Origin of the sequence: Corynebacterium sp. KPL4035, assembly GCF_037908325.1 — a bacterium.
Classification (GTDB): domain Bacteria; phylum Actinomycetota; class Actinomycetes; order Mycobacteriales; family Mycobacteriaceae; genus Corynebacterium; species Corynebacterium kefirresidentii.
The window spans coordinates 1-106,712 of sequence record NZ_JBBMGF010000010.1; the positions used below are offsets into that span (position 1 = coordinate 1).

Consider the following 106,712-nt stretch of genomic DNA (forward strand, 5'->3'; position numbering starts at 1 on the left):
CCACTCCGCAGCGCGCCCGCGCTTCTCACACGTTAAGGAAGTCCCGCCCCACGCCCAAAGATCGCCTGCGTGGGCGCGACCGAGAGGAACGCCGCCGCCTCCAGCAAGAGGAACGCGCAAATCCAATGCGCCCGGATCCAACCCGGCGCGCCGGCGATTCGGTACCGGCGTCTAAGGAGCACAAGCAAGCGCCCAAGCAAGGTTGGGACGATAACCTCTATGACGAGGACTAAAACAAAAGAAAGGCCCGGAAACGGGCCTTTCTTTTTTTAGATGTAGTTTAAGCGCGCGCCTGTTTAAGTGCGTGCTGGGCGCAGGTCGCGCGGCAGGGCGAAGGTAATCGTCTCCGTAGAGGTAGTTACCTGTTCTACGTCGCTATAGCCACGCGCATCGAGAAATTCCAATACCTCGCGTACCAGCAATTCTGGTACAGATGCACCACAGGTGACTCCGACGGTGCGCACGCCTTCCAGCCAGGCATCGTCGATCTCCTTGGCAAAATCTACGAGGTGTGAAGCCTTAGCACCAGCCTCGAGCGCGACTTCGACCAGGCGCACCGAGTTAGAGGAGTTTTTAGACCCCACCACAATCATCAGGTCGCACTTGGGGGCAATGGCTTTGACGGATTCTTGGCGGTTTTGGGTGGCGTAGCAAATATCGTCTGAAGGCGGATCTTCCAGATGCGGGAAACGCTCGCGCAGTTTATTGACGATGGTGATCGTCTCATCCACCGAGAGCGTGGTTTGGGACAGCCAAATAAGCTTCTCGTCCTGCAGGAAATCCGGCAGCTTAGCAACGCCCTCGACGCCATCCACAAGGTGGGTAACCTCCGGTGCTTCGCCGGCGGTTCCTTCCACTTCCTCATGTCCTTCGTGGCCAACCAAGAGGATGTGATAGCCATCGCGCTGGAAGCGCTGGGCTTCCTTATGCACCTTGGTTACCAATGGGCACGTGGCGTCCAACGTTAGTTGCTTGCGCTGCGTTGCCTCTGCCCGAACGGCCGGGGAAATACCATGGGCGGAAAAGACTAGGTGGGCACCTTCTGGGGCTTCAGAGGCCTCGTCAACAAAGATGACGCCGCGTTCTGCCAAAGACTCTACGACGTAGCGGTTGTGCACGATTTGCTTGCGTACATAAATGGGCGCGCCGTACTTTTCCAGCGCCTTTTCTACGGTTTCAACCGCGCGATCTACGCCTGCGCAGTATCCGCGCGGCGCCGCGAGGAGAACATTTTTACCTTCAGTCATGGCTCCCAGAGTATCGAAACAGCACCCAAAACAATAGTGGGGCCCACCGCCACCATTCCGGCTACCCCGAGCGGGGCAATCATCTGCGCTGGCCCCTAAACTAGGCGGAAGAATACGGCAGACTGAAGAAAGGGAGGCTGTGTGAATCAACCGGCAAATACTCCGGATACTCCCTGGCCCGTTGGTAAAGTCAACGACCAAGTCAAGGGCTGGATCGAGCGCCTGGGCTACCTGTGGGTAGAGGGTCAATTAACCCAAATTAATTTCAAACCCACCTGGAAGCTGTCCTATCTCACGCTGCGTGATGTACAGCAGGAAAAGTCCGTGCAGCTGACCTGCCCATCATCAATGTTGCAGTCATTGTCAGCACCGCTAAAAGACGGCGACCGCGTCATTGTCCATGGCAAGCCGGCTTTTTATGCCGGCCGCGGTTCTTTTTCACTGTGGACCACGGAGATTCGTCATGTGGGCATAGGTGATCTACTCGCGCGCATTGAGAAATTGCGCCAGCAGCTTTCGGCAGAGGGACTTTTTGATCCTGCTCGCAAGCGGCCACTGCCTTACCTACCGCACAAAATCGGGCTGATTACCGGCCGCGGTTCGGCCGCGGAGCGAGATGTGATGGCGGTAGCTCATGATCGCTGGCCAGCGGTACAATTCCGAGTTCTCAATACCGCGGTTCAAGGTGCGAATACCGTTCCAGAGGTTATCGATGCCCTCCAGCAGCTAGATGCGGATCCAGAGGTAGACGTCATCATCATCGCCCGCGGTGGTGGCTCTGTAGAAGACCTGCTTCCCTTCTCAGAAGAAGCGCTGCAACGCGCGGTCGCGGCTGCTGGCACTCCGGTGGTCTCCGCCATCGGCCATGAGCCGGATAGCCCGGTGCTCGATAACGTCGCGGATCTGCGCGCTGCCACGCCTACCGACGCCGCAAAGCGCGTCGTCCCCTCCGTGGCCGAGGAGCGTGCCGTTATCGCAGAGGCACGCTCCCGGATGGCTGCCGCCTTGCGCGGCTGGGTGGAAAGGGAGCGACGCGGCCTGGACAATATTCGTTCCCGGCCCGTCATGGCAGACCCCATGACCCCCATTCGTACGCGCCGCGAGGAAATAGAGCGGACTCGTGCCACCATGCGCCGGGAAATTGAGGTCATGGTAGAACGCGAGACCCGCCACGTGGAGTCGCTGCGTGCTCGCGTTTCAGCTTTGGGACCTTCAGCTACTCTCGCCCGCGGGTATTCCATCGTCCAAGTGGTACCCAAAGATGGCTCCGGCCCCGAAGTTGTCACCTCTTATGAGCAATCCCCTCCCGGCGCGCAACTGCGCATCCGCGTGGGCGATGGGTCTATTACCGCTGTTTCTATGGCCTCCCAGGCCGCCGATTAATCACCGAACAAGGAGAAAACAATGTCAGAGGACACCATTGGCACCGGTCAACCAGGCCAGGATGCTTTTACCCCAGTAGAAAAATTGAGTTATGAGCAAGCCCGAGACGAGCTCATTGAAACCGTAAAGATCTTAGAGCTCGGGCAGATGGGCTTGGATGAGTCATTGAAGTATTGGGAGCGCGGCGAGGCCCTTGCCCGAACGTGCGAGGCACATCTCGACGGCGCAGCAAAGCGCGTTGAAGCAGCGCTCGAGAGGGCCGAAAAAGCAGACGCAGAAGGAGACGAGTAGTGCAGATTTATGGGTATCCAGGTGAGCGGGTGGATTTTGTGTCGAGGTCTGCGGCCGCCGGTTCCATCATGGCGGGAGACTCCCGGGAATTCGTAGAGGAATTCTTTGGCCCAGCACATACCCGCGATGATGACGAGGTGAGCTATTTCTCCCAATCCGTGGTGCTGCGCTTTACAGGCGATAAGGTACGCGAAATCGCTATTTATCCGCAGCGTTCCCAGCGTGAGCGCATCGATGTTTTTGTAGGAAAGACGCGCCTTAGCGGCTTAGATGAGGAATCCCTCGCAGAGGTCATTGCCCAGGCCGGCGACGGTCTTAGCGCCACCGCTGCGGCAGAAGGATTGGGCGAGGTTATTTTTCGGCTATAGGTGCGGAGTCGATAAACGCAGCGGTAGCAGCCTCAAAATCGCTATCGTCTGCGGCACCGGAGATAATGAGGCGGGCGTCGCCCAAATCTGTCACCCACAGGCGGCGCACGGAGTCGTCATCACTTTCTAGTACCCGCACTTGGTGCCCTTTGACCTCACGGGCAGATTCGATGCCGCGGTAGTTGGCGTCGTATTCCTTACCCGCATCATCGGCCGCCACCTGTGTCTGAGTAGACTCCACAAACCCTTGGTCAGCGGTCACCCAGCTGACCACGGTGGCGTTTTCTCCTCCCATATCAACGCGGCGGGCAGCATTAGCCTCCCAGCCCTCTGGCATATCAGGATTGCGAATAGCGCCAATTCCTGCGCGAGCTTGGGTTTCAAGGAAGGTTTGTTCATCCACTTCCTGCACCGCTCCCTGTTGAGTTTCGGAATTGATCGAGCATAGGCCGGTCGCTCCTACGGCCAGCAGCATCATGATCACCACGACGGCGAGGGACAGGGAGATATCCTTCGCGCCTTCAAAAATCTTTGGTCTTTCTTCTGCAGCCACGCGCCTTAGTATCGCACGGTGTGCTTCCAAAAAGCCACACGGCCCATTCTCCCCCGAAAGTTTGATGAATCCCCCACAAATGGGGCGCAAAATCAGACCCATTAGAGCAAAAAGTGCGAGAATGGAAAGGTAGAGCATCAAGGGGAACACCCCTCGATGAGAAAACTATGGAAGGCAACCACTACACATGTCCGAAAATACGTCTTATCTTCCTGACCGCAACCTGGCGATGGAACTGGTTCGTGTCACCGAGGCAGCAGCGCTCGCTTCCGGCCGTTGGGTAGGCCGCGGCCAGAAGAATGAGGGCGATGGCGCGGCGGTCGACGCAATGCGCAAGCTCATCAATTCCGTAGCCATGAACGGCGTCGTTGTCATTGGTGAGGGCGAAAAGGATGAGGCCCCTATGCTATTTAACGGCGAAGAGGTAGGCACCGGCGAGGGCGCCGCCATGGATATCGCCGTGGACCCCGTTGACGGAACTCGTTTGATGGCAGAAGGCCGCCCCAACGCTATCTCCGTCATCGCGGCCGCAGAGCGCGGAACCATGTATGACCCTTCCGCAGTCTTCTACATGGAAAAGATTGCTGTTGGCCCAGAAGCAGTCGGCGCTATCGACATCAACGAGTCAGTGGAGTGGAACATCAACTCCGTGGCCAAGGCGAAGAATATCCGCCCGGAAGATCTGACCGTCGTGGTCCTTGACCGCCCGCGCCACGAGCAGCTCATCTCTGAAATTCGCGCCGCCGGCGCAAAGGTGCGCCTCATTATGGATGGCGACGTTGCAGGCGCCATCGCCACCTGCCAGGATTCCAATTCCATCGACATGATGATGGGCATCGGCGGCACCCCAGAAGGCATCATCACCGCCTGCGCTATGCGCTGCATGGGCGGCGAAATCCAGGGCAAGCTGTGGCCAAAGGATGAAGAGGAAGCAGAAAAGGCCCGCGCAGCCGGCCACGATTTGGACCGCGTCCTTAAGACCACTGACTTGGTCTCCTCCGAAAACTGCTACTTCGCTGCCACCGGCGTGACCAATGGTGACATGCTGCGCGGTGTTTCCTACCGCAATTCCGGCGCTACTACCCGCTCACTGGTTATGCGTTCCAAGTCCGGCACCATCCGCTACATCGACTCCATCCATAAGCTATCCAAGCTGCAGGAATATTCCGTAGTGGATTACACCACCCCGACCAAAAACTAGGGGGCACCCCCGAAGGCGGCCCTCCTGGTAGATCTCCGCCATACTGGAAAGCACACACTACCCAATTAACTGAGGTGATCTTCACATGACTGAATACCGCATCGAACATGACACCATGGGCGAAGTAAAGGTTCCTGCAGATGCCCTGTGGCGAGCACAGACCCAGCGCGCAGTGGACAACTTCCCTATCTCCGGCCGTGGCCTCGAAAATGCGCAGATTCGCGCACTTGGCCTCCTTAAGGCAGCTTGTGCTCAGGTAAATAAGGATTCCGGCAAGTTGGACGCGGACAAGGCCGATGCCATTATCGCCGCCGCTACTGAAATCGCCGAGGGCAAGCACAATGATGCTTTCCCTATCGACGTTTTCCAGACTGGTTCGGGCACCTCGTCCAATATGAATACCAATGAGGTTATCGCCTCCTTGGCACACCAGAATGGCGTGGAGATTCACCCGAATGACCACGTGAATATGGGCCAGTCCTCTAATGACACTTTCCCCACCGCCACCCACGTTGCCGCTACTGAGGCCGCCGTTAATGACCTCATTCCGGGCTTGAAGGTTCTGCACGAGTCCCTGAGCAAGAAGGCCAAGGAATTCGCCGACGTGGTCAAGGCGGGCCGTACCCACTTGATGGACGCCACCCCGGTTACCCTCGGTCAAGAATTCGGTGGCTACGCCCGCCAGATTGAGCTGGGCATCGAGCGGATCGAGGCCACCCTGCCACGCTTGGGCGAGCTGGCCATCGGCGGTACCGCCACCGGCACCGGCCTGAATACCTCTGCGGACTTTGGCGCTAAGGTCACCGAAGAGCTCAAGAAGCTCACCGGTGTTGCGGAACTAAAGGAAGCAGAGAACCACTTTGAGGCACAGGCCGCACGCGATGGCTTGGTGGAGTTCTCCGGCGCCATGCGCGCGGTTGCTGTGTCCCTTAATAAGATTGCTAATGACCTCCGCATGATGGGCTCTGGCCCACTGACCGGCCTGGCAGAGATTCACCTGAAGGACCTGCAGCCAGGTTCCTCCATCATGCCGGGTAAGGTCAACCCGGTCATTCCGGAGGCCGTCACCATGGTTGCCGGCCAGGTGGTGGGCAATGACGCCGCAGTCGCCTTCGGCGGTGCCCAGGGCCACTTCGAGCTCAATGTCTTCATCCCGATGATGGCACGCAACGTGCTCGAGTCTGCTCGCCTGCTATCCAATGCCTCCCGCGTCTTCGCCGATAAGTGCATCGATCACATCGAGGCCAACGAGGAGCGCATGAAGCACTTTGCGGAGTCTTCCACTTCCATCGTGACCCCGCTCAACTCTGCTATTGGTTACGAGAACGCGGCCAAGGCCGCCAAGCATGCCTTGCATGAGAAGATCACTGTTCGCCAGGCCGTCATTGATTTGGGCTTTGTCGATGGCGAAAACCTCACCGAGGAAGAGCTGGATAAGCGCCTCGATGTGCTGAGCATGACTAACCGCGACCGCGATAACTTCTAAGTATCCGCCGCACCGCTACCCCGCCCGGGCAGGACCCGGGCGGGGTTTCGCATGCCTGGGGTAAGGGGGACGTCGGCAAGAGCAATGGCACATCTCACATAAAGAAGGATGCACCTCTAAAATCACCCTTTTTGCACTTGGTGCAAGTTTGCACCGAGTGTAACGTTGCATGACGTGCAAGAAGAACTATCACTACGCGAGCAGAAACGTCTCGAGACGCGCCTGCGCATAGAGGATGCCGCCACAAAACTGGTGGATGAACAGTCCTTTAGCGCAGTCACCATTGAGCGGATCTGCGAAGTAGCCGGTATTTCTCGGCGCACCTTCTTCAATTACTTCGATTCCAAGGAATCCGCCGTTTTGGGCGCTCCAAGCACCGAGTTTACGGAAGAGATGCGGGAACTCTTCCTTAATGAGCCAACGACCAGCATGGTAGACCTCGTCCTTCAGTTGGTCAGACGGCATATGGAAGGCCACCACATCAACCCGACTATCCGGGATCGCCGCAAACGCATCTCCAATGATCCAGATGCAGCTGCGGCGGCAATAAGCCGGAAGCGAGCAAAATCCATTGAGCTCATCGATCTCATTGAAGAGCGCCTTAACAAAGAACCGGAGCTTCGCGTCCTTGACAGCTGCTCTTCTAGCACCGAGGCGATGCTCATCGCCGGCCTCGTCCGTGAGGCACTTTGGTTGGCGATGGCATCCCCGGATGCAGATTGCAGCCTAGACCTCGGCGCGCGTCTCGATACTTCCCTCACGCTAATAACAGAATTTATGAAAGGAATGCGATGGTAGATACGGCTGCTAAGGCCCCCTCACAGGGCCAGTCCCGCGCCGATAACCTCGGGCTTATTTTCTCGGCCCTAATGCTCACCATGCTGATGAGCTCCTTGGGCCAAATGATCTTCTCTTCTGCTCTTCCAACCATCGTTGGTGAGCTCGGCGGCGTCGACCACATGAGTTGGGTCATCTCCGCCTTCCTTGTCACCATGACCATCGCCATGCCTATCTCCGGCAAGCTGGGTGACATGTTGGGCCGCAAGTGGCTCTACATTGGGGGTATCGCCACCTTCGTCGTGGGATCCACCCTCGGTGGCTTTGCCAACTCCATGTCGCTGCTGATTATCGCCCGCGCCGTGCAAGGCTTTGGCGCTGGATTCATGATGATCTCTTCGCAATCCATCATCGCCGAGGTCACCTCCTCCCGTGAGCGCGGCAAGTTCATGGGCATCATGGGCGGCGTCTTTGGCCTGTCTTCCGTCCTCGGCCCCGTCCTCGGCGGCTGGTTCACCGATGGCCCAGGTTGGCGCTGGGGCATGTGGATGAACATCCCGCTTGGCATCCTCGCCATCATCGTGTGCACCTTGGTGCTACACCTGCGCGTCGGTGAGGCCGACATGAAGCGCTTTGACTGGCTCGGCGCAACCTTCATCGCCATCACCACCGCTTCCCTTATTCTCATGACCACCTGGGGCGGCACCGAGTACGAGTGGGGCTCGTCCATGATCCTCACCTTAGGTGCCATCACCATCATTGGCGCCATCATCACCATCCTGGTGGAGCTGCGCGCCAAGGAACCGCTCATTCCAGTTCGCCTATTCAAAAACCGCAACATGGCCCTTACTACCCTGTCCGGCGTGGTACTGGGCCTGGCAATGTTCGGTGTTCTGGGCTACATGCCTACTTACTTGCAGATGGTGCACACCCTGACCCCAACCAAGGCGGGTCTGATGATGATCCCGATGATGGTGGGTCTTATCGGCACCTCCACTGGCGTGGGCTTCATCATTGCCCGCACCGGCCACTACAAGGTCTACCCCATCATCGGCCTAGCCATTACCGCTGGTGCATTGTTCTGGATGTCTCACCTGACCGTAGAGACTTCCCTGAAGCAGCTGGGCTGCGAGTTCTTGGTCTTCGGCATCGGCCTGGGCATGGTTATCCAGGTCCTCGTGCTCATCGTCCAGAACTCCTTCCCACTGTCCCAGGTGGGTACCGCTACCGCGGCGAATAACTTCTTCCGCCAAATCGGTTCCGCACTGGGTGCTTCCCTGGTTGGCTCCATGTTCATCCACAATATGAAGGATGAGATGGCCACCCGCATGCCAGAAGCCTTCCAAAAGATGGGCCCTGAGGGCGCCGCCTATGCAGAAAAGTTTGGCAATGCCGACGGCGGTGCCAATAGCCTCACCCCAGATTTGGTCGCGTCCTTCCCCAAGCCAATCGAGGAAGCAATCCTCAATTCCTATAATGACGGCCTGACCCCGGTTATCGCTCTGATGGTTCCGTTGGTCATCGTCGCGCTCCTTCTCCTCCTGCCTCTGCGCGAGGAGCGACTGAAGGAAACCATTGACTAATGTCGCTCACACCTGCAGAAACTGTGGCTACAAGCCAAGAGCTGCATGCCTTGCGCGATGCACTCCCGCTTGCCGACGCCCCCATTGAATCCGCCCTCGGCTATGCTCCTGGCGGCCTGCAGGCGGCATTGGATGTTCATGCCAACCCCATCGAGGTATGGCGCACCAGGGACTATCTAGTTTCCTTAGCCCGCGCACACGGTATCCCAATCCCGCGCTTTAGCCGCTTGAGCGATAACATGCGCTCATCGGCGCAGCGCTGGTTCGGCCCCTGGGACGTTCCTACGATGTAGCGCCCCACACGCCCCGCTCTCGGCGGGGTATTTTTTATTGCCAGAAACCCATCTGCCGCAGAACTTGGGACCCAATTCCCAAAATGGCAACGATGGCGGCAATGATGCCGATTGCCGCGCCGGCGCTCGATCCTCCGCCACTGCCGCTTATCGCTGGCTTTTTGGTGACCGCTACCGTCTGGTTCAGTGCTTCTCCAGCCGGGCGAGTTTCCCCGTTGCGCAGCAGGTATGGAGTAATACGCACCTCGGCCGTGCCTTCCTGCAAAGCCTCATATGTGCCTTCAGAATGCACCGCCAGAACCTCCGGATCGGACGAGGTTAGCGATGACCCCGGCACCCCCTAACCGGGCACCGTCCCATCCCGCAATGCTGAGACCAATGCTGCCGGAATCGCCCACATGGGTACCGCCGCTAAAACGTAGCCGCGCTTGCCCGTGCGGCTTCCGGTACCGCAATGGGAAATGCGTGCCGTCCTTCGAGGCGCTCTGGGGCGCCCGACACCGCGTGCTCGGAATAATGGCCGGCCGTCGTGCTGCCAACCTGTGCCTGGGCAAAATAGTGGTTGGCTGGGTTAAGCAGGCTGTAAATATGCCCCGCACCGTCAGAATAGGAACCGTTAGAGCGAATGAGCTGATTCCACTCGCTACCAGAACCGCCATCAGTAGACCAGTTAGCAATGGCGCGTTCCATCGGTGAAGAAGTGAGGTTTTCTGCGAAAAAGGCGCCGGACTTTACCGTCCACGGCTCCTCCCCGTCTCCACGGCGATGATCAAAATCGTAGTTTTCCTCCGCAGCGCGCTGCATCGCGGAGTGTTCCAATCCCCTGCTCCAGGATATGCCGTTGATATATGCGGTGCGGTCCGGTGCGACGTCGCGAAGCCTAGCACCAGCAAACGGAAGATTGGCATCCCAGGCCTTGGCGCGCAACTCATGCAACTGGCGGGTCACCGTCTCGATATGGGACTGTAGCTCAGGAGTGGCAAACACATAGGCCACACCACCATCAACCTGGGTGATGTCCAACTGGGCAACAGGCACCGAGCCTGCGGAGGGATAGGACAGCTCCCGCTGTAGGAACAGAAAGCGCCCCTGCCGTCATAGCCGCAACGGTGGACAAAGCAAGGGCACGAGTACGCACAGACATTTAAAAGCCTTAGAGAGATAGCGTACGAATACTCTCTTAACTTTATTCCTGTGCGCTGGGAAAAGCTAACGCTTCTTTTCCTCCGGCTTGGGCAAAAGCAGCTCGTATACATCAGTATCGCGCCACTGGCCCGCAAGCTCGCCGTAGGTCATCTTCGCCATGTGAGAGTAAGTGCCCACCTTCACGAATCCACGGGACTTATGCAGCCCCGCAGAACCGGCGTTTTCAGGGAAGATCCACGAGTGGATAGCCCACTTGTGCAGGTCCTTACATACCTCAATCAAGCGATCCAAAAGCGCGCCGCCGATGCCGCGGCCCTGCGCCTCGGAGCCCAAGTAAATAGAATCCTCCACTACTCCGTGGAAGACGGTGCGGGTAGATACCGGCGCCGCAGACACCCATCCCAAGACCTTCGAATCATCATCGGCTTCAACAGCCACATGCAACGAGGGCATGATTTTGCCGGCTTTGAATTCTTCAAAGGTCAGGGAACGGGTCTCGTAGGTGGCGTGCCCAGTATTGAGTCCCTGTTCATAGATCTCTCGCATCTGGGGATAGTCCGCCGCGGTAAAGGGGCGGATGCGGAAATCTTTCTTCTTTTCGTCCGAAGACGTCTGCTTGGCGTTCTCGCTCATATGCAACATTATTACTGGGCAATGCCCAGCTTCGCCACGCTGTACACATCACGATCGCCATACGCGAACATGCCTGGCCTAATCGCCGCCTTCCAGCAGGTCGGTGACGAGCTCTGCAATGGCGGAACGCTCAGAGCGCTGCAGCGTAATATGCGCAAAAAGCTCGTGCCCCTTGAGCTTTTCAATCACTGCCTGGACGCCATCGTGACGGCCCACGCGCAGGTTATCGCGCTGCGCTACGTCATGGGTGAGCACCACCCGCGAGCCCTTGCCCAGCCGAGAGAGCACGGTGAGCAAGACATTGCGCTCCAAGGACTGTGCCTCGTCCACAATGACGAAGGCATCATGCAGGGAGCGGCCGCGAATATGCGTCAAGGGCAAGACCTCAATCAGGCCGCGCTCATGGATTTCTTCCATGACGTTTTCAGACACCAAGCCTTCCAAGGTGTCATAGACTGCCTGCGCCCATGGGTTCATCTTGTCCGATTCGGTGCCCGGAAGGTATCCCAACGACTGCCCACCTACCGCATACATCGGGCGGAAGACTACGATACGGCGGTGTTCGCCGCGCTCGAGTACAGCTTCCAATCCGGCGCACAGGGCGAGTGCCGATTTACCAGTGCCGGCGCGTCCGCCAATGGAGACGATTCCGATATTTGGATCCATCAGCAAGTCCAAAGCTATGCGCTGCTCCGCGGAGCGTCCTTGCAGGCCGAAGGCATTGCTATCGCCGCGCACGAGCTCCACCACACCTTCCGCGGTGATGCGCCCCAGCGCGGACTGCGCTCCCGCTACTAGGGTAAGTCCGCAATGGACTGGTAGCTCCTCCACGGCAGTGCCCTTTTCAGTGTGAATGCCGTCTAGCATGACTTCCCCATCACGGTAGAGGGCGTCGATGACATCCGAGCTGGTTTGCACGGTTGCCATTCCGGTATAGCCGGTCAGAACCACATCCTGGGCGTGGTACTCATCCGCCTGTACACCCACTGCGCCGGCTTTCACGCGCAGTGGCACGTCCTTGGTGACTAGCACGGTATCTTTACCTTCGTGTGCAAGGTTGAGGGCGCAGGCCAGGATACGGTGGTCCCCCTCTGGGCCACGGAAGGCAGAGGGCAACAAGGATTGGTCTTGATGGTTCAATTCCACGCGCAGGGTGCCGCCATCTACGTTCACGGGGACCGGCTGGTCTAGCGCCTCATAGGTAGCGCGCAGTTCCTCCAAAAAGCGAAGAGCTTGGCGGGCGAACCAGCCAAGCTCTGGGTGATGACGTTTTCCTTCCAGTTCAGAGATAACCACAACGGGAAGGACCACATCGTGCTCTGCGAATTTGCGCAGAGCCCAAGGGTCAGAAAGCAAGACCGAGGTATCCACTACATAAGTCTTGGTAGCGACGGTGTTATCGGTTGTGGCAAGCGGAGTAGAAAGTACAGAGGGACGAGTCATGGTGGCAGGGTTCTCCCTTGAAATGCGGTAGATCAAACTTCTTCCGTATAGCCCCAAATTCCGGGGTTGCCACCCAACGTAGGCACCGAAGGTTGAAATTACATGGGTGCAAGATGAACTTTAAGAAAACGAAAAATCCCTCCGCAGCAGATGCTGCGAAGGGATTACCTCAAAAAGAGCTTTTTACTTCTCTACGGAAGAGGTGAACTTTCCGCTCTCATCCTGGAGCCAGGAGATAACGCCATTGTCGAACTGCTGGGTCCAGCCCTTGCCCTCAGTAGCCTTCTCCTCGGCAGCCTTAGGCAGGCCTACCTCTGCGTCCAGACCGCCCTGCTCCTTCCAGGTTTCAGCGATCTTGCCGACGATTGGCTGAGCTTCATCGCCATCCTTAGCCATAGCCAGCAGGTTGCCGCCATCGAAGGTTGCCAAAGAACCCTTATCGGAGGACTCTACGCTCTGTACGTCGCCCCACTCAGCCTTCTTCTCCTCGATGGCAGACGCCAGAGCTGCCGGAACCTCCTGGTCGCCATTGGCGGTGGAGACGGTCTTGGTGTCGCCGTCCTTGGAATCAGCATCCTCAGACTCGGAACCATCCGCATCCTCAGACTCGGAGGATTCCGCGTCCTTATCCTTTTCGGAGGTAGCTTCATCAACGGCGGAGCCAGCAGCGTCGGAAGCATCAGCTGCTACGGAACCGGCGGTGTCCTTAGCGTCGTTAGCTGCATCCTCGGCATCGGAGCAAGCTACGAGAGCAACGGACAGGGTTGCGGCAGCAAAGCCACCTACGATACGACGAGTCATCTTCTGCATTTCTGCATCATCCTTTCATCAAGAAAGTAAGTTAATTCTAATTTTTATTAAATCGCCCTTCATGACGAACGAAGCCCACCATAATGACACCACCCAGCGGGCGCCACCCACACGGACAGGAAGCAGACAGCAAATACTAAAGTACTACCTCCGTTTGCGCTGCTTAAAAGCCTTCTTTTTATTTTGTAACGAATTGTTAACGTTTCTTCGCGCTTGCTTAGCCCTCGCCTTTTCCCTGGCGCTTCGCTTCGGTTTCTCCTGCCGTGAGGACCGTGCGGTGCGGCCCTTGGCGACGCCCACGAAGTCCTGAATTGCCTCTCCGTCATCCTCCTTGCGCCATACCAGCGCAATCTCCGTCACCGGCACGGACTCATCCTTTAGCCCGAGTGGCACCACCTGTTTCTTGCTGAGCACCTTGAGCAGGGGGCGCGGTGCAATCGCGATTCCCACATTGGCTGCCACCACTTGGAGGGCATCGCGGACCGCGGGGACATCAACGAGCCCGGAATCGGCGAGGCGGTAGTTGAGGTGTTCATCTGCGACGTCGGCAAGCGTGAGTTCCTCGCCTACTTCGGCATAGACCGAGTCCTTCGGAACCGCAATTCCTGGAGTCTCTTTATAAAGGCGCACCACATGAAAGGAGTCATCCACGCGGGCATCCGGCAGACGCGCGAGGGCCACATCCACCTCTCCACCTAGCAGCGGAGCTAGCGCATCGTCTGCATCAACGGTGTATAAACCACCATGAGCAGTATTTTCTTCGAATCGGCGGAACCACTTTCCAGGCTCCGTACCGGTGGCAAAAGCTAAGCGCAGCATAGAGGACAGTCTACTGAAAGTGCTACGGTAAAAGCGTGACTGAAGAACATAAGCAACCATCCGGCACCGCCATGCGTGCCCAGACCGCAGCGAAGAAGCTTGGCATCTACCTGCCCGCTGCGCCGGACGAGTTTCAAAATAGTGCCATTAGCCACGAAGAGCTGCGCGAATTGCAGCATAACCCGCCCGAGTGGCTGCAAACCTTGCGTCGCGAGGGTCCTCACCCCCGCCCGGAAGTCGCCCATAAGCTAGGCATCTCTGTTACCGCGCTCAAGAAAAACGATATGGATAAGCCGCTAACCACAGCGGAAATCAATCAGCTCCTCCAAGAGCAACCAGAATGGCTCCAGCAGGCCCGCGCCACCATGGCGCAGGCCCGTGGACATGAGGTAAAGGACTAGACCAGCTTCCAGTCCTCGAGGCCCTCATACAGCGGGTAGTGCTGGGCAATCTTGTCCACGCGTGCGCGGAGGGCCTCCACATCGGCGTTCTTGCCCTGTACCAAGGCGGTGCCGATGATATCTGCGACCTCGGTAAAGGCCTCAGCATCCAAACCGCGGGTTGCCAGCGCAGAGGTACCAATGCGCAGGCCAGACGTGACCATCGGCGGACGAGGGTCATTCGGGACGGCATTGCGGTTAACAGTGATGCCTACTTCATGCAGCAGATCCTCTGCCTGCTGGCCATCCAACTCGGAATTTCGCAGGTCAGCCAAGACCAAGTGCACGTCGGTGCCGCCGGTGAGCACGTCCACGCCAGCCGCCTTAGCATCCTCCTCGGTAAGGCGCTCCGCCAGAATGCGAGCACCCTCCAAGGTGCGCTCTTGGCGCTCCTTAAACTCCTCGGTCGCGGCAATCTTCATGGCAATGGCCTTCGCAGCGACTACGTGCATCAGCGGTCCGCCCTGCTGCCCTGGGAAGACGTTGGAATTGATCTTCTTGGCATACTCCTGCTTGGCTAAAATCATGCCGGAGCGTGGGCCACCCAGGGTTTTGTGCACGGTGGTGGACACGATATCAGCGTGCGGCACCGGGCTCGGGTGCAGGCCGGCGGCCACGAGGCCAGCGAAGTGAGCCATATCTACCCATAGGTAAGCGCCGACCTCATCAGCAATTTCACGGAAGGCCGCAAAATCCATGGTGCGCGGGTAAGCAGACCAGCCACCAATAATAACCTTTGGCTTCTCTTTCAGCGCTTGCTCCCGCAGCTTATCCATGTCCACGCGCATGGTCTCTGGGTCCACCTCGTAGGCGGCAACATCATAAAGCTTGCCGGAGAAGTTCAACTTCATGCCGTGAGTCAGGTGACCGCCGTGAGCGAGGGACAAGCCCAAAATCTTGTCTCCTGGCTCAGCAATGGTGGACAGCACCGCAGCGTTCGCCTGCGCACCGGAGTGTGGCTGAACATTGGCGAATTCCGCGCCAAAAAGCTCCTTCGCGCGGTTACGAGCCAGGTCCTCCACGACGTCGACATGCTCGCAGCCTCCGTAGTAGCGGCGGCCTGGGTAGCCTTCAGCGTACTTATTGGTGAGCACGGAGCCCTGCGCCTGGAGCACAGCGCGAGGCACAAAGTTCTCAGAAGCGATCATTTCCAGAGTTTCGCGCTGGCGGGAAATCTCTCCCTGGATAGCGCCGAATACGTCCGGGTCAAGGTCGCGGAGGTCAGAGGTAAAAGAAGCCATAAAGTGTGGTCCCCTTCTCAATATCAAGCGGTATGGGCTGCTGCATATCTTATCGTGCCCAGCACCCGAAGGGGGCATACTTTTACCCATGGATTAGGCAAGTGCGACAATAGAGCCATGGCGCGCACATTGGATTCGAGTCCCTACCTAGATTTTGACCGCGAGACCTGGCGTGGTTTGCGTAAATCCATGCCCCAGGTGCTCACGGAGACCGAGGTTGAAAAACTTCGCGGCCTAGGAGACCGCATTGACCTAGATGAGGTGGCTGATGTCTACCTCCCTCTCTCCCGCCTTATCCACATGCAGGTCACAGCGCGCCAGCAGCTCACCTCAGCTACTGAATCTTTCTTGGGTAACCCTCCAACGCACGTTCCGTTTGTCATCGGCGTGGCAGGTTCGGTAGCGGTAGGAAAATCCACCACTGCCCGTCTCCTACAGGTGCTTCTGCAGCGTTGGGATTCTCACCCCGAGGTCGCGCTCGTTACTACCGACGGCTTCCTCTTCCCCACCAAGACCTTAAAAGAACGCGGTCTCATGCAGCGCAAGGGATTTCCGGAATCCTATGACCGGCGCGCATTGCTCCGCTTTGTCACCGACGTAAAATCAGGAAAGCCACTGGTCAAGGCTCCGCTGTATTCGCATATCAGCTATGACATCGTGGACGGAAAATACCAGGAAGTCCATCAACCTGACATCCTGATCCTAGAGGGTCTCAATGTGTTGCAAACAAGCCCTACGCTCACCGTGGCGGATCTCTTTGACTTTTCAGTCTACGTTGATGCCCGCACCGATGATATCGAGCAGTGGTATATTAATCGCTTCCTCACCCTGCGCCACACCGCTTTCCGCGAACCTAATGCCCACTTCTCTGCCTTTGCAGATATGGACGATGAGGAAGCGCGCGCCCAAGCCCGTGAAATTTGGCAGTCCATCAACCTGCCCAACCTCGTAGAAAATATCCTGCCCACCCGCATACGAGCCTCCCTCGTACTCAAAAAGGGCTCGCATCACTTGGTGGAACAAGTGCGGATGCGCAAGCTCTAGCGCTTATTTACCAAAGCGGCGCGAACGTTGGGAATAGTCCCGCAGGGCACGGAGAAAATCCACCTTGCGGAATGCCGGCCAGTAGGTATCTGTAAACCAGATCTCCGAGTACGCGGCCTGCCATAGGAGAAAGCCCGAAAGTCGTTGTTCACCAGAGGTACGGATAACCAGGTCTGGGTCCGGAAGCCCCTTAGTGTACAGGTGCTCACCAATAGATTCTGCGGTGACGCGATCCGCCATCTCCGCAGCAGAGGTTCCTTTCTCGGCTTCCGCGCGCACCAAGTTCTGCACTGCGTCCACGATTTCTTGGCGTCCGCCATATCCCACTGCCACATTGACGATGACTCCGGTATTGTCCTTAGTTTCCGCTGCCGCCGCCACCATGCGCTGGCGAATATCATCCGGGAGCAGATCAAGGTGGCCGACAAGGCGGACTTGGCAACCGACATCGCTGTGGGATAGGTGCATAACCACATCCGAGATGATGTCAAAGAGCAGCTCTACTTCTTGTTCGCTGCGCTTTAGATTCTCCGTGGACAGCAAATAGATGGTGACTACTTCGATATCGGTATCGCTGCACCATGAGATCATCTCTCCAATTTTCTTCGCGCCTTGGCGGTGACCGTGGCTGATATCGGTAAAACCAGCCTCGCGCGCCCACCGGCGATTGCCATCGGCCATGATGGCAATGTGTTTGGGCTGCGGCTTGCCTTTAATAAGGCGCGCCAGACGCGCTTCATAAGCCGGGTAAGCCAGCTGTTTGAGAGAACTCACGCTCATTAGTCTATCCGCCTAGAAAATGGACTTTTTGCGGTTATCGTAAATGCCAGCTTCTTTCATCGCCTCATCCACGGCTTCCTCATCAAATGGATCGATACCGTGGTCTTCCGCAAACATCATGCGGCGGCGGAAGCGTGAGTAACGGCGGTGAAAATTCCATCCCGCGATTAACACTGCAACTCCCATTAGGGCCAAGATCAGCAAGCCGATGGGCGAAGCTTTGCCAAATTCAGGACCCATTGGACCGCCTTCGGCGCCCTGGGTGCCTTGAGCAAGTACAAATGCATCATTTGCGGCTAGAACGAAAGAGCCATACACGCTCATGTCTTAAGCCTCCTCTTTTTCTTCGATGCCTGCAAAAAGGTTGTTTTCTGGCAAGGAGGTAGAAACGCGGGTTTTCGCCAGCTCAAACTCCTCGGTGGGCCACAGGCGTTGCTGTACCTCCACCGACGTCGCCAAGAAAGCACCAGCCGGATCAATCTGCGTGGCATGCGCACGCAGAGCCTCCTCGCGATTGCTGAAATAGTCTGCGCATTCCACCTGGGTCGTTACACGCGCCATGATATCTCCAAACGCGGTGTCCCAGCGCGCCAGCATCGGCCCATAGGGGCTAGTTTTGCCCTCCTCCAAGAGCAAATCATGGAATATCTTCATGCGCTGATAGACGAAGCCATGCGAGTAGTACAGCTTTAGCGGCGTCCACGCCTCACCCAACTCTGGGTGATACTCGGCATCGCCGGCCTTTTCCCACGCAATCATCGAGGCCCGATGCACCATCAAATGATCTGGGTGCGGATACCCGCCATTTTCGTCATAGGTGATGATGACGTGTGGGCGAAACTCGCGGATCACCTGGACAAATTCCTGCGCAACGGTGTCGTCTCCCTGCAACGCAAAGCAGCCCTCCGGTAGCAGCTCTTCCATAGACTTGCCTTCAACCGGATCCGGCAAACCGGAGTCGACGTAGCCCAGCCAGCGATGGTGCACGCCTAGCGCACGCGCAGCTTTAGCCATTTCTTCCCGACGAACCTCGCCCATATGTTCCTTGATCCCAGGGCGGTCCATGGCGGGGTTAATCACATCGCCGCGCTCGCCGCCGGTACAGGTCAGCACCAAAACCTCGTTGCCTTCTGCGGCATAGCGCGCGGTGGTTGCAGCCCCCTTGGAAGACTCATCGTCCGGGTGCGCGTGGATAGCTAGTAGGCGAAAATCGCTCACTGAAAATCCATCCCCTTATAAATCTAGGTTCTTTGAACAGATGATTATCCTAGTAGATAATTGGAAAACAGTGGTCCTCGGCTAGAGTGGGAAGCATGACTTCCGCCGGAAAATCTCGCTCAGCCGCCCGCTATGGCTCTCGGGGGCCTTCTGAAAAGAACTCAGGTAGCTGGACTAATAAGGCGCTGGTGCTGATCTTTATCGCCATTTTTATCGCGCTCATCTTCTTTGGCTTCCGGTACTTTCAACAAAAGGAGCGCGTGAACGCGCAGGTTTCCATCGTGACCCAAGAGGTTTTGAGCGATGACACCACCCGCGTCTGGGTCGACGTCACCCGTAACCACACCGATGAAGAGGCTTATTGCATTGTCCAAGCCTTTGATTATTCCAAGTCCGAAGTAGGCCGACGCGAGTTTCCTGTTCCCGCTGGCGGAAATGAAACCCAGCGTATCGCTGTTGACGTCCCGACCAACGCCCGCGCCGTCGCTGGCGGCGCTTATGGTTGCTCTGGCAATATCCCCGAATACTTGGATATGGATAACCCTGACTACGCGGAAAGCCGCTAGCCGCGTGTGCTAGGATTTGTAGCGCCTAGAACTGGGCATTTGCCTAGTTCCACTTTTACTTATGGCCCCAGGGACAACTAGGGGCTTTGACCACAATTCCTATCTACGGAAGGTTGCAGAATGGCTGAGCAGCAAAAGCAGTACATCACCCCAGAAACCAAGGCGAAGCTCGAGGCCGAGCTGCAGGAGCTTATCGATCATCGCCCAGTAGTCGCGGCTGAGATCAACGAGCGCCGTGAGGAAGGCGACCTCAAGGAGAACGCCGGTTACGATGCTGCTCGTGAAATGCAGGACCAGGAAGAGGCCCGCATCAAGCAGATCTCTGAGGTCCTCGCGAATGCCACCACCGAGCGCGGTGCTGTTCAGGAGGGTGTAGCCCACACTGGTTCCGTAGTTCACGTTTACTACAACGGCAACAAGGACGATAAGGAGACCTTCCTCATCGGTACCCGCGCCGCTGCTTCTGACAACAAGGATTTGGAAACCTATTCGGAGCAGTCGCCACTGGGCGCTGCCATCCTCGGCGCGCAGGAAGGTGAGACCCGCGAGTACACCGCTCCGAATGGCAAGACCATTTCCGTCACCATCGAATCCGCTGCGCCGTATGATTCTGCTAAGGCCGCTACTCCGCGCGAGTCCTAAACTTTAAGCCAATTACCACTTTGGAGAAAGAGCATATCCCCATGAAGAAGTTCTCCCGTTACGCTGCCGCTGGTCTCGTCTTCACCGCCGGCCTCTCCCTCGCTGCTTGCCACCCACCCAACCAGCAGGACTCTGATTCCAAGGTAGAAAATGCTTCTACCTTCACTGGTGAGGCCCCAATGCAAAAGGACGCTGACACCAGCTCTTCCGCACCTGAGTCCGTTGTTCAAGAGCAGCAGCCTGTAGTTGAGTCCGGTGTCCCTGAGGAGCCAGCACAGCCGCACCTGAATGGTACCGCCACCGAGCTGCCGCAGCAGTAAAAAGACGGAAGGGCCGAGGGTTTCCTCGGCCCTTTTTCATGTTATTTTTCCACGTTTACTTCCCGCACCCAGTCCCCGATTACGCCGGGCACTACAGCGGGCGGCTCGCCTAATAGGTCGCGTTTATTGGGGTCCCTTTCGACCTGCGTAGTCACGGACTTTACGCGCTTTTTCTCACTATCCTTACCGCGCATCCCCATCATCGGGCCATAAGCCCGCGCCCCGCCAGTAGAACGACCGGCATTGCCCCCGCGCGTTGCTGCGCTGTTTTCGCCGCTTCCGGTTCCAATACCAAGGCTGCCGCCCGCACCGGCACGCATACCGGGTCCTCCTACGGTTCCTGTACTGGCGCCAAGACCTGCGCGCGAACCAACTCCAGCGTAGGGAATTGCCGCGCCAGTTCCGCGTCCAAGGCTTTGGCCCAGTTGCGCACCTCTTCCGGCATGCCTTATATCGGCGCTACTGCTTAAGATTCCCGGGCCGGCTCCGAACCCACCACGCAGTGGCTGTTGCTTACCAAGAGCACCGCGACCGGCATCTGCAGGCCTTCCGGATGCCATCATCGGTGCCATACTCCCGCTCGCGGAATGCGCATTAGCTGGTGGCGCAACCGGGCCGCTACCGTTGAGCGCCCCCGTACTCACTCCAGCACCAACGGGATGTGCTGTGCCACTAGGAACCTGCCCCATCACCCCATTCGCTGCGACAGCCCCCGGCATCGATGCCCCTTGGGTGGATACTTCGTTGCCCCCAATGGTTACTTGTTCTCCCAGCCCCAGCCCTTCCAGCGCATTTCTGCCACTAGTATGCATCTGCTGGTGAAAATCGCTGATTTCCTGCGGGCTCATCCCCACAGCATCCAACCCGTTCACGTTTCCATTGACAACGTCAAAGTTTCCGGGGCCCAAATCGCCTCGCGCAATCGCCTCAGCAATCTTTTTCGGCCACACCACTGCTTCGGTAGTGTAGCGCTGAGCATCACCTTCTACTCCGACGAGTCCCGCATCGACGCCTCCGCCTCCCGACGCCGGCGATTGCTCCATCAATGCATGCTGGTAAGGCATGGCCTCTATGGCGAATCGCTGCAGGTCTGGTTGCAGCATGGCCAATGCGGCCTTTTCCGCAACTTCGCGCTCCACTGGTTCTGGGATTGCCATCACTTCCATAGCCATAGCCATCGCCGCCGGCTGCATCCCCATGAGCTTGGCATGGAATCCGGTTAGCTTCTCCCCCATGACCTTTGCATTTGCCACAAAATGGCTTCCCGACGCCGCCACCTCCCGAATCTTCGCCGCAGCCCGCGACGTAGCCTCGCTGTCATTCTCACTTTCCAAAGACCCGGCTGCTTCCTCTAACCCGCTGACAATATCGTCGACTTCCGACGCCAATGAGCTCCACCGCGCATTTGCCTCCGACACATTCCAAATCTGTGTCGACATCAGGTCCGTCGCGAGCTTCACGATGTCTGTACCCACATTCACCACCGGCATAGAAAACCCGAAGGGACTGTACCCTGGCTCCGGCTGGTTCATAATCGGCATCGACTCTACGCCTATGTCCCCACCCGCATCCGCAATCTCCATTCCCCTACTATTCGCGTCCTCCTGCGCCTGAAAACCCCGTGCTTCTCGACCTAAGCTGTCATCCAACCATTCAAGTTGTTGAGAAAACGCCCTAATCGAATTACTAGCCGAGCCTGGATCTGTCTCAAGCACTCGCTGGTGGACGGCCCCGACATGGTCTATCCCAATTACTGGAGAGAATCCCGCAGTAAGTGGTGACCTAGCTTGCGCTACTAGTGAGTTCATTTCGCGCCGCATTGTTGAAGTTTTTAATGCTGCAGACAAGATACTTTCCGTACGAATTTTCATTCTTCCCCCGAATTATTCATTAAAGTATTTCAGCCATTATTTGCTCGACTTCCGAGCATTTCTCTTGAAGATTGCTTTCAAAGCCGTAACCAGAATGGCTCACGGTAATATAGCCACGCTCTGTCTGAACTCCGCCAGTACAGAACATGTCATCAAACAACTCATTTTTGACAAATCCCACTGGCAACAGTTTTTCATCACCGTCCGACTTTTTGAGTTCTAACAGTTCCTCATCCGCCGGAGTCCTTATCGAGCTCGAAAATCCCACGACTCCCGATCGTTGAGAAGTGTCTGTAAGAGAATATGTGCAAAGAGAGAAGCCAGATTCCCTTACTACATCTCCTTCTAACTTCCCGACTCCCATATTTTTCAAAGCTTCATCTGGAATCTCCGTACACGGATCGAAAAGCTCGAAACTTGGATCAGCCGGATCGAATTCCCCCAGTGGCGGTAGGACACCGGATGATTCTCCCGGCCCCGTGGCGCCGGCCTCCCCCGGTTGGCCGGCGCCTTGCACATTTTCCTCGCCGTCGGTGCGTGCCGATTCCCCCCGATTGCTGTCCGCGTCATCCCCCAGGTCCCCGTTGGTTCCCCCTGCACCGTCGGCCGAACTAATGCCGCCAGTCTCGTCCACATTCGTGGTTTCCTCTGACGCGCTCCTCGTACCGATGTCCGCAACGCAGCTACCCAGCACAACGGAGCTACTGACCATCAACGTTGCTACGGTTACCTGACGCTTCACAACAATCCTTCGCGCACTCACTTTCTGACGAGAGGAACAAGATAGTGAAGAAGAGAACTCTTCACTTCGTTTTCCTGTTCCGGTACACAGCATGCACGGAACTCCACGAATTTTCTACGCAACCAAGAAGGTTAACGGCGATTTAACAAAATTATTCGCCCCATATGTCACATCCATAACGCCTAAAAGGCGAAGTTTCCTGCTTATTAGCTGTACTACTCCTGAGACCACCCTTCTAGACCAAATAAAGCCTAAACCCTCACTTTATCCCCCGAACTACCCCACTAATTACACGCTTGTAAGCGTTTTATGGCAGCAAAAAGGCCCGCATCTCAGTGCGGGCCTACGTGAAAAGTTGATTAGTCTCGCTGGAAATAGCTCAAGAGACGAAGAATCTCAGTGTAGAGCCAGACCAAGGTCACAGCGAGGCCGAGAGCTACGCCCCAAGCATTGCTAGCGGGAGCGCCGGCACGGATCATACGGTCAGCCTGATCAAAGTCAGTCAGGAAGGACAGCGCACCAAGAACGATGCAAACAAGTGAAAAGATAATGGCAATCGGGCCGCCATCACGCAAAGGGTTGAAGTCGAAGAAGATTGCGCCCAAGAAGTTAACCAACGCCATGACAGCAACTCCGGCGACCAAGCCGAAGAGGATCTTGGTGAATTTCGGGGTCACCTTAACTGCACCGGTCTTGTACACGATCAACATGCCGATGAATACACCAATGGTTCCAACGATTGCCTGGCCGATGATTGCCATTCCGCCTTCACCTTGGAAGTTCACATTGGCAAACATGAAGGAGAAGCCACCAACGAATAGTCCCTCAAATACGGCGTAAATCAGTGTGACCGCAGCAGAACCCCACTTCTTGCCAAAAGAAGCAACCAGCACAGTAATGAAGCCACCGATGCCACCGACCAGAGTCAATGCCATGGCAATACCTGGATTTACCATTCCCAGCCCAAAATTGATGGCTGCGGCGACGATGATGACGCCGAGGGTGATGCCTGTCTTGGTGACGACGTCATCCACGGTCATTGGACGAGCAGCTTCGTCCCCGTATCCAGAATTTTGGCGGGTACTATTTTCGGTCAGAGAACTCATTACCGGATTGCTTGAACGCACGGTTGTCCTTTCTAAGAGAGGTGCAATTTAGCTATCTCATCCTGTTCAACGAGACACCGCCCTATAAAGTTCCGCAGTCTTTCCATGTAGCTAAAAGTTTTGCGAACAGTTTCCGCATAAAGGCTGTGGAGACTTACCAAAACAAAATCTCGAGACACCATAGGAACGATGTCTCGAGACTTCACACGGTGCCCCCAGTGGGACTCGAACCCACACTGAATCGATTTTAAGTCGACTGCCTCTGCCGATTGGGCTATGGGGGCAAGGCAAGGAATATTTTAGGCTACCTTCCCCCGCAAGAGTTAACGAGGGGTACCCTCTGCAGCGAGACCTGCAATAATGCCGTCGAGAATGTCCTTTTCACTAATGAAGAAACTACGCGCAGCGCAATTTCGCTCGATTAGTTGCATGATACCTTCCACGGCTACTGCCCCACCGCCGATGACATCGGCACGGCCGGGGTGAATGACGGGGTTGAGGGCGCGGACGTCGGAAGGCAGGGCAATAAGCTGCTGCAAGAACACGCGCAGGGCACCGAAACGGAGCTCAGAGCCGTGAATGGCATCGGCATCGTAACGCTCGAGGCCTTGCGCCAGTGCGGACAGTGTGGTGAAAGTGCCCGCACAGCCGACGATGGTACGAGCCTTAGAAATAGGTACTATGTCCTCGACCTCGGCTGTTCGCTCACCGACGTACTCCGAAGCGATCTCGATCTCCGATTCGGTAGGTGGATCGGTGCGCATGATGCGCTCGGTCAGCCTGACGCACCCCATGCGCGCCGAATGAGTACCCAAGATTTCGCCATCCGCCGTTCCTACAACGAACTCAGTCGAGCCGCCACCCAGATCAATCACGCAAAATGGACCGCGGTCCGGCTCTAAATCGGCCACAGCGCCATTAAAGGACAACAGGGCCTCTTCCTCGCCCGAAACAACTTCTGCCTGAGCACCTGGCTGGATTTGGCCGAGCAGCTCAGCGGTCATATCGAAGAATTCCTGCTGATTCTTGGCATCGCGAGTAGCAGAGGTAGCGACCATCCGCGCCCGGGAGACCTTTTCAAACTTCATTTGGCGAACATAGCCCTCCAGGGCCACGCGTGCACGGTCAAGAGCCGCAGGGGCGATTTCACCTGTGGCATCCACGCCCTCTCCCAGACGGATGATTTCCATCGTACGAGTAATATCGCGGACCTTGCCATCATCTTGAACTTCAGAGATGAGCAGACGAATCGAATTTGTTCCGCAATCAATCGCAGCAACGCGAGTCATAGCATTCCTCCTATTCCGCGTTAGAAAAATCGAACTGCGCTAGGTCAATTCCCAAATCTTCTACCGTGGGCCAATCCTGGGGGATGGCACTTCCTCGAAGCTTGCCATGGTCGGCGGCCATAGCTACCGCTTCAGTTCCCAACCGGAAATGCTGCGGCCCCTCAGCCAGGGCGTAGGCAATGAGCACGTGCAGGCACTTCACGCGATCCGGCATACCTCCACCGGAGAAATCGGTGCCGAGATCTTCGATGTCATTGCGCTTGGACAAAAAGTATTCATGTGCACGCTGGTAATCAGCAGCCAAGTCCTCATCCTCACGCAGTCGGGATTCCATCCACTTCATGACGTGGGCAACTTCCAAGCGTGAAGCTTCGGCCGTAAGCCGTGGGTCGGTGAGGTAATAGAGGGTGGGGAATGGAGTGCCGTCGGCAAGCTTGGGCGCTGTCTTAATCACCGCAGGCTGGCCATCTGGCGTGCGATAAGAAATCTCCAGTACTCCGCGCGGAGTGCGGCCCAATTGCTCAGTTACTACAGCGATGTCTGCATCAGTGACGGTCATGCGGACAATTATCGCACATCCGCTTTCTCTTCCGGTGCCGGCTCAATCGGAAGATGATTTACCTGCTCGGATGGCGCTTCTTCTTTAGGGGGTTCAGCCACGGAATCCCACAAGACCTCATACCAGTCGCGGGAATCTTCTTCCTTCTGTCCGTCTGTGGTGAGCTGGTCTTCCGGCTTAATCTGCGGGTCAATGATGCGATAGGCAGTTTCGCCCTCATCAACAACCCCGAATCGGCGCCGCGCCTCCTGCTTGATGTACTCATCGGATTTATATTTATCAATCTTTTCCAGCAAAGCAGCTTTTTCATCTTGCTTGGCAGCGATTGACTCATTCAAGCGGGCAATTTCGGACCGGCCATGATAGTAATTGCGCAGGGGAACAGCGACAACCAGCAATACAACCAGCACGATAGCCACGATCACGCCTACTCCCGCGATACTCATCCGGTCTGGCTTTTGCTTCTGCTTTAGTTGTGCGCGCTGAGCTTTACGGACATCTGCAGCACGCGAGGCTACCGGAACCCTAGTGCGGCTCCGGTTTCGCTGCATCTTTCTTTCGCGTGCCATAGGTTTCCAATCCTAGCGTCGTCACTCCTGTAACAGAGACTTGGCACGCGGATTTTGGGTACACTAAAAGAAATTCTCCCTCCCAGTAAGGAATTTTTATGTCCCTCAAGCGCCTCCTACCCGTACTTACCGCAAGCCTATTTCTCGCCAGCTGCAGCCCCTCCGCCCAAGACGGTGAGTATCCCGTCTACGGCGACGATTACGATCTAAGCACCCAAGACGGCATGGCCGACTACCTCAAGGAATATAAGACCCTGCCAGATGATTACATCGACCACGATGCTAAGGAGCTAGACGGGAACGATAAGCCGGAGAGCTTTGAAGCCAACGCAGCGTCCGTCAAGAAGGCCGGCGAAGTTACCTGTAAGAGTGACGAACTGCTGCAAATCGCAAAGGACTTCTTCCAAGGCGATACGGACAAGCTAGGTAAAGCTGTAACGTCAGCAGGCGGACCCGATGAAAAATATGGTGACGTTTTTGAGGCCCTCGACATCCCCGATGACGCACCTGATAATGACAAGTATATGGCAGCAGCGATGACCCCGCTGGGGGCTGTTATGTCCTGTGGCGATGAGTTCAGCGATGAAGAACTGGAAAAGGTCGCGGCGTCCATGCACACGAGCTAAAGGCTCGAATCATATTCCCCTCACTTAAGGAATAGTCACGCCCCTCAGGCGCCTTCTTCTACTAGTAGCCGTCGGCACTCTACTGAGCGCCTGCAGCATTTCCGGCCAAGAGGAAGAATCTACCGCCCAGACTAAATCCTCCACGCCCAACAGCACTACCAGCAGCGAGGTTCCCACCACCACAAGCAGAAGCTACGATCTCAATACCAAGAGCGGCTTCATCTACCACATCAAAGAGCATGGGACGATTCCGGACTACTATTTGAATGTGTTCGCCTCCGGAGCTTCCGAGGCCGAGGAAGGCCCCACCAGCTACGAGGTCAATGCCACGACCCTGAAGAAGGCGGGTGCTGTTGCTTGCAACAATGATCAGATCCTGGACGACGCCAAGTATTTGCTAACCCATGGCGAAGGCGCACTTGCGGAGCTTGCCGCCAAGCCCGAAGAGTTTGATCAGAAATACGCCCCCGTCTACGAAGCGCTTGATATATCAGCCGATGCCCCTCCTGAAGACAGGCTATTCAGCCTATACATGGCCAGTGTTGGCTCTCTGGCAACATGCGGTGATAAATACACCGATAAAGAACTCGAAGCAGTCGCTGACGCTATCTTCAGCCTCTAGCCCTCCCCTGCAATTTCGCACACAATTTCGCTTTTGGCCTTGCAGGACTCGAATGAGTGTTTTAGACTAAGGGACGTAAATTCGATTAGGTGTGCGATTTATTTCAGGGGGACTATTTTGTGACAGCTACCGACACACCGTCAAAGAAGGCCTATTTTTCCACCAATAACCTCGACGACACCGTCTGCCTCCTGGCCTTGCTCCAGCGCATTCAATCTTGGCAGTTGTACCAATCTGTGCTTCCACGATTAGAGGACGATGTCGAATGCACCACCGCCGCTCTATCTAAGCGTGTGGGTCTGAGTTACTGGCGAGTTCTATCCGCGCTCCGCTCCCACCTACGCATGCAGGAATTGCCATTGACCACAGCGGTGCAAACCGAACATTGGATCCTAGACCTCCCGCGGCTGCACGTAATTGATGCCGAACTTGCCCCGCTTGGCGACGACGCAGAAAGCATCCAACTAGTCGATGCCGCCCTCGCGGACTTCCTTACCCCAAAGGAACCTGCTCAGCATGTCCCCACAGAATCCGAAATCCGGAGGTTCTTGCGTGACTATATCGACGGGATACTCACGCCAGATATTGAAAAGGAAATCGAGCGATCCGTTTCCATCTCCTATTCCAAAGGCCAAGCCACCATCACATTAAAAACGGATAAAGCTACTGCCAGCGCTATATCCCGCCATATCGACAAAGCAGCGCGAAAGAAAAACATCACCAAACCAGAGGCTTTGGAGGCGTTAATCTTTAACCGAACCCTGACAAAGGTAGTAATTAATACTTATGCATCTGGCGATGATGCATCTCGGGTGTATATCCCTTCGGCGGGGTGGTGCGTACTTACGGAGCAATTAAATAGTTACTCCATGACTCGTGAGCTGTGCCCGCAAGAAACTTCTTCTTACGTTCCCACCGAACAAATCTGAACATGGGTCCACGGTCGCGATGCCACATGTCGCTGGCCAGGGTGCTCAATGCCAGCGCATTATTGCCAGCTCGATCATCGAGTGGAGTATGCCGACGGTGGACCGACGAGCGTCGATAATTTGGTAACGCTGTGTCAGCACCACCACAACGTGAAGACCGATGGAAGAGCGCAGTACATCATGGATCCGATCACTGGGGACGTCGTCTGGCTCTTTTCGGACGGCACCTTCGAGATTGATCGCGCCCAAGGACCTTTGGCACCGCGCACCGTGAATTGGAAGCAAACTTGGCAACAATATCTGGACATGCGAAAGCGCCCCCGCAGTAATACGAGGGCGCTACACAAGGAGGCGATTAAGCCTTAAAGCGTGGGAATGCGGAGCGGCCAGCATAGACTGCGCCGTCGCCCAGCTCCTGCTCGATGCGCAGCAGCTGGTTGTACTTAGCTACGCGCTCCGAGCGGGCTGGAGCACCGGTCTTGATCTGACCACAATTCAGTGCGACAGCCAGATCAGCGATGGTGGTGTCCTCGGTTTCACCGGAGCGGTGGGACATCATGGTGCGGTAACCATTGCGGTGAGCCAGCTCGACAGCATCGAAGGTCTCGGTCAGGGTACCGATCTGGTTTACCTTCACCAGCAGTGCGTTGGCAGCCTTCTTCTCAATACCTTCCTGCAGACGGGCAGGGTTAGTAACGAAGAAGTCATCGCCAACAATCTGTACCTTTTCGCCAATGGCGGCGGTAAGGGCGGTGTAGCCGTCCCAATCGTCTTCTTGCAGAGGATCCTCGATGGAGACAATCGGGTACTCATCGATGAGTTCCTCATAAACCTTGGACATTTCTTCAGCGGTATGCTCGCCGCCTTCGAAGTGGTACTTACCGTCCTTGAAGAACTCGGAGGAAGCAACATCGAGCGCGAGGGCTACGTCCTTGCCCGGCTCGTAGCCAGCCTTCTTAATGGCGTCAACGATGACGTCCAGAGCAGCCTTGGTGGAATCAACGGAAGGAGCGAAGCCACCCTCGTCACCCAGACCAGTAGACAGGCCCTTGTCCTTCAGCACTGCCTTCAGTGCGTGGTAGACCTCGGCACCCATGCGCAGAGCTTCAGCGAAGGACTCAGCACCAATCGGGGCAATCATGAATTCCTGGACGTCAACGCCGGAGTCAGCGTGTGCGCCACCGTTGAGGATATTCATCATCGGCACTGGCAGTACGTGAGCATTGGGGCCACCGATGTAGCGGTACAGCGGCAGTGCAGCGGACTCTGCGGCGGCCTTGGCTACGGCGATGGAAACGCCCAGGATAGCGTTAGCGCCCAGCTCAGACTTGTTATCGGTACCGTCCAGCCTAATCAATGCTTGGTCAATGAGGCGCTGATCGTCAGCTTCGAAGCCAGCAATCTCATCGGAAATCTTCTCATTGATATTCTCAACAGCCTTCAAAACACCCTTGCCCAGGTAGCGCTCGCCGCCGTCGCGCAGCTCGTGGGCCTCGTGCACGCCGGTAGAGGCACCGGAAGGAACGCCTGCTACGCCGCGGGCGCCATCGTCAAGGAATACCTCTGCCTCAACGGTTGGGTTGCCACGGGAATCGAGAATCTCGCGGGCGAAAGTGTGGATGATATCAGCCATGCTGTTCTTCACTCCTCATCAAAATGTTCGCTCTGGACCAGCCGGCCCAGCCACGTTCTCAATTGTTGCAGAAAACGTAGCCGTGTGACACTACTTGGCACTTTGTGGAACTGAGTAAGCATTGGCGGCGTGCGCAACCTTATGCAAATAGTCGCTGGACTGATTGTAATTTAGGATTGCTTCCTTCCACTGATCTGGGTTAGAGAGATCTCTGTCACCGAAGCACAAAAGTCCGGCCGCCCCAACAGCGGCGTCATCGATTTGGTTGGGATCAGCCTTCCCATCACCATTGGCATCAGCGCCCACCGCTTCCCACGTGGTGGGGATAAATTGCATTGGGCCTACGGCGCGATCGTATTCGGAGTCTCCATCGATTTCGCCGTTATCGGTGTCTGGGGTGTGGGCCGTGTTGTTCAGGCCATCGAGGGCGATGCCGTTGATGGGGGGTTGGGGGTAGCCGGCGTCGTCAAGCTTGGAGTGCTTAAACCAATTGCCGTTATAGGTACCGTGGCGTGTTTCTACATAGCCCAAGCCGGCAAGGGTATTCCAACGCAGGTGGCAATTGGGCCACTTTTGCTGAGCAATGAGCTCAGCATTGCCATAGGCACGCAGGGCGGCCGGCGGGATGCCAGTGCGATCAGCTAAGTCAGAGGCCCAGTAGGTGAGTTTATCTGCGGTGCGCCCGGGCGCATTGACGTCAATGTGCGCGACCTCTTTGCCTTCAACGGGCGGGATGTTTTCAGGTACGGGCTGCTGAGAAGTACCGTGCCCAGTCAATAGCCATGCTACTAGCGCGATGATCACGACTACGGCTACCCCGCAGCCCCCGAATATCTGCAGCAGCCTCTTCATGGGAAGCTATCCTACATCTCCTTTGCCTGCGCGCCACAGCCGCTCTTGCGTATCAACATCGACTATCTCAGTGGTGCCATCAAAAAGGTAAGGGGCGCGGGCGCGCATTTTGGTGACGAAGCTTTGGGCGACGTCGTCAAGCGAAAAGGCAGAGATTTCCGCATGGAAAAGGACCTGCAGGAAGATATCGCCCAGTTCCTTGAGAATCTCGCTTTCCGGCTCACGATTGCGCACGGCCGCGGCGAATTCGGCGGATTCTTCCTCAAGGTAGGGCAAAAGGGAGGCATGGGTTTGTTCACGCTCCCATTCACCAATGCGCCGCGCAGTGGCCATAGTCTGGCGCGCCTGCATGACGGGATCCGCGAGGGATTCGGCCCGGATGACCGACTCCCCAGTAGCTATGCGAGCGCGGGTTTCAGGATCACATTGGTCGGTGCTGACTAAGGTTCCGATGGAATCTTCCCCTACGAGGAGATCGGAAAAGTTCCACCGCACGGAAACCGGAACTTCACCGGTGAAGTAAACGGGGCCGCGTAGCTTCCCGTGTGCTTGCATGGGGATCATGGTGGGCCAGCGTTCATCGAGCAACAGCACAGTCATGTGCACAAAGTCTAGCCCGAGTTCCCATTATGGGGCTATTCAAGGTATTTTAGGCCAATGACCTCCAGCCAGAATAGATCCCACTCCGTGACGTTGTGGACCCTCGTCGCGCTCATTATCGGTTCCACCGTTGGCGCGGGTATTTTCTCGCTGCCGCAAAACATTGCCTCCGTTGCCGGCCCAGGCGCGATGCTCATTGGCTGGCTGGTAGCGGGCGTCGGCATGCTCTCTGTGGCTTTTGTGTTCCAGATTTTGGCCCGCCGCAAGCCGCACCTTGATTCTGGCGTCTATTCCTATGTGCGCGCCGGCCTCGGCGATTTTATTGGTTTTACCTCGGGCTGGGGTTACTGGCTGGGCTCCGTTATGGCGCAGGTGGGATACGCCACCCTCTTTTTCAATACGCTGGGCCATTACCTGCCGCTTTTCGACGCCGACCATTACTGGTCCTCCGCCATCGCCGTCTCCCTTTTGTCGTGGGGAATTTTCGCGGTACTCGCCCGCGGCATCAAGCAGGCCGCCTTCATGAACCTCATCACCACGATTGCCAAGATCGTGCCCATCTTGGCTTTCGTGGTGCTCATTGCTTTCCTCGGGTTCAGCTGGGATAAATTCACCGTGGATTTCTGGGGACGTGCTTCCGAGGCCAGCGTCTTCGAGCAGGTCCAAGGAATCATGCTCTTTACCGTGTGGGTCTTCATTGGCGTGGAGGGAGCATCCGTGTATTCCAAGCAAGCCTCCAAGCGCACCGATGTCGGCCGCGCGACCGTGATCGGCTTCTTTTCCGTGCTGGCACTGTTGGTCTCTGTGTCCACCTTGAGCTTTGGCGTCATGAGCAAGGAAGAATTGGCCGCGCTGCCAGATAATTCCATGGCCTCCGTGCTGACCGAAGTCACCGGCCCCTGGGGCGGCGCCCTCATCTCCATCGGACTGTGCTTGTCCGTTCTGGGCGCCTACGTGTCCTGGCAAATGTTGTGCGCCGAGCCCATCGTGATGATGGCCATCGACGGCCTCATTCCCCGGCGCATCGGCACCATCAACGTGGCGGGCGCGCCGTGGGTAGCGCAGCTGATTTCCACGATGTCTATCCAGCTGTTCATCATCGTCTTCTACCTCAACGAGGCGTCCTATAACGCCATGGTGCAGCTAGCGACCATCATGTATCTGCTGCCGTATATCTTTTCTTCCCTGTACCTATTGCTTCTGACGTTGCGTGGCAAGGGGCTGTCTCACCCGCAGGCGGGCATCAAGTTCGATCTTTCCGGACCAGAGGTAAGCCGTAAGGACAATCGCAAGCACTTGATGATCTCTTTGCTCGCGTTCATCTATTCCCTGTGGCTGATTTACGCGGCCGACCCCGTCTACGTCCTGCTCGGCGCGCTGGCCGTAGTACCCGGCCTTATCCCCTATGTCGGTACCCGTTTGTGGAAGAAGGAACGCATTCTTAACACGTTCGAGTGGTGCGTGGTGGCCATTGTCTTGGCCGGTGCCGCCGCCGCCATTTGGGGCTTGAGCACCGGCTGGCTCACGCTCTAGCTACTCCCCTACGCTCACCACGTTCGAGGAAGCGGGCTGGGCGCCGCTGACGTTGACGGGAGCGACGTCGAAAAGCGCGCTTAGGAAATCCGCCGCCCACTGAATGAGCTCGGTATCGCGCAGCTTCGGCGAGGTAACATTGCGCCCCGCCTTGGGGAATGGCACATTGATGGCCTTCGCCGCCGCGCGGAAGCTGGATCCTGGATACAAACGCTTGAGGCGCACCTGCTTGGAATCCGGCAGCTCCACTGGGTGGAACTTGATACGGGTGCCCTGCACAGTGATATCCGATACACCGGCGCGGCGCGCTTGGTGACGCAGGCGGGCGACGGACAGTAAGCGTAAGACCTCCTGTGGCAGCGGGCCAAAGCGGTCTTCCATTTCCTCAATGACGGCCTTGAGGTCATCGTTATCTTGCGAGGCTGCAAGCTTGCGGTAGACCTCCAGGCGCAGGCGCTCGGAATCGATATAAGCCTCCGGGATATGCGCGTCCACGGGGAGATCGATACGGATTTCTTTCGGTCCCTCATCCGTCACGGTAGGAGCTTCGCCGCGAGCGAGAGATTTGAAGGTTTCTACCGCCTCGCCAACAAGGCGGACGTAAAGGTCGAAGCCAACGCCGGCAATGTGGCCAGACTGCTGGGCACCGAGCACGTTACCGGCACCACGCATCTCCAAGTCCTTCATGGCTACTGCCATGCCTGCACCAAGGTCATTATTCTGAGCGATGGTGGCAAGGCGGTCATAAGAGGTTTCCGTAAGCGTAGCGCCCTTCGGATACAGGAAGTAGGCATAGCCGCGCTCACGGGAACGACCCACGCGCCCACGCAGCTGGTGCAGCTGGGACAGGCCCATATGGTGAGCGTTTTCCACAATGAGGGTATTGGCATTAGCAATGTCCAGGCCGGTTTCCACGATGGTGGTACACACCAGAACGTCATACTCGCGGTCCCAGAAGCCTTGGACGGTCTGCTCCAGCACTTCCTCGTTCATCTGGCCGTGCGCGACGACGACGCGAGCCTCAGGTACCAAGTCACGCAGCTCGCGGGCCTTCTTTTCAATATCAGAGACCTTATTGTGGATGAAGAAGGTTTGACCATCGCGCAGCAGCTCGCGGCGGATGGCCGCGGCGACCTGCTTGTCTTCATAGGCACCGACGTAGGTCAGCACGGGGTGGCGGTCTTCCGGCGGGGTAAGGATGGTAGACATCTCGCGAATGCCCGCCATGGACATCTCCAAGGTGCGCGGAATAGGTGTAGCGGACATGGTGAGCACGTCCACGCTGGCTTTAAGAGCCTTGATATGTTCCTTGTGTTCCACACCAAAGCGCTGCTCTTCGTCTACGACGATGAGACCAAGGTCCTTCCAGTGCACACCGGTCTGCAGGAGGCGATGCGTGCCGACGACGATATCGACGCTGCCATCGGCCAAGCCCTTAAAGATGTCTTTGGCTTCTTTCTTCGAGGTAAAGCGCGAGAGCACCTCGATCTTGACGGGGAAGCCGGTCATGCGCTCGCTGAACGTATCAAAGTGCTGCTGGGCTAGCAGCGTAGTGGGCACCAAAACGGCCACCTGCATGCCGTCTTGTACGGCCTTGAAAGCAGCGCGGATGGCCACCTCGGTCTTGCCATAGCCCACATCGCCGACGACGACGCGGTCCATCGGCACCGTAGATTCCATGTCTTGTTTGACGGCGTCGATTGCAAGCATCTGGTCTTCGGTTTCGACGAAGGGGAAATTATCCTCCATCTCCGCCTGCCACGGATTGTCAGGGGCGAATTGGTGGCCGGGTGCTGCTTGTCGCTTGGCATAAAGCTCAACGAGTTCGCCCGCAATTTCGCGTACTGCGGCGCGCGCCTTCTTCTTGGTGTTCTTCCAATCGGAGCCGCCCATCTTAGACAGGTGGGGCGATTCGCCGCCGGTGTACTTGCTCAGCAAATCCAGAGAGTCCATGGGGACCCAGAGCTGGTCGGCGGGCTGGCCACGTTTCGAGGGTGCGTATTCGAGCACGATATATTCGCGGCGGCTGGTCTCATCGCCGGACTGGATGGTGCGTTCGGCCATCTTTAAGAATTTGCCAATGCCGTGGGTTTCGTGCACCACAAAATCGCCCTGTTTTAGGGCAAGCGGATCGACCTTATTGCGGCGCTTGGCGGGGCGCCGCTTCGCTTCGGCGATATCGCCTACGCGGTTGCCGGTCAGATCGGTTTCGGTGACGACAACCAGCGGGAGGGCCTCGGCGTCCTTAGGCTTTTTCACCTTGGGGAACACCAATCCAGCATGGCTTAGCGCCTGATAGAGGGTGACTTCTCCGGCGGTGGGCTCCCAGCCAGGGGTAGCAACCTTAGTGCGGATGCCCTTTTCCGCGAAGCGATCCACCATGCGCTTGATAGCGCCCTGTGCCGGAGCGATGAAGGCCGCACGGCCCCCGGCGTTGGTATGCGCGAGGAGTTGGGCCATCATGGCATCGATTTCTTCGATATTGCCGCGCGGGGTGGGCCCTGGCTCGAATTCGAGTGGGAGGGTCTCTTCTTCTGGGGCGGCAAGCATTCCCGGTGGGGAAAAAGTCCACAGCGGCAGGTCGGACTCGCCGATGGAAACCTCGAGCGATTCATAGGAGCGGTAGCTCGAGGCCTCGGTATCGAGTCCTTCGGTGGCCAATGGGCCATCAGCACCCATAGCCGCGGCTTCCCAGCCAGCGGCGAGGAACTCAGCATCGGTCTTTTCTAAATCCGCGACGCGGCGGCGAATCTTCTCCGGGCCGACCATCACCACGTGAGTGGTGGGGCGGAGGAATTCGGGGAGGGTGATCATGGGGGCGTCGGAAAGCACGGGCAAAAGCGCCTCCATGCCTTCGGCCGGAATGTGCTCGCTCACCTTGGTCAAAAGCTCCACCAAGGCGGGATTACCGGGGTGCTTGACGGCAAGGTCGGCCGCACGCTGAGCAATAGCATCCGTAATAGGAAGCTCGCGGGCAGGGAAAATATCTACGCGGCCGACCTCGATTTCCGGGATGGTGCGCTGGTCAGCTACGGAAAATTGGCGGATATCGGTAATCTCATCGCCCCAAAACTCAACGCGGACCGGATAGTCCAACGTGGTGGGGAAAATATCGATAATGCCACCTCGGGTGGCGTACTCGCCGCGCTTGGCCACCATGTCTACGTGTTTATAGGCGCGGAACTCAAGCTCACGGACCACCTCATCGAAGTCATACTCATGGTCTTCTTCGAGGTGAATGGGAGCACGACCTTCCACTTCCTTGAGGATAGGCTGGGACAGCCCGCGGGCAGCGGTGACGATGACCTGCACATTGTCCAAGTTGTGCAAAACCTGGGCGCGGCGGCCGATGATGTCGACGCCAGGGCTCAAACGCTCGTGCGGCAGTGTCTCCCATGCCGGAAACATGGCCACCTTTTCCCCCAGCATCGCCGTAAGCTCTGCGCTAAGGTCTTCCGCCTCGCGGCTGGTGGCGGTCACCACCAGCACCGGGGCGTGATGGGCCAAAGTTCCCAAGGCCCACGGCCGAGACTGATCCAAACCTGTGATGTGGAGGTCTTCCCCCACATGAGAAATCATGCCCTTAAGCTTGGGGTCCGAGGCTGCTACCTTGAGCAAGCCGGCCAGCATTGGGGTCGCCATCTATTTGCCTCCTAGCTTGGGCTTTAGTTCCATACCGGACAAACCATTCCAGCATAGATTGACAATATGCGTGGCGACGACTTCCTTGTCCGGGTTGCGCTCATCTAACCACCATTGCGCCGTGGTAGATACCATTCCTACCAGCGCTTGGCCATAAATATCCGCCAAATCCGGCTGGATACCACGGTGTTCAAACGCTTCTCGCAAAATATAAGACACCTGGCCTACCGCGGAATTTAACAGCGTGGAGAAACTGCGTTCATCGCCCGGCTTGGCATCGCGCACCAGAATGAGAAATCCATCGGTTTCTTCCTCAACATAGGTCAAGATGGCCATCACGGCCTGCTCGATGCGCTCGCGCCAGCTGCCGTTTTCCAAAGAATCAGTAATGACCTTTTCCAGTGCCAACATCTCGCGGTCAACAACGACCGCATAGAGGCCTTCCTTACCCCCAAAGTGCTCATAGACAACGGGCTTGGATACCCCGGCGCGAGCCGCGATCTCTTCGACACTGGCCCCTTCAACCCCTAGTTCCGCAAATGCGGTGCGTCCGATGGAAATGAGTTGTTCGCGCCGTTCTCGGCCGGTCATCCTTTGTCGAGCCATACCTTCTACCCTATCCCTCGCCCCGCAATTTGTGATTTACCCGGGTGCGTCAGGTACGCTATGCCTACAGCAATTTGCTGTGTTTCCCCATGGTGTAATCGGCAACACTACGGTTTTTGGTACCGTCATTCTAGGTTCGAGTCCTGGTGGGGAAGCTTTTTTAGTTTTTCTTCCTGCCGCGTCGAAAGCCTTTGAGCTCGGCTTTCTTCGCAATCGCAGCCACCTGGGCCGCGGTGTAATTAACGGGGGCTACACCAGCGCGGGGCAACACCCAGCCGCGCCAATAAGACAAGATGGCCATGCCGCTTCCGACGATGGGAGAAATGATCATGCCGAGGGCAAAATGCCCGTTGTGGGCGAAGGTCACCATAACGATGCCGGTCAGGATGGACGGCACGGCATAAAGAGGGCTGCCGCCGAAGATAGAGGGGATTTGCCCAGAAGCTACGTCGCGAACCATTCCGCCGCCCACCGCGGTAAGCACGCCAAGGAAAACGCAGGGAATAAGTGGCATGCCGTGCGTGAGTGCTTTGACGCAACCGGTAGTGGACCACACGCCGAGGATGATGGCATCACCATGTTCGCGGAAAAGCTCCCATGCCTTGCCCTTAAGATCGATAAGAAACGCAACGAGGGCTCCTCCACAGGCGAGTCCGAGGTACCACGGATCTGAAATCGCAGCCGCTGCCCCATCTGCGATGAGCATGTCACGAATCATGCCACCGGCCAGCCCAGAAAAGAGGGCGAGGAATACAAAACCCACGATGTCGAATTCGCGTCGGCGGGCAATGGTGCCACCAATGATGCCGTTCAGCACCACGCCAAGGAGGTCAAAGGCTTGATAGAGGGAATTGATGAGGGGATCAACATCATGCATGATTCTTAGGCCTCCTGCCGCGCGGGTAGAATTTCGGCGTGACTGCGGCCGTGTTTTAGTCTCCGGCGTGTCAGCATGGCTTTAATTTAACCAACTCATTTCTCTGAAAGATCGAATTTCTCATGTCTCAATCCAATGCCCGGTATTTCATCTGGTCCAATGGCCTGCAAAATTTGGGCGATCAGATTGTGGCGGCCAAGACGGTGCTGCCAGCGCTTTTTAGTGCAGCCGGCGTGCCTGCCTTCTTCGCCGGTTTGCTCACCCCTATTCGCGAATCTGGTTCGATGCTGCCGCAGGCGGCACTGACCCCGTGGGTGACCACGCATAGGGCCCGTAAGCGCCTGTGGATTATCGGTTCGCTGGGCCAAGCGATATCCGCCGCGGTCATCGCGCTAGCAGCATTCTTCCTTCGTGGGACAGCACTGGGAGTAGTAACACTGGTGGCCCTAGCGGCGCTTTCGCTTTTCCGCGCACTGTGCTCGATTGCGGGCAAGGACGTACAGGCGCGCACGATTTCCAAAGGCGCGCGTGGCCGAGTAACCGGCAGCGCGGCAGCACTCGGAGGCGGCGCCACCCTGCTTACCGGAATTATCCTCTATTTTTTGGGTGAGCTCAGTATCCCCATGATGGGCACGGTCCTCGGCGTTGGCGCGGCCACGTGGGCCATTGCCGCGTGGGTATTTTCGGGCGTGGATGAGCCGGTACCGGAGGAATCCGAAGGGGGCATCGATAAGCAGTGGTGGAAAGATACCTGGCAGCATTTTACTAGCGACGGACAATTTCGCAACTTTGTCATCGTCCGCGCGCTGCTGTTGGTATCGGCGCTTTCAACTTCTTTTATCGTGCTGCTTAGCACCAACCTGTCCGGGCTGTACGGATTCGTGCTTGCCTCGGGGCTAGCCTCGCTGGTGGGCGGGCGAATCTCCGGGGTGTATTCCGATAAGTCCTCCAAAAACACCATGGCGGTGGGAGCGGCCGTGGCTTCCATCGTGCTGGTGCTCTTGGTCGCCAGCTCACATTGGGCCCCAGATGGGGTCAATGCCTGGGTCATGCCCATTGGCTTTTTCGCCGTGAATCTGGCGCACACGGCCATTCGAGTGGCGCGAAAGACCTACGTGGTGGATATGGCCGGTGGCGATAAGCGCACCCAGTACGTAGGTGCGGCTAATACGATGATGGGCATCATCTTGCTCATCGTCGGTGGCATTTCCTCCGTGGTGGCGCTGGCCGGGCCAGAGGCGGCCCTGCTATTCCTCGCCCTCATCGGCTTTCTCGGGGTGTGGCGCGCCCGCGGCCTGAAAGAGGTTTCTCACACATAAATCGCACTCGGGCTATAGGATGTAGTCCGGAGAAGAATCAGACTCGACCCCCAGGAGCTCAAAAACCCGTGGTAGCAACAACCCCGTGTGCCGTAGTCGTCCTTGCGGCTGGTGCCGGCACCCGCATGAAATCCACCAAGCAAAAGACCTTGCACGAGATTGGCGGGCGCAGCTTGCTCGGCCACGCTCTGCATGCCGCGGCCGGGATTAATCCGGAACGCATTGTCACGGTGGTAGGCCACCAACGCGACCAGGTCTCCCCCGCTGTGGATGCCATCTCCCAGGAGCTGGACTGCGAGGTGCTGCAGGCAGTACAGGAAGAACAGCTGGGCACCGGCCACGCAGTGGCCTGCGGCTTGGAGCCGATTCCGGAGTTTGAGGGCACCATCATCGTCACTAATGGCGACGTACCGCTACTTACCCCAGAGACCATCGAGGGCCTGCGCGCTACCCACACCGAGCAGGGCAATGCAGTAACGGTGCTATCCATGCGCTTAGAGGATCCCACCGGCTACGGCCGTATCATCCGCGCTGAGGACGGCAGCGTGTCCGCCATTGTCGAGCAAAAGGACGCCTCCGAAGAGCAGCGCCGAGTCGATGAGGTCAACTCCGGCGTCTTCGCTTTTGACGGCCGCGTGCTTGCCGACGCCCTCCAGAAGCTCGACTCCAATAACGCCCAAGGCGAGCTATACATCACCGATGTGCTCGAGATCGCCCGCACCGCTGGACACGGCGTCGGCGCGCATGTGGCAGCGGATCCGGCCGAACTGGCGGGCGTCAATGACCGCGTGCAGCTCGCCGCTGCCGGCCGCGAGCTCAACCGACGCATGGTGGAAAAGGCGATGCGCGGCGGAGCCACCATCGTAGATCCGGAGACCACCTGGATTGGTGTCAATGTCACCGTGGGCTCCGATGTCATCATTCACCCCGGCACCCAGCTGTGGGAAGCGACCAGCATCGCCGATAATGCCGAGATTGGCCCCGATACCACCCTGACCAATATGCAAGTGGGCGAAGGTGCTTCCGTCGTGCGCACTCATGGCAGCGATTCTGTCATCGGCACCAACGCTAAGGTCGGCCCGTTTACCTATATCCGCCCGAAGACCGTGGTGGGCGAGGACGGAAAGCTCGGCGGCTTCGTAGAGGCAAAGAATGCGCAAATTGGTCGCGGCTCCAAGGTGCCGCACCTGACCTATATCGGCGATGCCACCGTGGGCGAGCAGTCCAATATTGGCGCCTCTTCCGTCTTTGTAAACTACGACGGAGTAAACAAGCACCACACCACCATCGGCAGCCACGTGCGCACCGGTTCTGACACAATGTTTATCGCTCCGGTCAATGTCGGTGATGGCGCGTACTCCGGTGCGGGTACAGTAATTAAGGACGATGTTCCTGCGGGAGCACTCGCAGTCTCCGGTGGCAAACAGCGCAACATCGAGGGCTGGGTTCAAAAGAAGCGCCCGGGTACTCCCGCGGCTGAGGCCGCAGCCCGTGCGCAGGACAACGAAAAGTAAGGGGCATATTCTCCCATGACTGGCAAGGTAACTGGTAGCAGCAAAAACATGAAGCTCTTCTCTGGGCGTGCACACCCAGAGCTGGCGGAGGCTGTGGCTAAGGAGCTGAAGACGGATCTGGTTCCTACTACCGCCCGCGATTTCGCTAACGGCGAAATCTTCATCCGCTTTGAAGAGTCCGTGCGTGGTGCAGACTGTTTCGTAATGCAGTCGCACACTCAGCCGCTCAATAAGTGGCTGGTGGAGCAGCTCATCATGATTGACGCTCTCAAGCGCGGATCCGCGAAGCGCATCACTGCCATCCTGCCCTTCTACCCATATGCACGCCAGGATAAGAAGCACTTGGGCCGCGAGCCGATTTCCGCTCGCCTAGTGGCAGACCTACTGCAGGCAGCCGGCGCGGACCGCATCGTCTCCGTGGACCTGCACACCGATCAGATTCAGGGCTTCTTCGATGGCCCGGTTGATCACATGCATGCTCAGCCCATCCTGACCGATTACATCAAGTCCAAGTACGCCACCGATAACATCACGGTTGTCTCCCCGGATGCCGGCCGCGTAAAGGTTGCGGAAAAGTGGGCCCATGACTTGGGCGATGCCCCGCTGGCCTTCGTGCACAAGACCCGCTCCAATACCGAGGCCAATAAGACGGTATCCAACCGCGTAGTAGGCGATGTTGAGGGCAAGGATTGCGTGCTTCTCGACGACATGATTGACACCGGCGGCACCATTGCCGGCGCCGTGCGCGTGCTGAAGGACGCCGGTGCCAAGAAGGTCATCATTGCCTGCACCCACGGCGTCTTTTCCGATCCCGCCCGCGAGCGCCTGTCTGAGTGCGGTGCAGAGGAAGTTATCACCACCGATACTCTGCCGCAGTCCACCGAGGGCTGGTCCAACCTCACGGTGCTGTCCATTGCACCGCTTTTGGCACAGACCATCCACGAGATCTTCGAGAATGGTTCTGTAACCACCCTGTTTGACCGCGCCTAAACATGATCTACTATCACTAGCCGCCGAGAATTTACTTCGGCGGCTTTTGATTTGCTAACGGTACGCGTGCTAATCTAACCCAGTCTCGGCGAGGGCGACCTCAGGATGAGGAAGCCGTTATCGACGCGATTGAAGTTAGAGCACGTTGCTTTTATATACGCCTGCGATGACTCGTCCAAGACGTCCATCGGCAGGCTTTCGTCGTTTTATCGCGTTGGCCGCGCCGCACTACTTTGACTAAGGAGAATGAAGCATGGCACAGCGCCCAGTAATCAAGGCTGAAGCACGTACCGAGTTTGGCAAGGGTGTCGCACGCCGCCTGCGCCGCGACTGGAAGGTCCCAGGCGTCATCTACGGTGCCCACCAGGAGCCGGTTCACTTCGCAGTTCCGCTGCTGGACATCCAGTCCCTCGTCCGCAACAACGGTGTCAACGCCGTTTTGGAGCTGGAGATCGACGGTGAGCAGTACCTGACCATGGTTAAGCACGTTGATCAGAACGTCCTGACCTTCGATATCGACCACGTTGACCTGCTTGCTATTAAGCGTGGCGAGAAGGTTGAGGTTGAGGTTCCGGTTACCTTGACCGGCGAGCCGGCCCCAGGCACTATGCACATCCAGGATGCTGACGTACTGCTGGTTGAGGCAGACGTACTGAACATTCCGGAGGAGCTCGAGGTTTCCATCGAGGGCCTGGAGGAGGGCGCGGTTATCACCGCCGCCGATGTCACCATGCCGGAAGACACCACCCTGGTGGCAGAGGAAGACACCGTTATCGTCTCCATCTCCCTGCCTGAGGTTGACGAGGAGCTCGAGGAAGCAGCCGAGGCTGCTGAGGAAGGCGGCGCTGACGCTGGTGCCGAGTCCGCAGATGAGGACGAAAAGTCCTCTGACTCTGAAGAGGAGTAATCCCTTCCCCTTCCTGTACGTAAACCGCCGTGAGAAATACACCTCGCGGCGGTTTCGCCGTTTTCCTTTCGCTGTATGAGACAATTGAGCGCGTGACTCCACTTCTCGTAGTAGGCCTTGGTAACCCTGGCCCCAGGTACGCAGGAACCCGCCACAATATCGGCTTCGATGTAGCTGTAGAACTCGCTGGCGAGCTCAAGAGCAGCTTTTCGGTGCACAAGAAGACCAATACCGAGGTCGCCGAGGGCATGACAGGTGGCCGCAAGATTATCTGTGCTAAGCCACGGTCTTTCATGAACCTCTCCGGCGGGCCGATCAAAGCCCTAAGCCAATATTTTCATCTCTCCGCCGCCGATATCATCGTCGTCCACGATGAACTGGAGCTCGATTTCGGCACCATTAAACTCCGCGACGGCGGCGGCGACCACGGCCATAATGGTTTGCGCTCCACCACCAAGTCCCTGGGGACAAAGGACTATAAGCGCCTTTCGATTGGCATTGGGCGCCCACCAGGCCGTATGGATCCAGCGTCGTTTGTGCTCAAGCCGTGGACAAAGCAGGAAAAGGTGGAGATCCCCATTATCTGCGCGAACTCGGTGGATGAGATCCTGCGCGTAGGATAGTCGCCATGAAACTGGCTACCCTCCGCACCGGCTTTGGCACTTCCGCTATCCGCATCGACGGCGATAACGTGGGTGTCGAATTGGATTATGAGGATGTGGGCCAGCTGCTACGCAGCGAGGACTGGCGAAAAGCCGCACAGCTTTCCGGCGAACCCGTGGTCTTCGACCACGCCGACTTGGAGGCCGTAGTCCCGAATCCCGGCAAGATTATCTGCGTCGGGCTTAATTACGCCAAACACATCCGCGAAATGGGCCGCGAATTCCCCGAACACCCCACCTTGTTCATCAAGTTCGCCGATGCCCTCACCGGCCCCTATGATGATGTCTTCATTCCAGAATATGCCACACAGAAGCTGGATTATGAAGGAGAATTGGCGGTCATCATCGGCGAGCGCGCCCACCGCGTGAACCGGAATGAGGCGCTCGACTATGTCGCCGGCTATGCCATCATGAATGACTACACGCTGCGCGATTTCCAGCGTCAGACGAGCCAGTTCCATGCCGGTAAGTCCTTCTATCGCACCGCAGGCTTCGGCCCGTGGCTCACCACCGCGGAGGAATGGGCACCTGGTTCTGGTGCTTTACTTACTACTACCGTGGGCGGCGAAGAAAGGCAGCGCGATAACACCGATGACCTTATCTTTTCAGTTGCTGAGCTGATCGAGTTTTGCTCGCAGCTTTACCCGCTCAATCCGGGAGACGTCATCGTTACCGGTACCCCAGAGGGCGTTGGATTTGCACGGGAGCCGCAGCAGTTTATTCAAGATGGTCAAAATGTCACCATTGCTATTGAGGGCTTGGGGCATATTTCCAATACAACTTTTTTCGGCGAACCAGGCTGCGGTCCAGGCTGTACCTGCTCTTAGACTGTGCCCAGATTCTCACTCCAACGAGGGCGTTGCCGTTTTCTCCCCTGCTATCGACGGCGGTTAAGCTGGGGTAATGAGCACAAAGAGCAGTAAAGCCCCTAAGAAACTCAACAAAAAGGCCTACGAGAAGGAACTCGAGCGCCTTCAGGCAGAACTCGTGGACATGCAGCAGTGGGTCGTTGAAACCGGGGCCCGCGTCGTCATCATCATGGAAGGCCGCGACGCCGCCGGCAAAGGCTCTGCTATCAAGCGCATCACCCAGTACCTCAACCCACGTACGTGCCGCGTCGAGGCGCTGCCCGCCCCGAACTCCCGTGAGCAGGGCCAGTGGTACTTCCAGCGCTATGTGGAAAAGCTGCCAACGAAGGGCGAAATTGTCATCTTTGACCGCTCCTGGTACAACCGCGCCGGCGTCGAACGCGTCATGGGCTTTTGCACCGATCAGGAATACGTCCGCTTCCTGCACCAAGCACCTACCTTTGAGCAGATGCTGGTAGAAGACGGCATCATGCTGCGCAAATACTGGTTCTCTGTCTCCGATGAGGAGCAGATTAAGCGCTTTGAGTCCCGCCGCAATGATCCGCTACGCCGCTGGAAGCTCTCCCCTATGGACCTGCAATCCATTACCCGCTGGGAGGACTATTCCCGCGCGAAGGATGCCATGTTCATTCACACCGATACCCCAACCGCCCCGTGGTACACCGTGGAATCGGAAGACAAGAAGCGCTCGCGTATCAATGTCATCTCGCACCTTCTCAGCACCATTCCCTACGAGAAGATCGAGCGCAAGATGCCTGAAATCCCGCAGCGCCCTGAATCTGATGGCGAGACCTACGAGCGCCCCGCCCGCGAAGAGTTCCGCTATGTGCCTGATGTAGCAGCCAAGCTGGAGCGCAAGTCCGAGCAGAAGACGGCGAAGAAAACCTCAAAGAAGGGCAAGAAGAAGGATAAGAAGAAGTAGCAGCACCGGCCGTATTACTATCTTCAACCATGAGCACTGACACCGTCGCGGAAGCGCGTTTAGGAGATAAAATCCTCACTGCGGTGGCGGTGCTCATTGCGCTATTTTATGTCATTTCTGCCGCGAAGAATCCCAGCATAATTGAGATTATTCAGGCAGGTCTATCGTTGCTATTCCTGCCATTTATGTGGGTCTGGCGGAGCCGTCCCGTGCTCAGCGCCACGGGCTTTATCGTGCTTCTCGCAGCTTGGGCGATGGCTTGGATGAGCCAGCTTCCCACTAACCTGGGAATTACCCCGTGGGCCCTGACTGCACCCATGGCGGTGTATGCCACCTCCCGCTATGTCACACGCCGCGCCATTCCCCGCACGGTACTGGCTCTAACTATTCTTGGCTCCTTCATTTCGCCATTCATGTGGCGCATAGATCCGGAGTCTTTCTTTTTGCATTACCAACTGGACCGCCGCTACTTGGCCATGTTGGTCGTGCACTGGGCGGTTCTAGGCAGCACATATTTTATAGCTGCGCGCTACTTCGATTTAGCACGCCAGCGCGAGCAGCTAGCGCAAGAGCGATTTCGCCAAGCCCAAGAAGAAGAACGCCTGCTCATCGCACGGGAGCTGCATGATGTACTCGCTCATTCCCTCACGTTGATCAAGGTTCAGGCAAACGCCGGGATCATTGCCGCTCGTGCAAACACTGAGGCTGCCCACGATGCGCTGGCCAGTATTCGTGATGGCGCGGATTCTGCTTTGGAAGAGGTCCGCGGCATCGTCACTGCACTGCGAAGCACCGGACCTACCTCACTGGAGCCCACCACGCAGCTAGAGCACATCGAGGGCATTATCGATGGCTTCCGGGCGGCGGGCTTGGACATTAACGCGCATATACCTGAGGCCTACGAGGCTCCAGCACTTACGCAATTGGCGTTGGTGCGCATCATTTCTGAGGGTTTGACCAACGCGTTGCGCCACCAGGGCCCAGGAACCCAGGTGGATGTGGAGCTTGCGCTTGCCGACGTCGCCCGACTCACCCTAATTTCTTCCACGCCCTCCCCGACTCCCAGCGAAGTCCCAGGTAGCGGCGTGGGCCTGATCGGTGTGGAAGAACGTGCCAACGCATTGGGTGGAAAGCTAGAGAGCTGGGGCGATGCCACAAAATTCACCCTGCTCGCCGAACTTCCGTTGCAGAAGGAAAACCGTGTCTAAGATTCGTGTACTGCTTGCCGATGACCAAGCGCTGCTCGTCGCGGCTTTGTCCACGATCCTCAATGCTCAGGAGGATATTGAGGTCGTTACCACCGCGCACACCGGCAACGAAGCCGTTACCGCGGCGATAAGCCACCGCATTGACGTCGCGATTCTAGATATCCGAATGCCCGGAATGGACGGCATTGCCGCGACTCAAGCCATCCTTTCTCGGGTGCCTGACTGCCGAATCATCATGCTCACTACATTTAATGAAGATGATTTGGTGGCTCAATCTATCGCCGCTGGCGCGCATGGGTTTCTCCTCAAAGACGCCGACCCAGATGTACTGGTGGGGGCTGTGCAGGACGTCGCCAAGGGCGAATCGGTCCTAGCTGCTAAGGTAACCGGCCCAGTCTTGCAGACCTACCGCGCCGCAATTGCGCGCGGACAGCTGAGCGCGCGAGAGCGCCAAGGCTTAAGCCTTGTCACCCGTCGCGAACGAGAAGTCTTAGCCCTCATCGCCCGCGGTGCCACCAACGCGGAAATTGCCCGTGAAATGGTCATCGCGGATACGACTGTCAAGACACATATTTCCTCTCTGCTTTCCAAACTGGCTGCACGCGACCGCGTAGCTCTAGTGCTCTTGGCGCAAAAGGCTGGCATCGCCTAAGCCTCCTACCGTGGTAGGAGAACTTCGCGCTAAGGTCCATAGCCTAGGCGGAGGTTATTGCGGCGCTCTGCCGCGAGACTGGGCGGTATGAGTTTTGAGATCTCCTTTGAACACGTCACCAAATCCTTTGGTTCCCACGCGGTGCTGCGGGATGTGGACTTTCGCATTGCCCCTGGCCGCGTCCACGCCTTGCTTGGACGCAACGGGGCCGGAAAATCCACTCTCTTTTCCATCTTCCTTGGCCTGCTGCCGGCAGATTCCGGAATAGTACGCGCGGCTGGTGCCCCGTGGTCACGTGAAGTACTCGACCATGTGGGGGCATCCGTGAATGGACCCGCCTTCTACGGGCATCTTTCCGCCGCTGCCAACCTGCGCGTACATACCCGCTTGCTAGGTCTGCCGGAGTCTGAGGTAGAGCGTGTTTTAGCCATTGCGGGGCTCACCGAGGTCGGTTCCAAGAAGGCCAAGTCCTTTTCCACTGGTATGAAGGCCCGCTTGGCATTGGCGCAGGCTTTGCTAGGTGATCCGGAAATCTTGTTACTGGATGAACCTCAAAATGGTCTTGATCCACAGGGCATAGTGGAGCTGCGTACTTTGCTGCGAGACTTGGCAGCAGCAGGCCACACTGTTGTGGTCAGCTCTCATCAGCTTGGCGAGGTCCTTCATTTGGCCGACGACATCACCATTTTGTCTCAGGGCACCATTCGCTACTCCGGGTCCTTGCAGGAGCTTGCCCCCAGCGGACAATTGGAGTCCGAGTTCTTCCGCCTCACCTCTCCGGGTGGTGAGGCCGATGTTTAAGCGCTACCTTTCGGCAGAGCTGATACGCAGCCGCGGCAGCGCTGTGCAGTGGCTACCTCTTCTCGCCTTACCGCTTGCGCTAATGACCATAGTCTTTTCTGCTTTCGCTTCCCCGGCTAAGGATGCTACCGGTGTTCTCGGCTGGCAATCTATGTTTGTCACCGGCATGTACGCGCCGCTCATTGCGGTATTTGCCGCAGTTACAGAGCGCCGAGAGGTTCTCGCCCGTGGCGGCGGCACCTGGTGGCGCCGCCTCACTACTCGCTACGAACACACTGCACGCTTGGTGGTAGTGCTCGCCAGCTTGGCCGCGTTCCATCTCCTCAACTTTGGGGTGTCCTGGGCAGTAGTGTTCGCACAAGGCCGCGAACAGCACCACCTTGTGGCACTCGCCGGGCTCTATTCTTTCCTCGGTGCTGTTGGCATTGCTGGCCTTGCCTCTGCCTGCTCGCGGCGCTATGGCCTTGGCGCGACACTAATACTCAGCGTTATCTGGCAGGTTTTAAGCGTGACTTCCAAGGTCGTCGAAGGCCCTACGTGGTGGGTTTTTCCACCAGCTTGGCCCATGCGACTCTTGCTTCATTCACTGCGCATTCATCAAAATTCCGTGCCCTTGGATCCAGGCGATCCGCTCCTGCAAGAAAATCCGCTGCCGGCCCTCGCTCTGACGCTACTTCTCGCAGTAATGGGCATCTATGCGGCCATCGTCACTCCGCGCCGCCTGCGCCGCCTCGCCTTACCTCGCCGCGGCCAGACAACCCCTGCCTTTAGCGGCGCCACTGCCACGTGGCGCCCGGCCACAGCACCGCGTGCCACCGCCCGCCCCCGCTTTGCAGGCGCGCTAGTTGGTCTCCACCGGGCGGCGTGCAGCCCAGCGGTTATCGCCTGCTTGGCGTTAAGTGCCTTGGCATTGCTATTTCTTGCCCTTTTCTATCCTCCGACTTACGTCCAGGGCTTCTTTGTTTTTCTGCTTCTCCCCGTAGGGGCAGGTGTGCTGCCGGTTGTGGTGTGGCCATTACTCGCGCCGGTATGGCCGCTCAGTCACATTGAATCCCGCCATTGTTCCAGCGCCCTCCTCTGGTGGTTTTTCGGGATAGTATCCACAGTATGCATGGGCGCTTCGCTCGCGCTTAGTGCTTCTGGCAGCCCGGCTTCGGCGACCGCCATCCAACTCCCCCTAGCCATTGGGGTGGGGTATGTGATTTCGGTATTCTCTCTTCTCATCGTGATTCGTCTGGGCATCATGAGTGGCCTGGCACTGTGCATCGTCTGCACTATCGTCTCCGTGACCCTGGGCGGAGACATCCTCGCTAGAACCCCGCTGTGGTTGATCGCCTTCCCCGCATGGCCCATGAACGCGGATTCCCCTGCCCGCTATTTTCTTGCGGTGGTGCTGACAGGAATCTTCGCCACGGCTGGTACGTGGATGGTCATCCGGCTGCTTAAGACTAAAGCGCTGCAACCGGCAAACTAAGCCGAGTGGTGCTCGGTGCTCAAACCTTTTACGCTTTGCTGAAAATGCCCCGGAAAACGACTAAAGCCCGCGGGTAACCGCGGGCTATAGTTCATTGAGCTTTATAGCTCAGCAGGAGATACGCGCTTCGGCAGAACTACCGGGCGGGTACCCGCCAGCTCTTCTACGATGCGTACTACCTGGTTGGAGTAACCGAACTCGTTGTCGTACCACACATAAAGCACGAGGTGCTTGCCGGAGGCGATGGTGGCAACACCGTCGACAATGCCAGCGTGGGTATTGCCGATGAAGTCAGAGGAAACAACCTCTGGGGAGGCGATATAGGAAATCTGCTGACGCAAGTCAGAGTGCAGCGAAACGTTGCGCAGGAAGTCGTTGACCTCTTCGCGGTCTACTTCCTTTTCCAGTTCAAGGTTAAGCACGGCCATAGACACGTCCGGGGTAGGAACGCGGATGGCGTTGCCGGTGAGCTTGCCTTCGAACTCCGGCAGGGCCTTAGACACAGCCTTAGCTGCACCGGTGGCGGTAAGCACCATGTTCAGGCCCGCGGCGCGGCCACGGCGATCACCCTTGTGGTAGTTATCGATGAGGTTCTGGTCATTGGTAAACGAGTGCGCCGTTTCCACGTGGCCGTGGGTTACGCCGTAGCGGTCATTGATGACCTTGAGTACTGGGGTGATGCCGTTGGTGGTGCAGGACGCGGCGGAGAGGATCTGATCCTCATCGGTGATCTTTTCGTTATTGATGCCGTAGACGATGTTCTTGATATCGCCCTTGCCCGGTGCAGTCAAAAGCACACGAGAGATGCCCTTGGCCTTGAGGTGCTGGGACAAGCCCTCGCGGTCGCGCCACGCGCCAGTGTTATCTACCAAGATGGCGTTGTTGATGCCATAAGAGGTGTAGTCAATCTCGGAGGGATCGTTAGCGTAGATCATCTGGATCTTGGTGCCATTGGCCCAGATGACCTCGTTTTCCTCATCCACGGAGATGGTGCCGTTGAAGGCGCCGTGGACGGAATCGCGGCGCAGCAAGGAGGCGCGCTTGAGGATGTCCCCATCGCCCTTCTTGCGCAGGACGATGCCGCGCAGGCGGACTCCACCATAGGCTGCCTCGCGGGCGACGAGCAGGCGGGCAAGCAGTCGGCCAATGCGACCAAAGCCATAGAGGACGACGTCGGTGGTTTCCAAATCCACGCCTGCACCGACGATCTCGCATAGCTCGCCTTCCAGGTACATGCGGAGGTTTTCCTCGTTGGACTCCTCCCAGCCCAGTACCAAGCGGCCGAGGTCAACGCTGGCGGCGCCTAGGTTCATGTCCGCCAATTCCACCAGGATTGGCAGGGTCTCCGCCGTGGACAGGTGGCGCTGCGCAATGCGGCGGCCGTAGCGGTGGGACTTGATGATGTCGATATCCGTCTGGCCCACCAGCGGGCGGCCGAAGATGGTGGTGACAACGTTATTGTTGCGGTGCAGCTGGTGGATGAGTGGAATCATCTGCTGCGCCAGCTCGAGGCGCTCGTTCCAATCATCATGGCCAACATGTGCGTTCGCAGTCACGAAATTCATTCCTTTTCTGTCACGGGGGTGGCATTAAATCTTCAAACCTAAATATTAGCGCCTACTAGTGTGGGTTTTGGCATAGTCGGTTAAGGATGTCGGCCACAGTACCCCCGTTTATTTTGCCTACCTCTGTACCTACGAGGCAGTAGGATACGGCATCATCGTGCTGCGCACGGCGTTTCTTTAGGACCGGATTCAAAAGTGGGTAGACCGGGGGCAAGTCAGGGTGTCTCCGGGTGTACTCGGTCTCTAGCCCGCGGGCATACCGGCCAGAAAAGGCACGGGTGGAAACGGTCTGTCCACCGCTGCCAATTAGCCGCCGGTTGTAGTCGCTCGTTCCGGCTTCTCTAGCGAGCAAGAAGGCAGACCCGCACGAGCAGGCGGTAACCCCTGGCCAAGATAAAGCGGCGGCGATATCGTCTGCGGTGCGCAGTCCGCCAGCTGCGATAAGGGGAAGGTCCGGCACAGCGGCATGCACGTCGGATACTAGCTCTTTCAACTGCCTGGAATCAGGAGTCGCGGTTATATCCCACGTGCCGCGGTGTCCACCAGCCGCCGGACCTTGGACGCACAGCGCGTCGACGCCGCCACGTGCGGCCGCAATTGCCTCCGTAGGGGTGGTAACGGTGGTCCATGCCTCTGCTCCTGCGGCATGAACTTGCTCTACGTGATCAGAGTTAAAGGTCCCAAACATAGACCACACCACTCGGGCGCCGCCGCGCAGGGCTAGCTCCAGCTTTTCTTCAAAGCCAAAGGAGTAGTCGGGCTCGGGTAGCGGCTGGCTTTCTGCTTGAGCAAGCTCGCGTGCGGCTGCCAAGTACGGCTCGGGAAGTGGTTCTTGAGGACAAAAAAGGTTCACCCCGAACGGTATGCCGGCGCACTGTTCTATCTGTGTGCGAGCGGAATCAATGCTGGCAGAGCCTAAACCTAGGGTGCCGAAAGCGCCGGCCGCAAAAGCTGCGTGCACCAGTTCCGGGGTGGTGGGGCCACCGGCCATTGGCGCGGGAATTACGCTACGGGAAAGGGAGCTAATAACCTGACTCATAACACCCCACCCTACCGAGAGAGGAAGCTAGCGCAGTGGCAGCTTTAGGAGATTTTTTCGCGCGGATCTTTGGCTCGAAGGATAAGCCGCAACTAGGACTCACACCGTCCGAGCTTGAGGCGGAATGGCTTGTCGTGGGCTTGGGCAACCCCGGCGCGAAATATGCCGCTACCCGCCACAATGTGGGCTATATGGCCATCGATGATCTCCTCGCAGCCGGTGGAGATGTCCTCGAACCGGTGCGCGGGATGGATGTCCAGGCAGCTCCGCTTAATTGGGAGGGCCATAAAGTACTTGCCGTGCGTTCGGGCACCTTTATGAACCTGTCGGGGGATCCTGTGGCACCGCTAGCGCAGCAATTAGGTATCGCTCCAGACCATGTGATTGTCCTCCACGATGAGCTCGATCTGCCGGCCAATAAGGTCCGGCTCAAGCAGGGTGGCAATGAAAACGGGCACAACGGGCTCAAGTCCCTCACCGAGCGCTTAGGCACGCGCGACTACTTGCGTGTACGAATTGGCATTGCACGGCCGCCCAAGGGCTCGTCGATTCCAGACTATGTATTAGGCCCGGTGGATACCGGCGCGGACTTTGACGACGCCATTGCCACTGCAGCTAAGGCGGCTCGACTCATCGTGACCGAAGGGCTAAGCAAAGCCCAAAACCAGATTCACTCGCGCTAACACTGGGAGAATTTCTCTAGGGCCTGGGGGCTGCCGGCGGCGACGATGAAATCGGTGGGGGCGAGCTCGGTGGCGTCGGCAAGCGGGGCCCATTCCCCTTCCGCACGACGCACCGAAACCAATTGCACGCGGTGGGTACGCCAGATGGTGGAAAGGTCGAGCGGTCGGCCCACCAATGAGCTAGGAACGGCCATTTGGGTCACGCCGTAGTCGGTGGCAATTTCCGCAAAGTCCCGGAAACGCCCGCCCAGAAGGTAGGCCACGCGGCGGCCGGTATCGCGCTCTGGACGGATGACATGGTGAGTGCCAATCTGGCTCAAAATGCGCGCATGCGCCTCCGAATCTGCCTTGGCCCAGATATCTTTCACCCCCAACTCCACCAGATTAGACGCGGTAAGAATGGAGTCTTCCAGGTGGGAGCCGATAGCGACGATGACGCGCTCGACTTCCTCCACGCCCAGCTGACGTAAGGCTTCCGGGTCAGTGGTATCTGCCGCAATGGTCTCAGTGAGGTAAGGCGCTTCCTCGCGCACGCGCTTTTCGCTGGAGTCGATGCCAAGAACCTCAACGCCATTGGCCATCAACTCATGGGCTAGCGAGGAGCCAAATCGCCCCAGACCGATGACGACGACGGGAGGAATATCGATGCCGGCGCGGGTGCGACCCAGCGCCTTGAGAATATTAGCCAAGGAACGGCCTTTCTTCGGGATAGCTAAAACGCCGACTTACGGTTTTTGCCGCCAGCGCCGCTACCAAGGTGGTTGGGCCAACACGGCCCAGGTACATGATGAGGCACAGCACTATCTGCGAAGGTGCAGATAGGCTTGCGGTAATTCCGGTGGACAAGCCCACCGTAGCGAATGCGGAGAGCACTTCGAAAGAGACTTGGTCACCGCTAAACTCCGGATCGAAAAAGCGCAGGGCCGCCACGCCGAGTGTGACCACCATGACTCCGGCAAAGCTCAAGGCCAGGGCCTGGCGGGTTACCGAGCGCGGAAGGCTGCGGTGCCCGATGGTCGTGGTTTCGCGCCCAGTGAACTCAGCCGCCATCGCCGCCAAGAGCACGCACGCGGTGGTGACTTTAATGCCGCCGGCGGTACCGGCAGACCCGCCGCCGATAAACATCAAAATATCGGTGCCCATCAGGGTAATGGGGTGAGCCTGCCCGTAGTCGATGGCATTAAAGCCGGCCGTGCGCGGAGATGCACTGGCAAAGAAAGAGTTGAGCAGTTTTTCTCCCAGCGACATGGACGACATCAGCCCGGTCCATTCCATGCAGGCGAAAAAGACCGCACCAGCGACCAAGAGCACGGCCGTAGCAACCAAAGTCATGCGCGCGGTAATGGAGATGCGGTGGACCACGGGACGGTTGCGGCGCACGAGGCGTACCAGCTCCGCCCATACCGGAAAGCCCAAGCCGCCACCGATCAGCGCGGCGGCTAAGGGCAGCAGAATCCAGGCATCGGCAACAAAGGGCACTAGGTTATCGCTATTGGTGCTAAATCCCGCGTTATTGAATGCAGAAATGGCGTGAAAGATGCCTTCCCATACCGCGCGCGGAAAGGAATGACCATAGCCGATCATCAACCGCGCAGCCACGATGAGAGCGATGATGATCTCTGCCACGGCGGTAAAGGCAAAGGTAAAAATCAGCGTCTTGCGAATTCCGCCAGGAGCAATGGGGCGCCCCTCATAGGCACCCGTTTTGCGTGCTTTGAAGCTTATCCGGCCGGTAAAAAGCAGGCCGGATAGCGAGGCCAGGGACATAATGCCCAAGCCACCCAGTTGGATGAGTGCCAAGATGACCACTTGGCCGGCCGGGCTCCAAAAACTACCGGTATCCACCACGATAAGTCCGGTGAGCGATACCGCAGACGTAGCGGTAAAAAGCGCAGACAAAAAAGAAGCGCGGGCGGTGCCGGCCTCGGCGAACGGCAGCATGAGCAAAACCGTTCCCAGCAAAATGAGCAAAAGAAAGCCGGCGGCGGTTAAGCGCGCCGGTCCCCACTGCCGTATGGAAAGCAGATGTTTCACGAGCGGAAGTATAGACCTGCTTGGGGTACAAAGAAACTGCTAGCGGGCACCACCCCCGCCTCGAAGTTAAAATTGGAGCTATGACTTCGCCAAATAGCACTGCCAAGACGATTGTGATTACGGGCGCATCGGGCGGGCTGGGCGCCGCGGCCGCACGCCAGTTGCACCGCACCCGCCCGCAAGACAACCTGGTTATTATTGGCCGCAACCCGGAAAAGACTCGCGCGGTGGCACAGGAAGTGGGCGGCCAGTACTTCCTTGCCGATTTCGAGTCTTTGGGGCAGGTGCGCCGCCTGGCTGGAGAGTTGAGCGAGCTAGAGCATATCCATGCGCTAGGCAATAATGCTGGCGGCATTTTCGATGGCCCCTCCACCACTGCTGATGGATTTGAGCGCACCTGGCAGGTCAACGTGGTTGCGCCTTTCCTGTTGACCTCTTTGCTGCGCGAGAAGCTGCGCGCAGATTCTGCCAACGTGGTCCAGACCGCTTCGCTGGCCAATTTTCTCATGTCCTACTTTGAGCCAAACGATCCCGATACTGTGGAGCGCTTTAGCCCCGAGCGTGCTTATGGCAACGCGAAGTTGGGGGATATCCTGCTTACCCGCTATTTCGATGCCCACGGGCTTAATGCAGTCTCTTTCCACCCGGGCGTGCTGGCCACGGACTTCTCCAAGTCCTCGACGGGCATGATGTCCAAAATATATTCCGGACTGATCGGCAAAACCTTTGGCAAGCCTGCCGAAGGCGGCGATAACCTCGCTTACTACCTGACCGGCACGGAAGGCATCCACTTCGAATCCGGCGAATACTACAACGACAAGCGCAAACCCGGCCTGCAGCGTCCCATTGCGAAGAAGCTATCGGTAGCCCGCCGCGTCTTTGATGATTTGGGGCGCCGACTCAATGTGGAGTGGTAGTCATTTATTTAGCACTGTTCTCCCTCTGATACAGCCAGATGGCGTGTTCAAATTCAACCAGTGAATGCAGTTCCTTAAGCGGCCATTCCTCATAGAAAGCGAGCAATTTATCTCGAACTTGTTGAGGCGTCAAGCTCGGCTCTCCTAACGCCTCTCGGACAAAGCGTGTGAGCATTCTGTCAGCTTTCACACCCGGCCATCCGAGCAGCATCAAAAAATAGTCGAAAGTTACCGGCCCTAAGCCAGGCACACCGACATATGCCTTCTTTACCATGGATATGCCACGGTCTCCCTCGACTACAAGCTGTCCGAGCTCTTCTGCAGAATCAACCCCGAGCCGAACAAAGGACCGCGCTGCTTGAATAATCGCTTGAGATTTGTATTGCTCCGACTTCTTACCTGGGGAAACTTTGCCGTTCCCCATGCACTGACGAATTTCCCTCTCACCCCGCTCTACTAATAAGGCCAGAGAATTGCGGGGATCGATATCTGAATCGGCCCAATTATTCCTCAAACGTGCGACCGATGTTCCCACCCCTTTTCCTTTTGCTGTTGAATAGCGGGCACCGATACTGAAGACTGCATCCGTGAGAGCCACGGAAATCTCCCCTGGCCATCCTCCGGGAAACCGAGAGAAATAATCTTTCGGAATTTGCCGAACCGCGAAGCTAAGCTGTGCCGATGACATCAGAGCCTTGTCCTAAACCGAAATCCCCATAACTCATAAACTTCTGCCGAATTAAACGAAGCTGTTTCCTCATTGACGTATAAGGAACGTCCTCCTCAGAAATTAATTTAGGAAATGGAATCGCAATGAGCTCTTCAGGTTGTGGGTGATGCTTAACCTCATTGACTATAAGTTCGGCTGCCCTAGAAGCAGACTCAAGCGCGCTATTTTCCCAGATGCTCAATGGCTCCAGCCGTAGGTTCTCGGGGGAAATCCCGTTTCGCTTTGCAATAGATACCGACTGTTGTTCCTTAGCTCGTGCATTCTCCTCTTGCCACCACGGCATTTTGCGACCAAAGAGAGCTATAGCTGCCGCAACAATTAGTGAGCCCCAAAAAGTCAATAGGGAGAGCCCAGAAATAGTTTCATCATCTATGAGGCCCGTAAGTGATACCAGCAGCCACAACGCAACTGACACTGGTGCAGCAATCAACAAAATCTTTACGCTGCGATGTTTGCGCGGAGGCTCAATATAGTCTCCAGTTTGCCGCGCTCTAATTTCTTCCGGCGTCATCATCGTCCGAATGTGCGCAGCCCAAGCGCTTCGCCAGTTCTCATCCTGGATACCGATTTCTTGAATGAGTCCAGAATACTTCTGTTTCCACGCCAAATAGTGTTGACCATCGCCGGATTGGCGCCAATGAGCAAAAGAACGTTCTGCATTTCTTCGCTCAATTTCTCCCATTTCGGCTCGAATGCGCTCCTGTTGCTTCTCTATGTGCCGAAGCTTCCGAGAATTTGCCATCTCAAGGGCAAAATTGGCGCGAAGAAGCTGTTCCTCTTTACTATGGTTTTCCACCATTAAAGATCCTTTTTTAGCGGGCGGTGTTGAAAAATCCTAACACACAAAAGCTACTGCTTAGAAGGACTATTTAAAGCAATATTTGGTAGCTTCGTAGACACGTTTCAGCAATAAGTTCATTCACTCCCTCCACTGGGTTCTCAATTGAGACCATTTGCACCTCAATGTGGAGTGGTAGCGCAAACCCACTAGACTATGCCGCATGAGTTCTGTCGTTTCTGAGGCCTCACGCCGCCGCACGTTTGCCGTCATCGCCCACCCGGATGCTGGTAAGTCCACGCTGACGGAGGCGCTGGCGCTACACGCACACGTTATTAATGAGGCCGGCGCGGTCCACGGCAAGGGCAACCGCAAGTCCACCGTGTCTGACTGGATGGACATGGAGAAGGACCGCGGTATCTCCGTGGCTTCCTCAGCGCTGCAGTTCGAGTATGCGCCCGAGGGACACGAGGGCGAGCCCTACATGATCAACCTGGTTGATACCCCAGGCCACGCGGATTTTTCTGAAGATACCTACCGCGTACTCACCGCGGTAGATGCGGCAGTCATGCTTATCGACGCCGCCAAGGGCCTCGAGCCCCAGACCCTCAAGCTCTTCCGCGTCTGCAAGGCCCGCGGCTTGCCCATCGTCACTGTGATCAATAAGTGGGACCGCGTGGGCCGCGAGCCCTTGGAGCTCGTTGATGAGATCGTCAACGAAATCCAGCTGCAGCCCACCCCGCTGTACTGGCCGGTGGGCATAGCCGGCGACTTCCGCGGCCTGGCACACATCAACGAGGATGGCGAGGCCGATGAGTATATCCACTTCATCCGCACCGCTGGCGGTTCCACCATTGCTCCAGAGGAACACTTCGACCCGGATTCCGCCGGTGAGAAGGAAGAAGATGTGTGGGAAACCGCGGTCGAAGAGGCCGAGCTCCTCGCCGCCGATGGTGCCCTGCATGATCAGGAGCTTTTTGAGCAATGCGTGACCTCCCCACTCATTTTTGCCTCTGCGATGCTGAACTTTGGTGTGCACCAAATCCTGGATACGCTGTGTGCCATTGCCCCGGCCCCGCACTCGCGCGAATCTGATCCTAAGGCGGTTGAGGCTGCCACCAGTGCTATCGACGAGGTCCGCGAAGTAGGCGATGAATTCTCCGGCGTCGTCTTTAAGGTTCAGGCAGGCATGGACCAAAAGCATCGCGATAACTTGGCCTTCATGCGCGTGGTCTCCGGCGAATTTGAGCGCGGCATGCAGGTGCACCACGCCCAGTCTGGCCGCAGCTTTTCCACCAAGTATGCGCTGACCGTCTTCGGCCGCACGCGCGATACCGTGGATACCGCCTATCCGGGCGATATCGTAGGTTTGGTCAACGCCGGCTCACTCGCGCCTGGTGACACCATCTACTCCGGCAAAAAGGTCCAATTCAAGCCGATGCCTCAGTTCGCCCCTGAGGCTTTCCAGATTCTGCGCGCGAAGTCGCTGGGCAAGTACAAGGCCTTCCGCAAGGGCCTGGATCAGCTAGCAGCCGAGGGCGTGGTTCAGATTCTCAAGAACGAGGCCCGTGGCGATGCCTCGCCGGTCATGGCGGCGGTTGGCCCCATGCAGTTCGAGGTCATGCAGGCCCGCATGGAGTTCGAATACAACGTAGAAACCGTCACCGAACCCATCCCCTATTCCGTGGCCCGGCGCACCGATGCTGAATCCGCCCCGGAACTAGGCCGTCAGCGCGGAGTGGAGATCTTTACTCGCCAAGATGGCGAGCTCATCGCGCTCTTTGGTGATAAGTGGAAGCTCGCCTTCATTGAGAAAGAACACCCAGAGCTGACCATGGAAACGCTGGTGGCGGATTAAAGCAGCACTGCTTTCTTTTCTCTACAAGACAAGCAAAAGGCCGCTTCCCATTCTTGGGAAGCAGCCTTTTTCGGTTGCCCGGTTAAAGCATCAACATCACTGGGACAACGGCGATTTTGACCACCTGTGCCACCACAATCGTGGCGGCGTAGCCGATCATAATACGCGAGTCGGAGCTAAGCCCCGTGGCGTAATTGACTACGGCTGGCTGGGCAAAAATGCCGGAGAGTCCGCCGACGGTGCGAGTTTCAGATTGCCCCATGAAGCGATTCGCCACGGCGAACAACACAGCAGCCACCGAGGTAACAATGGCAGCAAGGATCATGCACTTCAGCCCCATCCAGGAGAATGCGGTGGACAGGAATGCCTCACCAGAAGATAGGCCCACGGATGCCAAGAAGATGACGAGGCCCCACTGCTGGAAGGCGGTATTAATGGAGGCCGGAACCTGCCACGGGATGCGGCGGGTGCGGTGCAGCGCGCCGAGGATCAGGCCGGTAATCAGCGGTCCGAGTGCAAAGCCCAGTTCGAAGGAAGCGCCTCCCGGCATCGGTACTACGACCTGGCCGAGCAGGTAGCCCAAGAAAAGACCGCCGCCTAGTGCCACCCAGTTCAACTCGGAGTAGGACTTAACGGAGTCACCGAAGTAATCCCGGATATCGCCCAAACGGTCAAACTTCACGATGAGCTCCAGCGTATCGCCAGAGGCCAAGTGGGTTTCATTATTGGCTAGGAACTCCTCGTCGCCACGCTGTACGCGCACGATGCGGCCGCCATAGCGAGAAAACAGGTTCAACTCCTCTACGGTGCGACCGGCAATATCCTGGTTAGATACAGCCACGGTTTCGATGACCAGGCGCTTATCCACGAACGGAGTCTGCGGCTGGCGCTTGCCCAGCATTTGGGTGAGCTCACGGGCCTTAGCCTTGGTGACCATCACGCGCAGGATCTCGCCCTTGTGCAATTCGGGGCGATCGCCGGCAACCCGGACCTTATTACCGCGGCGAATGGTAGCGATAACAAAGTGATCCTTGAACTGTTCTTCCAAATCATCGTAGTTCACGTCTTTGGTAACGCGAATGGTGCGGGAACGGAAGATCTTGGAGGCAGAATTGTCCTTATCGTGCTTGGCGGGCCAATTCTGCTTGAGCAGGAATGCCACGACCAAAATGGCCACCGCCACGCCCACGGGATAGCCCAGCGAGTAGCCCACGGCGGGTAGCTCTTCACCGGTTTGTTGCTGGGCAACTGCCAGCGACGGCGTCGATGTCGTGGCGCCGGCAAATACACCAACGGAAGCCAAGGTATCCAGCCCCAGCATGCCACCAAAGAGGAGGGCTGCGCCCGCAGCCACCACAATCGCAATGGCCGCCGTGAGCATGTGCTTCATCTGCTTGGAAAAGCCCTTGAAGAAGCGCTCACCAGCGGAGAGCCCCTGCATATAAATAAAGAGTCCCAAGCCCAGCTCTTGCAGGGAGCTTAGGATGTCTTTGTCCAGGTCAATAAACGAGCCGAAGGCCAAACCCACAAAAAGCGTGCCGGCCGCGCCAAAGCGCAGCGGCCCGAAAGGAATCATGCCAAATAACGTGCCGAGCAGCACTATGAAAAAGATGCTCAGCCATATATTTCCATCAAAAATTGCTAACACGCTGGAATAGTTTAGGCATTTTCCAGCAAAGTGCCACGTGAAAGACACTTTCTTCAAAGCCTGCACTCGGCATCGCTACTGCTTAGACCAGTTTCACCGTCGACCGACCACCCCCAGCAGCGGTACATCTCACAGCAACTATCCAAAGTGAACTAGTCGAGGAGGAATTCCTTCCACCGCGGCCACTCCGTATAGGTCTGGGCTTTACCCGCTTGATAATTCGCGCTCAGCTTGTGCACATTGCGCTCGGTAGAGGCCACTTGCATGTCCTCCGGAAAAAATAGTTGGGCTTTACCTTGGCGTTCCAATTCCACAAGGCGGTCCTTGGCGGCATTGTAGATAGCGGGGCGGGATATAAGGGCGTCGGCAATAGCGGGGTACCTGCGGAAGATGCGGCGGATTAAGGCCGGGCGCGCCACCTCAGGACGTACATACCCACGCGGCTTAGTACCGATGAAAAGGAACTTCTCGTAGCCGGCCTCCTCCGCTTGCGCGATGGTGATGCCGCCGGAAGAGCCCAATGCGCCATCTACATATGGTGCACCGTCGATAAAGCGCATCGGCATAATCAGTGGCAATGTGGACGAGGCTCGCACCCGCACAAAAAGATCCTCCGGGGTGTGAACATCCTCGCGCGTCCAATAAACGGACTCGCCGGTATCCGCACGCGCTGCCGCCAGCACCATATCGGCTGGGTGCTCGCGGTAAGCCTTCCAATCAAAGGGCAAATCCTTATCCGCAGCGCGCTCGTAGATATATTCCGCATTAAAATAGCCGGATCCACGCACCAGCGAGCCCACGCCGCCAAAGCTGGGATTCTTGGCAAAGTCCGTAAACGACTCTTCCGCACGCCGGGCATCGCGCGATAAATAATTAACGGTGTGAGATGCCCCGGCTGAAACACCGCCTACCCAACCAAAGTCCACGCCTTCTTCGATGAGCTTAACCATGCAGGCGGCGGTATAGGAATTGCGCATGCCGCCGCCTTCGATAACGAGTGCGGTGTTCTTAGCGTCAATCATGATGCCCCATACTACGCTGGACCCAATGAAGCGCATTTTCCGGCAATTACTCGCGGACGAGGAAGGCACCTTCGATATCGAAACCGGCCAGCAACCCCGCACCGGGTTTGCCTACGCCCCTACCGCAACGGCGCTACTGAAAGCAGATGAGCCCACTCCGGACGCGATACGCACAGCCCTCGCACGAGCCAGGCGAGAGGGCGCACGCTATTTCAGTACCTGGCGCCACCCAGGCGGCCCTTTAGTATTTTTTGCTACGTCGGTTACCCAAGACGAATCTCTCGCTCGCGAGCACGTTGCCGCCACGGGACAACGCACCTACTTCGATCTAGAGCGCGGCCACACCGTTACCGTGCGCGCTCACTAGGCTAGAGGCTTATGGGATTAAAAGATGCACTTGCTCGACTCACAGGCACGCAGTCCCCGCGCTTAGCGCACCCCGATTCCACTGCCCCCACTGCCCAGGTGGAAAGGCTGGAAATCCACACCGCCGGCTCATTGATCATAGTGGTCACCAATCAGCCCGGCGCGGAGGTTCTGCGCGAGGTAGCCCGCTCCCGCGAGTCGGCCACCCTGGTTTCTCCCACCGCAACGGTTCATTTCCCGGCTGCGAAGAAGGATGCCCTGCCCATCAAGGATCCCCGGCGCGGCTGGGTTATTCCGCTTACGCCCGCGCTTGCCGACGCCCTCTTAGACCACCTTCCCCGCCCCGGCGAATATGAGCTCTCCCCCGCCTTGGCTTTAGTAGTCGAATAACTTTTGAAAGGAATCCGCACATGCTCCTGTTGCCCTTTGCTGGAAAGAAGCCACGCATCCATCGCAGCGCGTGGATTGCCCCTAATGCCACCATCATTGGAGACGTTGAAATCGGCCCGGAATCCTCCGTGTTTTATGGCAGCGTGCTGCGCGGTGATGTTGGGGAAATTCGGATCGGTGCGCGGTGCAATATTCAGGACAACTGTGTCTTCCACGTGGAAGAAGATACCCCCTGCGTACTGGAAGATGATGTCACGGTGGGGCACATGGCAATGGTCCACGCCGCACACGTGGAGGTAGGTTCTTTAGTTGGGATTTCCTCCTCGCTACTTTCGCGCTGCACTATAGGTGCGGGCTCGCTTATCGCCGCCGGTGCCGTGGTACTGGAGGGCACAGAAATCCCGCCGCGCAGCCTCGCCGTCGGCGTGCCGGCCAAGGTCCGCCGCGAACTCAGCCCAGAGGAGTCGGAAGCTTTCATCCCACATGCGGCGCGCTACGTGGAGTGCGCCCAGCGCCAATCTAATGAGCCATTAAGCCTGGATGAAGTCCTCTTTGATTAGAGCGACAATACGCCCATGAGGATAAGAAAGATCGCCACGAGGTAACCACCAAAGAGCGCCACTTGGGTGCTATTGGCACGGGCAGCGGCAAAAAGCCTGCCCGCCGCCGAATCGGGATGTGCGCGCACCACAGCGATAAATAGGCCGCAGATGGTAGGCAAGGATAGAGCTAGGCTGGCATACCACACTAGGCCTCCATATTGTGCTGCTGGAGAGATATCTTCTGTGGCCAAGTGCATGAGCCCGTAATAAAAAGGCACCGAGGTCAGTGATTGCACCACACCCATCACAAAGCCGATGAGTGCCGTAATCAGCGACGGCGTGCGGAGCGGCTCTAGTAGCCGGTTGACCAAGGCGTTGGGTTTCCCTTTGGAGCGCCACGATCCGATAGCCACGGCGATGCCAACTGCGACCAGCACCCAGCCGGCAATGGGCGAGCTCAAAATGGCCTCAATTTGATCTTTTACCCCAAGCAGCAAAAACATGATCACGGCCGCTGCAACGAGCACCCCGACCCAATCTCCTACCACCACCAATGCGGCGATGCGCCGGTACTTACCGCGGGGCAAGATGATGCCGATGGCCACAAGGATGCCAATAAGCAAGGCATTAACGGAATCCAAAAGGGCGAAACTAACGGCATGGAGCATGCCGGATAGTCTACCGCTCCACGCCGAGATCTCCGACGCTGCAGAGATTGAATGTTTTATCTCTCGAGAGCGTCAATTTATGATGCACCACACGTACCTTTGCGTACACTCAGTAATTTTGCATAGACTGTGCAATGTTTCTTATGAAATGCAATCTTTGCTCGCGGATCGCATATCCGCGCTTATCCGCGCGCATAACATTGCCCGTTCACTCGACTAGAAAGCACGCATATGTCTAAATTTCTCTACCGACTAGGAAGTTGGTCATACCGCAAGGTATGGCCCTTCCTGGCCTTTTGGCTTATCGTCTTGGTGGCCATGGTGGGCCTAACCGCCGGCTTTGCCAAGTCGCCGAACCCCAACTTCTCCATGCCGGAGATGGATTCGACCACCACCCAAGACAAGATGATGGAACGCTTTGGCCAAGACACCGATGCCATGAGCGCTCCCGAGGGCACAGTGGTTATCCAAGCACCGGAGGGCAAAGACCTCACCGATAAGCAGGTGGCCGGCGAGGTGGATAACCTCCTCGGTGACCTCAAGGACACCGGTACGCTCAAGGACCAAGACAAGCTGGTCAGCCCGGTTATGGCCGCCGCTGGCATGGAAAAGCAAATGGGCGAAAAAATGAAGGCCCAGCACATGCCGGAGGAGCAGGTGAAGAAGAACCTGCAACAGCTCTCCCCTCTCAGCGAGGATAAAACTACCGGTACCGTCACTATTACCTTCAACTCCGACAATGTCATGGACATCCCGGAAGAGGATATGACTGCGGTAACGGATGTGTTGAACAAGTACGACGAGGGCGAGCTCACGGTCAAGTACCAGGGCAATGCTTTTAACTCCGCTGGTCAAGAGATGGGTGGCAGCGCCGAAATTATCGGCCTTATCGTTGCCGCAATCGTGCTGCTGATTACCTTCGGTTCCTTCGTCGCCGCCGGCATGCCGCTCATTTCCGCCATCATTGGTGTGGGCATCGGCATCCTTGGCGTGCAGGTTTCCACCGTATTCACGGATACCATTTCCGATATGACCCCGACCTTGGCCTCCATGATCGGCTTGGCGGTCGGCATCGATTACGCACTATTTATTGTTAACCGTTTCCGCAATGAGCTCATTACCTCCTCTGGCCTCAATGATCTTTCGCCTAAGGAACTAGCCGCAGAGCTCAAGAAGATGGATAAGGCCACCCGTGCTCACGCCATGGGCATGGCGCTGGGTACCGCGGGCGGTTCCGTCGTCTTCGCCGGCACCACCGTGGTCATTGCCTTGGCCGCTCTGACCATCATCGGCATTCCGTTCCTGGGCACCATGGCGATCGCCGCGGCAGCAACGGTCATCATCGCAGTGCTCGTTGCCAATACCTTTATCCCTGCCCTGCTGGGACTTTTGGGCACCAAGATTTTTGCCGGCCGCGTCCCCGGCCCCAAGGTGCCGGACCCAGAGGACGAAAAGCCCACCATGGGTCTGCGTTGGGTGCGCCGTGTGCGCGCCCATCCGTGGCTGCATCTTATCGCCGGCGTCGTCTTGCTGGGCATCCTGGCTGTACCATTCGCCCAGCTGCGCTTGGCCATGCCCACCGATGGCACCGCGAAGCCGGGTACCCCGCAGCGCGAGGCCTATGAGATTACGGCAGATGCCTTTGGCCCAGGCCGCAATGCGCCAATGATCGCCTTCGTTGACGTAGCTAACGTGTCCGAACAGGATCGCATGCCGGCGTTCCAGGACCTGCTGCAGGAATTCAATAGCACTTCGGGTGTAGAAAACGCCCAGATCGTGCAGACCACTGACAACGGTGATGCTGCACAGATCATGATCACGCCAACCACTGGCGCCACCGATGAAGAAACCACCGAGACCCTCAACCACCTGCGCGATTACCAGGGTGAGTTTGAAAAGACCGGTGGCTCCTACGGCATCACCGGCATCACCCCCATCTTCGATGACATTTCTGAGCGCCTCAATAACGTACTCATTCCTTATGTAGCCATCGTGCTGGGCTTGGCCTTTGTCGTCTTGATGCTGGTCTTCCGCTCCATCTGGGTGCCGCTTATCGCCGCAGCCGGCTTCGCGCTCTCCATGGCCGCCACCTTCGGCATCACCGTAGCCATTTGGCAGGAGGGTATGTTCGGCATCGTCGATGACCCGCAGCCGCTTCTTTCCTTCCTACCCATCATGCTCATCGGCCTTACCTTCGGCCTGGCCATGGACTATCAGGTTTTCTTGGTCACCCGCATGCGCGAGGGATTTGTCAATGGCAAGACGGCTGGCAACGCTACCTCCAATGGCTTTAAGCATGGCGCACGCGTGGTAACCGCTGCGGCCCTGATTATGATTTCGGTCTTCGCCGCCTTCATTTTGATGGATGAGCCGTTTATTAAGACCATGGGCTTTGCCCTGGCTGCTGGCGTGCTTATCGACGCCTTCGTGGTCCGCATGATGATCATCCCGGCCACCATGTTCGTGCTGGATAAGAAGGCATGGTGGTTCCCGCGTTGGTTGGATAAGATCACCCCAAACATGGATATCGAGGGAGAGGCTTTGCACTCAGAGCGCGAGGAGCTCTTGCGCACCCAACGAGAGAAGGTAGGCGAAACACACCGTGACTAGTCTGCGCGAAGAAAAGAAGCGAGCTACGCGCCAGGCCATGGCCGATGCGGCAGCGCGCCTCGTCCTCGACGGTGGCGCTGAAGCTGCCACGGTTTCGGGCATCACTGCCGCCGTCGGGGTTTCCCCGCGCACCTTCCATAACTACTTCTCCTCGGTTTCTGATGCGCTACTGTCCTTTGGCACCAATGTGCTTGCCGAGTTTTCTAAGGAAGTGCCCACTGTCTTTCCTAACTCATCTATTTCTGAATTCTTCGAACAGGTAACGCTCGATGCCACCGAAAATGAGGGAAAAGAGCTGCATTCCATCACCTCTCTTTTCACTATCGGCGAGGCTTTAGAAAACTTGAGCCATACCACAGAAGAGCGCCAACAATTCCAGGTCGTATCCGAGCAAGTTTTGGAAGCTTTCCACCAACGCGTTCCGGATAAATCGCGCTTTGAGGTCGCGGTCATCCTCCAGGCCTGTGCGGGCGCCGCCGCGGTGAGCATGAAAGAAATCCACCGCCGCTCCCAGGCCGAAGAATCACTGAGTGCTCACGCCAAGCATGAGATAGTACGCACGGCCTTTGCTGCCGTGCGCGCCATCGACTAGCTAGCCTAATGGGCGCTTTAATCCGTATGCTCGGCAGTAGTTATGGATAAGAAAGCCCCTATATCGAGCACCGCGCATAATGCCCGCTTCATTCAGGCGGGCGTTAATGCCGCATTTCAAGACCGCATTGGGAAGGCGACCGACGTGGAATTTAATTTCCTCGGCCCCTCCACGGACGATAAAGGCAACTTTGTCACCGATCAGCTAGTGGAGGCGAGAATAAGTTCCACGCGGCAGGTTTCTGATTTCCGTGGCGTGCGGCTAGCCGTCATTTCTGCCGGCACCTGGCACTGGACCACCACGGCCACCGAGAATTATGCTGATTTGCCACAGAGTATCTCGATGACGAGAGACCCTGAAAGCAAGATTGCTTTAGCTTCCCTCATCGTGGGCAATATGCCGATACTTCGCGCCCAGCAGGGTGAGCACGTGGCTATCGTTGCGGTAGATTTTCACCCTCGCCTGGAGTTTCGCCAGGCCCTGCTGCACGGCCTGCGACACAGCAGAGCGGACGAGGATGAAAAGGCCCCTACCCTCACCCTTGCTCGTTACTTGGACATGGACTCCACCGAGGAAGAGCCGTACGTGCATTTTTCCGATGGCACCACGGTGTGTTTCGAACAAGCCGACCACGGCGTGCACAAGATTTCCAGCATCACTCCGGGGTTTGGCGCCACCAGCATCCTCGAGGATGGTTTTTATCTCGGTGTGGAGAACCAACTCTATTTCCAGGGCCGTTTCCCCGCCGCCACAATAGAACTCGATGTAGACAAGGCCACCGCTACCGTGTCCTATCGCGGTGGGCAGTTTGCGGCGAACGCGGTGCTTATAGCCACCATATCGGCAGAAGAATTCACCTGGGCTTGGGCCGATCCCTCGCTTAAGGCCTCTGCGGCCGCCCGGTGGGCAGGCAGTTTGGCACGCTTTGGCATGAACGAGGTCGTCCCCGAGTTGGTTCGCCCACACCTTCCGCTCCAGCTAGCACGCAGGCAACAACTGCCCCACCTGGCTTTGCCTATCCTTGGCATCTGGACGCTGGCTGGCACTACGCTTTCCGACGGCCGCGTGGGCCTCGTCCTCCTCGATGCGCCGGAGCTGCACTTGCCCAAGCCTACGCCCACCGCCACAGCGGCAACGTTAGAAGTTAGCCCTCCCGATTGGCTCGATGCAGATCGTGCCCGCGCCGCCTACGCGTCATTTCGCGGGGTGGACGTGTAGGGCACTGCGGATGGCGTCCACGTCGACGTCGTCAAGCGCAGCTGGCTCAAACGCTGCATCGTTGGTTTTGTCTACCAAAACCGCACGCACTCCCTCGGCGAAGTCCGCCCGCCGATACATAAAGGCGCCCAGATTGGTTTCCATGTCCAGCGCCTCCCGCACGCTGCTGCACTCCTGCTCGGCGCGGAATAGCTCCATGGCTGCGACGATAGAGGTGGGGCAGGCCTGCGCAGTCAGCTCCCCTACCAGCTGCTTGAGCTCTGGGTGACTATCCAAGGCCGCGGTGATATCCTGCCAGGTCTCGTGGGAGAAGGCGTCTTCGATGGAATCAATAAGCTCAATCAAAGCGGGCTCACCCGCGGGTTCGGTGGCGTGCTGGGCTAGCGCTGCGGCCATGCCCTGCTCAATTACCGCGTGAGCAAAAGCCTCTGCGTCTGCCACGTAGTGAGTGGCCAACCCACTCCACAGGAGGTCTGCGGCGTACATGCGATACCCGGTAATACCCCAGAACTTCGCTAGCTCGGGCGAGGCCTTTCCGCGCGTTCCCACCGCGCGCTGGGCGGCATAGGCCATGCCTACGTCGGTGACGTAGCCGATATTCATCTCTGGCATAGAAGCAAAGGTCTTATCCGTAACTACTCGATGGGATCCATGGGCGGAGATACCCAGGCCACCTCCCATAGCGATGCCATCGATGAGCGCGATAACTGGCTTGGGATACTCCGCGATATCGCCGTTTAAGGTGTATTCATCCGCAAAGAACGTGTCGACTTCGCCTAATTTTCCTTCCAGGACCCCTTCGCGGGCATAGCGGACGTCACCACCGGCGCAATATGCCTTTGGGCTGGCCGAGAGAAAAAGCACCTGCTCCACCTCATCGTTTTCACGCCACTGCGCTAGCGACGCCGCGATGAGTTCTACCATCTCCGGGGTGAGGGAATTGAGAGCCTTGGGACGGTTGAGTTCAATCACTCCGGTATGGTTACGGATTGAGGACACGATGGGTGAAGCGTTGGTCATACCCCCTAGTGTGACACACAGCTCACCCCCTTAGCCACCATTGATTGTTTCACAGATAGGTTCGGATTTTGCTCCCACAGCTCATCGCCCTGGATATGGACGGCACCCTACTGGACGGCAACGGCCAACTTCCACCAGATTTTTCCGCGATCAGCACCCGCGCCCGCCAGCTCGGCGTCACCCTTGTCCCTGCCTCGGGCCGCCAGCTTGCCACCCTGCAAGAAATGTTTCCGCATGAAGATACCTTCATTGCAGAAAATGGCTCCGTCGTCGTGCACGATAATCGGGTCATTAGCGCTACTACCCTGCCCACCGCGGCAGTCCGCGCTGCCGTTGCCGCTCTCCGCACTGTCGACGCCGCGCATACCGTCGTGCTGTGTACCCCAGATACCGCTTTTGTCCACAAGGGCGCCGATGAGCAGGCCCGCGCAGAAATTTCCAAGTACTACAGGTCAGTGGAATGGGTAGATGACCTCGGTGCCCTTCTCGACGCGGACATCATCAAAATCGCGGCTTACTGCGCCGACGGCAGCGAAAAGCACCTCCACCAGCCTCTCCTCGCGGCCGTTCCGGAGCACAATATCGCCATTTCCGGCGCCGTCTGGCTCGACGTCATGGCCGCGGGCGTCAATAAAGGCGAAGCGCTACACACCATGGCCGAGCTCCTCGCGGTTCCCATGTCTCGCACCGCCGCCTTCGGCGATTTCCTGAATGACTACGAGCTCCTCCGCGAGGCCGGCACTGCTATCGCAATGGAAAATGCGCACCCAAAATTGAAAGAAATCGCCGATCTCATAGCCCCACCCAATACCGAATTTGGTGTCATGACAGTCCTGCGTCAGCTTTTTGACAGCGAAGAGTCCTAGAATCGAATTTTCGTCTCCGGCCCGCGTGCCGCTTCTTTACTTCACCCTCATGGGAGAAAACCTCGTACGCAGGCTAAAATAGTCCGTTTAGAAAATATACGTAGTGCTTTGGGAGTTTTTGTGAAGCAGATTTTGCGCTCACTGCTGGGCAAGAAGAAACCTGGGCGTTCAGATGAACCACGCCCATCGGTCTATCAGGCAGTAAAGCCCAAAGCTGGCTCCACCAGTACATCTCGCCCTTCTGAGAACAAGGCCTCCGCGCCCCAAAAATCAGACAACACCGAGTCCACCACCGGTGCAAAGCCCACGACGCCGCAAGGCAAGTCCAAGGACCAAGCCAAGGAGAAGCCTACAAAGGCCCCCGAGGCCAAACCCGCGGCTGAGGGCACCCCCCGCCCCAGCACCGCGAAACCGCACGCTTCTCAGACCAATTCCGCTCAACCGCAACAGGTTAAGCGGTCCGCGCAGACACCTGCAGCCAAGGAGCCAAAGGCCAAGCCTGCCACTCAAAAGTCTGCGCCTAAGCCTGCCGGCGCCAAGCAAGACGCGCCAGGGGTTTCTCCTAAAGCAGCTACAAAGAAGCAGGCAGAATCGCGCGCGCCGGAAAAGAAGCCACAGCGCAACGCACATGAGCCGGTTCAGCGTCCACGCCGCGGTGCGAATTTTAGTACCCCGCCTTCCCAGGCCGCCTCAAAAGACGACTCTGCCCGTGGTGCTTCCCCTAAACCTGCCGCAAAGCCTTCTCGGCAAGAGACCGGAAGGCCCTCACAGCAGGCTCGGCCTGCCACGCAAAAGCCAGCGCAGCCTCCCAAGCCATCCACTCCGCCTAGCGCAAAAAAGGCTTCCCAGAAAGCGGCGGCACCGCGCTCGTCCGCAACTGAAGCAAAGACGGTTTCTAAACCGGCCGCACAACAAAAATCCCAGCCGCAACAGCCCAAGCCTGCCACCACCAAACCGTCCCCAAGTAAACAGCAAACGCACAAGCCAGGCCCACAGAAACGCGTACAGGCACACCCGACAAAGGAACAGTCCAAGCCACAGCCATCATCACCTAAGAAGAAGGCTCAGCCTTCTAATCGTTCCCAGCCATCTCAAGGCAAAAGTTCATCGCGCACGCCTACGGCACCACAGCAGAAGTCTGCCCCAGCAGCATCATCGAACGCCCCAGCGCCGAAGAAGGGCACCACTGCCCCAAAGCCACAGGAAAACACCCCAAAGGGCGCAGCGAACGCTCCCCAAAAGCAAACTAAGCCGGCTCAGAATAAATCCGCCGCCAAGGAGGAGAAGGCAGCGACAGCAAAGCCTCAGCAAGGCAGCCCTTCACAAACCAACCTCCACAAGCAGCAGCCGCAGGGACAGCAGCCACGGCCCAAGGAGTCTATGCCACAGGGCAAGGCCAAGAAGGCTACAAAGCTGCGTCCACAGGTAAAGCCAACCGATATCAGCCGCGGATTGGCCCGAAAGTCACAACAGGTAGGCACTCCCACCCCGGCTCAGCAAAATCCAGCACGCGCTGCCCAGAAGTCAAAGGATAAGCAACAGCCTGAACAGCCTCAGCCGAAGCAGGTAAAGCCCCAAGCTGCTTCTAAGGGAGCATCTGCCAAGGCAGGCAAGTCCGCGGCTGAGGGCGCCATCGCGGGCTCGGGTGCGGTAGCCGCTACCGCCGCAGAGAAGAAGCGCGAAAACGCGCAGTCGCCCCAGTCACAGCAACCAGCGTCCGATAAGAAAAAGGCCCAAGCTGTGGCGACGCAGGCACCAGCGGCTGCGAATAAACCTGCACCTCAGAAGGCTCCGGCTGGGCAGTCAGAAGGCAAGTCCAAATATCCGCTTCAAAAACAGACCAAGGACCCTGAGGCGCTGGCGACACCGCCGGAGAGCAAGGTAGTCAAGAAGAAGCGCCATGCCCGCCTCCGCCAGGTCAAGGGGCTTGACGGACTGCGCGGCCTCGCGGTCATTGCCGTGGTGCTCTATCACTTCTTCCCTGCCCTCCTTCCCGGAGGTTACTTGGGCGTTGACCTCTTTTTCGTCCTTTCCGGATTCCTCATCACCTCGTTGCTGGTGCGTGAATTCCGTACCTCCGGCAGGATTAGCTTGAAGGACTTCTGGGTGCGACGATTCCGGCGTATCCTCCCAGCCGCAGTATCAGTTCTCGTCATGTGCACCGCACTGGTGGCATGGATCGGCGGGGACTTAGCGGTGGGCTTGCGCCAACAGTTCTTGGGCACTTTGTTCTTTGTCAATAACTGGACACAAATTGCGACCTCCCAGTCCTACTTCGCGGACAATGAGATTCAGGTCTTTGCCCACTATTGGTCGCTGGCCGTGGAAGAGCAGTTCTATGTAATTTGGCCGCTCCTTATCACGGGCATTTTCCTCATTTCTCGCCATAAGCCGCGCCGACTTCCTATCCTCGTGTCCACGCTTTTAGCCCTCGGATCCGCCGTGGCCATGGCGCTTATCTTCGTGCCCGGTGAGGACCCGACGCGTGTCTACTACGGCACAGACACCCACGCTTTTGGCCTGCTCACTGGCGCCGTGCTGTCTCTCCTGATGACTTCTACCCAATCGAATCCACAGGCCGATTCTTGGGCCGCGGCGGGCAAGGCTGAATCCCGCATCGCTGGAGTCATCGGCACTTTGGCTCTCATCGGCTACGGTGCGCAGCTATTCCTCATGCCGGATGACGCGGAGTTCACCTACCGCGGTGGGCTCTTCCTCACCAGCGTGCTCGGTGTCCTTATGGTGTGGGGCGTGGTCCGCGAATACGGTCCTATGACCCCGCTATTTAGGACCAAGGTCATGCGCTGGTTTGGTCAGCGGTCCTTTTCGCTATATCTCTGGCATTGGCCGGTCATCATGATGCTCAAGGCGCTTTTCGAGGGCAACCAGAATTCCGATAAATCGTGGATTCTGGGCCTGGTGGCCGTACCTATTTCGCTGCTACTGTCCGAGATTTCCTACCAGTTCATTGAGAATCCTTTCCGCCGCGGCGGCTATAAGAAGACATGGAACACCTACTGGTCGTCCCGCCCAGGTTTTAGCGAATTGCGCGACGGATTTGGCAAAACCATGTGGCCGGTAGTCCCGTTCCTCGTCATCGCCTCGGTGGCCGGGGTAGTCTACGGCGTAATTAACTCCAGCGATAAGACCGAGTTGGAGCAGCAATTAGAGCAGCTTCAGCAGCAGAACCAGAGCAGCAACAATGCTCCGGCTCAACCTAATGATGCTGCCCCGCAGCCGCCTGTCGCGGGCGACGCCGACAAGGATGACTCGAAGAATACGAAGACCCGCCCCATGCCGCAGGGCAAGGACATTACCGCCATCGGTGACTCAGTGATGCTGGCTTCTAGCGGCGCCCTCAAACAACGCTTCCCGCAGATTTACGTCGACGCAGACGTATCCCGCCACTACACTGCAGGCATTCAGATTCTGCAGCAACTCAAGGATTCCGGAAAGCTGCGCAATACCGTCTTCCTCGGGTTCGGTACCAATGGCCCTGCCTTCCCGGATCAGATCAAGGAAGCTCTCGATATCATCGGCAAAGACCGCACCGTTGTCATGGCTGTACCTTATGGTGACCGTGAATGGATGTCCCAGTCCCAGCAGGATGTCCTCGACGCAGCCAAAGAATACGACAATGTATACGTCGCTGACTGGTGCGGACACGCTCAGAGCGACCCCGCAATCCTCTATTCCGATGGTGTTCACCCAATGCCAGAGCGCACCGGCGAGTACTCGGACGCATTCTACGATGCTCTGCAGCAGTACTCGAAATACGACAAGACCGTGTCCTCGCAGTGCGTGCCGCAGTAAGGCAAAGGCAATATGGGGAGGTAACGGCGTCGGCAAGCGCCTAGCCCCTCCCCCGCCCTTCGCGCTCACGGAGGGCTCGTGCTCCACGGATAGCAACGACCACAGTGAGCGCGAAGGGTAGTGAGCTAAAGGAAAAGGCTCGTCTTCTACCACGTGGTAGAAGACGAGCCTTTTCTCTTTAGGATTAGTCGACGGAAAATTCGCCCATCTTGTCCCAGCCGGTGCGGCCGTCAATATGGACGTTAATGATGTCTGGGGTTTCCACGAGGTACTTCGGGAACTCCTCGGTCGAGCGCTGGAAGTGCTCGCTCTGGACGTGCTCGACATCCTTGCCGTCGGCGTAGGACTCCAGAAGCAAGAAACGCTGACGATCTTCTGGATCGCGGAACCACTTGAAGTTGATGCAGCCCGGCTCTGCATTGCAGGCCTCGGTGTACCAGTTGATTTCATCGAGGAAGGTCTCTGCGTATTCGGGCTTGACGTGGAACTGTACGTTGATCAAAATCATGCCCCAATTCTACCGGCGCCGTGCGGCTTCGTCATCGTTTCAGATGAATGCTAAGAACGCGGCGGAATCGAGGCTTGGGGAAAAGTTTAGTTGAGGAAGAACTCCGCAACATAGATGTAGGTCCCGTCGTAGGCGGTTGCCACGCCAAAGCCGTGCTGGGGAGCAGCGTTGACCGGGACATCGCGGTTGAACCAGTTCAGGCGATCTTGCGCCTGCTGTTCGCTAAGGCGACGAACTGTGCCCTGGCCCTCGTCCTTGTGATTCAAACCGTGAGCAATGCCGCCCTTGTACTCAAGCTTGCCGGCAGCACCTTGATTGGCCCATTCCTGGGCGATAGCCGCTGCACGCGCATCTTTATGGTGCCCAGCCTTTTCGAGGTGGGCGGTGGTGGCGGCGCCTAGCTGGCCGGCAACCTTGGGCGCCTGGCCCACCGGTTTGGCGAGGAATTCTGGCAGCGGGATATTGTACTTCTCAGCCAGCTCATAGGCCTGCGGCGGCAGGGTGAGGCGGAAATCTTCTAAAGCGGCGAAGGGATCAGAAGAAAGCTGCTGAGCCTGCGAAGAAGCCTGCTGGATCTGTGGCGGCAAGGCCGGCTGAGCAGAGGCCACGGTGGAAGTACCGGTGACGACAAGAGCGGTGGATACGGTGGCTACGATTGCGCGGTGAGAAAGCTTCATGCCCTCCACCGTGCCATAAAGCACGAGCAGTGTGGAAGGCGTTTCCGTGGTGCTCAGGCATTTCGATACAACTTTGTTATGGTCCCCCGTGTCTTATGACCGACAGAGATACTGGGACAATTGCCCACAGCGAATTTTTCTTTAGTACTGCGAAAGGTTGTTGACTGTTGCTGGACGTATTGACCGGTTTTGCAATCATTTTCGTAGTCATCGGTGTGGGATTTGTGCTGGCGCACAGGGGCGTTATTGGCAAAGGCGAGGCACGATTGCAATTCAATCGAACGGCCTTTTGGGCGGCCACGCCGGCACTCATTTTCTCCAGCGTGGCTAAATCCGATACCTCTGCCTTCGTGTCCCCAGTGGTGGCTGTTATAGCTGCTGCATCCATCGCCACCATGGCGTTGTATTGGCTGTGTAGCCAGTTATTCTTTTCCCGCAGCGGTGCCGAAACCATGGCCGGTGCCGCAGCGGCAAGCTATTACAACTCAGTCAATATCGGTCTGCCCATCGCTACCTATGTCATTGGTGATGCCACGTATGCTATCCCGGCCTTAGTTCTGCAAATGGCGGTGCTTTCTCCGTTTATCATCGCGGGGCTCAATGCGCAGGGTACAAGCCTGCAATCTATATGGCGCTCCGTAGTCTCAGGGGTTACCGCGCCCGTAGTGTTGGCAGCGGTGGCGGGATTCATAGTCTCCGCGGCAAGGTGGCAGGTACCGGAAGTAGTAATGAAGCCACTGGAGATTCTGGGCGGCGCCTCTATCCCCATGATTCTCATGAGCTTTGGTGCCTCTTTAAAGGGCGACGCGCTGCTGGAGGAAGACCGCCTGCCCACCATTACCGCGACGGTATTGAAGTTGGTGGGAATGCCCGCTATCGCGCTGGCCGTTGGTGCAGCGCTAGGTCTTGACGGCGCGGAGTTGTATGCTGCGTTAATTCTGGCTGCCTTGCCCACGGCACAGAACGTGTACAACTATGCCGCCACCTATGAGGTAGGAGAAACCGTAGCCCGGGATACGGTTTTTCTCACGACCTTCCTCTCGCTGCCGGCGATGTTGGCGATCGCGGCCCTGTTTGGCTAAACACCTAGTAAACGCCGACGTCGAGCGCGGCGAATTCGTGCTGTAGCTCATCGGGGTCGATGGCTCCTGCCACGTCTGGACCTGCGATGGCGGCAAAGCCATCAAGTACCGATGCTCCATAGTTGTGACCGTGCCCATCGGAAACGTCTTTTGCACCGGGCAGATCGGCCGCCACTTGGAGAGAGGAGATGATGGGCATCCATCGCATCACGCGCTCGGCAGAATACGGCGTCCGTTCGCGCATCCAATCCGGCTCTTTGAAAGCCATCTGTGGAGACCACCAGGCCACTGGGTCCGAGGGATGTTGGATATAGAGCATGCGGGTGCGTCCCCACTCTTCTTCCGGCACCGGTCCCCACTGGCGTACCTGCGCGTCATCGTTAGCAAAACGCACCACGAGGCCCCCGGCGTATTCGGGGGAAATTTCGGAGGATCCGGGATCACGCCTTTCCACAAATTGCGTGCGCAGGCGATTGAAGTGCGGCGGGCCGGTAAGGAGGATTCCGTCCACAGAATTGGCAATATCACGCACTCCAGAAAACGCTGCTTCGATGCCCGTAGTACCCAAGGATTCGCCGTATAAGTAGAGCTTCGGGCGCTTGCGTTCTGGCAGACCGTTCCACCAGTCCACGATGGGGTTGATGAACTCTTCCCCGGCGCGCTCTACCTGGCCACCGCCCGATAGGAAGTGCAGGGCGGAAGGCATAGCGGAGTATTGGGCAGCCGCAATGGCGGTATCGCCACCGTAGAGTAGTTCGAAGGCTTGAGCAGAATAGGAAGACACCCAGCCCGTACCGGTGGTCATAATGAGAAGCAGGGCTTTGCGGTCTTGGGCGTGGGTGCGCTCGAGTTCGTCGATGAGCAGCTGCGCTCGCTCCTCATTCGAGTCACGATTGCCCAATCCGGCATAGGCGCGGATGGGTTCCTTGGCAGGCTTTCCGCTTACCTTCTCCAATTCCGCGCGGTGCGCACCGGAAGAAAGGAAACGCGAGCCCTGCAGGCCCACGCCGTTCCAGTCCACACGGGACTGCGGGGAACCACTGCGCTCTGCGGACATGGGCCGCTTCATGGCGGGATCGGGGTCGGCGTTTTGAGCGGTAAAGATCCTCTCGCCCACGCCAACGATGGCGCCAGGGATGAGGTTTTCCACGGTATACGTGCCCACTAGGGCAACGATGAGCACCGCACCCACGACGCGGTAGGCGGCGCGAAAGCGGTGGGGAAAGTGGCTGGAGAGCCAACGCACGCAAAAGCGCAGCACGCGCAGAATAAAAAGGAAAGCAGTGAATACTGCAAGAGCGAGCGGAACCACAAGAAGATAGCTGGCAATGGTCGGCGCTGGGGCGGCTAGGGCATCTGCAAGTTGACGCTGCCAGCGCACGGCGAAGACCGCAAAGCCCACCATCCACAGCACAAAAACTCCGGTGGCGATGCGAGAAGCAAGGCGGTAGCGCCGGGGCGGCCACGTGGTGGCATCGAGCCAGGAATACCGTGGTGCCGCATAACGCACTACGAGGCGGTACCACACGTGTTTGAGGGCAATACCCAGCGTATAACCAAGTCCTGCGGCAATGCCGGAGACCAGCCCTTGGTAGAGCCAGTCACGCGGCAGGAGGGATGGGGTAAGGCCTAGGGTAAAAAGCGCCGCAGCGCCGATAATGCCCCACAGGTCAAGGTGGCCGACGATATCGGCGATGCGGGCTTCTACCCTTCGAGCTTCTCCCCCAACTCTAGCCATTCCATCTCCAGTTCCTCGTAGGCGCTACGGTTGTCCTTTAGTTCTCCGTCTAGCTCGGTCAAGGCTTGAGTGTCGACCTTTTCCGCGGCAGTCGCCATCTTCTCATTAATCTGCGCGGCCGCCTTCTCGAGCTTGTGCATCTTGCGCTCCAGCGCGTTCATTTTCTTGGTGATTTCACGTTCTTGCTGGGAAGAGAGCTTCTTTTCCGGCTTAGGAGCAGAGCTGTCTGGCTTCTTTTCGCCCAAGTTGAGCACGCCGGAGTTGTGTTGCGCCTCAAGTGCGGCGCGCTTGCGCAGGTACTCATCGATGCCGCCGGGAAGGTTGGTGAGTTTGCCATCGCCAAAGAGCGCATAGGTATTGTCCGCGATGCGCTCAATGAGGTAGCGATCGTGCGAGATAACCACCATCGTGCCCGGCCAAGAGTCAAGGAGAGACTCCAGTTCCTGTAGGGTATCGATGTCGAGGTCGTTGGTGGGCTCATCGAGCAACAGCACATTGGGCTCGGCCATCAGTACGCGGGTGAGCTGCAAGCGGCGGCGCTCGCCGCCGGAGAGATCCCCCACCGGGGTGCGCTGGCGCTTGGCGGAAAACCCTAGGCGCTCAGCAAGTTGGGAGGCAGAAAGTTCCTTTTTGCCGAGCTGGACATAGGTGGCAACGTCCTCGACGGCGTCGATAAGCCGACGCTGCGGATCCAAGTCATCGAGCTCTTGGCGCAACCAGCCAAGGCGCACGGTTTGGCCCTCGATGCGCTTGCCGGCCGCCAGCTCGTATTCGCCGGCCAGGGTGCGCAGCAGCGTGGTCTTGCCGGAGCCATTGACGCCTACCAAACCAATGCGCTCGCCGGGGGCTAGGCGCCAGGTAAGGTGATCCGCCAAGGTGCGACCGTCTGGGGACTTCACGGTGGCATCCTCAAGCTCGATGACCACGCGGCCTTGGCGCTGCTTAGAAAAGGCCATGAGCTCGACCTTATTGCGCGGCTCCGGCACGTCTGCGATGAGCGCCTCGGCAGCTTCAATCCGGTAGCGCGGCTTGGACGTGCGGGCAGGCGCGCCACGACGCAACCATGCCAGCTCTTTGCGGGCGAGGTTCTTGCGTCGCTGTTCCATGGCATCGGCCTGGCGGGCGCGCTCGGCGCGGGCGAAGGTCCAATCGTTGTAGCCGCCCTCGTAGGTATCAACCACGCCATCGTGGACTTCCCAGGTCCACGTGGCTACGGTGTCGAGGAACCAGCGATCGTGGGTGACCACGACTACGGCCAAGTTGCGCTTAAGGAGGTGATCTGCGAGCCACTGCACTCCCTCCACGTCAAGGTGGTTGGTGGGCTCATCGAGCACCACGAGATCCAAGTCCTGTACCAGCGCGGCGGCTAGGTTCACGCGGCGGCGCTCGCCACCGGAGAGTGAGCCAACTGGGGTATCCAATCCCAAATCCACAATGCCCAGGCCGCCCAAGACATCGCGCACCTTGGCATTGGATGCCCACTCATAGGTTTCCAGTTCGAGGGGTTCGATAATGACTTGGGCGATGGTCAGTTCATCGGGTAGATCGAAGCGCTGGGTGACCACGGCCATGCGTAGATCAGAGGTATGGGATACGCGGCCGGCATCGGGTGGTTCGATGCCGGTAAGTACCTCCAGCAAGGTGGTTTTGCCACCGCCATTAACGCCGACGATGCCGATGCGATCGCCGCTTTGCACACCTAGGGACACCCCGTCTAAAAGGGTTTTTAATCCATAAGTTTTGCTGACTTGCTCGAGGTTAATCAGGTTTGCCATAACGAGTGTCCATCTTAATACCTCCCTGCCTGTACCCCCGCATTTCTGCAACCTATTGCTATTGATTTTCAAGTCCAATACTCTGCCAATGTATGAAACGCTACACACTTTCTCTCTGCGCCGTGCTTTCCACTGCGGCGATAGCCATCACTTCCTGCTCTGCCCCCACCGAGGAAGAAAAGGACTCACTGCACTCCCACGACCACGCACATAGCGAGGCCAAGCATGCCCATGAACACGACCATGACCATGACCACGAGCACGGCCATGACCACGCCGGACACTCACACGAAGGCTTTGAAGCCGAAGAGGGAGAAACCGAGGTAGCCCAGCTGCCCACCCGCATCGTTATCTCCCATGCGGATGGTCTAACCGCCTATGACGCCAAACGGGCAAAGTAATCGGCGAGGACAAGATGAATGCCTTCCTTCGTCTCAGCGATGCCGGCGATAATCGCCACGTCATGGTGACTAGGGGCGATAGCTTCCTCACCTACGACACTGGGCGCATCACCAAGGGCCATGGCGATCACAACCACTACTACACCGCTGAGCCCGCGCTTGGCGACGCCCCCATTAAGGCACCGCATGCCGGCCACGTGGTCCACCACGATGGCTTTACCGCACTATTTTCCGATGGTGATGGCGTGGCAAAGATTTATAAGACCGAAGACATTGGCAAAAAGGACGCCCAGCCAGTCAATACCGTTGACACCGGGGCCGCACACCACGGCGTGGCCGTACCGCTGAAGGATGGCTCGGTGGTCATCACTAAGGGCACCGAGGACGAGCGCCACACCATCCAGCATCTGGATAAGGAGGGCAAAGTTCTTACTGAGACCACCAAATGCCCTGGTGTCCACGGCGAGGCTGCCGCTGGAAACGGCAATATTTTCTTTGGCTGCGAGGACGGCCCGGTGGTCTTTGATGGCAAGGAGTTCCACAAGGTAGACGCCTCTGCTTATGCCGGTGCAGGCGGCTACCAGCGCTCTGGCAATGCCGCCGGTTCGGAAGAATCCGATGTCATCCTGGCCGATAATAAGACCGACAAAGACGCAGAGCTCGAACGCCCTACCTCCGTAACCTTGGTAGATACCAAGGATTTTTCGGCCAAGAAGGTAGACCTCGATGCTTCTTATTGGTTCCGCTCCCTAGCCCGCGGCCCGCTGGGCGAGGCACTTGTGCTGACCACCGACGGCAAACTCAACGTCATCGACCCAGATTCCGGTGAAATCACCAAGCAGATTGATGCCATCTCCCGGTGGAAGGAAAACAAGGAATGGCAGCAACCAGGACCTATCCTTCAGGCTGCCGATGGCTATGCCTTTATCACTGACGCCCAGAAGAAGCAGCTCGTAGTCATTGACCTCCTGCAGGAAAAGGAAGTCAACCGCTTCGACCTCGACATCGAGCCCACCGAAATGACGGTGCTCTAGCTACAGCACCACGGCGCCGCTAGCTGGCCCCTTGGTAGCCACTCCCTTGGTTCCGGGAATCTCCACCGTCACTTGGGACACTACTTCCTGAGCTTCTTCTGCCCCAGCGCAAAGGAAGGCACAGGTCGGACCACTGCCGGAGACAATCCCTGCTAGGGCTCCGGCGGCCACACCGGCCTCCAGGGTCTTGCGCAGGTCTGGGCGCAACGACAGCGCTGCCGGCTGCAAATCGTTATGCAAGTGCTGCGCCACTCGGTGCGGATCGCCCGAGATGAGCGCCTGCGATACCGCTGCGGTGTCCATGTGTGGCTCACCTCCGCGGCCCTTTTCCCGCATCTCATCGAGCTTATGAAAGACCTGCGGGGTAGAAAGCCCACGGTCCGAGGCGATGAGCGCCCAATCGTAGGTACCGCGCGTCATCATCGGGGTCAGCTGTTCGCCGCGCCCCGTGCCGAGCGCGGTGCCTCCCAGCAAGGTGAAGGGAACATCCGAGCCCAATGCCGCGCCCAGCGCGTCTAGGATTGGCTCCCCCACCGAATCGATGCCGTAATAGCCGCCATAGCAGCGCTCGGCCAATCGCAGCGCGGCCGCCGCATCCGCCGAACCACCTGCCATGCCACCGGCGGTAGGAATGGCTTTGTGGATTTCCAGCGCTACCTCCGGCAGCGCCTTCGGCCCATGGGTGCTGTACAGGTACTGCATGATACGGTTTACCGCGGTCCACGCTAGGTTCGTATAGTCTTCTGGCACGCCCTGCGCGTGAGGGCCTGTAACCTTCAGGCCCTGAATGCGTGGCTTATCTACCTCGGGGTTCCCCAAGTCAGTCAGCGTTACTGTGTCATGTAGCTCTAAGGACTGAAAAACACTGGCAAGCTCATGAAACCCATCCTCTCGCGGTTCCTCCACTCCCAGGTGAATATTGACCTTGGAGTGAGCCCGCGCCGTGTAGACGAATGGTTCGTTATCGATGGGGGCGGTCATTAGATTCCTGCCAATCGTACGAAGTCCTCCACGGCGAGCTTTTCGCCGCGTTGCTTCGGATCGATGTCCGCAGCTCGCAATGCTTCCTCGGCGGCTGCTCCCGAACCAAAGTGACCCGACAATGCCGCACGCAGGGTCTTGCGGCGTTGGGCAAAGGCGGCGTCGATAACCGGCCAGACCTTAGCACGCGACTCGTCAGTGACGGGCCACGGAGCAGAGTCGAAGACGTCAATACGCACCAACCCAGACTCAATATTGGGCGCGGGCCAAAAGACGTTCTTACCAATCGTGCCCGCCTTGGAGACCTTGCCATAAAATCCCGCTTTGACCGAAGGCACGCCGTACACCTTGCTGCCCGGCTGCGCAGCTAGGCGGTCCGCCACCTCTAGCTGGACCATAACCAGCACGCGACGAATGGAAGGAAAAGTCTCCAATAGGTGCAGCAGCACCGGGACGGCCACGTTATACGGCAAGTTGGCTACCAGAGCGGTCGGCTCAGTGACGTCAGCTTCTGTTACCCGCAGTGCGTCCTTTTCCACCACCTGAAGGCGCTGGGCATATTCCGGGGCGCGCTCAGCCACGGTATCGGGCAGCTGTGCAGCCAGGCGCGAGTCGATTTCTACCGCGGTAACTTCTTCCACAGCCTCTACCAGGCCGAGGGTTAGCGAGCCCAAGCCCGGCCCCACCTCGAGGACGCGGTCTGCGGGATCCAACTCGGCCGCAGCGACGATGCGCCGAATGGTATTCGGATCATGCAGAAAGTTCTGCCCTAGCTTCTTCGTGGGCGCAATGTTGAGCTTCTCCGCGAGGGCGCGGATCTCTACGGGGCCCAAAAGCGCGGCGCCGGTGGAATCAGTCATGCCTTCTAACTTAGTAGAAGAGATGAAAAAGCCGCACACCACTTAGGTGTGCGGCGATAAAGCGCTTCAGTCTAGCGCAGGCCCAGCTTGGAAGTACATGCCGGCCAAGCGCCCCACCCCTGCGCCGCCTGCACCTTCTGTGCCACGGCAATCTGTTGCTCGCGGGAAGCCTGCCATGCCTCCGGTGCGTACTCGGTGCCACCGAATGCGGCCCAAGTGGATGGAGTGAACTGCAGGCCACCGGAGAAGCCATTGCCGGTATTGATAGCCCAGTTACCGGTAGCCTCGCACTGTGCGATGGAATCCCAGACGGAGCCATCGGCGACAGCCGGAGCAGCAGCACCAGAGTTACCGCCCTCCTCTGGCTTTTCTTCTTCGGCCTTCTTGGTGCCGCGGGCGATGGTGGCAGCCTTAGGCTCTACGGTCACCTTTTCTTTGATGACGTCATTAGATTCCTTGGCGCCGTCCTTCATCACCAGCTTGCGAGTGATAACGCGCTTGCCCTTAACGCCTTCCTCGCGGACCTCTTCGGTGCCCTCTTCCAGCTCCGGGTCATCAACAAAGTTAGGCTCGGCTTCGAACTCTTCCTCAGAGTCATAGGTCGTAGTGGAAACCTGATCCACCTTGATGGACATGCCATCGGTAACCTTGGTGTCCTTGGACGGGAAGACACGATCATCGTCATCAACGTCGATATTGCGCGCCTTAAGAACGTCCTCGACGGTCTTAGCAGCAATCTTGGTATAAGTTACCTTGCCACCATCATTAATCTTGACGATCTTCGGGGAAACGACCTCTAGGTCCATGCCCTCTTCCAGCTGGGCATCCTGGTCCACGTCAGCGTCACCGGACTTGACGGAAGCGCCCTTGGCCACGCCGCTCAAGTTACCCAATAGGTCAGAAACGGTGAGGTCGGTGGTGGACAACTGCTGCTGCACGCCGTCGATAGTCACGGCCACCGGCTTGGCGGTGCGAACGGAGATCTCATCGCCATCGCCCACAGACTCGGACGGTGCCGGGTAGACGATGTCTTCCTCGCTCACCTGAACGCCAGCTGCCTCCAGCGCGCCGTCAACGTCTTTGGCAAAGGTAGCCAGTTCCACCTTGTCGCCGTTAACGTCCACGGTGACATCCTTTTGTGCCGCAACGGCAACGACGCCGCCCACGGCCAAGGTGCCCAAGACGCCACCCGTTGCCAGGCGCAGTGGCAGCGAGCGGGAGTTATTGATGCGCTTGATTTGATGAGGTGACATGCCGAATGAATCTCCGATAGTGCAGGTTTCAACAATTATTAGAGTTTAGGCCAGCAAGAATTTCCGCGCAGGCAATTGCATTGCTCAGATCTGCTGCTGCCGCACCGTGGGCGGCGCTGCGGATCCCTAAAACCTAAACGAACGATTAATAACAATACGATAACAGCAACATAAAGTCGAGAACCAATCCGCCACATGCCTCACTGAGCACACAACCGCCACACCAAACACCCACGCCACCCCTGGCCAGCGGGTTTTGAAATTGTGAAAACCATCACCCAGGAGTTAGCCCAGGCCGTAGACGCGGTCAAAGGTTTCGTTAACCTCCGCCGCTAGCGCCTGCACCGTCTGGTGGCGTACACGGGCGATGCATTCATATGTGTGCCCGATAAGAGCCGGTTCATTGCGTTGGCCGCGGAAGGGTTCTGGCGTCATATACGGTGCATCAGTTTCCACCAGCAGCTGGCCGGCCGGCGCCTTGGCAGCCACCCGCCGCAGCTCGGCGTTGCGCTTAAAGGTTACGTTGCCGGCAAAGGACAACACGTAGCCGCGCTCCAAGGCCTCCTCTGCTACCTTCAGCGGCGAGGAGAAGCAGTGCAGCATGACGGTGTGGGGAGCGGGGGCGTCGGCAAGGATGCGCAGCAAGTCCGCATCCGCTTCGCGGTTGTGGATCATCAGCGTCTTGCCATAGCGCACTGCAAGGTCAATATGCCACCGCAGGGATTCCTCTTGCTGGGCCATGGTCGCGGTGGTCTCTGGCTCATGCTGCACCCAGTACGCATCCAGTCCGGTCTCCCCCACCGCGACGCAGCGCGGATCCGCCACCATCTCTTCCAGCGCTGCCTTGGTCGGCGCATCCAACTCATTAGCGCGCACTGGGTGGATGGCACAGGCAGCATAAACATCCGGGAAGGCATGTGCAGTCGCCAGAGCCGCTGCCGATTCGCGGCGGTCATCACCAACCGTCACCATGCGGCTGATACCGGCGGTGCGTGCGCGATTCACCAGCACTTCATCGGTGTCCTCGTGCGAGAAAAGATGCGTGTGCGCATCAATAAGGCCACTGAGGCCCGGTGCCGGAACGGGAGTGGGTCGTCGCTTCTTTTTAGCCATGCACGCAATTGTAATATTGGCTGCCATGTTGATCAGACCCGCCGGCCTTGCGGATGTGCCCGCCATGACCGAAACCCTCAACTGGGCCATCGCACACACCGACGTCATCTTCCGCGCTACCCCGGCCAGCATCGCAGAGCGCGAAGACTACCTACGCGAGCTGTGGGAAAAGGACTGCCCATGCCTCGTCGCGGAGTCCGATTCTGGCGACTACCTGGGGTGGGCGCTCTACCACCCCTACCGCGATCCGCAGGTATGGACAGGCTGTTATGAAACCACCATCTATCTTTCCCCCACCGCTCAGGGCCAAGGCGTAGGCACTGCTTTACTTGGCGCCTTGGTAAAGGCGGCGCGCGCCGATAAAAAGGTTCATTCGCTGCTCGCCCTCATCGTCTCCACCAATGCGGCATCACTTAAGTTGCATGAAAAGTTTGGGTTTGAAAACGTGGGTATTCTTAAAGAGGTTTGCTACAAGTTCGATCGTTGGCTGAGCCTCACCCACCTACAACTTCTGGTGTAAAGGAATTTCTATGCATATCCGCCCTGCCGAGCTTGCCGACGCCCCCGCGCTCACCGCCATCTACAACGCCGGCTCCGCAGCGAAACCCGCCGCCAACCTGGTCACCTGGCAAGAAGATGTGGCTGACCGTGAAAAGTGGCTCAAGGAGATGTTTGAGGCCGGCTCCCCGGTCTTCGTAGCCGTACACGATGATGAAATCATTGGTTGGGCCGCCTATTTCCAGTTCGTGACCCCTGCCATCTATTACGGCACCGTCGAAGATTCCGTCTACATTGCTCCCTCCGCCCAGGGCAAGGGCGTAGGCTCCGAGCTTCTCGACGCCCTCATGGACTACGCCGCTGATGACAGCTACGTACAGACGATGATCACCTATATCGTCGATACCAACGAAGGCTCTATCGCCTTGCATAAAAAGTTCGGCTTTACCGAGACCGGCCGTATGCCGAATATCCATACCAAAGACGGCGTCCGCCTCGGCCTGGTACACCTCCAGCGCGATTTCCAGCGCTAACCGCCAGGTTTTTCCCCGCCGCTCCGCGCCCCTCAGCACTGGAGCACACAAATAGCCGCGTTATGCCCTTAACTTCCTAAAAATCGGGCGATAACGCGGCTATTTATATGGTGTTACTTGGAGACAGGCGCCCACTCTGGACCGGTTTCACCCAGCTCTGGGTCCAGCTTGGAGACGAGCGGCTTAGGCTTTGCCAAAGCGGTGCCCGGCTCTACTTGGATGCGCTCCCACTTCGCCTGCTGCTGGGTGTAGTCACCCATGATAATCGGATATTCGTGGCCCTCTGGCGGTAAACCAGCGCCCACGAGTTCTACCGGAATATCGTCCTTGACGTCGTGTACCTCCGGCTGGGCTGCCCACACGCCGCTGCGGCCCAAGGTTTCGTGCACCTTCTGCGCGGTAAACGGCAGGTAGGGCGTGAGCATGACATTGCAGTCAGAAACGACTTGGAGGGCGGTCCATAGCACGGTGGCTAGACGCTCGCGCTGGGACTCATCCTTGGCTAGTTTCCACGGCTCCTGGTCTGCAATATAGGCATTGGCCTCGCCGACGACGTGCATGATAGCGGTAATCGCCTGCTTAAATTTGGACTGCTCCAGCAAACCACCGGCAGTGTCGAAGGTCTCCTCCGCCAGCTGCAGGATTTCTTTGTCCTTTTCTTCTAATGCTGCTGGTGCGGGAACCTCTCCGAAGTTCTTAAAGGCCATAGATACGGTGCGGTTGACCAAGTTACCCCAGCCATTTGCCAGCTCATTATTGATACGGCGAACGAACTCATCCCAGGTAAAGTCCGTGTCATTGTTTTCAGGGCCAGCCACGGCAATGAAGTAGCGCAGGGCGTCAGGGCCGAACTCCGCCAAGAAGTCCTTGACATAGATGACAACACCCTTGGACGAGGAGAACTTGGATCCAGACATGGTCAAGTACTCGGAGGAGACGATTTCCGTAGGCAAGTTGAGATCGCCGTACTTGTGGAGTTCCCCGCCCTTGTTGCCCTTACCGGCATAGCCCAATAGCTCGGCCGGCCAGATCTGGGAGTGGAAGGTGATATTGTCCTTGCCTTGGAAGTAATAGTGGCGGGCGTCTGGGTTCTGCCAAAAGTCCTTCCAGGCCTCGGGCTGACCGGTGCGGTACGCCCATTCGATGGAGGAAGACAGATAGCCGATGACCGCATCGAACCACACGTAGAGTTTCTTGGCGTTATTGTCCTGCCAGCCCTCGACGGGGATAGGAATTCCCCAGTCAATATCGCGCGTCATGGTGCGCGGGCGCATATCTTCAAGCAGGTTCAGGGAAAACTTCAGTACGTTCGGGCGCCAATCTTCGCGGGTAGAAAGCCACTTTTGCAGCTCATCCTTGATGGCTGGCAGATCCAGTAGGAAGTGTTCGGTTTCGATGAATTTCGGGGTCTCACCGTTGATCTTAGATACGGGGTTGATAAGGTCCACGGGGTCGAGCTGATTGCCGCACTCATCGCATTGGTCACCGCGGGCGCCATCCGCACCGCAAATTGGGCAGGTGCCCTCGATATAGCGGTCCGGCAGGGTACGTCCGGTAGACGGCGAAATAGCGCCCTTGGTGGTCTTTTTGAGCATGTAACCGTTGGCATACAGGCCTTTGAACAGCTCCTGCACCACGGAGTAGTGGTTACGGGTGGTGGTGCGAGTAAAGAGATCATAGGACAGGCCAAGGTTGGCCAAGTCAGTAACGATCTGACGGTTATAGCGGTCTGCGAGCTCACGAACGGAAACGCCCTCTTTATCCGCCTGTACCAATAGCGGAGTGCCGTGCTCATCCGTACCCGAGACCATGAGTACGTTGCGGCCACGCATTCGCTGGAAACGTGCAAAGACGTCGGAAGGAACACCAAAACCGGCCACGTGTCCGATGTGGCGCGGGCCGTTGGCGTAGGGCCAAGCAACATTAACTACTACAGACTCAGTCATGGGTTCTACTTTATCGAAGCCGACTCCTATACACACGATTAGGGCAGACATTTCTCCCGCAGGTGAACTGCATTTTCAGCAGAAAGCGCCCACCGCTTCCCTACCACTAAGGAAACAATGGGCGCTTTAGAGCAGCCGCGAAGAAAGCGATTTACTTCCGCTTCATCGGGTGCTTCAGGCGTTCGTTGCGGCGCTTCTTCAGAACCTGCGTGCGCTGGTACTCGCGGTGCAGGCGGCGCTCGCGGGCCATCTTGCGCTGGAACTGCTGTGCCTCGCGGTATTCGAGGTAGATAACATCCTCGCTCAACGCCTTGTAGATGGCGAACATCAGTCCAACCACGATGAACAGGAATGGCAGTGCAGCAACGATGGTGACGTTCTGCAGGTTAGACAGTGCATCCTCATTGGCCAAGAGCAGGGTCAGGCCTACCAAGGCAGTCAATCCACCCCACGCGGCGGAAAGCCACGGCTTAGCAGTAGCGGCACCATTTTGGGACATGGAGCCCATCACCGTGGACGCGGAGTCTGCCGAGGTAACGAAGAAGGTAGCCAACAGGATTGCTGCAACGATGCCGGCAACGAAACCGCCAGGCATGGACTGCAGGAGGTTAAACAGCTCTTCCTCGGCAGATTCGCCGGTGATGGATTCGCCGTTTTGCTCCATGTGGATGGCGGTGCCACCGAAGATAGCGAACCACAGGGTGGATACGCCGGCTGGGATGAGCAGGACGCCCAAGCAGAATTCGCGGACGGAACGGCCGCGGGAAATACGAGCCAGGAACATGCCCACGAACGGGGACCAGGAAACCCACCAAGCCCAGTAGAAGATCGTGTAACCGGAAAGCCACTCAGCGGCGGCGCCGTTTTCGGACTCGGCGGTGCGGCCGATCATCTCGGTGAAGTAGTTGAGGTAGTTACCAATGGAGCCAGGAATCTGGTTCAGGATGGTAACGGTCGGGCCCAAGATGAACACGAAGATCGCCAACACTGCGGCGAGGACCATATTCGCATTGGAGATATACTGAATGCCCTTGCCCACGCCGGACATCGCAGACAGGATGAACGCGAGGGTCAGAACCAACACAATGCCGATAACCACGGAGTTGGTGGGATTATCGATGATTCCGGATGCCTTCAGTCCGGCCTGAATCTGCAGGGCACCCAGGCCCAGGGAGCAGGCGGTGCCGAAGACGGTGGCGAAGATAGACAGGATGTCAATGAGCTTGCCCACTGCACCATTAGCATTACGCTCGCCAATCAGCGGCACGAAAGCCTGGCTCAACAACTGCTTACGGCCGATGCGGAAAGTGGAGTATGCAATGGCCAAGCCAACGATGGCATAGACCGCCCAAGGGTGCAATGTCCAGTGGAACATTGCATAGGCCATGGAAGATCCAACGTTGCCGGTTCCCTCGCCTGGGGTGCCGTCACGGTAGTTAGCTAGCGGCTCGGAGGCGCCATAGAACATCAGGCCGATGCCCATACCGGCGGCAAACATCATTGCGATCCATGAGGGCGTGGAAAATTCCGGCTCCTCATTAATGCGGCCCAGCTTGATGGAGCCGAACTTGGAGGCGGCAATGAAGACAACGAACACCACAAAGACGGTGCCGAAGAGAATATATGCCCAACCAAAGTTGTCGACTACCCAGGTCAGGGCCGAAGCGGAGAAGTTGGCAAAGTTATCCGGGGCAGCCAAACCCCAGACAACGATCGCGGCAACAAGCACGCCGGCGATGCCGACGATGGACCAATCGATTGGCATATTGTCACGATCGGCCGCAATTTCTACCTCAGGATCGTCGTAGCGCTCCGGGTGGAAACCGTCGGAGTGAATCATATCCTGCAGCTGGCCGGTGGCAGATTGTGCGTCCAGCTGTTCGTCTACAGTCTGATAATTCTCAATAGGCTGCTCGCTCGAAGAAGCCGAAGCCGGCTGCGCATGTGCGCCGACCGGTTCCTTTCCTTCTTCTGGCACGCCTGTGCCCATATTTTCCGAGTTTGTCATGAACTATACAGTGGTGCGGAACTACTCAATTATCAAACGAAGCACGCATAAACTTCGCTGCTCAACGCCGTTTGCCAGGGATTTTCCACGAAAATCTGAGGGGTTTTTACGCTTCATTTCCCCATGTAGATAGCGCTTTAAGTCGCTCACACGCCCAAAAACTATAACAATTCAGTTACAAAGGGGTCATTAGTGAGGCTGTCTACCGGTGCTACAAGGTGTGTCGTAGTCGAAAAGACACTGCCGGTTAAGACTTGCGGACTTGCAAAGCGGCGTCGTAAAGCTCGCGGTTGGAAACCTCGGTGCCTTTCGCTACCTGCTTACACGCATCCTTAAGCCGCATTCCCCCTGCCGCCAATTCGAGCGCTTGGGGAACCAAATCTGCGGCGGTGGCAGCCGCGGCAGTACCGCCTTCAATTACCACGGTGATCTCTCCCCGGGCTCCTTCTGCCGCCCACTCGGCCAGCTCACCCAAGCTGCCACGGCGAACTTCCTCATAGGTTTTAGTAAGCTCCCTGCACACCGCGGCTGGACGCTCGGCGCCGAGAACCTCCGCGGCCTCTGCCAGTGTTTCGGCCACGCGGTGAGGCGATTCGAAGAAGACAATGGCGCGCTTTTCATTCTGCAATGACTCCAGCCAGGCTCTGCGGGGGCCGGGCTTGCGGGGAGGAAAGGCGTCGAAGAGGAAATGCCCTACGCCTAGGCCAGACAGTGCCAGGGCTGTCGGCACGGCAGAAGGCCCGGGAAAGCAGGTCACGGGGATATCGCGCTCGGCCGCCGCAGCCACAATGGACAAGCCCGGATCAGAAATAATCGGCATACCGGCATCGGTGACGACAAGGACGGTGCCGGCCGCGGCGGCGTCGATAAGCTGCTGGGCGCGGTCTTTTTCATTGTGATCAAAGTTGGACACCACCCGCCCAGAAATCTCGATGCCCAAAGCTTGCGCCAAGTTCCGCACGCGCCGCGTATCCTCGGCCGCAATGACGTCCGCATGCTGCAAGGCATGCATTAAACGCGCGGAGGCATCTCCCACGTTTCCCAGCGGCGTGGCGGCGAGGATGACCCCGCGCGGTAGTGGATCCAGACCTGAAACAGACATATCTCTAGCATTCCATACTCTCTAATGCGCGGGCGCGGTGCCTTGTCGCCTAGACTCAACCAGGTGACTATTGCTACCGCTGCCCCATCGCGCACCACGCACGACACTGTGGCCCCGCCAGCGCCCCGTACCTATCAGTGGGGCAAGGCTGACTGGATAAGCACTAGCGTCGTTGGCGTACTCGCGCTCATCACCCGCTTTGCCGGATTGACCGCGCCCGTATCAAAGGGCACTCCTGTCTTTGATGAAAAGCACTACGTTCCGCAAGCCTGGGACATGGTGCGAAGCTGGGATAACCTCTTCATCGGAGGTATAGAATCCAACCCCGGTTATGGCCTGGTGGTTCACCCACCGCTGGGCAAGCAGATTGTGGCGCTGTCCGAATGGGTCGCTGGCTATTCCCCACTGGGCTGGCGTTTTATGACTGCCCTCTTCGGCGCAGCCACCGTGCTCTTGACGATGTCCCTGGCCCGCCGCGTCTCTTTATCCTGGCAGGTAGCAACCCTGGCTGGCCTCATCGCCGTCTTTGATGGTGTGCTTTTGGTCTCTTCCAAGTTCGGCATGTTGGACATTTTCCAGGTCTTCTTTGTTGTCTCGGCCGCCTGGGCACTTGCTCGCGATCATAATCAGATGCGCCAGCGCCTCCACACCGCTTTCCTTAAAAATCGTTTGGGCTCCTCCGCCTTCGGACCACGCTTTGGATTCCGCTGGTGGCGACTCCTCGCGGGCGTCTGCCTTGGCCTTTCCCTGGGGGTGAAGTGGTCCGGCCTGTACTTCATCATGTTCTTTGGCCTCATGTCCGTCTTTAGCGATCTTGCCCTGCGCAAGCGCTATGGCGTACGCCGCTACATAGTGGGCACTCTCGTGCGCGATACCCCTGCTGCCCTAGCCTCCCTCGTACTGGTGCCGGTGCTGCTCTACGCCTGGACCTGGCGAGCCTGGTTTTCCTCCGAAACCGCCGTGTACCGCCACGCCAAAGTAGATGGAACGATCGAGGACGGATCGTGGCTGATGCACCTGCCCGAATCCCTGGCAGGCTGGTTCTACTACCATTCCTCTGTCCTAGAATTCCACGCCAGCCTGACTTCCTCCGGTGGCCACCACCACCCGTGGGACTCTAAGCCTTGGGCGTGGCTGGTAGCCGCCCGCCCCATCTTGTACTACTCCTCCACCGACCTGCAATGCGGTGATGGCAGCAACGAGTGCCGCAAGATGCTCTACCTCTTTGGCACACCGGTTATCTGGTGGCTGGTCATCCCGGCCGTCCTGTGGGGCCTGTGGTCACTTATCATTCGCCGCAATCGCAGCTTCCTCATCCCCTTGGTGGGCTTTGGGGCAGGTTTCTTGCCCTGGCTTGCAGCCTTTGACCGCCAGATGTACTTCTTTTATGCCACTGCGTTTATCCCCTTTGTCATCGTGCTCATTGCCTTAGCGCTCGGCCAGCTCATCGGCCGTGGCAGGCCAGTGCAGTGGGGATGGCTCAAGAGTTTGGCAGGCGGCCCCGTACGCTGGGGAACAATCGCCGCCGTGTTCTACCTAGCCCTGGTAGTGGCGATGTTCTTCTATTTCTCTCCCATTTTGTACGGCTACAAGATTCCAGATTCTTGGTACCACTCCATGATGTGGCTGCCTAGCTGGACCTAGCCGCACGAAAGCGGGGCTTATTGAGGTTGCGCGTTGAGGGACCTCCACCAGGCGCGCACTAAGTAGCCCTTTTCTGCCGCCCAAGCCCACGCCAAGCTGAAGGTCGCCAGCGCGGTAGCGATAAGAAAATATACCTGTTCCATGGTTACGGTGCCCAGCGCAATATCGCGCATGCCGAACCCGAAGAGGAAAGCAAACATCGTGGCCGAGACTGGGAGCAGGCCAGTCACCGCCGCGGGGCGCCAGGCACAGAAAAATAGGCCGCAGGCCATGCCGAAGCGCACGGCTGCGCCTTCCATCAGCAGGTTGGCCCGTTCAGGATCCGCCGTGGGATCTAATACCTTTCCTTCCTCACCCAACGGTACGAGCCCAGAGGAATGGACGATGAGCACTACTGCCCAGATCGCAAAGATGGCACCCATCAGCACCATGGCGGCACGCGCAACCGTCAGGTTGGCTTGGCGAGCGCTCGAGGTGCGCCGCCATTCCGGCTCCACGCCGGCCAAGATGACATCGGAGAGATCCGTTGGTGGCGCCATACCGGATTCCGCAGGCTCCACAAAACGCAATGATCGCGAAAGCGCGGCCGCCTTATCGCGAAAGGCGCGGCATTCGGCGCAGCTTTCCAAGTGCGCATCGATTACGTCCTCTGCTAAATCTGAGTGCTCACCATCCAGCTGCGCAGAAATCGCCGCTTGGACTTGGCTATGCGTCAACATTGCTGAGCACCCCGTCCATGCTGGCTCGACCGGAGCCAAAAATCACGATCATCAATAAGGACATCAGCAAAACCAGTGGGTATTCGATTCCGCCTTCGGCAGCAAAAAGACCATGTCCCAAATGCACAAAGTACAGTGCGCACCCCATCAGCAGGGCAAGCGCGCCGGCCACAAAAGTGGTGAGCAAACCGACGACGAGGAAGGCGCCCCCAACCATCTCCCCGATGGCGGCGATATAGCCGGAAAGCTGTGGCTGCGGCACCCCAAGGGCGGAAAATTGCCCCACGGTTTCGTCCATGCCGGTCATAAACATCTTATCCACGCCGTGTGCGACAAAGATTAATCCGAGGACCGCTCGAAAAATAAGCAAAGCAGCATCGCGTACGGCAGGTCTATTCATGCTGAACAGATTACCCTGAACCCCTCACCCGATGCGAAGGCAATGGCCTACGCCCATACTGCTGGGGATTTCGCCCTTTGCCGGGGAAGGAACGGCATATAGTGACGCGGACTGTTTCAATGGGAACCACGCAGAAAGATTAAAGGAGAACACCATGAGCAAACCAGCTACGCAGTCCGCAGAGCGCACCGCCTTAGTCTATGACGATGATGGACTTGGCCGCCCGCCTTGGGCAATGTCCTCGCCGATGTTGAAGGAGTATTACGACACCGAATGGGGCCTGCCTATTTTTGATGAAGCAGCTCTTTACGAGCGTTTGAGCCTCGAGTCTTTCCAGTCCGGGCTTTCCTGGGCGGTGGTTTTGAAAAAGCGCGAGGCCTTCCGTGCGGCCTTTTGCGACTTCGATCCTGAAAAAGTCGCTCAATTTACCGAAACGGATGTTGAGCGATTGCTTGGCGACGCCTCCATTATTCGCAACGAGACCAAAATCCGCGCCGCCATCACTAACGCCAAAGCCACTATCGCCTTACGCGAAGAAGGCGGGCTGGCGGAATTCATTTGGTCCTTCCAACCGCCGGAGAACCTCTACCCCACCGCAATGGAAGATATTCCGAAAAAGAGCGACGAATCCAAGTTGATGTCACGCGAGCTCAAGAAGAAGGGCTTCCGCTTTGTTGGCCCCGTCACCTGTTTCGCACTCATGGAGGCGATCGGCATGATTGATACCCATCTCATCGGCTCTCACCGCCGCGGAACCTCCGGGGTATGGCACGACAGCGGTGTGCCGCATTATGGCCTAGCGCAGGAATACAACGCGCTCACGAACCCGCGGTCAGCGCCTTCCACTGAACTCCGGAACGCGGCCTGCTAAGCCGGCTTCAGTTCTTATCCAGCGCGACGGGCTGCTAGGTCATCGCGCCGGCTATAGCCGTCGGGCCCGGCGTGGGGGCCATCAAAATCGCCGTCTTCCCCATCGTTATAGCGCAGCGGAAGGTGCACAAAGTCAGGGCTTTCGTCATCGATCTCCACGATCACAGCGCCTGGGCGGCGCAAGTTGCGCGGAATCTTCAAAGCTTCATCCTCGGCGTTGCGCACGCCCAAACGGGCGCGGCGCAAGTGGCGCACACGGCGGCGCATCAGGGCTCGCTCCTGACGAACCTGAGCGCGAAGAGCCATCAGATAGACAACTGTGAGCACACCGGCCACCGCAGCCAACCACCAGGTCCAGCCGCCGGCCACGATCCCCAGTGCCACCGTGAGTACCACGGCCACGGCTAGGCCCAGCAGGGTGCGCTGACGGCGCTGGTAACGAGTAACAGACTTTTCCTTTTCTGCTACCGGGTCCCAGCCGCCACGGCCCATGCGACGCTGCGCGAATTCCACCTCATCCTCGGACAGGTTGGTATCCATACCGGCGTCCTCTGCTACAGCGGTTTCCATGAGTTCGCCAGAGTCCTCGGCCTCTGCCTTGTCCACGGATACCGGCTCAGCGTTAGCCGTGCCTTCCAAATCGGCAGAATCCTTCTCAGCGACCTCGGCCTTATCTACGGCACCGGGGTACATAAGGTCCACCGGCGAGGTATAAGTCTCGTCGTAGTCATAGGCATCACTTGCCACGGTAGAGACCGCGGGAGCGCTAAAGACCTCTGACTCGGCGGCAGCAATATCGGAAGAGTCATCTTTTGCGGCCTGGTCTGCGGCGTCTTCCTCGTCCTCAAGAAGTACGTCATCGGCATCATCGAATTCGGTGTCGTCACCAACCGCCGCCGTATCAGCCTGCTGGGAAGCCGGGACCGCGACTGCTTGGGGCTCAACTGCAGAATCGTCGCCTTCTACAGTCGCTTCCTCGACCAGTTCGCCGTCGATAGTATCTGCTTCTGTCTGAGTGTCCTCACCAGCTGCGGGGGCAGAGGCTGCAGAAAACGCACGGCTGCCGGTACCGAAAGGCTGGGACTTCGCGCGGCGGGCAGCACCGGCAATAGTCACGGAGCGCGAAGAGGACTTAGTAGCCTCGGCATCCGACTCATCCACACCGGTGTCTGCGGCCTCTACGACTTCATAGTCCGCCTCGTCCTGGTCCTCGCGGCGGTGCACATCATCGGCACGCAGGCGTGGACGCCGGCGGCCAGCGACCTTGCCAGAATCTCCTTCAAAAAGGACGCGAGTATCTTCAAAGGCCTCACCAGTATGGCTCATTGGGCGGTTATTCCTGCCCAGAATCCATGGCGCGAGGACGAAGAGCCACACCACGATGATCGCGATAACCGGTACAGCTGTCGACACGAAAAGGACCTTCCCCTTGAATACAGATGATTACTCCACTCTAAACGGTGAAACCGCACCATAGCACCCCAAATTCCCACAAATTACAATGTTGTGACTTCTGTGAAAATTGAGGTTGAAATCCCAGCAACTGTGGAGCTATTTCACGCCAGCCGGCCAGCCTGGCGCAGGCGCTCGACAGCCGTGGAGGCATAGTCTTCTTTGACTAAAGCCACGTAATGGTGGTCTTGCCAGGCACCGTCTATATGCAGATTGCGACGCAAGTATCCCTCGTGTCGAAAGCCATTGGCGGCTAAGACGCGACCAGAGGCAGGATTACTCTCTAGATAGGTAGCGGTCACCCGGTGTAGGCCCACCCGTCCAAAGGCGTGGTCCACGCCTAAGGCGGTGGCAGCCGTAGCCACCCCGGCGCCGTGGATCGCGGAATAAACCCAGTAACCAATCCAGCAATCGCGAATGCTGCCATGCTGAATATTCCCCAAGGTAATTTGGCCTACGAATTGACCCTCCACTTCAATGACGAGTGGGACCACCAGTGCCTCACGGGCGGCGGTACGCAGGTACATCAGATGATTCCACCACGCCTGCTGGCTATGCGCCGCCGCCCAAGGTGCTGCTTGGGTCGGCTCGACCGAGCGGAGGAAGCTTTCATCTTCGATACGTTGGCGCCGCCACTCATGCCCATCAGATCGCAGCAGCGGCCGCAGGCGCATCCGCGCCCCAGAAGGGAAGACAGCAGAAGCGGGAAGCCTAACAAAAGGAGTAGATTCCGGCCATCCCGGATGCATGTCATCCGTGGGGCCGGTAGCGGGAAGGCGGAACCTATCCGCCGCAGTACCGAAGGGATCGAGCATTAGCTACGCTGGGTCAAAAACAACACATCGACCACATCGCCCGGGCGGATTTCCGTTACCTCTTCCGGCACGCGAATCATGGCATTGGCCTCTGAAAGACCGGCCAATAGGTGCGCTGGGGCACCCGCGGCACCGCCCAGCCCTTCCACCAGATAATCCGCGGTTTCCGCATCGCGCATCAAACGAGCGCGGATGAAGCCGCGCCGGCCGGGGCGGGAATCGATGTGGTTCAGCGCGCGGGCACGCACCACACGGCGGTGCGCATTGCGTTTGCCCAGTGCCAAACGAATGAGCGGGCGGATATATACCTCGAAGACCACGAGCGCGGATACGGGATTAGACGGCAGCAAGAAGGTAGGAATGCGTTCCTCGCCCACCAGACCAAAACCCTGGACGGAGCCGGGATGCATGGCAACACGAGAGGTATCGATATCACCAAGGTCATCAAGGATCTCACGGATGGCCTCGGCGCCGGCTCCACCAACCGCACCGGAGATGACCAAGACCTCGCTGCGAGCGATGTGCTTTTCCAGCGCTTCGCGGATGCGGCGCGGTTCACCCTCGGCGATGCCAACGCGATGCACCTCTGCCCCAGCCTCGCGAGCCGCGGCGGCGAGGGAATAAGAGTTGACGTCAAAGACTTGGCCCAGTGCCGGCTCTTGGTCTAAATCAACCAGTTCGCGGCCAAAGGAGATGATGGTGATGCGCGGGCGCGGATAGACCAATACCTTAGAGCGGCCAACTGCGGCCAGCAGGCCGATCTGGGCGGGGCCCAAAACCGTGCCGGAAGATACAGCCACATCGCCAGGCTGGATATCGTCGCCTACCCGGCGAACAAAGTCACCGGAGCGCACCGGGCGATGAGCGGTAACGCGCTTGCGGCCGCGGTCGGTCCACTCGAGGGGAAGGACGGCGTCGGCAAGCGTGGGCAAAGGCGCACCCGTATACACACGCACGGCTTGCTTGGGCTGCAGGCGTAACGGCTGCTTGGAGCCGGCCGGAACCTCGCCCACCACGGGCAAGGAACGCTCGACCTCCGGTTGCTGGGGTGCCTTCTCTTCTTCCCCCTCCGCAGCTTGCTCTTCCTGTTCTTTGGGACGGCGTAATCTCAGGCCGCGCTCGCCTCCAATATCAACGGCACGCACCGCATAGCCGTCGATGGCTGCCTGCGGAAAGCCCGGCAGGGGCTGGTTTGCTTGCACCTCCTCGGCGCACATTAACCCCAACGCGTTGGAAATACCGATGCGCACCGGCTCCGGCGTGTTCGCCGCATCCGTTACCAGCGCCAACTGGTCATCAACTGAACGCATAAGGTCTATGCCAGCCCTTTCTTCGCTTTCATGTCCTCTGCCCTTGGGAAATCCCCCTAGTTTAGGCCGTGCTCATCCTCATACTCGGCCACAATCTGCTTAATCGCTTTATACAGCGTGGGGCCATACTTTTCATCGCGCAGACCAAAATCCACATTGGCGGGGATATACCCACCAGGATTTCCCAAATCATGACGCTTTCCTTGGTGGACTACCACGTGCACGGGCTCGCCTTCCTCGATGAGGAGCTCGATGGCGTCGGTAAGCTGCAGCTCGCCACCCTTGCCTGGCTTAATACGGCGGAGGGCATCAAAAATCTTGCGATCCAATAGGTAGCGACCGGTGGCCACGAGATTAGACGGGGCATCTTCCACCGCCGGCTTTTCTACCATGCCCACGACCTTCTTAACGCCTGGGGCATTTGTATCTTCTACGTCAAAGACGCCATAGTTATAGGTCTGCTCGCGCGGGACCTCGAAGGCGCACAGCACGCTGCCGCCCAAAGCCGCGCGCACGCGAGCCATGTCTGCCATGACGGTGGCGGGCAGCACGATGTCATCTGGAAGCATCACGGCAAAGGAGTCTTCATCCTCTCCCAGCACCTCCTCTGCAAGGCCCACCGCGTGGCCCAACCCTAGGGGCTTTTCTTGCTCCACCGCAACAGGGTGAATGAGCTGATTAGCGCGCTTAACCTTGGCAACCTGCTCGTCCTTGCCGCGGGATTCAAGGGTGTCTACCAGTTCTGGGAAAGCTTCGAAGTGGCGCATGACTTCTTGCTTATCGGGCGCGGTAATCACCGCAAGGCGGCGGGCGCCTACAGAGGCCGCCTCCTCTGCGATGAGTTCGATGCCGGGAGTATCAACAACGGGAAGCAGTTCTTTGGGAACTGTCTTGGTGGCGGGCAAAAATCGGGTGCCCATACCTGCCGCTGGAACTACAACCGTGGTGATTCCGCGGGCGGAATCTTCGCGTTCTATAGCCATGCGTAATAGCGTACAACGCCACATTATTTTCCCGTGCACCGCTACGCCGCAGGGTTATGATTAATTTATGACCTCTTCCATGACTGCTAAAAACGAGCTGCGGGCCCGCTTGGTCCAGGCCCGCCGCGAACTTTCCGCCGAAGACCACGATGCCTTTACCGCTGGCGTGCGTAAGCATCTCGAGTCCGAACTCACCGAGTCCATGACCGTGGCCGCCTACTGGCCTTTGGGTTCGGAGCCGGGCGGCGCCGATTTTGTGCCGTGGCTCAAGGATCATGTCTCCCGCGTCCTCCTGCCAATTTCCGGGGAGAATGGCACGTTGACCTTTGCCGAATACCGTGGCAAAGAGGCCATGCACGAAAGCCCACTGGGCTTGAATGAGCCCCAGGGCCCGAGCTTTGATAGCAGCGTACTAGCCGAGTGCGATCTGGTACTCGCCCCAGCCATGGCCGTAGATGCCAAGGGCAACCGCATGGGCAAAGGCGGCGGATACTATGACCGCGCACTAGAGCCGCTTCCCCACGGCAAGCCACCGGTCTTCGCCATGGTCTACCCCGCCGAGTTGGTAGATGAGCTACCTACCGAAGACCATGACCGCAAGGTCGATGCCGTCGTCACCGCCCACGGCATCACCCGCTTCTAGTTTCCGGGGTACGGGAACCATGAGCGGTTTTGGGAAGTCTAAAAAAGTATGCCCACTTCTCATTTTCCCCGCCTCGTTTATACCCTCCGCACCCCTGGCCATCGCCGCGGCGTAGTAGTGCGCCGCGCCATTGCGGTGGCCCTCCTTATTGCCGCGCTAGCCTCGGCCCTTTCAGCGGCCAAGGAGCTACCGCGTTCCCGTTTTTAGCCGCGATCTGCCGGCGGGGGCGGAGCTTGCGCTTGCCGACGTCGACTTAGCTCGGATTCCTGCCTCCTCTATCCCCGATTCTGCGCTAACGGAAAAGCCAGAAGAACTAAGTGGCCGCGTTATTACCGCCGCCGCCAACAAGGGCGAAGTGATTACCGATGCTCGCCTTCTAGGAGAAGATCTTGTCTCCAGCTTGGTGGGTGGCACAGGGGCCGAGGCCGGGCGGATGATTCCGGTCAACCTTGCCGAGCCAGACATCATCCCCCATTTGCATCATGGCGATACCGTGGACGTGGTCACCGCAGTTGAGGCGGGGGCGGCTGCCGCAACCCCTACCGCACGCGTTATCGCCTCAGGCGGACGCGTGGTGTCTACCTCCAGCCCGGAAGGCGAGGCTTCCTCGTCGACCGTTTTACTCGCATTGCCCCAAGATCACGCCAATGATGTTGCCGCGGCGTCGTTAAGCCAGCCGCTCACGGTGGTCATAGTTGGTGATCGCGCTCACCCGCAGCAACACTAGACCTTTTCAGCCACAACAGTTGTGGTCGGTTACCGGCTCCATTAAGGTTTCGCAGTGTCCATGGTTTTTACCTACCGTTAGTTATTCCCAGAAAGGTTTGTGCTTATCACCATGCTCAAGGGCTTCAAAGACTTCATTATGCGTGGCAACGTCATCGAACTTGCCACCGCGGTCATCATCGGTTCTGCCTTTACCGCAATCGTCAAATCCGTGACGGACTCTATTATCCAGCCGATCATTAACTCCCTTGGATCCGCCGAGGTTGGGGCCGTTGGCTTCCAGATCACGGATGCAAAGAACACCTTTGTGGACTTCGGCGCCGTCATCTCCGCGGCGATCAACTTCCTCATTATCGCCGCAGTAGTCTACTTCCTTATCGTGATGCCAATCAATAAGCTCACCGAGGCCGCTAAGCGCCGCCACGGTGTCGACCCTGAGGCTCCCGCTCCAACCTCCGAGGAGCTCCTAGCAGAAATCCGCGATCTGCTCGAAGCCCAGAATGTCTCTGATACGAACATCCCGGGAACCGGCACTAGCCGTTCCTCGCACGCCGCGGAGGACGCCGACTACGGTTCCACCGGCGGCGGCCGCCACCAGGCCAAGTAGCCCTTCGCTGTACGCAGCGCAAAGCCCGCGGTTTCTGCTTCCTCGAAGGTAAAACCGCGGGCTTTTGTCTACTCCTTTACGGGGTGCGTGATTGCGCGCTTCTCTACGCTCTAGCCGCCATAGTGTGGGGGCTGGTTATCTCGGTAGAACTGCTCATCGCGCTGACCAGACTCCCCCTCTGCTGCGGTGGCCGATTCCGCGTCATCAACATTTACAATCCGATCCTCATCGACCCCGTGGGCAGCGGATGTGCCGGGCTTATCAGCACTACGGTCATAATCGGCAGCTTCCGATTGCCGGAAGACTCGCCGGCGATTTTTCCGGAACGTCATAGTCAATGCCTTGTAATTACTGAACGCTGGATTGTTGCAGCTGCTCAATGAGGTGATGCACCAGCGGTGCCAAGGTAGCCATGCCATCGCGAACCGCAGCGCGCGACGAGGCAAGGTTGACCACTACAGTCGAACCAGAAACGCCCGACAAGCCGCGGGACGTGCAAGCATCCACCGCGCCACAGGCTTGACCGGAAGAACGCAGCGCCTGGGCCACGCCCGGAACCATCTTGTCAATGACGGAGCGGGTAGCCTCTGGGGTCTTGTCGCGCGGGCCTACACCGGTACCACCCACGGTCAGCACCAAGTCCACGCCACCGACTACGGCGGTCTCAATGGCCTGGCGAATCTTGGACTTCTTGGAACGCACCACGATGGCGCCATCGACACGGAAATTAGCCTCCGCGAGCAACTCATTGACCAACTGAGAGGTGCTATCAGATTGCTCCCCAGGGTGATCGGTGACTATAACGATGAGAGCGCGGCGCGGGGCGGCTAGGCTATCCTCCTGCTCGCTCGCTAGCAGGAAGGCATCATCGGGTTCGGCAACATCCATCAAGGAATCGTGCTTGCCTTCGCCTTCCGGTTGCCCGGAGTCGGTCAAGTCCTGCTGCAAATCTGGCATTATTCTCCTTAAATTAAGGCAGTAGGGCCTTTCGGCGGTGTGAGGTACGGTGCATTCAGCACCTAATGAGGTCTTGCACAGTAATTTACTCGCCTGAGAGAGTTACCTCTACCTGACGAGACTCATCCGAGCCTTCGCGGGTAACCTCCAAGGTCACTGTCGCGCCAAAATCTTGCGACCGCGCTGCCGCAATCAAAGCATCGGCGTTTTCAATCAAGCGATCATTGACGCGGGTGACGATGTCACCTTCCTTCAGGCCCGCCTTATCTGCTGGGCCACCTGGCTCAACCCCGGCGATACGGGCACCATTGCCGTCGTCACGCGCCAGCACCTTCACGCCTAGGGTCGGGTGAGTGACCTTGCCATCATTAATGAGCTCGTCCGCCATGCGCTTGGCAAAGTTCGACGGGATGGCGAAGCCCAGTCCGATGGATCCGCCCTCCCCGGTGGAATTACTGGACAGCGAAGCAATCATGGAGTTCATGCCCACGATATTTCCGTCCCGGTCCACCAGTGGACCGCCGGAGTTGCCCGGGTTGACCGCGGCATCAGTCTGAATGGCGTCAATCAAGGAAGACTCGCCGCCTTCTTGGGAGGCGCGCACCGGGCGGTTTTTGGCAGAAACGATACCGGAAGTCACGGTCGCATTAAGGCCCAGAGGAGAGCCCACGGCCACAACCTCCTGCCCCACGGCGACGGAATCAGAATCACCGAACTGCAAGAACGGCAGGTCTTTGACATCCTTTATCTTCACAATGGCCACGTCAGTATTCGCATCGGAAGCCACCACGTCAGCGTCATGCTTGCTGCCGTCGTTCATAGTCACCTGCATCATGCCGCCGTGCTCAGCGCCTGCAACTACGTGGTGATTGGTCAGCACGTAGCCGTCCGGGGAGATAACGGAACCGGAGCCTTCTGCCCCGCCCGTCCGGGTCATCGTCTGGATGGAAACCACCGCCGGCAAAACCTTGGAGGCTACCTCTTCAACGGAGCCCTTTTCTGGTTCTTTGCCGGTGCTGTTATTGGCCGGCTGGGCCTTGAGCGCCTCATTGACCACTGACGTATCGTTGTTGCCTCCCCCAGAATTCATACCGACCACGGCTCCAGCGATTGAACCCGCGGCGATTGCGGCTACGGCAGCCAAGGCAGTTGCGGCGCCGAGGCCAATCTTTTTCTTTTGTTCCGGTTGCGGGGGCAGCGGGGTGACCATCGGACCTTCCTGACCCTGAGTATTAAAGCTTTGGGTCTGCGGGCCCTGCGGGTACGGCGCCTGTGAACCTAGCGCGCTGGAATCAGCTCCTTCTGCACCGCCGCGCGGCTGGTTCCAGCCTTGTGAATACGAGCCAGTCCCATATTCCTGCGCGCCGGCGTCGCTGCTATAGGGGCCGGCGGTGCCAGCGTTTGCGTTTGACTGCCCGGTGTCTCCAAAATTCGGACCACCGTGTACCGGCTCGGCCTTACCCGGCCCTTCTTGGGACGTTCCCTCCGGGAAGGAACCATCAAAGCCGCGGTAATCGTCATTCCTCATGTTCATGAGAAAACTATGCCTCACTTCGCTTAGTCAAGACTGTTACTGATCTGCCAACCTACTAGGAATTCCTGAAAGGTAGCTGTACGCGATTACCAGTATAAAGGGCCGCAGCCTACCCTTGGTTAAACCAGCGTTGAGCAAAGATTTCACCGCGATCGGTGGGATCTTCATTGCCTCCCGACTGCCCCTCATGCGGCTCTGCCAAACCATCGACAAAGATTTCTCCGGACACGGGCTTGCCCGGCAGGACTACTTCCATGCGCGTGCCACCATCATTGGACTCACGGATCTTAATGGTACCGTCGTGGCGCTCAATCACCGATTTCACGATAGCCAGGCCCAAACCAGAGCCAGGCATAGAACGCGCCTCTGCCGAACGGTAGAAGCGCTCGAAAACCTTCTCCCGCTCCTCCGGCGCAATGCCCGGACCGGAGTCATCAAAGCGCAGGCGCACCTCGTGGGAAGATAGCTGTTCCATGGACACGCGTACCGTGCCAGTAGCCGGCGACCACTTAGCCGCATTGTCCATCAGATTCAACGTAGCGCGGCCCAATGCGAAGGGGTCACCATCCAGCTCCCACGGGATAAAGCGCACCAGAAATTCCACGTCTGGGCGGCGGCGACGGGCACGCTCTAAGGAAGACATCATGACCTCGCACAGGTCCACCGGTTCCGGTTCTCGTTCGTTGCCATCCTCGCGTGCCAAGTCAACGAGGTCACCAATCAAGGTGGAGAGTTCGTTCATCTGGGACATGACGTCATCTTCAAGGTCCTTGCGGTCCTCATCGCTCATGCCAAAGCCGCCACCGGCGCGATTAAGCATCATCAAAAGCTCAATATTGGTACGCATTGAGGTCAACGGCGTCTTCAGCTCGTGCCCGGCATCGGCGACGAACTGGGCCTGCTGCGACCGAGATTCTTGCAAAGCTTCCAGCATCTGGTTAAAGGATGTGGTCAGCTGAGCCATCTCATCATTATTGGATACTTCAATAGGGCGCAGATCATTGGTCTGCGTCACGTAATCCACTGCGCGTTTCAAGCGCGCAATGGGTTGCATGCCGGTTTTGGACACGATGAGACCAGCAAAGATGGCGAGCAAAATGCCAAGCGCAACAATAATCAGCAAAACCGTGCCGAGGATGGCGATGAATTCTTGGGTCGGAGCCAGAGATTGCGCAACGATAACGGTAGAGCCTAGATCGTGGCGTTTGGCCAGAATACGCTCGCCGCCGACCGTACGCACGGAGGTATCTGTATAGTCTTCCGTCCGATGGAAGTCTCCACCGAGGGGAATAGTATCGCCATAGGACAAGCTCGTTGAGGGCGGCGATAAGGAAACGCGCGTATCAGGGTTATAGGACTTAAATTCTTCAATTCCCTGATCCACGTTGTCGATAAACCGCGGGTCCTGGCTCTTGCGCAACAAGGCATCCGCTTTGGCCTCCAAGCGGTCATCTACGGAGGCAGTCAGGGACATAGATACTACCCAGTACGTTGCCAAGGTCATTAAGGCAACGGCTACGGCCACCACAAGGCCAGTAACAGTAGCAAGGCGCCACCGTAGTGGCGCCCGTGAAGCCCAGCTCCCTTGACTTTCAGAGAACTCAGTAAGAGGTGTGGGCTGTGCTTTCCCGGAAGCCACTGCAGGGGAAGCGGGCTTCCTTAAGATCACGGATGAGACTCCCTCAAGACATAACCAACGCCACGGACAGTGTGGATAAGACGCGAGTCGCCGTCTCCCTCCGTCTTCTTACGCAGGTAGCCAATATAGACCTCGAGCGCATTGCCAGAGGTAGGGAAATCATAGCCCCATACCTCCTCCAGAATCTTGCTACGAGAAAGCACCTTGCGGGGATTTTCCATAAGGAGCTGCAGTAGGGAAAATTCGGTACGCGTCAAAGAAATTGCGCGGCCACCGCGGCTTACTTCACGGGTATCGGCATCGAGTTCTAGGTCTTCGAAGCTAAGCTTGCTCTCCACCGGAGCCTCAGCAGCGATGGAATCTGCAGAAGCGCGGCGAACCAAGGAACGCACGCGCGCCAAGAGTTCTTCCAGTGCGAATGGCTTTGGTAAGTAATCATCGGCGCCAGCATCGAGACCAGCTACGCGGTCCGATACGCCATCGCGGGCAGTCAGCACGAGAATCGGACGGTCCCAGCCTTCGCCACGCAGGGTGCGGCACACCTCAAGTCCATCCATGTTTGGCATCATGACGTCCAGAATCAGCAATTCTGGATTCTCAGAGCGCACCGTCTCTACTGCCTCTAAGCCGTCGTTAGCAGTCAGCACATCGTAGCCGTTGAAACGTAGGGAACGGCGTAGCGATTCACGGACGGGTTGTTCATCATCCACCACAAGGATTTTCATGATCCTAATTATTACTGATGAAAGGCAACTTCATGAAGTTATGGAGAATATTTACCCCCATAGCCCCCCAAATAAGGTCGAAACATCTTGATTTCTAGTGGTCGTGGAAACACCTGACATGGGTTAGGTGATTGTGTGGAGTCGAAATGGGTTCCGGATTCT

The 106,712-nt window shown here is 57.8% G+C and carries 107 protein-coding genes, 1 tRNA gene and 3 pseudogenes; 54 read left to right on the forward strand and 57 right to left on the reverse strand.

Annotated elements, in window-relative coordinates:
* Positions 1–233, forward strand: a pseudogene (locus WMP96_RS09205) (DUF6542 domain-containing protein); the annotation flags it as partial.
* Positions 234–296: 63 nt separating this feature from the next.
* On the opposite strand, the gene WMP96_RS09210 reads toward WMP96_RS09205, so the two are convergent.
* On the reverse strand, positions 297–1,247 hold the full coding sequence (locus WMP96_RS09210) for a 4-hydroxy-3-methylbut-2-enyl diphosphate reductase (protein ID WP_301716331.1): 951 nt from the start codon (positions 1,245–1,247) through the stop codon (positions 297–299).
* Between the two features lie 141 nt (positions 1,248–1,388).
* Between WMP96_RS09210 and xseA the strand changes: the two genes are divergently transcribed.
* From xseA to WMP96_RS09225, 3 genes are read left to right on the forward strand one after another with little or no spacing between them, the layout of a single operon-like run.
* Positions 1,389–2,630, forward strand: a complete 1,242-nt coding sequence (gene xseA / locus WMP96_RS09215) for an exodeoxyribonuclease VII large subunit (RefSeq protein WP_023021877.1) — start codon at positions 1,389–1,391, stop codon at positions 2,628–2,630.
* Positions 2,631–2,651: 21 nt separating this feature from the next.
* Positions 2,652–2,921, forward strand: coding sequence for an exodeoxyribonuclease VII small subunit (locus WMP96_RS09220; protein ID WP_023021878.1), 270 nt, complete (start codon positions 2,652–2,654; stop codon positions 2,919–2,921).
* Positions 2,921–3,289 carry a hypothetical protein gene (locus tag WMP96_RS09225; RefSeq protein WP_023021879.1) on the forward strand — a complete coding sequence of 123 codons (369 nt, stop codon included), beginning with the start codon at positions 2,921–2,923 and terminating at the stop codon, positions 3,287–3,289. The genes WMP96_RS09220 and WMP96_RS09225 overlap by 1 nt, the downstream gene beginning before the upstream one ends.
* Here the strand turns inward: WMP96_RS09225 and WMP96_RS09230 are convergent.
* Positions 3,273–3,842: a DUF4245 domain-containing protein gene (locus WMP96_RS09230; protein WP_301716330.1), complete on the reverse strand. Its 570-nt coding sequence runs from the start codon at positions 3,840–3,842 to the stop codon at positions 3,273–3,275. The genes WMP96_RS09225 and WMP96_RS09230 overlap by 17 nt on opposite strands.
* A 187-nt stretch (positions 3,843–4,029) precedes the next feature.
* Between WMP96_RS09230 and glpX the strand changes: the two genes are divergently transcribed.
* The 5 genes from glpX to WMP96_RS09255 all read left to right on the forward strand — a co-directional run bounded on the left by glpX (position 4,030) and on the right by WMP96_RS09255 (position 9,182).
* Positions 4,030–5,043: a class II fructose-bisphosphatase gene (gene glpX / locus WMP96_RS09235; RefSeq protein WP_023021881.1), complete on the forward strand. Its 1,014-nt coding sequence runs from the start codon at positions 4,030–4,032 to the stop codon at positions 5,041–5,043.
* Positions 5,044–5,128: 85 nt separating this feature from the next.
* Positions 5,129–6,529, forward strand: coding sequence for a class II fumarate hydratase (locus tag WMP96_RS09240; RefSeq protein WP_239205332.1), 1,401 nt, complete (start codon positions 5,129–5,131; stop codon positions 6,527–6,529).
* Positions 6,530–6,703: 174 nt separating this feature from the next.
* Complete coding sequence (locus WMP96_RS09245) at positions 6,704–7,327, forward strand: TetR/AcrR family transcriptional regulator (protein ID WP_301716329.1); 624 nt, start codon at positions 6,704–6,706, stop codon at positions 7,325–7,327.
* Complete coding sequence (locus WMP96_RS09250; protein WP_023021884.1) at positions 7,321–8,889, forward strand: MDR family MFS transporter; 1,569 nt, start codon at positions 7,321–7,323, stop codon at positions 8,887–8,889. The genes WMP96_RS09245 and WMP96_RS09250 overlap by 7 nt, the downstream gene beginning before the upstream one ends.
* Positions 8,889–9,182, forward strand: coding sequence for a DUF2316 family protein (locus tag WMP96_RS09255; RefSeq protein WP_239205328.1), 294 nt, complete (start codon positions 8,889–8,891; stop codon positions 9,180–9,182). The genes WMP96_RS09250 and WMP96_RS09255 overlap by 1 nt, the downstream gene beginning before the upstream one ends.
* A 34-nt stretch (positions 9,183–9,216) precedes the next feature.
* Here WMP96_RS09255 and WMP96_RS09260 read toward each other — a convergent pair whose 3' ends face one another.
* The 6 genes from WMP96_RS09260 to WMP96_RS09285 form a co-directional block, all read right to left on the reverse strand.
* Complete coding sequence (locus tag WMP96_RS09260; protein ID WP_340433060.1) at positions 9,217–9,474, reverse strand: hypothetical protein; 258 nt, start codon at positions 9,472–9,474, stop codon at positions 9,217–9,219.
* Between the two features lie 119 nt (positions 9,475–9,593).
* The gene (locus WMP96_RS09265; protein ID WP_301716328.1) at positions 9,594–10,220 is read right to left on the reverse strand and encodes a hypothetical protein; all 627 of its coding nucleotides are present in this window, start codon (positions 10,218–10,220) and stop codon (positions 9,594–9,596) included.
* 171 nt (positions 10,221–10,391) lie between these two features.
* On the reverse strand, positions 10,392–10,970 hold the full coding sequence (locus tag WMP96_RS09270; RefSeq protein ID WP_340433063.1) for a GNAT family N-acetyltransferase: 579 nt from the start codon (positions 10,968–10,970) through the stop codon (positions 10,392–10,394).
* A 69-nt stretch (positions 10,971–11,039) separates the two neighbouring features.
* Complete coding sequence (locus WMP96_RS09275; RefSeq protein WP_200287831.1) at positions 11,040–12,404, reverse strand: PhoH family protein; 1,365 nt, start codon at positions 12,402–12,404, stop codon at positions 11,040–11,042.
* Positions 12,405–12,587: 183 nt separating this feature from the next.
* On the reverse strand, positions 12,588–13,214 hold the full coding sequence (locus tag WMP96_RS09280) for an LGFP repeat-containing protein (RefSeq protein ID WP_023021889.1): 627 nt from the start codon (positions 13,212–13,214) through the stop codon (positions 12,588–12,590).
* Positions 13,215–13,358: 144 nt separating this feature from the next.
* The gene (locus WMP96_RS09285; RefSeq protein ID WP_239208018.1) at positions 13,359–14,033 is read right to left on the reverse strand and encodes a LysR family transcriptional regulator substrate-binding protein; all 675 of its coding nucleotides are present in this window, start codon (positions 14,031–14,033) and stop codon (positions 13,359–13,361) included.
* A gap of 71 nt (positions 14,034–14,104) precedes the next feature.
* On the opposite strand from WMP96_RS09285, the gene WMP96_RS09290 reads away from it, so the two are divergent.
* Complete coding sequence (locus WMP96_RS09290) at positions 14,105–14,434, forward strand: DUF5997 family protein (RefSeq protein ID WP_023021891.1); 330 nt, start codon at positions 14,105–14,107, stop codon at positions 14,432–14,434.
* Here the strand turns inward: WMP96_RS09290 and glyA are convergent.
* On the reverse strand, positions 14,431–15,714 hold the full coding sequence (gene glyA, locus WMP96_RS09295) for a serine hydroxymethyltransferase (RefSeq protein ID WP_340433067.1): 1,284 nt from the start codon (positions 15,712–15,714) through the stop codon (positions 14,431–14,433). The genes WMP96_RS09290 and glyA overlap by 4 nt on opposite strands.
* A gap of 117 nt (positions 15,715–15,831) precedes the next feature.
* Here glyA and coaA point away from each other — a divergent pair, with 117 nt between their 5' ends.
* Positions 15,832–16,758 (forward strand): type I pantothenate kinase, encoded by a 927-nt coding sequence (gene coaA / locus WMP96_RS09300; protein WP_023021893.1) that lies wholly within the window; start codon positions 15,832–15,834, stop codon positions 16,756–16,758.
* A gap of 3 nt (positions 16,759–16,761) precedes the next feature.
* On the opposite strand, the gene WMP96_RS09305 is transcribed toward coaA, so the two are convergent.
* From WMP96_RS09305 to mca, 3 genes are read right to left on the reverse strand one after another with little or no spacing between them, the layout of a single operon-like run.
* Positions 16,762–17,538, reverse strand: a complete 777-nt coding sequence (locus WMP96_RS09305) for an isoprenyl transferase (protein ID WP_239205320.1) — start codon at positions 17,536–17,538, stop codon at positions 16,762–16,764.
* Between the two features lie 12 nt (positions 17,539–17,550).
* Positions 17,551–17,862: a hypothetical protein gene (locus tag WMP96_RS09310; RefSeq protein ID WP_023021895.1), complete on the reverse strand. Its 312-nt coding sequence runs from the start codon at positions 17,860–17,862 to the stop codon at positions 17,551–17,553.
* A gap of 3 nt (positions 17,863–17,865) precedes the next feature.
* The gene (gene mca, locus WMP96_RS09315; RefSeq protein WP_239205318.1) at positions 17,866–18,756 is read right to left on the reverse strand and encodes a mycothiol conjugate amidase Mca; all 891 of its coding nucleotides are present in this window, start codon (positions 18,754–18,756) and stop codon (positions 17,866–17,868) included.
* 95 nt (positions 18,757–18,851) lie between these two features.
* Here mca and WMP96_RS09320 point away from each other — a divergent pair, with 95 nt between their 5' ends.
* The 3 genes from WMP96_RS09320 to WMP96_RS09330 all read left to right on the forward strand — a co-directional run bounded on the left by WMP96_RS09320 (position 18,852) and on the right by WMP96_RS09330 (position 20,284).
* Positions 18,852–19,322, forward strand: coding sequence for a DUF4307 domain-containing protein (locus WMP96_RS09320; RefSeq protein WP_023021897.1), 471 nt, complete (start codon positions 18,852–18,854; stop codon positions 19,320–19,322).
* A 120-nt stretch (positions 19,323–19,442) separates the two neighbouring features.
* Positions 19,443–19,964 carry a transcription elongation factor GreA gene (greA, locus tag WMP96_RS09325; protein WP_200287834.1) on the forward strand — a complete coding sequence of 174 codons (522 nt, stop codon included), beginning with the start codon at positions 19,443–19,445 and terminating at the stop codon, positions 19,962–19,964.
* A gap of 41 nt (positions 19,965–20,005) precedes the next feature.
* Entirely contained in the window at positions 20,006–20,284 is a 279-nt protein-coding gene (locus WMP96_RS09330; protein WP_023021899.1) for a hypothetical protein, read from the forward strand.
* A gap of 41 nt (positions 20,285–20,325) precedes the next feature.
* Here the strand turns inward: WMP96_RS09330 and WMP96_RS09335 are convergent, their stop codons facing one another.
* A complete protein-coding gene (locus WMP96_RS09335) occupies positions 20,326–21,537 on the reverse strand; it encodes a hypothetical protein (protein ID WP_340433074.1) in 1,212 nt (403 codons plus the stop codon).
* On the opposite strand from WMP96_RS09335, the gene WMP96_RS09340 reads away from it, so the two are divergent.
* A complete protein-coding gene (locus WMP96_RS09340) occupies positions 21,518–21,898 on the forward strand; it encodes a hypothetical protein (RefSeq protein ID WP_340433077.1) in 381 nt (126 codons plus the stop codon). The genes WMP96_RS09335 and WMP96_RS09340 overlap by 20 nt on opposite strands.
* A gap of 276 nt (positions 21,899–22,174) precedes the next feature.
* Here the strand turns inward: WMP96_RS09340 and WMP96_RS09345 are convergent, their stop codons facing one another.
* The 6 genes from WMP96_RS09345 to WMP96_RS09370 all read right to left on the reverse strand — a co-directional run bounded on the left by WMP96_RS09345 (position 22,175) and on the right by WMP96_RS09370 (position 26,420).
* Positions 22,175–22,897 (reverse strand): DUF3558 family protein, encoded by a 723-nt coding sequence (locus WMP96_RS09345; protein ID WP_301716324.1) that lies wholly within the window; start codon positions 22,895–22,897, stop codon positions 22,175–22,177.
* A 359-nt stretch (positions 22,898–23,256) separates the two neighbouring features.
* Positions 23,257–24,024 (reverse strand): Bax inhibitor-1/YccA family protein, encoded by a 768-nt coding sequence (locus WMP96_RS09350; protein WP_023021902.1) that lies wholly within the window; start codon positions 24,022–24,024, stop codon positions 23,257–23,259.
* Positions 24,025–24,213: 189 nt separating this feature from the next.
* A tRNA-Leu gene (locus WMP96_RS09355) sits at positions 24,214–24,287 on the reverse strand.
* Between the two features lie 39 nt (positions 24,288–24,326).
* Positions 24,327–25,292, reverse strand: a complete 966-nt coding sequence (locus tag WMP96_RS09360) for a Ppx/GppA phosphatase family protein (RefSeq protein WP_340433082.1) — start codon at positions 25,290–25,292, stop codon at positions 24,327–24,329.
* A 10-nt stretch (positions 25,293–25,302) separates the two neighbouring features.
* Entirely contained in the window at positions 25,303–25,851 is a 549-nt protein-coding gene (locus WMP96_RS09365; protein ID WP_023021904.1) for a DUF501 domain-containing protein, read from the reverse strand.
* A gap of 8 nt (positions 25,852–25,859) precedes the next feature.
* The gene (locus WMP96_RS09370) at positions 25,860–26,420 is read right to left on the reverse strand and encodes a septum formation initiator family protein (protein WP_301716323.1); all 561 of its coding nucleotides are present in this window, start codon (positions 26,418–26,420) and stop codon (positions 25,860–25,862) included.
* Between the two features lie 98 nt (positions 26,421–26,518).
* Here WMP96_RS09370 and WMP96_RS09375 point away from each other — a divergent pair, with 98 nt between their 5' ends.
* From WMP96_RS09375 to WMP96_RS09390, 4 genes and pseudogenes are all read left to right on the forward strand, one after another.
* Positions 26,519–27,046, forward strand: a complete 528-nt coding sequence (locus WMP96_RS09375; RefSeq protein ID WP_301716322.1) for a ribonuclease — start codon at positions 26,519–26,521, stop codon at positions 27,044–27,046.
* Positions 27,047–27,314: 268 nt separating this feature from the next.
* Positions 27,315–27,668 (forward strand): hypothetical protein, encoded by a 354-nt coding sequence (locus WMP96_RS09380; RefSeq protein ID WP_239208009.1) that lies wholly within the window; start codon positions 27,315–27,317, stop codon positions 27,666–27,668.
* Between the two features lie 119 nt (positions 27,669–27,787).
* Positions 27,788–28,597 carry an HNH endonuclease gene (locus WMP96_RS09385; RefSeq protein WP_340433086.1) on the forward strand — a complete coding sequence of 270 codons (810 nt, stop codon included), beginning with the start codon at positions 27,788–27,790 and terminating at the stop codon, positions 28,595–28,597.
* Between the two features lie 39 nt (positions 28,598–28,636).
* Positions 28,637–28,963 (forward strand): annotated as a pseudogene (locus WMP96_RS09390) (HNH endonuclease signature motif containing protein); the annotation flags it as partial.
* Here the strand turns inward: WMP96_RS09390 and eno are convergent.
* The 3 genes from eno to WMP96_RS09405 all read right to left on the reverse strand — a co-directional run bounded on the left by eno (position 28,953) and on the right by WMP96_RS09405 (position 31,682).
* Positions 28,953–30,230: a phosphopyruvate hydratase gene (gene eno / locus WMP96_RS09395; RefSeq protein WP_023021909.1), complete on the reverse strand. Its 1,278-nt coding sequence runs from the start codon at positions 30,228–30,230 to the stop codon at positions 28,953–28,955. The pseudogene WMP96_RS09390 and the gene eno overlap by 11 nt on opposite strands.
* A 90-nt stretch (positions 30,231–30,320) precedes the next feature.
* Positions 30,321–31,082: a lytic transglycosylase domain-containing protein gene (locus WMP96_RS09400; RefSeq protein WP_049361510.1), complete on the reverse strand. Its 762-nt coding sequence runs from the start codon at positions 31,080–31,082 to the stop codon at positions 30,321–30,323.
* Positions 31,083–31,088: 6 nt separating this feature from the next.
* Positions 31,089–31,682 (reverse strand): MazG nucleotide pyrophosphohydrolase domain-containing protein, encoded by a 594-nt coding sequence (locus tag WMP96_RS09405; protein ID WP_340433091.1) that lies wholly within the window; start codon positions 31,680–31,682, stop codon positions 31,089–31,091.
* A gap of 57 nt (positions 31,683–31,739) precedes the next feature.
* On the opposite strand from WMP96_RS09405, the gene WMP96_RS09410 reads away from it, so the two are divergent.
* A complete protein-coding gene (locus tag WMP96_RS09410) occupies positions 31,740–33,215 on the forward strand; it encodes an amino acid permease (RefSeq protein ID WP_340433094.1) in 1,476 nt (491 codons plus the stop codon).
* Here WMP96_RS09410 and mfd read toward each other — a convergent pair whose 3' ends face one another.
* The 3 genes from mfd to WMP96_RS09425 form a co-directional block, all read right to left on the reverse strand.
* A complete protein-coding gene (gene mfd / locus WMP96_RS09415; protein WP_340433097.1) occupies positions 33,216–36,857 on the reverse strand; it encodes a transcription-repair coupling factor in 3,642 nt (1,213 codons plus the stop codon).
* Positions 36,858–37,463 (reverse strand): TetR/AcrR family transcriptional regulator, encoded by a 606-nt coding sequence (locus WMP96_RS09420; RefSeq protein WP_239208004.1) that lies wholly within the window; start codon positions 37,461–37,463, stop codon positions 36,858–36,860.
* Between the two features lie 160 nt (positions 37,464–37,623).
* The gene (locus tag WMP96_RS09425; protein ID WP_239205305.1) at positions 37,624–38,340 is read right to left on the reverse strand and encodes a trimeric intracellular cation channel family protein; all 717 of its coding nucleotides are present in this window, start codon (positions 38,338–38,340) and stop codon (positions 37,624–37,626) included.
* Between the two features lie 122 nt (positions 38,341–38,462).
* On the opposite strand from WMP96_RS09425, the gene WMP96_RS09430 reads away from it, so the two are divergent.
* From WMP96_RS09430 to WMP96_RS09480, 11 genes are all read left to right on the forward strand, one after another.
* Positions 38,463–39,659, forward strand: coding sequence for an MFS transporter (locus WMP96_RS09430; RefSeq protein WP_340433102.1), 1,197 nt, complete (start codon positions 38,463–38,465; stop codon positions 39,657–39,659).
* A 68-nt stretch (positions 39,660–39,727) separates the two neighbouring features.
* Positions 39,728–41,173, forward strand: coding sequence for a bifunctional UDP-N-acetylglucosamine diphosphorylase/glucosamine-1-phosphate N-acetyltransferase GlmU (glmU, locus tag WMP96_RS09435; protein WP_301716314.1), 1,446 nt, complete (start codon positions 39,728–39,730; stop codon positions 41,171–41,173).
* A 15-nt stretch (positions 41,174–41,188) separates the two neighbouring features.
* Positions 41,189–42,163, forward strand: a complete 975-nt coding sequence (locus WMP96_RS09440) for a ribose-phosphate diphosphokinase (protein ID WP_005323655.1) — start codon at positions 41,189–41,191, stop codon at positions 42,161–42,163.
* Positions 42,164–42,416: 253 nt separating this feature from the next.
* Entirely contained in the window at positions 42,417–43,070 is a 654-nt protein-coding gene (locus WMP96_RS09445) for a 50S ribosomal protein L25/general stress protein Ctc (protein WP_239205303.1), read from the forward strand.
* Between the two features lie 92 nt (positions 43,071–43,162).
* Complete coding sequence (gene pth, locus WMP96_RS09450) at positions 43,163–43,693, forward strand: aminoacyl-tRNA hydrolase (RefSeq protein ID WP_239205302.1); 531 nt, start codon at positions 43,163–43,165, stop codon at positions 43,691–43,693.
* Between the two features lie 5 nt (positions 43,694–43,698).
* The gene (locus WMP96_RS09455; protein ID WP_239205301.1) at positions 43,699–44,559 is read left to right on the forward strand and encodes a fumarylacetoacetate hydrolase family protein; all 861 of its coding nucleotides are present in this window, start codon (positions 43,699–43,701) and stop codon (positions 44,557–44,559) included.
* Between the two features lie 76 nt (positions 44,560–44,635).
* Positions 44,636–45,523, forward strand: coding sequence for a polyphosphate kinase 2 (gene ppk2, locus WMP96_RS09460; protein WP_086588148.1), 888 nt, complete (start codon positions 44,636–44,638; stop codon positions 45,521–45,523).
* A 29-nt stretch (positions 45,524–45,552) separates the two neighbouring features.
* Entirely contained in the window at positions 45,553–46,731 is a 1,179-nt protein-coding gene (locus WMP96_RS09465; protein WP_200287868.1) for a sensor histidine kinase, read from the forward strand.
* On the forward strand, positions 46,724–47,383 hold the full coding sequence (locus tag WMP96_RS09470) for a response regulator (protein ID WP_239205300.1): 660 nt from the start codon (positions 46,724–46,726) through the stop codon (positions 47,381–47,383). Before WMP96_RS09465 ends, WMP96_RS09470 begins: the two co-directional genes overlap by 8 nt.
* Positions 47,384–47,470: 87 nt before the next feature.
* Positions 47,471–48,184: an ATP-binding cassette domain-containing protein gene (locus tag WMP96_RS09475; protein WP_301716313.1), complete on the forward strand. Its 714-nt coding sequence runs from the start codon at positions 47,471–47,473 to the stop codon at positions 48,182–48,184.
* The gene (locus tag WMP96_RS09480; protein WP_301716312.1) at positions 48,177–49,658 is read left to right on the forward strand and encodes a hypothetical protein; all 1,482 of its coding nucleotides are present in this window, start codon (positions 48,177–48,179) and stop codon (positions 49,656–49,658) included. Before WMP96_RS09475 ends, WMP96_RS09480 begins: the two co-directional genes overlap by 8 nt.
* A gap of 101 nt (positions 49,659–49,759) precedes the next feature.
* Here WMP96_RS09480 and WMP96_RS09485 read toward each other — a convergent pair whose 3' ends face one another.
* The gene (locus tag WMP96_RS09485; protein WP_023021928.1) at positions 49,760–51,214 is read right to left on the reverse strand and encodes a glyceraldehyde-3-phosphate dehydrogenase; all 1,455 of its coding nucleotides are present in this window, start codon (positions 51,212–51,214) and stop codon (positions 49,760–49,762) included.
* A 64-nt stretch (positions 51,215–51,278) separates the two neighbouring features.
* Positions 51,279–52,262, reverse strand: a complete 984-nt coding sequence (locus tag WMP96_RS09490) for a nitronate monooxygenase (RefSeq protein ID WP_301716311.1) — start codon at positions 52,260–52,262, stop codon at positions 51,279–51,281.
* Between the two features lie 35 nt (positions 52,263–52,297).
* On the opposite strand from WMP96_RS09490, the gene pth (WMP96_RS09495) reads away from it, so the two are divergent.
* Positions 52,298–52,945: an aminoacyl-tRNA hydrolase gene (pth, locus tag WMP96_RS09495; protein ID WP_200287890.1), complete on the forward strand. Its 648-nt coding sequence runs from the start codon at positions 52,298–52,300 to the stop codon at positions 52,943–52,945.
* Here the strand turns inward: pth (WMP96_RS09495) and WMP96_RS09500 are convergent.
* Together WMP96_RS09500 and WMP96_RS09505 are read right to left on the reverse strand one after the other, a co-directional pair.
* The gene (locus WMP96_RS09500; RefSeq protein WP_301716310.1) at positions 52,942–53,634 is read right to left on the reverse strand and encodes a potassium channel family protein; all 693 of its coding nucleotides are present in this window, start codon (positions 53,632–53,634) and stop codon (positions 52,942–52,944) included. The two genes, pth (WMP96_RS09495) and WMP96_RS09500, sit on opposite strands and share 4 nt — an antisense overlap.
* Positions 53,627–54,979, reverse strand: a complete 1,353-nt coding sequence (locus WMP96_RS09505) for a TrkH family potassium uptake protein (protein WP_340433118.1) — start codon at positions 54,977–54,979, stop codon at positions 53,627–53,629. The genes WMP96_RS09500 and WMP96_RS09505 overlap by 8 nt, the downstream gene beginning before the upstream one ends.
* 80 nt (positions 54,980–55,059) lie before the next feature.
* Between WMP96_RS09505 and WMP96_RS09510 the strand changes: the two genes are divergently transcribed.
* Complete coding sequence (locus WMP96_RS09510) at positions 55,060–55,896, forward strand: SDR family NAD(P)-dependent oxidoreductase (protein ID WP_301716308.1); 837 nt, start codon at positions 55,060–55,062, stop codon at positions 55,894–55,896.
* A 4-nt stretch (positions 55,897–55,900) separates the two neighbouring features.
* On the opposite strand, the gene WMP96_RS09515 is transcribed toward WMP96_RS09510, so the two are convergent.
* Complete coding sequence (locus WMP96_RS09515) at positions 55,901–56,494, reverse strand: hypothetical protein (RefSeq protein WP_301716307.1); 594 nt, start codon at positions 56,492–56,494, stop codon at positions 55,901–55,903.
* Between the two features lie 70 nt (positions 56,495–56,564).
* Complete coding sequence (locus WMP96_RS09520; RefSeq protein ID WP_340433120.1) at positions 56,565–57,425, reverse strand: hypothetical protein; 861 nt, start codon at positions 57,423–57,425, stop codon at positions 56,565–56,567.
* Positions 57,426–57,627: 202 nt separating this feature from the next.
* Here WMP96_RS09520 and WMP96_RS09525 point away from each other — a divergent pair, with 202 nt between their 5' ends.
* Complete coding sequence (locus tag WMP96_RS09525; RefSeq protein WP_023021934.1) at positions 57,628–59,262, forward strand: peptide chain release factor 3; 1,635 nt, start codon at positions 57,628–57,630, stop codon at positions 59,260–59,262.
* Positions 59,263–59,344: 82 nt separating this feature from the next.
* On the opposite strand, the gene WMP96_RS09530 is transcribed toward WMP96_RS09525, so the two are convergent.
* The gene (locus WMP96_RS09530) at positions 59,345–60,910 is read right to left on the reverse strand and encodes an aspartate-alanine antiporter-like transporter (protein ID WP_340433122.1); all 1,566 of its coding nucleotides are present in this window, start codon (positions 60,908–60,910) and stop codon (positions 59,345–59,347) included.
* A gap of 152 nt (positions 60,911–61,062) precedes the next feature.
* Positions 61,063–61,932, reverse strand: a complete 870-nt coding sequence (locus WMP96_RS09535; RefSeq protein ID WP_239205288.1) for a patatin-like phospholipase family protein — start codon at positions 61,930–61,932, stop codon at positions 61,063–61,065.
* Between the two features lie 25 nt (positions 61,933–61,957).
* On the opposite strand from WMP96_RS09535, the gene WMP96_RS09540 reads away from it, so the two are divergent.
* The 3 genes from WMP96_RS09540 to WMP96_RS09550 are packed head-to-tail and all read left to right on the forward strand — an operon-like array spanning position 61,958 to position 63,248.
* Entirely contained in the window at positions 61,958–62,299 is a 342-nt protein-coding gene (locus tag WMP96_RS09540; protein ID WP_234288113.1) for a hypothetical protein, read from the forward strand.
* A gap of 11 nt (positions 62,300–62,310) precedes the next feature.
* Complete coding sequence (locus WMP96_RS09545) at positions 62,311–62,688, forward strand: hypothetical protein (RefSeq protein ID WP_301716304.1); 378 nt, start codon at positions 62,311–62,313, stop codon at positions 62,686–62,688.
* A 20-nt stretch (positions 62,689–62,708) separates the two neighbouring features.
* On the forward strand, positions 62,709–63,248 hold the full coding sequence (locus tag WMP96_RS09550; RefSeq protein WP_301716303.1) for a gamma carbonic anhydrase family protein: 540 nt from the start codon (positions 62,709–62,711) through the stop codon (positions 63,246–63,248).
* On the opposite strand, the gene WMP96_RS09555 is transcribed toward WMP96_RS09550, so the two are convergent.
* Positions 63,245–63,898 (reverse strand): hypothetical protein, encoded by a 654-nt coding sequence (locus tag WMP96_RS09555; RefSeq protein ID WP_301716302.1) that lies wholly within the window; start codon positions 63,896–63,898, stop codon positions 63,245–63,247. The genes WMP96_RS09550 and WMP96_RS09555 overlap by 4 nt on opposite strands.
* Positions 63,899–64,129: 231 nt before the next feature.
* Between WMP96_RS09555 and WMP96_RS09560 the strand changes: the two genes are divergently transcribed.
* The 3 genes from WMP96_RS09560 to WMP96_RS09570 are packed head-to-tail and all read left to right on the forward strand — an operon-like array spanning position 64,130 to position 68,318.
* Positions 64,130–66,508, forward strand: coding sequence for an MMPL family transporter (locus WMP96_RS09560; protein ID WP_301716301.1), 2,379 nt, complete (start codon positions 64,130–64,132; stop codon positions 66,506–66,508).
* The gene (locus WMP96_RS09565; RefSeq protein WP_301716300.1) at positions 66,501–67,100 is read left to right on the forward strand and encodes a TetR/AcrR family transcriptional regulator; all 600 of its coding nucleotides are present in this window, start codon (positions 66,501–66,503) and stop codon (positions 67,098–67,100) included. The genes WMP96_RS09560 and WMP96_RS09565 overlap by 8 nt, the downstream gene beginning before the upstream one ends.
* Before the next feature lie 42 nt (positions 67,101–67,142).
* Positions 67,143–68,318 (forward strand): DUF6882 domain-containing protein, encoded by a 1,176-nt coding sequence (locus tag WMP96_RS09570; RefSeq protein ID WP_301716299.1) that lies wholly within the window; start codon positions 67,143–67,145, stop codon positions 68,316–68,318.
* On the opposite strand, the gene WMP96_RS09575 is transcribed toward WMP96_RS09570, so the two are convergent.
* Positions 68,295–69,338: a 3-hydroxyisobutyryl-CoA hydrolase gene (locus WMP96_RS09575; protein WP_301732744.1), complete on the reverse strand. Its 1,044-nt coding sequence runs from the start codon at positions 69,336–69,338 to the stop codon at positions 68,295–68,297. The two genes, WMP96_RS09570 and WMP96_RS09575, sit on opposite strands and share 24 nt — an antisense overlap.
* Before the next feature lie 68 nt (positions 69,339–69,406).
* Between WMP96_RS09575 and WMP96_RS09580 the strand changes: the two genes are divergently transcribed.
* Together WMP96_RS09580 and WMP96_RS09585 are read left to right on the forward strand one after the other, a co-directional pair.
* Positions 69,407–70,204 (forward strand): Cof-type HAD-IIB family hydrolase, encoded by a 798-nt coding sequence (locus WMP96_RS09580; RefSeq protein ID WP_023021945.1) that lies wholly within the window; start codon positions 69,407–69,409, stop codon positions 70,202–70,204.
* Between the two features lie 120 nt (positions 70,205–70,324).
* Positions 70,325–74,017 (forward strand): acyltransferase family protein, encoded by a 3,693-nt coding sequence (locus WMP96_RS09585; RefSeq protein ID WP_301716297.1) that lies wholly within the window; start codon positions 70,325–70,327, stop codon positions 74,015–74,017.
* A gap of 184 nt (positions 74,018–74,201) precedes the next feature.
* Here WMP96_RS09585 and WMP96_RS09590 read toward each other — a convergent pair whose 3' ends face one another.
* On the reverse strand, positions 74,202–74,525 hold the full coding sequence (locus tag WMP96_RS09590) for a putative quinol monooxygenase (protein ID WP_301716296.1): 324 nt from the start codon (positions 74,523–74,525) through the stop codon (positions 74,202–74,204).
* A gap of 86 nt (positions 74,526–74,611) precedes the next feature.
* Positions 74,612–75,202 carry a hypothetical protein gene (locus tag WMP96_RS09595; protein WP_200287916.1) on the reverse strand — a complete coding sequence of 197 codons (591 nt, stop codon included), beginning with the start codon at positions 75,200–75,202 and terminating at the stop codon, positions 74,612–74,614.
* Positions 75,203–75,369: 167 nt separating this feature from the next.
* Here WMP96_RS09595 and WMP96_RS09600 point away from each other — a divergent pair, with 167 nt between their 5' ends.
* Positions 75,370–76,284, forward strand: coding sequence for an AEC family transporter (locus WMP96_RS09600; RefSeq protein ID WP_284798989.1), 915 nt, complete (start codon positions 75,370–75,372; stop codon positions 76,282–76,284).
* A 4-nt stretch (positions 76,285–76,288) separates the two neighbouring features.
* Here WMP96_RS09600 and WMP96_RS09605 read toward each other — a convergent pair whose 3' ends face one another.
* A complete protein-coding gene (locus WMP96_RS09605) occupies positions 76,289–78,022 on the reverse strand; it encodes an alpha/beta-hydrolase family protein (RefSeq protein ID WP_200287920.1) in 1,734 nt (577 codons plus the stop codon).
* Positions 77,989–79,797 carry an ABC-F family ATP-binding cassette domain-containing protein gene (locus WMP96_RS09610; RefSeq protein WP_023021951.1) on the reverse strand — a complete coding sequence of 603 codons (1,809 nt, stop codon included), beginning with the start codon at positions 79,795–79,797 and terminating at the stop codon, positions 77,989–77,991. The genes WMP96_RS09605 and WMP96_RS09610 overlap by 34 nt, the downstream gene beginning before the upstream one ends.
* 92 nt (positions 79,798–79,889) lie before the next feature.
* Between WMP96_RS09610 and WMP96_RS09615 the strand changes: the two genes are divergently transcribed.
* Entirely contained in the window at positions 79,890–80,198 is a 309-nt protein-coding gene (locus WMP96_RS09615) for a hypothetical protein (RefSeq protein ID WP_340433132.1), read from the forward strand.
* A 14-nt stretch (positions 80,199–80,212) separates the two neighbouring features.
* On the forward strand, positions 80,213–81,232 hold the full coding sequence (locus WMP96_RS09620; RefSeq protein WP_340433134.1) for a hypothetical protein: 1,020 nt from the start codon (positions 80,213–80,215) through the stop codon (positions 81,230–81,232).
* Here the strand turns inward: WMP96_RS09620 and WMP96_RS09625 are convergent, their stop codons facing one another.
* The 4 genes from WMP96_RS09625 to WMP96_RS09640 form a co-directional block, all read right to left on the reverse strand.
* Positions 81,233–82,213, reverse strand: a complete 981-nt coding sequence (locus WMP96_RS09625; protein ID WP_200287928.1) for a 4-(cytidine 5'-diphospho)-2-C-methyl-D-erythritol kinase — start codon at positions 82,211–82,213, stop codon at positions 81,233–81,235.
* On the reverse strand, positions 82,213–83,073 hold the full coding sequence (gene rsmA / locus WMP96_RS09630) for a 16S rRNA (adenine(1518)-N(6)/adenine(1519)-N(6))-dimethyltransferase RsmA (RefSeq protein WP_301716294.1): 861 nt from the start codon (positions 83,071–83,073) through the stop codon (positions 82,213–82,215). Before rsmA ends, WMP96_RS09625 begins: the two co-directional genes overlap by 1 nt.
* 71 nt (positions 83,074–83,144) lie before the next feature.
* Positions 83,145–84,326, reverse strand: coding sequence for a resuscitation-promoting factor (locus WMP96_RS09635; protein WP_023021955.1), 1,182 nt, complete (start codon positions 84,324–84,326; stop codon positions 83,145–83,147).
* Positions 84,327–84,611: 285 nt separating this feature from the next.
* Positions 84,612–85,439, reverse strand: a complete 828-nt coding sequence (locus WMP96_RS09640; RefSeq protein WP_301716292.1) for a TatD family hydrolase — start codon at positions 85,437–85,439, stop codon at positions 84,612–84,614.
* A 25-nt stretch (positions 85,440–85,464) separates the two neighbouring features.
* On the opposite strand from WMP96_RS09640, the gene WMP96_RS09645 reads away from it, so the two are divergent.
* Both WMP96_RS09645 and WMP96_RS09650 read left to right on the forward strand, forming a co-directional pair.
* A complete protein-coding gene (locus tag WMP96_RS09645; RefSeq protein ID WP_239205262.1) occupies positions 85,465–85,959 on the forward strand; it encodes a GNAT family N-acetyltransferase in 495 nt (164 codons plus the stop codon).
* A 10-nt stretch (positions 85,960–85,969) separates the two neighbouring features.
* The gene (locus WMP96_RS09650) at positions 85,970–86,470 is read left to right on the forward strand and encodes a GNAT family N-acetyltransferase (protein WP_023021958.1); all 501 of its coding nucleotides are present in this window, start codon (positions 85,970–85,972) and stop codon (positions 86,468–86,470) included.
* Between the two features lie 113 nt (positions 86,471–86,583).
* On the opposite strand, the gene metG is transcribed toward WMP96_RS09650, so the two are convergent.
* The 3 genes from metG to rsmI all read right to left on the reverse strand — a co-directional run bounded on the left by metG (position 86,584) and on the right by rsmI (position 91,526).
* Positions 86,584–88,416, reverse strand: coding sequence for a methionine--tRNA ligase (gene metG / locus WMP96_RS09655; RefSeq protein WP_301716291.1), 1,833 nt, complete (start codon positions 88,414–88,416; stop codon positions 86,584–86,586).
* A 151-nt stretch (positions 88,417–88,567) separates the two neighbouring features.
* Entirely contained in the window at positions 88,568–90,424 is a 1,857-nt protein-coding gene (locus WMP96_RS09660; protein ID WP_023021960.1) for a BCCT family transporter, read from the reverse strand.
* 247 nt (positions 90,425–90,671) lie between these two features.
* Positions 90,672–91,526 carry a 16S rRNA (cytidine(1402)-2'-O)-methyltransferase gene (gene rsmI, locus WMP96_RS09665; protein WP_301716290.1) on the reverse strand — a complete coding sequence of 285 codons (855 nt, stop codon included), beginning with the start codon at positions 91,524–91,526 and terminating at the stop codon, positions 90,672–90,674.
* 24 nt (positions 91,527–91,550) lie between these two features.
* Between rsmI and WMP96_RS09670 the strand changes: the two genes are divergently transcribed.
* The gene (locus tag WMP96_RS09670; RefSeq protein WP_340433139.1) at positions 91,551–93,170 is read left to right on the forward strand and encodes a dolichyl-phosphate-mannose--protein mannosyltransferase; all 1,620 of its coding nucleotides are present in this window, start codon (positions 91,551–91,553) and stop codon (positions 93,168–93,170) included.
* A 17-nt stretch (positions 93,171–93,187) separates the two neighbouring features.
* Here the strand turns inward: WMP96_RS09670 and WMP96_RS09675 are convergent, their stop codons facing one another.
* Together WMP96_RS09675 and WMP96_RS09680 are read right to left on the reverse strand one after the other, a co-directional pair.
* Entirely contained in the window at positions 93,188–93,889 is a 702-nt protein-coding gene (locus tag WMP96_RS09675) for a zf-HC2 domain-containing protein (protein ID WP_284835672.1), read from the reverse strand.
* Positions 93,876–94,289 carry a DoxX family protein gene (locus WMP96_RS09680; protein ID WP_239205252.1) on the reverse strand — a complete coding sequence of 138 codons (414 nt, stop codon included), beginning with the start codon at positions 94,287–94,289 and terminating at the stop codon, positions 93,876–93,878. The genes WMP96_RS09675 and WMP96_RS09680 overlap by 14 nt, the downstream gene beginning before the upstream one ends.
* Positions 94,290–94,443: 154 nt before the next feature.
* Between WMP96_RS09680 and WMP96_RS09685 the strand changes: the two genes are divergently transcribed.
* Positions 94,444–95,160 (forward strand): DNA-3-methyladenine glycosylase I, encoded by a 717-nt coding sequence (locus WMP96_RS09685; protein ID WP_239205250.1) that lies wholly within the window; start codon positions 94,444–94,446, stop codon positions 95,158–95,160.
* Positions 95,161–95,174: 14 nt separating this feature from the next.
* Here the strand turns inward: WMP96_RS09685 and sepX are convergent, their stop codons facing one another.
* From sepX to WMP96_RS09705, 4 genes are all read right to left on the reverse strand, one after another.
* Positions 95,175–96,572 carry a divisome protein SepX/GlpR gene (gene sepX / locus WMP96_RS09690; RefSeq protein ID WP_239205249.1) on the reverse strand — a complete coding sequence of 466 codons (1,398 nt, stop codon included), beginning with the start codon at positions 96,570–96,572 and terminating at the stop codon, positions 95,175–95,177.
* Between the two features lie 143 nt (positions 96,573–96,715).
* Positions 96,716–97,426: a GNAT family N-acetyltransferase gene (locus WMP96_RS09695; RefSeq protein ID WP_023021967.1), complete on the reverse strand. Its 711-nt coding sequence runs from the start codon at positions 97,424–97,426 to the stop codon at positions 96,716–96,718.
* Entirely contained in the window at positions 97,426–98,736 is a 1,311-nt protein-coding gene (gene glp, locus WMP96_RS09700) for a molybdotransferase-like divisome protein Glp (RefSeq protein WP_023021968.1), read from the reverse strand. The genes WMP96_RS09695 and glp overlap by 1 nt, the downstream gene beginning before the upstream one ends.
* A 56-nt stretch (positions 98,737–98,792) precedes the next feature.
* Positions 98,793–99,719 (reverse strand): UTP--glucose-1-phosphate uridylyltransferase, encoded by a 927-nt coding sequence (locus WMP96_RS09705; RefSeq protein ID WP_034656428.1) that lies wholly within the window; start codon positions 99,717–99,719, stop codon positions 98,793–98,795.
* Positions 99,720–99,786: 67 nt separating this feature from the next.
* On the opposite strand from WMP96_RS09705, the gene WMP96_RS09710 reads away from it, so the two are divergent.
* From WMP96_RS09710 to mscL, 5 genes and pseudogenes are all read left to right on the forward strand, one after another.
* A complete protein-coding gene (locus WMP96_RS09710; protein WP_301716288.1) occupies positions 99,787–100,362 on the forward strand; it encodes a 5-formyltetrahydrofolate cyclo-ligase in 576 nt (191 codons plus the stop codon).
* A gap of 48 nt (positions 100,363–100,410) precedes the next feature.
* On the forward strand, positions 100,411–100,569 hold the full coding sequence (locus WMP96_RS09715; protein WP_301716287.1) for a hypothetical protein: 159 nt from the start codon (positions 100,411–100,413) through the stop codon (positions 100,567–100,569).
* A gap of 7 nt (positions 100,570–100,576) precedes the next feature.
* Positions 100,577–100,678, forward strand: a pseudogene (locus WMP96_RS09720) (SAF domain-containing protein); the annotation flags it as partial.
* Positions 100,679–100,717: 39 nt separating this feature from the next.
* Complete coding sequence (locus WMP96_RS09725) at positions 100,718–101,089, forward strand: hypothetical protein (RefSeq protein WP_301716286.1); 372 nt, start codon at positions 100,718–100,720, stop codon at positions 101,087–101,089.
* Positions 101,090–101,200: 111 nt separating this feature from the next.
* Positions 101,201–101,695 (forward strand): large-conductance mechanosensitive channel protein MscL, encoded by a 495-nt coding sequence (mscL, locus tag WMP96_RS09730; protein ID WP_301716348.1) that lies wholly within the window; start codon positions 101,201–101,203, stop codon positions 101,693–101,695.
* Positions 101,696–101,805: 110 nt separating this feature from the next.
* Here the strand turns inward: mscL and WMP96_RS09735 are convergent, their stop codons facing one another.
* The 5 genes from WMP96_RS09735 to WMP96_RS09755 form a co-directional block, all read right to left on the reverse strand.
* Positions 101,806–102,027: a hypothetical protein gene (locus WMP96_RS09735; protein WP_239205235.1), complete on the reverse strand. Its 222-nt coding sequence runs from the start codon at positions 102,025–102,027 to the stop codon at positions 101,806–101,808.
* A gap of 16 nt (positions 102,028–102,043) precedes the next feature.
* Positions 102,044–102,652, reverse strand: coding sequence for a MogA/MoaB family molybdenum cofactor biosynthesis protein (locus WMP96_RS09740; RefSeq protein ID WP_394286582.1), 609 nt, complete (start codon positions 102,650–102,652; stop codon positions 102,044–102,046).
* A gap of 85 nt (positions 102,653–102,737) precedes the next feature.
* Positions 102,738–104,186, reverse strand: a complete 1,449-nt coding sequence (locus WMP96_RS09745; protein WP_301716285.1) for a S1C family serine protease — start codon at positions 104,184–104,186, stop codon at positions 102,738–102,740.
* Positions 104,187–104,295: 109 nt separating this feature from the next.
* On the reverse strand, positions 104,296–105,690 hold the full coding sequence (locus tag WMP96_RS09750) for a HAMP domain-containing sensor histidine kinase (protein WP_301716284.1): 1,395 nt from the start codon (positions 105,688–105,690) through the stop codon (positions 104,296–104,298).
* 161 nt (positions 105,691–105,851) lie between these two features.
* On the reverse strand, positions 105,852–106,550 hold the full coding sequence (locus tag WMP96_RS09755) for a response regulator transcription factor (protein ID WP_301732755.1): 699 nt from the start codon (positions 106,548–106,550) through the stop codon (positions 105,852–105,854).
* Positions 106,551–106,712: the final 162 nt, after the last annotated feature.

Excerpts from the sequence above, each read along its gene's own strand:
- WMP96_RS09210 (WP_301716331.1), bottom strand. The coding sequence starts at position 1,247 with ATGACTGAAGGTAAAAATGTTCTCCTCGCGGCGCCGCGCGGATACTGC.
- WMP96_RS09220 (WP_023021878.1), top strand. The coding sequence starts at position 2,652 with ATGTCAGAGGACACCATTGGCACCGGTCAACCAGGCCAGGATGCTTTT.
- glpX (WP_023021881.1), top strand. The coding sequence starts at position 4,030 with ATGTCCGAAAATACGTCTTATCTTCCTGACCGCAACCTGGCGATGGAA.
- WMP96_RS09240 (WP_239205332.1), top strand. The coding sequence starts at position 5,129 with ATGACTGAATACCGCATCGAACATGACACCATGGGCGAAGTAAAGGTT.
- WMP96_RS09250 (WP_023021884.1), top strand. The coding sequence starts at position 7,321 with ATGGTAGATACGGCTGCTAAGGCCCCCTCACAGGGCCAGTCCCGCGCC.
- WMP96_RS09255 (WP_239205328.1), top strand. The coding sequence starts at position 8,889 with ATGTCGCTCACACCTGCAGAAACTGTGGCTACAAGCCAAGAGCTGCAT.
- WMP96_RS09270 (WP_340433063.1), bottom strand. The coding sequence starts at position 10,970 with ATGTTGCATATGAGCGAGAACGCCAAGCAGACGTCTTCGGACGAAAAG.
- WMP96_RS09275 (WP_200287831.1), bottom strand. The coding sequence starts at position 12,404 with ATGACTCGTCCCTCTGTACTTTCTACTCCGCTTGCCACAACCGATAAC.
- WMP96_RS09280 (WP_023021889.1), bottom strand. The coding sequence starts at position 13,214 with ATGCAGAAGATGACTCGTCGTATCGTAGGTGGCTTTGCTGCCGCAACC.
- WMP96_RS09285 (WP_239208018.1), bottom strand. The coding sequence starts at position 14,033 with ATGCTGCGCTTAGCTTTTGCCACCGGTACGGAGCCTGGAAAGTGGTTC.
- WMP96_RS09290 (WP_023021891.1), top strand. The coding sequence starts at position 14,105 with ATGCGTGCCCAGACCGCAGCGAAGAAGCTTGGCATCTACCTGCCCGCT.
- glyA (WP_340433067.1), bottom strand. The coding sequence starts at position 15,714 with ATGGCTTCTTTTACCTCTGACCTCCGCGACCTTGACCCGGACGTATTC.
- coaA (WP_023021893.1), top strand. The coding sequence starts at position 15,832 with ATGGCGCGCACATTGGATTCGAGTCCCTACCTAGATTTTGACCGCGAG.
- WMP96_RS09305 (WP_239205320.1), bottom strand. The coding sequence starts at position 17,538 with ATGAGCGTGAGTTCTCTCAAACAGCTGGCTTACCCGGCTTATGAAGCG.
- WMP96_RS09310 (WP_023021895.1), bottom strand. The coding sequence starts at position 17,862 with ATGAGCGTGTATGGCTCTTTCGTTCTAGCCGCAAATGATGCATTTGTA.
- WMP96_RS09320 (WP_023021897.1), top strand. The coding sequence starts at position 18,852 with ATGACTTCCGCCGGAAAATCTCGCTCAGCCGCCCGCTATGGCTCTCGG.
- greA (WP_200287834.1), top strand. The coding sequence starts at position 19,443 with ATGGCTGAGCAGCAAAAGCAGTACATCACCCCAGAAACCAAGGCGAAG.
- WMP96_RS09330 (WP_023021899.1), top strand. The coding sequence starts at position 20,006 with ATGAAGAAGTTCTCCCGTTACGCTGCCGCTGGTCTCGTCTTCACCGCC.
- WMP96_RS09340 (WP_340433077.1), top strand. The coding sequence starts at position 21,518 with ATGACCTTTGCATTTGCCACAAAATGGCTTCCCGACGCCGCCACCTCC.
- WMP96_RS09360 (WP_340433082.1), bottom strand. The coding sequence starts at position 25,292 with ATGACTCGCGTTGCTGCGATTGATTGCGGAACAAATTCGATTCGTCTG.
- WMP96_RS09365 (WP_023021904.1), bottom strand. The coding sequence starts at position 25,851 with ATGACCGTCACTGATGCAGACATCGCTGTAGTAACTGAGCAATTGGGC.
- WMP96_RS09370 (WP_301716323.1), bottom strand. The coding sequence starts at position 26,420 with ATGGCACGCGAAAGAAAGATGCAGCGAAACCGGAGCCGCACTAGGGTT.
- WMP96_RS09375 (WP_301716322.1), top strand. The coding sequence starts at position 26,519 with ATGTCCCTCAAGCGCCTCCTACCCGTACTTACCGCAAGCCTATTTCTC.
- eno (WP_023021909.1), bottom strand. The coding sequence starts at position 30,230 with ATGGCTGATATCATCCACACTTTCGCCCGCGAGATTCTCGATTCCCGT.
- WMP96_RS09400 (WP_049361510.1), bottom strand. The coding sequence starts at position 31,082 with ATGAAGAGGCTGCTGCAGATATTCGGGGGCTGCGGGGTAGCCGTAGTC.
- WMP96_RS09405 (WP_340433091.1), bottom strand. The coding sequence starts at position 31,682 with ATGACTGTGCTGTTGCTCGATGAACGCTGGCCCACCATGATCCCCATG.
- WMP96_RS09410 (WP_340433094.1), top strand. The coding sequence starts at position 31,740 with ATGACCTCCAGCCAGAATAGATCCCACTCCGTGACGTTGTGGACCCTC.
- mfd (WP_340433097.1), bottom strand. The coding sequence starts at position 36,857 with ATGGCGACCCCAATGCTGGCCGGCTTGCTCAAGGTAGCAGCCTCGGAC.
- WMP96_RS09420 (WP_239208004.1), bottom strand. The coding sequence starts at position 37,463 with ATGGCTCGACAAAGGATGACCGGCCGAGAACGGCGCGAACAACTCATT.
- WMP96_RS09425 (WP_239205305.1), bottom strand. The coding sequence starts at position 38,340 with ATGCATGATGTTGATCCCCTCATCAATTCCCTCTATCAAGCCTTTGAC.
- WMP96_RS09430 (WP_340433102.1), top strand. The coding sequence starts at position 38,463 with ATGTCTCAATCCAATGCCCGGTATTTCATCTGGTCCAATGGCCTGCAA.
- WMP96_RS09440 (WP_005323655.1), top strand. The coding sequence starts at position 41,189 with ATGACTGGCAAGGTAACTGGTAGCAGCAAAAACATGAAGCTCTTCTCT.
- WMP96_RS09445 (WP_239205303.1), top strand. The coding sequence starts at position 42,417 with ATGGCACAGCGCCCAGTAATCAAGGCTGAAGCACGTACCGAGTTTGGC.
- WMP96_RS09455 (WP_239205301.1), top strand. The coding sequence starts at position 43,699 with ATGAAACTGGCTACCCTCCGCACCGGCTTTGGCACTTCCGCTATCCGC.
- ppk2 (WP_086588148.1), top strand. The coding sequence starts at position 44,636 with ATGAGCACAAAGAGCAGTAAAGCCCCTAAGAAACTCAACAAAAAGGCC.
- WMP96_RS09465 (WP_200287868.1), top strand. The coding sequence starts at position 45,553 with ATGAGCACTGACACCGTCGCGGAAGCGCGTTTAGGAGATAAAATCCTC.
- WMP96_RS09475 (WP_301716313.1), top strand. The coding sequence starts at position 47,471 with ATGAGTTTTGAGATCTCCTTTGAACACGTCACCAAATCCTTTGGTTCC.
- WMP96_RS09480 (WP_301716312.1), top strand. The coding sequence starts at position 48,177 with ATGTTTAAGCGCTACCTTTCGGCAGAGCTGATACGCAGCCGCGGCAGC.
- WMP96_RS09490 (WP_301716311.1), bottom strand. The coding sequence starts at position 52,262 with ATGAGTCAGGTTATTAGCTCCCTTTCCCGTAGCGTAATTCCCGCGCCA.
- WMP96_RS09510 (WP_301716308.1), top strand. The coding sequence starts at position 55,060 with ATGACTTCGCCAAATAGCACTGCCAAGACGATTGTGATTACGGGCGCA.
- WMP96_RS09520 (WP_340433120.1), bottom strand. The coding sequence starts at position 57,425 with ATGGTGGAAAACCATAGTAAAGAGGAACAGCTTCTTCGCGCCAATTTT.
- WMP96_RS09525 (WP_023021934.1), top strand. The coding sequence starts at position 57,628 with ATGAGTTCTGTCGTTTCTGAGGCCTCACGCCGCCGCACGTTTGCCGTC.
- WMP96_RS09535 (WP_239205288.1), bottom strand. The coding sequence starts at position 61,932 with ATGATTGACGCTAAGAACACCGCACTCGTTATCGAAGGCGGCGGCATG.
- WMP96_RS09540 (WP_234288113.1), top strand. The coding sequence starts at position 61,958 with ATGAAGCGCATTTTCCGGCAATTACTCGCGGACGAGGAAGGCACCTTC.
- WMP96_RS09545 (WP_301716304.1), top strand. The coding sequence starts at position 62,311 with ATGGGATTAAAAGATGCACTTGCTCGACTCACAGGCACGCAGTCCCCG.
- WMP96_RS09550 (WP_301716303.1), top strand. The coding sequence starts at position 62,709 with ATGCTCCTGTTGCCCTTTGCTGGAAAGAAGCCACGCATCCATCGCAGC.
- WMP96_RS09555 (WP_301716302.1), bottom strand. The coding sequence starts at position 63,898 with ATGCTCCATGCCGTTAGTTTCGCCCTTTTGGATTCCGTTAATGCCTTG.
- WMP96_RS09560 (WP_301716301.1), top strand. The coding sequence starts at position 64,130 with ATGTCTAAATTTCTCTACCGACTAGGAAGTTGGTCATACCGCAAGGTA.
- WMP96_RS09570 (WP_301716299.1), top strand. The coding sequence starts at position 67,143 with ATGGATAAGAAAGCCCCTATATCGAGCACCGCGCATAATGCCCGCTTC.
- WMP96_RS09575 (WP_301732744.1), bottom strand. The coding sequence starts at position 69,338 with ATGACCAACGCTTCACCCATCGTGTCCTCAATCCGTAACCATACCGGA.
- WMP96_RS09590 (WP_301716296.1), bottom strand. The coding sequence starts at position 74,525 with ATGATTTTGATCAACGTACAGTTCCACGTCAAGCCCGAATACGCAGAG.
- WMP96_RS09595 (WP_200287916.1), bottom strand. The coding sequence starts at position 75,202 with ATGAAGCTTTCTCACCGCGCAATCGTAGCCACCGTATCCACCGCTCTT.
- WMP96_RS09605 (WP_200287920.1), bottom strand. The coding sequence starts at position 78,022 with ATGGCTAGAGTTGGGGGAGAAGCTCGAAGGGTAGAAGCCCGCATCGCC.
- WMP96_RS09610 (WP_023021951.1), bottom strand. The coding sequence starts at position 79,797 with ATGGCAAACCTGATTAACCTCGAGCAAGTCAGCAAAACTTATGGATTA.
- WMP96_RS09615 (WP_340433132.1), top strand. The coding sequence starts at position 79,890 with ATGAAACGCTACACACTTTCTCTCTGCGCCGTGCTTTCCACTGCGGCG.
- WMP96_RS09620 (WP_340433134.1), top strand. The coding sequence starts at position 80,213 with ATGAATGCCTTCCTTCGTCTCAGCGATGCCGGCGATAATCGCCACGTC.
- WMP96_RS09625 (WP_200287928.1), bottom strand. The coding sequence starts at position 82,213 with ATGACCGCCCCCATCGATAACGAACCATTCGTCTACACGGCGCGGGCT.
- rsmA (WP_301716294.1), bottom strand. The coding sequence starts at position 83,073 with ATGACTGATTCCACCGGCGCCGCGCTTTTGGGCCCCGTAGAGATCCGC.
- WMP96_RS09635 (WP_023021955.1), bottom strand. The coding sequence starts at position 84,326 with ATGTCACCTCATCAAATCAAGCGCATCAATAACTCCCGCTCGCTGCCA.
- WMP96_RS09640 (WP_301716292.1), bottom strand. The coding sequence starts at position 85,439 with ATGGCTAAAAAGAAGCGACGACCCACTCCCGTTCCGGCACCGGGCCTC.
- WMP96_RS09645 (WP_239205262.1), top strand. The coding sequence starts at position 85,465 with ATGTTGATCAGACCCGCCGGCCTTGCGGATGTGCCCGCCATGACCGAA.
- WMP96_RS09650 (WP_023021958.1), top strand. The coding sequence starts at position 85,970 with ATGCATATCCGCCCTGCCGAGCTTGCCGACGCCCCCGCGCTCACCGCC.
- metG (WP_301716291.1), bottom strand. The coding sequence starts at position 88,416 with ATGACTGAGTCTGTAGTAGTTAATGTTGCTTGGCCCTACGCCAACGGC.
- WMP96_RS09660 (WP_023021960.1), bottom strand. The coding sequence starts at position 90,424 with ATGACAAACTCGGAAAATATGGGCACAGGCGTGCCAGAAGAAGGAAAG.
- rsmI (WP_301716290.1), bottom strand. The coding sequence starts at position 91,526 with ATGTCTGTTTCAGGTCTGGATCCACTACCGCGCGGGGTCATCCTCGCC.
- WMP96_RS09670 (WP_340433139.1), top strand. The coding sequence starts at position 91,551 with ATGCGCGGGCGCGGTGCCTTGTCGCCTAGACTCAACCAGGTGACTATT.
- WMP96_RS09675 (WP_284835672.1), bottom strand. The coding sequence starts at position 93,889 with ATGTTGACGCATAGCCAAGTCCAAGCGGCGATTTCTGCGCAGCTGGAT.
- WMP96_RS09680 (WP_239205252.1), bottom strand. The coding sequence starts at position 94,289 with ATGAATAGACCTGCCGTACGCGATGCTGCTTTGCTTATTTTTCGAGCG.
- WMP96_RS09685 (WP_239205250.1), top strand. The coding sequence starts at position 94,444 with ATGAGCAAACCAGCTACGCAGTCCGCAGAGCGCACCGCCTTAGTCTAT.
- WMP96_RS09695 (WP_023021967.1), bottom strand. The coding sequence starts at position 97,426 with ATGCTCGATCCCTTCGGTACTGCGGCGGATAGGTTCCGCCTTCCCGCT.
- glp (WP_023021968.1), bottom strand. The coding sequence starts at position 98,736 with ATGCGTTCAGTTGATGACCAGTTGGCGCTGGTAACGGATGCGGCGAAC.
- WMP96_RS09705 (WP_034656428.1), bottom strand. The coding sequence starts at position 99,719 with ATGGCTATAGAACGCGAAGATTCCGCCCGCGGAATCACCACGGTTGTA.
- WMP96_RS09710 (WP_301716288.1), top strand. The coding sequence starts at position 99,787 with ATGACCTCTTCCATGACTGCTAAAAACGAGCTGCGGGCCCGCTTGGTC.
- WMP96_RS09715 (WP_301716287.1), top strand. The coding sequence starts at position 100,411 with ATGCCCACTTCTCATTTTCCCCGCCTCGTTTATACCCTCCGCACCCCT.
- mscL (WP_301716348.1), top strand. The coding sequence starts at position 101,201 with ATGCTCAAGGGCTTCAAAGACTTCATTATGCGTGGCAACGTCATCGAA.
- WMP96_RS09735 (WP_239205235.1), bottom strand. The coding sequence starts at position 102,027 with ATGACGTTCCGGAAAAATCGCCGGCGAGTCTTCCGGCAATCGGAAGCT.
- WMP96_RS09740 (WP_394286582.1), bottom strand. The coding sequence starts at position 102,652 with ATGCCAGATTTGCAGCAGGACTTGACCGACTCCGGGCAACCGGAAGGC.
- WMP96_RS09745 (WP_301716285.1), bottom strand. The coding sequence starts at position 104,186 with ATGAACATGAGGAATGACGATTACCGCGGCTTTGATGGTTCCTTCCCG.
- WMP96_RS09750 (WP_301716284.1), bottom strand. The coding sequence starts at position 105,690 with ATGACCTTGGCAACGTACTGGGTAGTATCTATGTCCCTGACTGCCTCC.
- WMP96_RS09755 (WP_301732755.1), bottom strand. The coding sequence starts at position 106,550 with ATGAAAATCCTTGTGGTGGATGATGAACAACCCGTCCGTGAATCGCTA.